A 99,230-nucleotide genomic window follows, 5' to 3' on the forward strand; every position below is an offset into this window, starting at 1 on the left:
GGTCGGTCCGCGCCGGGCGAGCGCGTCAAGTGCCTCCAACCCCTTCCACACACAATGAGTGATACCCAGTCGGGCCCGCTCCAGCCGGACCGACCCGGCGCGGACCGACCCTTCCGCGTCGAGGCCCCCTTCGACCCCGCGGGCGACCAGCCCGAAGCCATCGAACAACTCGCCGATGGCTTTCTAAATGGAATGGATGCCCAAACACTCCTCGGGGTCACGGGCTCGGGCAAGACCAACACCGTCTCGTGGGTCATCGAGGAGATCCAGAAACCCACGCTCGTCATCGCCCACAACAAGACCCTCGCCGCCCAGCTCTACGACGAGTTCCGGAACCTGTTCCCCGACAACGCCGTCGAGTACTTCGTCTCGTACTACGACTACTACCAGCCCGAAGCCTACGTCGAGGCTTCCGACACCTACATCGACAAGGACGCCTCGATCAACGACGAGATAGATAGACTTCGCCACTCCGCGACGCGCTCGCTTCTCACCCGGGACGACGTCATCGTGGTCGCCTCCGTCTCGGCCATCTACGGGCTGGGTGACCCGGAGAACTACATCGATATGCGGCTCGAACTCGACGTCGGGGACACCATCGACCGCGACGAGTTGTTGAAAGACCTCGTCGACCTCAACTACGAGCGCAACGACGTCGACTTCACCCAGGGCACGTTTCGGGTGCGCGGCGACACCGTCGAGATCTTTCCGATGTACGGCCGGTTCGCCGTTCGCGTCGAGTTCTGGGGCGACGAGATCGACCGCCTCTCGAAACTCGACCCGATGGAGGGCGAGGTCAAGAGCGACGAACCCGCGGTCCTGATCCACCCAGCCGAACACTACTCGATCCCGGAGAACACCCTCGACACCGCGATCAACGAGATCGAGGGGCTGATGGAGGAACGCGTCTCGTACTTCGAGCGCAACAACGACCTCGTGGCGGCCCAGCGGATCGAGGAACGCACCACCTTCGACCTCGAGATGCTCCGCGAGACGGGCTACTGCTCCGGCATCGAGAACTACTCCGTCCACCTCTCGGACCGCGAACCAGGCGATGCGCCCGCCACGCTCCTCGATTACTTCCCCGACGATTTTCTGACTGTGATCGACGAGTCCCATCAAACCGTCCCGCAGATCCGCGGCCAGTTCGGCGGTGACAAGTCCAGAAAGGACTCGCTGGTCGGGAACGGCTTCCGGCTCCCGACCGCCTACGACAACCGCCCGCTCCGCTACCCCGAGTTCGCCGAACGAACGGGCCAAACCCTCTTCGTCAGCGCGACGCCGGGCGACTACGAACACGAGCACTCCGAGCAGATCGTCGAACAGATCGTTCGCCCGACCCATCTCGTCGATCCCGAAGTCAGCATCTCGCCGGTCGAGGGCCAGATCGACGACCTGCTCGAACGCATCAACGACCGCACCGCGAACGACGAACGCGTGCTGGTGACCACCCTCACCAAACGGATGGCCGAGGACCTCACCGAATATCTCGAGGAGGCGGGGATCGCGGTCGAGTACATGCACGACGAAACGGATACCCTCGAACGCCACGAACTCGTTCGGGGCCTCCGACTCGGCGAGTTCGACGTGCTCGTGGGCATCAACCTTCTCAGAGAGGGCCTCGATATCCCCGAAGTCTCGCTCGTCGCGATCCTCGACGCCGACCAAGAGGGCTTCCTCCGCTCGGAGACCACCCTCGTCCAGACGATGGGTCGTGCGGCGCGGAACGTCAACGGCGAGGTCGTGCTCTACGCCGACGACGTCACCGACTCGATGCGCTCGGCGATCGACGAGACCCAGCGCCGTCGCGAGATCCAGACCGCGTTCAACGAGGAGCACGGCTTCGAGCCCCGAACCATCGAAAAGGAGGTCAGCGAGACCAACCTCCCGGGCTCGGAGACCGACACCGGCCGCACGACCGACCTCGAACCCGACTCCACCGACGAGGCCCGCGAACTCGTCGCCGACCTCGAAGACCGGATGGACGAGGCCGCGGGGAGTCTCGAGTTCGAACTCGCCGCCGACATCCGCGACCGGATCCGCGAGCTCAGAGTCGAGTTCGACCTCGCGGGCGAGGACGGTGTGCCGCCCGAAGAGGACGGCGTGCCACCGGAGGCCGAGTTCTGATCACCAATTAGGTGTGCGGTCCCTCGCTCACCGTCCGCTCCGTGTCGTTCACGTCATTCGAGACCCACGGAGGCAACGGCAGCCGAACTCGCCGCGAGCCCGAGCAAGAACACATCGAACGAGAGGGACTGCTCGACCGTGGCGACGAACCCACCCAGAACGACGACGCTTGCTGCCAGTGGGAGCCCGTTCTCCCGTATCGTGTTTCGCCTCAGTACCCGATAGATGATCCCGACCGCACCGCCCACGGCGAAGATACCGAGCAGAACCAGAATCGTGTGTCCGAGTCCTGGGGGCGCACCACCGGCTGGCATGATTCGATCTTCCCACCGGTCCACATCAACCTTCTACCGCTCCTAACCTACAGACGGGTCACGTATTCCCCGCTCCGTCGGGGTTTCCGCTCTTGTCCTTGTCGATCTTTCCCTCGCCGGGGTCGACCTCGCCGTCGCCGTCGAAGCCCGAATCGAGGAGTTCGTCGCTCGGCGTCGTGCCCTTGTCGTCGACGTAGACGTCGGCGTGGCCCTTCTCCATTCGGATGCCGTGCCAGTCGACACCCCACTCGGTCAGTCGGGCGATGGTCTCCTGGGCGGCCTCCCAGGGGCGGGCGGTCCAGATGATGATGGTGTTGCCCTTCCGGTACTGGTAGTTCACCCACTCGACCATCTCCTCGTTCGGGTCCTCGGGCTCCTCGGTGATGTAACCCTCCTCGCCCGCGGTCAGCGTCTTGTCGAAGTCCACCGCGATGCGGGTGTGGTCGCCGTCGAACGGCTCCTCGCCGTCGGTCATCACGCCCTCGGATTCCCCGTCGGACCCGCCGTCGGATTCGTCGCTCATCGGTTCGACCTCGCCGCCCAGCGGGTTATACCCTCGGCTGTCGAGAGAACATCTGAACGTGCTACAGCCGCCCCCGGATCGTCTCGGCGGTCTTCGCGCCGACGCCCGAGACGGTTTGGAGTTCGTCGGGCGAGGCCCCGCGAACCCCGTCGACGCTCCCGAATCGCCGGAGGAGGCGTCGTCGGGTCTGTGGCCCGACCCCGGGCACGTCGTCGAGCACCGTCTTCACCTCATCGCGGAGGCTCTGGTGGTACTGGACCGCGAATCGGTGTGACTCGTCGCGGACCCGCTGGAGCAGGCGGCGCTCGGGCGCGTCGGACGGCCACGAGAAGCTTTGGTTCGGGGTGATGACTCGTTCTTCGGCCTTCGCGAGCGCGATAACCGGGACGTCCCAGCCCACCTCGTCGAGCGCGTCGCGCGCCGCGTTCAACTGGCCTTCGCCGCCATCGATCAGGAGCAAATCGGGGTCGGGTCGGTCGTCTTCCGCGTGCCCGCTGGCACGTTCGACCGCTCGGCGCGCGCGCCACGCGACGAGGCTCCGCATGTTGGCGTAGTCGTCGTTCTCGTCGTCGAGCTTCTTCCGTCGGTAGTCCGACTTCTCGGGGCTCCCGTCCACGAAGGTGACGTCGCTGCCTACCACCGCTCGGCCGTGGGCGTGGCTCACGTCGAACCCCTCGATCCGGTTCGCGCGCTCGATCCCGAGCGCGTCGGCGAGCGCCGCGGTGCCGTCGGGCTCCCCACGCCCGCGTCGGGCGTTCTTCAGTGCGAGCTCGACGAGGGTGGCCTCCCGTCCCGCACCCGGCACTCGAACCGAGACACCTTCGGTGTCGAGCCACGCGTCGAGTTCGTCGTCGACGAACGGTTCGGGGAGGAGCAACGCGTCCGGCAGCGTTCGCTCGGCGTAGTACTGGACGATGAACGCCGCGAGCACGCTCCCGACGCCCTCGTCGTCGTCATCGTCGGGTACGGAGAGGGTGTGCTGGTCGCGCTCGACGAGCTGGCCGCGCTCGCTGTGGAGCCGCGCGACGGTGGCGCGCTCGCCCTCCACGACGACCCCGAGCACGTCGACCTCCTGTTCCGGCGACTGGGCGGCCACCGCCTCGCCCGCGCCCTCGTGGAACGACTCGACCACTTCGAGTTTGTCCCGGAGGTTCGCGGCGCGCTCGAAGTTCTTCTCCTGGGTCGCCGCCTCCATCCCCCCTCGCAGTGGGTCGGCGAGCACGCCCGTGCTCCCCTCGAAGAATTGTACTACCGATTCGACGTCCGCGAGGTAGGCTTCCGCGCCGATCTCGCCGGTACACGGCGCGGTACAGAGCCCGATGTCGTGGTCGAGACACGGGCGGTCGCGGCCCGCGAACTTGTACTCCGAACAGCCCCGCAGCCCGTAGGTCTCCCGCAGCGCCTTCACGACCACCTCGACCCGGCCACGCTCGGTGTAGGGCCCGAAGGCGGTCGACCCGGGGTCCGGGTCCCGAGTGATCTCGATCCGGGGGAATTCGTGGTCGGTGAGCTGGACCAGTGGATAGGACTTGTCGTCCTTCAGTCGGACGTTGTAGCGCGGGCCGTGGCGTTTGATGAGGTTGGCTTCCAGCAGGAGCGCCTGGGTCTCGGTGTCGGTGACGGCGACCTCGACCTCGTCGGCGCGCGCGACCATCTTCGCGATCCGGTGGGAGCGTGGGTCGGCGTACGACCGGACCCGGCTCGCGAGGTCGACGGCCTTCCCGACGTAGAGGGTGGTTCCGTTCTCGCGGAACTGGTAGACGCCCGGTTCGCGCGGGAGGTCGCCGGCGCGCTCGCGGACGCTCTCGATATCCATCGAACGAAAACAGGCGTGCGAGGCGCTTCAGTCTGACGCGTTCTCCTCGCGCTGGGCGGCCTCGGGGCCGTGGCCGTCGAGGCTGATGATGTTCTCGCGCCCGATCGAGAGCTTCTGGATGCTCCCGTCGTCGTTCATCGAGGAGAGCAGTCGGCTGACCTTCGCCTTCGACCACTCGGTCTCCTCGACGATCCGGGTCTGTTTCATCCGGCCACCGTGGCTCCGGAGCAACGCCAGCACGCGGTCGGCGTCGGTCAGCGGCTCCGGTGGCTCGGTGGGTGCCTCGGGCTCCGGCGACGACTCCTCGGTCGTCTCGGACGGCGGGTCGGGGTCGGGGTCCTCGTCCGTGGCCCGCCACCGGGCGAACACCTCCCGCCAGCCGCGCCGGAGCAGCACGAACCCCCCGACGACCAGCCCGACGACGACGAGCGCGGCGACGGCGAGCCAGAGCGGCGTGAGGTCGCTCGTCGGGTTCGTCCCGAGGGCCCGTTCGGCGCTATCGCTCAATCCGTCGCCGTCGCTGTCGGCACGGGTCGGGTCGGTTCCGCGCTGGATCTCGACCCCGTCCCGGATCCCGTCACCGTCGCTGTCGGGGTTCTGTGGGTCCGAGCCGTACTTGTTCACCTCCTCGCCGTCGAGGAGGGTGTCGGCGTCCATATCACGGTTCGAGACGTTGTAGCCCGCCTCGACCTCCCGGGTGTTCGTGAGCCCGTCGCGGTCGAAGTCACCGCCGCGTCGGAGGACGGTCACCGGGACCCGCTCGCGGTCGAGCACCGTCGTGTTGCTCCGGATCGACCGGTTCCTGACCTCGACGACGAGGGCCTGTCGGCCCGTGACGTTGGCCGGCCAGGTGACGTTGGCGAAGTCGACGGTGTCGTTCGTGCCGCTCGAAAGCGCCAGGGACTCACACTCGTCGACGAGCGCCCGGCTCGGTTCACCCGGTCGTTGTGACTGGAGACAGACGCCGTAGTTGCCGTTCCCGGTGCCGGCCGACCGGTCCGCAACCGTCACGCTCGCGTTGATCGATTCGTCGACCCAGAGATACGTCGACCCGTTGGGGGTCTCGGGGGTGTCGATGACGCCGCCGCCGGTTATGGTCACGTCCTCGACCCCGGTGCGCGCCGGCTGCGCACCGGCGGGGACGACGGCAATGACGGCGCTCACGAGCACCACCGCACAGAGCAGCCCCGCCACGACGCGCGCGCGCTCGCTCATCCTCGCTTACGTTCGACACCCATCCGGTATTACGCTGTCGGTGGCGGATACGCGGCCCCACACAGGCGTCAGACGGGACGTGAGCACTGGTCACGGTCGCACCCGTCGAGCGCGAAACCCGGGGCTCGGACGGTGAGAACGAAAGAAACGGTCGCAGTGAGCGACCGACTGCCACGCAATTCGTTTTCGAGAGGGCTGGGGACCTACGTTAGGCCGCCATCGTCGTCTCGGAGCCGTTCATCATCATGGAGGTGTCTTCCATGCTGGTACCCATCTCGGTGCCCATCATGTCGGTCTCTTCCATGCCGGTCTCCATCATGGAGGTGTCTTCCATCATCTCGGTCTCCTCCATGCCGGTGCCCATCTCGGTCTCCATCTCGGTTTCCTCGCCACCCATCATCTCGGTGGTCTCTTCCTCAGCCATCGCGCTGGTCTCCTCCATCGCGCCGGTGTCCTCGCCACCGCTCGTACCGGCTTCCGTGCCGTTGCTGCCACTGTCACTACCGCTGGAACAGCCGGCGAAGATGAGCATCGTCGCAACGAGACCAACAGCCAACACGCGCTTTGGGTTCGCTTTCAGCGCGTCGATCAGTTTGTGTATCATGCTTTCTGCGTTCTTCACTCACAACCGGGTGTCATATAAATAGTCCCATCCGTTCCGGACTGTTGCGGACTGTTACGAGGCCCGAAGCCGCGTTTTACGTCGGTTTCCGCGAAACAGTCCCGAAACCGTCTGACGCCCGACCGACGAAGGTCGTTCGGAAGCGACCCCCGACTCGTGGTCGCTCCGACGACCCGGTATCGCGCCGGTCGGCTGCGTCGGCTATCGGTTTCGGGCGGGACGATGAAAAGGCTCATAGCGACCGGCGGGGATCGAACCCACATGACGGCCATCGAACTCGATGGTGTGACGAAGCGCTACGGCGGCGGGCTGGGCCGTGGCGGCGGGTCGGTCGAGGCGCTCTCGGACCTCGACCTCCGGGTTCGTGAGGGCGAGATCTACGGTTTCCTCGGCCCCAACGGCGCGGGGAAGTCGACCACGATCGACATTTTACTGGATTTCACGCGCCCGACGGCGGGCACCGCACGCGTTCTGGGGCACGACGCCCAGAGCGAGACCCTCGCAGTCAGGGAACGCATCGGCGTGCTCCCCGACGGCTTCCAGACCTACAACCGGCTCACGGGTCGCCAGCATCTCGAGTTCGCGATCGACTCGAAGAACGCGACCGAACGCCCCGAGGCGGTCGCCGAACGCGTCGGCATCCCGGACGCCATCGACCGCAAGGCCGGCGGCTACTCGAAGGGGATGACCCAGCGCCTCGTGCTGGGGATGGCGCTGGTGGGCGAGCCCGACCTCCTGATCCTCGACGAACCCTCGACGGGGCTCGACCCGACGGGCGCACGCGAGATGCGCGAGATCATCGAGGCCGAACGCGACCGCGGCGCGACGGTGTTCTTCTCGAGCCACATCCTCGGGCAGGTCGATTCGGTCTGCGACCGGGTGGGGATCCTCCGGAACGGCGAACTCGTCGCCGAGGACTCGATCGAGGGGCTCCGCGAGGCCACCGACGCCGACGCGACGCTCGTCGTCGAGGTCGACCGGGTTCCCGACGGCGTGCTCGACGACGTGGAGTCGCTCTCGGCGGTCTCCGACGCCCGTGCCGACGGCAGGACGATCACGATCTCGTGTGAGGACACGGCGAAGACGCAGGTCCTCGGCACGATCGAGGATAGCGGTGCCACGGTCGAGGACTTCACCACCGAGGACGCCTCGCTCGAAGACCTCTTCGTCGCCTACACCGAGGACGGGGGACCGAACTCGCGAGGATCCGCCGTTCCCGACGAAACCGAGGTCCGACAGTGAGCTCGCTCACCGTCGCGAAGAAGGAGTTCCAGGACGCGATCCGGTCGCGGTGGCTGATCGGGCTGACGGTGCTGTTCGTGGTGTTCGCGGGGGGATTCACTCTCGCGCTCCCCTCGCTCCTCGGTTTGCTGCTCGGACCGACCGTCGACACCGCGACGACGGGCGTGCTGTTGACCGCCATGGGCGGCTCGACCACGCTCTTGATCCCGTTGATCGGGCTCGTGGTGGGCTACAAATCGATCGTCGGCGAGCGTGACTCCGGGAGCCTCAAACTCCTGTTGGGGCTGCCCCACACCCGCCGGGACGTGGTGATCGGCAAGCTCGTCGGGCGCTCCGCGGTGGTGGCCGTCTCGACGCTCATCGGGTTCGTGGTGGCTGCAGTCGTGGGTGTCGCGGTCTACTCCTCGTTCGCGGTCGGGACGTTCCTGACCTACACCGTTCTCGCGGTGGTCCTCGGGGTCGTCTTCATCGCGATCGCGACCGGGTTCTCGGCGGGCGTGCGTTCGACGACGTGGGCCCTTCTCGGAGCGGGCGGTCTCTACCTCCTGTTTCAGTTCGTCTGGGGGCTCATTCCGACCGTCGTGCGATACGTCATCAACGGGTTCTCGCTCCCGAGCCTCGCCCAGCCCCCGAACTGGCAACTGTTCTTCTCGTTGCTCAACCCCCAGACCGCGTTCATCTCCGCCGCGGCGGCGGTGATCCCCTCGATCAGCGGTGTCGCTACCGCCCTCGACAGCCCGCCGATCTACCTCCAGAACTGGGTCGGGTTCGTTATCCTCGCGGCGTGGATCGTCGTTCCGATCACCCTCGGCTACCTCCGGTTCAACGGCACGGACCTCTAAGCCACGGACTCAGACCGGTTCGATACCGTACTCGTCGAGCAGGTCGACGAACTCGGACTCGGTGAGCTCCGGGACGTCTTCAGCGGCCGCGTCGTCGCGTTTGGTCTGCCCCGGCTCGTCGCCGACCACGAGGTAATCGGTGTTGCCGGAGACGCTCCCCGTACTGTTCGCGCCGTGGCGTTCGACGAGCGCTTCGGCCTCCTCGCGTGTCGAGTCCGCCAGCGCGCCGGTGAAGACGAACGTCAACCCGTCGAGTTCGTCGCCACCGGCTTCGGTCGCCTCCGTCTCGGGCTCGATACCGCGCTCGCGGAGCCCCGCTATCGTCTCCCGGTTGCGTTCGCTCCCGAAGAACTCGTGGACCTCGTTCGCGACCCGCGGTCCGATATCGGGGACCGCCTGTAGGTCGTCCTCGCTCGCGTCCATCACGCTGTCGAGGTCGCCGAACGTCCGGGCGAGCGCCGTCGCGGTCGTCGAACCCACCTCCGGGACCCCGAGCGCGGTGATGAAGTCCGAGAGCGCCGGCGTCTTCGAGGCGTCGAGTTCGGTACGGAGGTTCTCGGCGCTCTTCTCACCCCAACCGTCGAGCGCGGCGAGGTCCGCCGTCCGGAGATCGTAGAGGTCGGGTATCGACTCGACGAGGCCCGTCTCCAGAAGCTGTTCGATCCGTTCCTCGCCGAGCCCCTCGATATCGAGCCCGCCGCGGCTGGCGTAGTGTTCGACCGCGCGCTGGAGCTGGGCGGGACAGGATATCCCGCCCGTACAGAACGCGAGCGGGCCGTCGCGCTCGATCGCGCTCTCACACTGCGGACAGTGGTCGGGGAACGCGAAGGTACCCTCGCCGCCGTCCTCGACCACCTCGACCACGTAGGGGATGACGTCGCCCGCGCGTTTGAGACGTACCCGATCCCCGACGTTCGCGCCGAGCGCTTCGAGTTCGCCGGGGTTGTGGAGGGTGGCGCGTGAGACCTCGACGCCGCCGACCTCGACGGGGTCGAGCAGCGCGACCGGCGTCACGCGGCCCGTCCGACCGATCTGGACCGTGATGTCCGTGATCGTCGTCACCTCGGTCCGGGCGGGGAACTTGTAGCCGTAGGCCCATCGGGGGGCCCGCGAGGTCGATCCGAGTTGTTCGCAGGCCGCGAGATCGTTGACCTTGAAGACGGTGCCGTCGATCTCGTAGTTCAGGTCCTCACGGTCCTCGCCGAGCCGGTCGCGATACGTGATGGCGCCCTCGATGTCGGGGACGACCTCGATCCGGTCGTTGAGCGGCAGGCCCCACTCCCGGAGCCGCTCGTACTGGCTCGCGTGGGTCTCGAACTCGTAGGAGGCGTCGAGCACCCCGAAGACGAAGCAGGCGAGCGGCCGTTCGGCCGTGACCGAGGGGTCGAGCTGTCGGAGGGTGCCCGCAGCGGCGTTCCGGGGGTTCGCGAAAGGCTCCTCGTCGCGCTCGACACGCTCGCGGTTGTAGTCGGCGAACGCGTCGCGCGGCATGTAGACCTCGCCGCGCACCACGAGATAGTCGGGGTACTCGCCCCGCAGCCGCTGTGGGATCGCCCGGATGGTACGGACGTTCTGGGTGACGTCGTCGCCTTCGTAACCGTCACCCCGGGTTGCGGCGCGTTCGTATCGCCCGTTCTCGTAGACCACCTCGACCGACAGCCCGTCGAACTTCGGTTCGCAGACGTACTCGATCTCGACACCACTCTCGGTGTCACCCTCGAAATCCGTCAGCGATTGCTGACCGTCGTCCTCCTTTCCGCCTTCGCTCTCGGCTCCACCTTCGCCGCCGAGGCCGCGCCGTACCCGTTCGTCGAAGGCCCGGACGTCCGCGGCCTCGCCGCTCGAATCGATCGAACCCATCGGCGCGACGTGCTCGACGGTTTCGAGCTCGTCGAGCGGCTCGCCCCCGACGCGCTGGGTGGGGCTGTCGGGGTCGGTGAGGTCGAATTCGTTCTCCAGATCCTGGAGCCGGGTGAACAGCGCGTCGTAGGTTCGGTCCGGTATCCTCGGGTCGTTCTCGGCGTAGTACCGATAGTCGTGGTGACGGATCGCCTCGCGGAGCCGTTCGACCTGCTCGCGTGCGTGTTCCTCGTCGATATCGTCGAGCTCCTCGAACTCCGTGGACGGGTCGCGGAGGTAGGGATTCTCCGTCCCGTCTGCGGCGTCGGCGGTCATTACCGCGGCTACTCCTGGGGTCCGCTTAGGCGGTTCGTCTCGGGTCGGCCGCGGTGGCGATCCATCGTCGCATCGGCATTCGGGAGCGCACGGGAGCCCGGCAAGATGAGACGGCAACGACGGGGCTTATGTGAGGCCCGAACCGACCCCGGAGCATGAGCGACGACGAGTTTCTGCTCTTGAATCCCGGCCCGGTACCCGTCACCGACGCGGTTCGGGAGTCGATGGACGCGCCGATGGTCTCGCACCGCTCGGCCGACTTCGAGGACGTCTACGCCCGCGCTCAGTCGGGAATCGAGTACGTCTTCGAGCACTCGACGCCCGACGGCAGTGCGAGCGACGCGGCGGGCACGGGATTGGTGCTCAACGGCACCGCGAGCCTCGGGATGGAGGCGGCGGTCTCGAACCTCGTCGACCCCGAGGACGAGGTCGTGGCGCTCGTCAACGGCAAGTTCGGACGGCGCTTCGCCCGGATCGCCGAGCGCTACGCCGACACCACCCGGATCGAAGCCGAGTGGGGGGGCTGTTTCGACCTCGACGCGATCGAGGCGGCCGTCACCGACGACACCGCGCTGGTGACGATGGTCCACAATGAGACCAGCACGGGAATCTTGAACCCAGTCGAAGCGGTCGGGGAACTCGCCACCGAAAACGACGCTCGGTTCGTCGTCGACGGCGTGACCTCGGTCGGCGGGGACGTCTTCCGACCCGACGAGTGGAACGTCGACATCGCGGTCACGGACGCTCAGAAGGCGCTCGCGGCACCACCGGGTCTCAGTGCGGTCTACGTCACAGAGGAGATCGAGGACCACCTCGATGGCGAGCGCGGGCCGTTCTACGCCGACCTGCCGCGGCATCTCGACAAGGCCGCGGACGACCAGACACCGTTCACGAGCGCCGTCCCGCTCTTCCGGGCGCTCGCGGTGGCGGTCGAGGAGATCGAATCGGAGGGGATGGAGACCCGGATCGCGCGCCACCGTGCCCAGGCGGCGGCCTTCCGCGAGGGCTTCTCGGCGATGGGGCTCGAGAAATTCCCCGACCTCGACGAGGCGAGCGACTACTCGAACACCGTCACGTCGGTCTCGCTTCCCGAGTCGGTCCGGGAGGCTCCCGAGGAGTTCTTCGGGGCCGTCTCGGAGCGGAACGTCTCGATCAGCGGCGGGCAGGGCCATCTCGGTGGGGAGATCTTCCGGGTGAGCAACATGGGCCACCACGCCGACGACCAGGTGCTCCGTGGGGTTCGTACCGTTGGCGAGGCGCTCTCGGACGTGGGTTTCGACGCCGACATCGAGGCGGGACTCGACGCCGCGCGAGACGAACTGTAGTCGTCGCTATTCTTCGTCGTCGTACTCGACGTCGATCGTCGTCCAGTCGGACTCGTCGGTGGCGGCGGCGTCGTCGGACTCCACCGTGAACTCGTCGAGCTGTTCGGAGTCGACCGCACCCTGCAGGTCCTCGACGAGTTCCTGGGGGTTGGTGTACTCGACGAACGCCGAGACCGCGACCTCGCCGACCCGGCCGCCGACCTCGCTGCCGACGGACTCGCGGACGATCCGGCCGAAGAGGCTGGTGTTGCTGACGCCACGGGCGGCCGCCCGACCGAGTATCGCACCGAGGGCCTTCCCGAGCCGTTCGTACTCGACCGCGTCGTCGAGCGGTGCGCCCTCCACCAGCGCGTCGATGTCGATGCTTTCGAGCAGGTCGGCCACGGTGTCGCCCGCGAAGTAGGCGTCGAGCCCCCGCTCGATCGCTCTCTCGGCAGTGTCGTCGCTCATATCCCCGCTTGGGGCTCCCTGCGGATAGGCGACGTGCTGGCACACGCAAACGGCGACGGGAGTGTCTGGGGTTCTGAGGCCACCACGGGCCATCCGGAAACGATCTCGACCGCGGTGGCGCGCGCTCGCGGACACTGTGCGAGGGATGAGCATCGCAGTGAGTGAGCCGCAGGCGAACGAGCGAGAAGCGCAGTCGGCTGGGGAGGTATGTGGCTGTCGCGGGGCGGCTTTCAGAGAAATCAGCGATCGCACCCAGAGAAGATGAAGTTCCCGCGAGAGGGGGCAGATGAGGAGCACGGTCAGCTGGAGAGGCGGTAGTGTGTAGCGGTTGCGTGGCGGGGCGGTAGCGGAAGCGTGGGGATTGTACCGCGAACGAGCGCCATAGGCGCGAGTGAGCGGCAGTTTTTAGTCCAGGTTTTACAAGGAGTGGTTGGCTCGCGAAGCGAGCCAACCCGACGCAGAAAAAAGTGGGCGGCGAGACTTGCCGTAACTCGTGGTTATAGATGGCTGGCGATATATGCACCGTACACATGAGTGACGCCGAAGGCCGGGGCTTCGGGACGCGCTGTGTCCACGCGGGCCAGGACGCGGACGCGGCCACGGGCTCCCGCGCACCGCCGCTGTATCAGACCACCTCGTATACCTTCTCGGACGCCGACCGCGCCGCCGACCTCTACGCGCTCGAGGCCGAGGGCGACATCTACTCGCGGATCTCGAACCCCACCGTTTCGCTCCTCGAACGCCGTCTCGCCGACCTCGAAGGCGGGGTGGGCGCGCTCTGTACCGCCTCGGGGATGGCGGCGCTCGACGCCGCGACGCTCGTGCTCTGCGGGGTGGGCGACAACGTCGTGAGCGCCGCGTCGATCTACGGTGGTACGCACGCCTACCTCTCGCACACCGCGCGCCGGCGGGGGATCGAGGCCCGATTCGTCGACACCCTCGACCCCGCCGCCTACGACGAAGCCATCGACGAGGACACCGCCTACGTCCACTGCGAGACGATCGGCAACCCCTCGTTGGTGACGCCCGACCTCGACGCCATCGCCGAGGTGGCTCACGACAACGGGGTGCCGCTCCTGGTCGACAACACGTTCGCGACGCCCGCGCTCTGTCGACCGCTCGAACGCGGCGCGGACCTCGTCTGGGAGTCGACCACGAAGTGGCTCCACGGCTCCGGGACGACCATCGGGGGCGCGCTGGTCGATGGCGGCTCGTTCCCCTGGGCCGACTACCCCGAGAAGTACCCCGAGATCGGTGGTGAGAACCCCGCCTTCCACGGCCGGAACTTCGCCGAGAGCTTCGGCGAGCGGGCGTTCACCGCCGCCGCCCGCCAGCGCGCGGTCCGGAGCCTCGGTGACGGCCAGTCACCGTTCGACGCGTGGCTCACCCTCCAGGGGCTCGAAACGCTCGACCTCCGGATGGAGCGCCACTCCGAGAACGCACACCAGGTGGCGAAATTCCTCGACTCGCACGACGCGGTCAAGTGGGTGGCCTACCCCGGTCTCGAAAGCCACGAGACTCACGCCAACGCCCGGGAGTACCTCGACGGCGGCTTCGGCGGAATGATCGCCTTCGGGCTCGCCGGTGGCTACGAGGCCGGCAAGCAGCTGTGTGAGGACGTCGACCTCGCGAGTTTCCTCGCGAACGTCGGCGACGCGAAGACCCTCGTGATCCACCCCGCGAGCACGACTCACGCCCAGCTCTCGGCGGAAGACCAACGCGCCTCGGGCGTGACCCCCGACCTCGTGCGGCTCTCGGTCGGGATCGAAAACGCCGGAGATATCGTCGCCGACCTCGAAGGGGCGATAGAATGACGCGCGAGACGGTTTCGCTCGGGGCCTTTCGCTTCGAGTGCGGCGAGTCCATCCCGGAACTCGAACTCGCCTACGAGTCCTACGGGGAGTTCACCGGCGACAATGTGGTTCTGGTCTGTCACGCCCTCACCGGTAGCCAGCACGTCGCACGGGCGGGACGGAGCGCGACGGACGGAGCGGGCGGTTCGTCGGAAGCAGTGCGCGGCGGGATGGACCAAGCCCGAGCGTGGTGGGACGACGTCGTCGGCCCGGGCAAGGCCATCGACACAACCGAGCGGTTCGTGGTCTGTGTGAACGTCCCCGGCTCCTGTTACGGCTCCTCCGGCCCGACCTCGACGAACCCCGAGACGGGCGAGCCCTACGGCACCGACTTCCCCGCGGTCACCGTCGCGGACTGGACGCGCGCCCAGCGCCGGCTGCTCGACCACCTCGGGGTCGACCACCTGCAGGCGGTGGTCGGCGGCTCGGTCGGCGGGATGAACGCGCTCGACTGGGCCAAACGCTACCCCGAGATGGTCGACCGAGTGGTGCCCGTCGCGGCGGCCGCACGGCTCGACCCGCAGTGCGTGGCGCTCGACGGGGTGGCGCGCCGGGCGATCACGACCGACGAACACTGGAACGGCGGCGACTACTACGGCGCTACCGAACCCGACGACGGCCTCTCGCTCGCCCGCCAGATCGGCCACGTGATGTACCTCTCGAAGGACTCGATGGAGCGGAAGTTCGGCCGGCGCGCCGCGGGTCGGGGCGCGGTTCGCGACGACTTCCCCGTCGACCCCGCCGCCGGCTTCTTCCCGTACCGGGACGTCGAGTCGTATCTCGACTACCAGGCCGGGAAGTTCGTCGAGCGCTTCGACGCCAACAGCTACCTCTACCTCACCCGCGCGATGGACAACTACGACCTCGCGGCGGGCTGTGCCTCCGAGACCGACGCGCTCGCGAACTTCGACGGCGAGGTGCTCGTGATGAGTTTCACCGGCGACTGGCACTTCACCACCGAACAGTCCGAGTCGCTCGCCGAGGCCTTCCGGACGGCGGGCGTCGACGTCGCCCACCACGTCGTCGACTCCGACCACGGCCACGACGCCTTCCTCGTCGAACCCGAGAACGTCGGCCCGCCGCTCCGGGACTTCCTCGACTCGGGGGTCGCCGGCCGCGCCGTCACCGACACCGAGGCCGAAACGGGACCCGCGTTCGCACCGGTCCACGCCAGCCTGTTCGGGGACTAACTTCACGACCCGAGCACGAAAAGTTCCGTCTCAGCATCACGAGTCGTTTTCCGCTGCATACCGAACGCGACCGACACAGCGGCGAGCTATCGGCCCGCCTTCCGCTTAGAGAACGTCCCGCGCTTCGAGCACGTCGCGGAGCTCGGCCATCGACTCGACCACGACGTCACAGTGGGGTTCGACGGCGGGTTTCGGGTCGTAGCCAACCGCGAGGCCCGCCGTGCGGAGCATCGGGAGGTCGTTCGCACCGTCGCCGACCGCGACCGTGTCCTCGACGTCGACTCCCGCGTTTCCGGCCACCGTCCGGAGCGCGTCGTCCTTCGTCCCCTCGACCAGCGGGCCGCTGACCTCGCCGGTGAGCCGCTCGCCGTCGAACTCGAGCTGGTTCGCGACGATGGTGTCGACCGGGGTCTCGTTCCGGGCGAGGACGTGCTCGACGCCCCGGCCGAAGCCACCCGTGAGGACCGCCGTGACGACGCCGGCGTCGTTGAGCACGTTGACGAGGTCGGCCGCACCGGGGTTGAGTTCGACCGCGTCGAAGGCGGCTTCGACGGCTTCAACGGGGAGCCCTTCGAGCAGCGCGACGCGCTCGCGGAGGCTCTCGGCGTACTCGATCTCGTCGTTCATCGCGCGCTCGGTGATGGCCGCCATCTCGTCGGCGACCCCACACTGCTCGCCGAGCAGGACCGTCATCTCCGAGTTCGAGAGCGTCCCGTCGAAATCGAACGCGACGAGGTTCATACCCACCCTTCGGGTCGAGCGGGTTCAACCTACTGGAGTCGGGCAGCGGTCCGGGAGCTACTCCCCGACGACCGCGATGGCGTACGTTCGGGCGGCTTCGGGGTCGGTGTCGAGCACCCTCATCGCCCTCCCTGCGGGTCTGAAGGCCACGAGGCCGGCGTAGGGCATCGCGTACGCGCTCGATACGCGGTCACGTGCGTCGCCGGCGAGTTCGAGCGACGGCGAGCCGTCCTCGTGACCGAGGGCATCGCGCGGGAGACCGTAGAACACCGACCCGTCGGGAACCGTCGAGACGGTCGTGCTGGCCCCGCCGAGCCCCCGAGTTCCCGAATCCCCGACGAGCGAGAGTGCGCTCGGATCGGGGACACCGTTCGCTTCCGCCGTGCGTACCCAGAGGTCGAAGACTTCCCTCGGGGCGAACCCGGAACGTGATTCGAGTCTACGGAGCCGCTTCCGCTGGGTGCGGTGGTCCGGGAAGGCCAGCACTTCCATCGATCGGTCGGGGGTCGCGAGGTCGAGCGCGACCGTCGTCGGGTCGCCGGCCGTCAGCGGTTCGTCGACGGTCGCGTGGCCGGCGCTGAACCGTTCGAGGTCGCGGTCGACGGCCGCGGCGGCTCCCTCGGTGAGAAAGCACGCGACGGTCGCCGGCATCGCGAGGGCCGCCGAGAGACGCGCACCGTCGCTTCGAGGCCGGGTCTTCACCCGGCATTCGAGCCGGCCGTCCGGGGCGAAACGCTCGCGCGGGAGGCCTCGAAAGATCGAGACGGTGCGGCCGTCGCGTCCGTAGGGGTAGTTCCCGTCGAGATAGCCGTCGAAGTCCCCGAGGAACGTCCACTCCCCGTCACGAGTTCGGGCCGAGAGTCGGTGGTCGTAGAACGAGAAATCCCGACCGACGAGCCAGAGGTCGATGGGGTCGCCCTTCGACCCGTTCTCCGAACCGGCTCCCTCGCCCCGGCGTTTCGACCGGAGCGCGGCGTAGGCGTACTGGTAGCGGTCGCGGGCGAAGGTGAGCGTGCTGGCGTGGGGTCCGTCGCGCGCCGCCGGCCCGCGGTTGGGGAGAAACGGGTCGAATCCCCGCTCGGTCGGGGTGTAGGCGGTCCGGGCGTACCAGCCGACTCCCTCGGCTCCCGCCCCGAGCGCCACCCGGAGGTCCATCCAGACGTCCTGTTTGCTGGGGGTGTAGCGCGGGTCGATGGTGTGGGCCTGGCCGAGGAACGTCACCGGCCGGCCGTCGGTCGCCGTTCGGGCGTTGCTCACGAGGCTCTCGACGGCCCGGTTCGCCGGTTCGGGGCCTACGTCCTTCGCGTACCAGCCCCGGTAGAAGTCGGTGAAGGTGAACGCCGGCAACGCGTCGCGCGCCCGCAAACCATCCGTGAGCTCCACGAACGTCTTCGGCTGTTTGCTGTCGACGAGGTACGGGAAGTGGACGAAGACCCCGACGTCGACATCGGGGGCGACCTCGGCTACCTGCTCCCGCTGGTCGGTGAAGATCCGCGGCCCGAGGCGTTCGAGGTTCGAGACGGCCTGGTCGTTCCAGGCCCCGCTCTCGACCCACCGGCCGCCGACGGGAGCCTCCTGCCAGAGTATGACCCGACCGTTCGGAAAGGATTCGGCGTAGCTCGCGGCGACCGTCGCGAGCCCGTCGAGGTGTCGACGACGCGCCTCCCCGTCCGCGACGAACGCGGTCGCATCGAGCGACTTGAGCACGCCGACGTTGATCCACGCCTCGACACCGTGACGTTCGGCGACGGCGAACGCGGCTTCGAGGGCCGGCACGTCGTCGATCCCGGCGTCGGCCTTCGCGATGACCACCGCGAGGTCGTGGCGGCCCGCGAAGGCGAAGAGGTTCTCGCGGACCCGCTCGTCGCGCCAGAGCGCCTGCTCGGCCCAGACGAAGTCCCTGGGGTCGGCGGTAGCTTCCCCGTTAAAACTGCTCCCAGTCGTGGTTCGGTCGGGGGCTCCACCGCCCAGGGTCGCATCCGGGCGGCGACCCAGCTCGGTCACGCCCGCACAACCCGAAAGCGAGAGCGCGCCGGCCGCCGCGGTCGTGCCGAGGAACCCCCGTCGATCCATTCCCCGTACCTCCGCCTACCATCCGAATAAACACTCGGGTGGTGCGCTCCGACCCCGTCGGTCACGTACTGGAGCGGCGAATCGTGCACGTGAAGAAAGGGTTATGCCCGCCGCGTCGATGATTCGGGACATGAAGGTACTCGTGACGGACCCCATCGCCGAGCCGGGTCTCGACCGGCTCCGCGAGGCGGGCCACGACGTCGAAACCGCCTACGATGTCGAGGGTGACGACCTCCGGTCGGCGGTCGCCGACGCCGGTGCGCTGGTCGTCCGGTCGGGCACCGAGGTCGACCGCGAGCTGTTCGAGGCCGCACCGGAACTCACGATCGTCGGTCGGGCCGGGATCGGCGTCGACAACATCGACATCGACGCCGCGACCGAACACGGCGTGATCGTCGCCAACGCACCCGAGGGCAACGTCCGCGCCGCCGCCGAACACACCGTCGCGATGACGTTCGCCGCCGCGCGGTCGATCCCCCAGGCCCACGGCCGGCTCAAGCAGGGCGAGTGGGCCAAGAGTGACTATCTGGGGACCGAGCTCAACGGCGCGACCCTCGGCATCGTCGGCTTCGGCCGCGTCGGCCAGGAGGTGGCGAAGAAGCTCGACGGCCTCGGGATGAACCTGGTGGCCTACGACCCCTACATCTCGGAGGAGCGCGCCGGCCGGCTGGGTGCCGAACTCGTCGAACTCGACGAGTGTCTCGAACAGGCCAACGTGCTGACCCTCCACACCCCGCTCACCCCCGAGACGGAGGACCTGATCAGCAGCGACGAACTCGACCGGATGGACGGTGGCTTCCTCGTCAACTGCGCCCGCGGCGGCGTCGTCGACGAGGACGCGTTGGCCGCTGCCGTCGACGACGGTACCCTCCGCGGGGCGGCGATCGACGTCTTCGCGGACGAACCCCTCTCGCCCGACAGCCCCCTCCTGCAGGCGGACGACGTGGTGGTGACCCCGCACCTCGGCGCGAGCACCCACGCCGCCCAGGAGAACGTCGCCACCGACATCGCCGACCAGGTGCTCTCGGCCTTCCGGAACGAACCGGTGATGAACGCGCTCAACGCGCCCTCGATGGACGCGAGCGCGTTCCCGCGGGTCCGTCCCTACCTCGACATCGCCTCGACGGCGGGGAAGATCGCCACCCAGTTGCTCGACGGCCGCGTCGAGGGTGTCGAGATACGCTACGCGGGCGAGATCGCCGAGGAGGAGGTCGACCTCGTGACCGCGAGCGCGCTCGAAGGCGTGTTCGAGCCGCTCGAATGGCAGGTCAACGCGGTCAACGCCCCGCGGATCGCCGACGAGCGCGGTATCGACGTCACCGAGTCGAAGACCCGCCAGTCCGAGGACTTCCAGAGCCTCGTGACGGTCACGGTGAAGAACGGCGACCAGGAGGTCGGGGTCTGCGGGACGCTGTTCGCTGGCGAGGACCCGCGGATCGTCCGGATCGACGGCTTCCGCGTCGACGCCATCCCCGCGGGCCACATGCTGGTCGCGCGCAACAAGGACGCCCCCGGCGTGATCGGATTTATCGGCACAGTACTAGGCGATTCGGACATCAACATCGCGGGGATGTTCAACGCCCGCGGCACCATCGGCGGCGAGGCGCTCACGGTCTACAACCTCGACCACGCCGTCCCAGAGGACCTTCGCGAACGGCTCGAAGCCGACGAGCGGATCATCGGAACCCGATACATCGCGCTCAACGGTACCGAGTAGCGATAGTTATTTCAGCTTCCTCCGAACATCACCTGACGAACTATCAATGAGTAGCGATAGAACCGGCGGATCCGAGGGATCGGCCGACGAGTACGGTGAGGGCCTCGGTGACGCGAGCGAGGGGCCACGGATCGAGTTCTACGGCGGGCGGTGGATGAGCGCGCTCCCGCTCGCGATCTTCGTGGTCTGGGCGGTGGTCCAGAGCGGGCTGCTCCAGGTCGGCGACACCTCCGGTCTGGTGATCGGCATGTTGATCGCCCTGATCGTTGGGATGTTCTTCGTCAAGGGCGATTGGAAGGACTACGCGAACACCATCTTCGAGGGGATGACCCAACCCGTGGCGGCGACCGCCATCGTGGCGTGGCTCTGGGCCGGGATGTTCGCCGACACGCTCCAAGCGGGTGGGTTCGTCGGCGGCCTCGTCTGGGCGGCGAACGCGCTCTCGGTCGGTGCGTCGCTCTTTCCCGCGATCACCTTCCTCCTCGCGGCGCTGCTCGCGACCGGCATCGGCTCCGGCTACGGGACAGCCGTGGCGTTCACGACCCTCTTCTTCCCGGCCGGCGTGCTCCTCGGGGCGAGCCCCGTGCTCATGTTCGGGGCGATCCTCTCGGGGGCGGTCTTCGGCGACAACCTCGCGCCGGTGAGCGACACCACGATCGTGAGCGCGGTGACCCAGGACGCCGACATCGGTGGCGTGGTCGCCTCGCGGTTCAAGTACGCCGTCATCGCGGCGGTCCTCGCGCTCGTCGGCTACGTCGTCGCGGGCACTACGATGGGGAGCCCGTTCGACGTCGGGCAGAACGCTCAGTCCCTGTTCGTCCAGAACAGCGACCCGCTTGGGCTCGTCCATCTCCTCGCCATCGGCGTCGTCATCGCCACCGCGGTGGCCGGTCGTCACATCGTCGAGGCGATCTCCTGGGGGATCATCGTCTCGATCGTCGCCAGCCTCGCCACCGGCCTCGCGTCGGTGAGCGACATTCTCGTCTTCCAGGCCCCGCGGAACTCGGGGATCGCCCAGTCGCTCTCGGGGCTGCCGTTCGTCGAACTCGTCGACACCGGGACCTCCGCGGTCGGCGGGAGCCTCTACACCGGGGCGACCGGCTTCTTCCCGCTGATCGTGCTCACGCTCGTGATCGTCGCGGGCGCACAGATCCTGGTTCGCGGCGGCGGCTTCGCGGCGATGCAGGACTGGCTTCTCAACACTGTGGCCACCAGCGTCCGGCGCGCCGAGACCACGATGGTGCTCGGGACGGCAGCGATCAACTCGATGATCACCATCAACACCGCCGCCGAGATCGCGATCGCCCCCTACATCGCCCGGATCGGCGAGCGGTTCAACATCAACGGCTACCGGCGGGCCAACATCCTCGACGCCAACACCTCGGCGCTCGGCTACATCTTCCCGTGGGGCGGCGGCGTGCTCGCGGGCTACACCGCGATGCTCGGGCTGCCCGACCAGTACGACTGGTTCACCCAGGCGATGCTCGTCAACCCCGCCCAGGTCTGGCCGTTCGTCTTCCACGGCTGGTTCCTCTTTTTCGTCTTCGTGGTCGCGGCCCTCTCGGGCTTCGGTCTCGAATACGTCTCCGACCGTGAGTCCGAGGAGGTGGCGCGGGTATGAGCCGCTTCGACGCGTTCACGGCGGGCTGGTCGTTTCGAACCACGACCCCGAGCTTCGAAGCGGGTGAGGAGATCACCGCCTTCGTCACGGGCTACGAGGACGGTGCGGGTGTGGCACGGATCGGCGACACCGTGCTCACGCTGACCGACGCCGCGCCGGAGCTCGTGGACACCCAGGTCGACCTCCGGATCGAGGAGTTCGACGACTCGGACCACACCGGTCGGGCGACGATTCTCTCGGACGACGGGAACTGAGCGGCTCTCCCCGTTCCCCTGTCGAATTGGGGGTCGAAAAATGACCGTCAGTGCCGGGTTCGGCTCGATCTACTGACTACTTTCCGACGCGCTCGACGAGGCGTTCGAGGTCGAGATGTCCCGCCCCGTGGTAGGCCTCGCCGCCGGGCGCGTCGCTCGCGGTCTCCCGGATGAGCGATTCGACCGCCTCGACGCTCGCGTCGGGCCGGAGCGAGCGCACGAGCGCGACCGCCCCCGCGACCTGCGGGGCGGCCATCGAGGTGCCCGCCTTCCAGCCGTAGCCCGGTTCGGTGTCGACGATCTCGCTCGGCCGGTTCACTGGCTCGTCCTCGTCGTCGTCCGGGCCGTCCTCGTAGGTCGTCTTCACGATGGTCGAGTAGACGAGGTCGCGCTCCGCCTCGGGGATCCTGTCGAGCGCGTCGCGGTCCGCGTCGCCGCCCGCGGCGCTCACGTCGACGGCGCTCCCGTAGTTGGTGTAGAACGCCGGGGAGTCCGTCGGGTCCTCGAGTCGATTCCCCGTCAACCACTTCTCCTCGTTGTCGCTGTGTTTGCCGCCCCAGCCACAGCCGATCGGGCCGGTCGCGGCCACGCCGAAGACGCCCTCGGCCTCCGTCGGGATGCTGAGGATCTCGCCGTATTCGGGGTGGGATCCGCTCATGTCGAGCTCGTCGTTGCCCGCGGAGTTGACGATGACCGTCCCCTGCGAGCGGACGTACTCGGCGACCTGTTCGGCGATACGGAGCTCTTCCCGCAGGTCTATTTCCTCCTCGTACTCGCGGTCCGGATAGACGTACGGCGCGGGGAAGCCGACGCTGTAGTTGATGGCGTCACAGCCCGCCTCGGCGGCCTTCACCCAGCCGGCGTAGCCGTCGCCCTGTTTGCCCTCCTGGCCGGAGAACATCCGGTAGGAGACGATCTCGGTGTCCGGGGCGGTCCCGAGCACGCCGCCGTCGGGACCGTCGTTGCTGTTCGTCGCGGCGATGATACCCGCGACGTGGGTCCCGTGGTCGCCGGCCCCGTTGGGCCGCCAGTCGTAGGGGTCCTCGGAGACGTTCTCCGAGAGCTCGTCGTTGACGACGTCCGCGAGGTCGGGGTGGGCGTCGTAGACACCCGAGTCGACGACGGCGATGCGGGTGCCCGCGCCGGTCGAGACGTCGTGGACCGACTTCCCGCCACCGGGTTTGCCGGTCAGGTCGTTGCTGACGTCCTGTTCGCGCTTGTCCCACTGGAACTCGCTGTTCGAGGGCGCGCCGTCGTGGTTGTGGCTCGACCCCTTACCGTCGGTGGTCGGCCCGTCCCGCGACTCGACGGCCCCGACGCGGTCGTCACCCCGGTCGATGACCCGGTCGGCGACCGTCGTGCCCGCCACCCGGTCCTGGTCGCCACGCGCGACCAGCACGTCCGCCTGCGAGAGGTCGTGGACGATCTCGACGTCGTCGGGAATCTCGGAGCGGTCGACGTCGCGGAGGTTGATGAAGAAGCGCGAGTCGGAGCGGCTCGCCGTCGCGGTGCCGACGCCGAGCGTCGCCACCCCGACCGCCGTCCCGGTCAACTGGAGGAACCGCCGTCTGTCGTATCGTCCCATAGCGACCGTTGTTATCGAGGAATCCGTGTTAAATATTCGTCTTCAGGAACTGAACGTATTGGGACGGCGCAACCGTCGTCGCCTCAGTTGAGCGTCCAGATCGCGTAGTTCAGCGCGGTGGCGAACGAGACCCACGCGAGATACGGTACCAGCAACGCCGCCGCACGGCGGTCGATTCGGGCGAAGAGCCCGATGGTGGCGACGATCGCGACCCAAAGCGGCACGATGACCACGAGCCCCAGCGCCGGCGATTCCAGCCCGAAGAAGGCGGGCGACCACGCGAGGTTGAGCACGAACTGGACCGCGAAGGCGACGAGGCCCAGCCGGACCCCGCGGCGGTCGAACCCCGCCCGCCAGACCAGCCACGCCGCGACGCCCTGGAGCGCGTAGAGCGCCGTCCAGACCGGACCGAACACCCAGTTCGGCGGGGTGAAGCCGGATTTCTCGATGGTGGTGTACCACGTCGCTATCTGGGGGCTCGTCACCAGCCCGGCGGCCGCGCCGAGGACGACACAGACCGCGACCGCGGCGACGACCGTGAGGAGCGGCCGGCGGTCGGGAAGCGCGGGCTGGGAGCCCTGTGTGATGGACATACGACCTATTGGGACGGCTACCGGTTAGCAGTATCGCCGTTATACCCCGCGCTCGACCGGCGACGCGTCCGTGACCGCTCCGAGTTCGGACCTTACTCGGCGAGATGACCGAGGATCGCCTCGGTGTCGTTCGGCACCGGCTCGGGGTCCCGACTAGCGGCGGCCGCCGCGTCGGGGTCCTTCAGGAGGTGGCCGGTCGTGAGACAGACCACGTCCTCGTCGTCGGCGACCACGCCGGACTCCCGAAGCTTCCGGAGGCCAGCGATGCTCGCCGCCGAGGCGGGTTCGACGCCGACGCCCTCCTCCGCGAGCGCGCGCTGGGCGTCGACGATCGCCTCGTCCGTGACCGCGACCGCCGTGCCCCCGGTTTCTCGAATTCCGGGCAGTGCCTTCCGGGCGTTGACCGGGTTCCCGATCCGGATCGCGGTCGCGCGGGTCTCGACCTCCTCCCAGCGTCGGGTGTCGTCCGACCCTTCTTCGATGGCCTCGACCATCGGCGCGGCCCCCTCGGCCTGGACTCCGGTGAGCATCGGCACCTCCTCCTCGGTGAGCGCGCCCGCCTCCACGAGCTCGCGGAAGGCCTTGTAGAGCGCGGCGGTGTTGCCGGCGTTGCCCACGGGCAAAACGATCCGGTCGGGGTAGCGACCGTAGTCGTCCCGAAACGCCTCCAGGATCTCGAAGCCGATCGTCTTCTGCCCCTCCAAGCGGAAGGGGTTGATCGAGTTCAGGAGGTAGGCTTCACCCATATCGGCGAGCTCGGCCACGATGTCGAGGCAGGCGTCGAAGTTGCCGTTGACTTCGAGGATCCGTGCGCCGTGGAGGGCGGCCTGCGCGACCTTCCCCGCCGCGACCTTCCCCGCCGGAAGCAGGACGAGGGTCTCGACCCCCGCACGGCCGCCGTAGGCCGCGAGCGCCGCGCTGGTGTTCCCCGTGGAGGCACACGCGAGGCGGTCGACACCGAGCTCCTGGGCGACCCGCACTCCGACGGTCATGCCCCGATCCTTGAAGCTCCCCGTGGGGTTCATCCCCTCGTGTTTGACCCGGAGGCTCCGGACGCCGACGTCGGCTTCGAGCCGCGGCACCTCGTGGAGCGGGGTGTCGCCCTCCGGGAGCGAGACACCCGACTCGAACGGCAGCGCGGCGGCGTAGCGCCAGACACCTCTCCCCGAGAAGTCCTCGAAGGTCGGGTACGCCTCGTAGCGCGCTTCGAGGAGGCCGTCACAGTCGGGACAGCGGTAGGTGGGTTCGTCGAACGGGGCGTTGGTTCGGCCGCACTCGATGCAGGCGAGCCAGACGCCGTCCGCGGCGGCTTCCGGGGCCGACGAGCCGAGCGAGAGCTCCGTCATTGGTCGCGAGAGACGCGCCGCGAGGAAAAGTGGGCCGGTTGTCGCGACCCGTTGCCGCAATCCTCAGAGCGCGTCGAGCAGGAAGGCGAGCAGTCCCTTCTGGGCGTGGAGACGGTTCTCGGCCTGCTGCCAAACGAGCTCGCGGTCGCTCTCGAGCACCGCGTTCGTGACCTCCTCGCCGCGGTGGGCGGGCAGGCAGTGCATCAAGCGTGCGTCGCTCCCCGCGAGGAGGTCGTCGTCGACCTGAAACCCACCCTCCTCGAACGCGGCGAGCTTCTCGTCTCGATTCCCATCCTCGCCCATGCTGACCCAGACGTCCGTACAGACCACGTCGGCGTCCGCGACCGCCGCCTCGGGGTCGTGGGTCACCGTCGGCGCGCTTCCGAGCTCCGCCGCCCGGTCGAGGACTGCCTCACTGATGCCGTATTCGGGTGGGGTAGCCACCGTGAGGCCGACGCCGGCGAGCGCACAGCCGAGGACGAACGACTGCGCGACGTTGTTGCCGTCGCCGACCCACGCGACGCTGGCATCGAAGCCGACCGTCTCGCGGATCGTCAGCAGGTCCGCGAGGGTCTGGCAGGGGTGGGCGTCGTCGGTCAGACCGTTCACGACCGGGACGCCCGCGTGGGCGGCGAGTTCGTCGAGGTCAGCATGATCGAACAGTCGAACCATGATGCAGTCGACGTAGCCCGAGAGCGTCCGAGCGATGTCCTTCAGCGGTTCGCGCCCGCCGAGGCCGATGTCGTCCGGACCCAGGAATATCGCGTGGCCACCGAGCTGGGTCATCCCGGTCTCGAAGGAGACCCTCGTCCTCGTCGAGGGTTTCTCGAAGACCATCCCGAGGGTCTTGCGTTCGAGGACGGGATGGGGCTCGTCGCGTTCGACCTGTGATTTGAAGCCGCTCGCGGCGTCGAGCACGGTTTCGAGCTCCGTTCGACTGAGATCGTCGATGTCGGTGAAGTGGCGAACGCCGCCCGCGTCGAGGCTCATCCGTCACTCTCCGCGACCCGGTCGGCGACGGCTTCGAGGACGGCGATGCTGTCGTCGTACTCGACGAGCGAGAGGTGTTCGTCGGGCGCGTGGTCGAGGTCGGAGTTCCCCGGCCCATAGGTCACCATCGGGCAGTCCCAGGTCTGATAGACGTTCATGTCGCTCGTCCCCGTCTTCCGGAGGAGCCGGGGGTCGCCGCCGGCCTTCCGGATCGCCCCGCGGAAGGCGCTCGCGAGCGAACTCCGTGGGTTCGTCATCACGGGCACGACCTCGTCGTGCCACCGGACGGTGCCGCCGTCGAGCTCGCCGTCGGCGGCCTCGCGGACCTCGTCGGTCGTCAGGCTGGGTGGCACCCGGAACTGGACCTCCATCGTGGCCTCGACCGAGAGCCCGTCGTCGGAGATCCCACCCTGGATCGCCGTCGGTTTGGTCGTCACGCGCTCGAACACCGGGGTCCATTCGTCGCCGTCGGCCGCCACGGCCTCGCCGACCCGGCTCCACCACTCGATCGCGTCCTCGATCGCGTTGTTGCCGGGGCGGGAGGTGTGCCCCGACTCGCTGGTGGCGACGTAGGTGCCGGCCAGCAGCCCCCGATAACCGAGGGTGATCCCGTCCCAGCCCGAGGGTTCGCCGTTGACGACCGCATCGGGCGGGTCGCGTGTCTCGACGAGGTGGCGCGCGCCGCGCGAGTCGGTCTCCTCGCCGACCACGCCCGCGAAGCTCACGCCGCTCTCGACGGCGGCGACCGCCATCGCGGCGAGCGGGCCGGTCGCGTCGACGCTCCCGCGACCCCAGAGGGATTCGACCCCATCGGTCTCCTCAACGCGGACCGGAATATCACCCGGCACGGTGTCGATGTGGGACGTCAGCAGGAGCGAGTCGTCTGCGGGCGCACGGACGTTGCCGACCTCGTCGAGCCACGCTTCGCGGCCGTGGGTCTCGAAGAACGAGACCAGCAGGTCGGCACCCGCCCGCTCCTCGCCCGACGGCGAGGGCGTCCCCACGAGGTCGACGAGGAGTCCGCGGGCCTGTTCGTCCGAGACGCCCGCGAGGGCTTCGCTCACGACTCGCCCCCGAGCACGTTCGAGAGCGCGTCGATGACTTCGTCCGCGTCGTCCTCGTCGAGGATCAACGGCGGGAGGAGACGGACCACCGAGCGCCCGGCGGGGAGCGCGAGGAGGTTCGCGTCGAGCGCGAGGTCACGGAGCGCGCGGTTCGCGCCGCGCTTGACCTCGATCCCGATCATGAGTCCCTCACCCCGGATATCGCGGACGTCGTCGCCGATCTCGGTGTCGAGCCCGGCCCGGAGGTACGCGCCCACGTCGTCGGCGTTGCTCGGGACCTCCTCCTCGACCAGCGTCGAGACGGTGGCGTCGACCGCGGCGCTTACCACTGGTCCGCCGCTGAAGGTCGCGTTGTGCGGGCCGTGGTTCTCCGCGATCCAGTCGGCACAGAGCGCCGTCCCCGCGGGGAGGCCGTTCGCCAGCCCCTTCGCGGTCGTGAGGACGTCCGGGACGACACCGGCCTGCTGGGAGGCCCAGAGGGTTCCCGTCCGGCCCATCCCCGTCTGTACCTCGTCGAAGACCAGCGCCGCGCCCGCGTCCGCCGTGCACTCGCGCGCCGCCGCGAGGTAGCCGTCGGTGGGGACGTTGATCCCGCCCTCGCCCTGGATCGGCTCGACGATCACCGCTGCCGTCTCGTCGTCGACCGCCTCCGCGAGCGCCTCGCTATCCCCGTAGGGCACGAACTCCACGTCGCCGATCAGTGGCTCGAACGGATCACGATAATCGCTGTTCCAGGTCGTCGCGAGCGCGCCCATCGTCCGACCGTGGAAGCCCTGCATCGTGGCGACGATCTTCGACCGACCAGTGGCGCTCCGGGCGAACTTCAGTGCCGCCTCGTTCGCCTCGGTCCCGGAGTTACAGAGCCAGACGTTTTCGAGGCCATCGGGGGCCGCGGCGGCGAGCGCGTCGAACGCTCGGTCGCGCGCGTCGACGGGGTAGGAGGCCTGGACGAACGTCATTCGGTCGACCTGGTCGTGGACCGCCTCGTCGACGGCGGGGTGGCTGTGCCCGAGCGGCGTACACGCGTAGCTCGCACCACAGTCGAGGTACTCCGTTCCGTTCGTATCGTAGAGGTAGGGTCCCTCACCGCGCTCGATCCGGATCGGTTTCTCCGAGTGGATGAAGTTACTCATGCCGTCGCCTCCGTTTCGAGCGCCGCGGGGAGGATGTGGGTCCCGCTACCGTCGAGCGCCGCGAGCACGGGCGAATCGGCGTTCGCGTTCGCCACGATCACTTCACTCGCCCCACCGGAGAGCGCCTCCTTCGCCGCCATCACCTTCTTCCCCATGAACCCTTCCGCCGCGCTTTCGATCGAATCGAGTTCGTCGGGCGTCTCCGCATGCTCGATGAGCGTGGTCGAATCCTCGGGGTCGGCGAGCACGCCGGGGACGTCGGTGAGCACAACGAGCTCCGCGCCAAGCGCGCCCGCGACCGCCGCGGCCGCCCGGTCGGCGTCGGCGTTGACAGGTGTCCCGTCGTCGGCGAGCATCGGCACCGTCACAACGGGCGTGTGGCCACCGTCGAGCAGCGTTTCGAGCAGGTCGGCGTTCACCGACTCGATCTTCCCGGAGTGCTCGCCCCGGCGGATCTTCTTCTTGCCGTCTTCGATCACTCGTACTGCGGACTTCCGCGGGCCGGTGAGCAGTCCGCCGTCCACCCCGGAGAGCCCGAGCGCGTCCACGCCCGCCGCCCGCAGCGACGCCGTGAGGTCGGTGTTGAGTTTGCCAGGGAGCACCATCTCGAAGACCTCCATCGTGCGCTCGTCGGTGAACCGCCCGACGACGCCCGAGGGGCTCTCGACGTACTCCGGTTCCTCGCCCAGTTGGTCGAGGGTGTCGTCGACCGCGGTCGACCCGCCGTGGACCACGACGACCCGCTCGCCCTCGGCGACGAGTTCCGCGACGTCCGCGACCGCACCCGCCGGGTTCACGGCACGCGCGCCGCCGATCTTGAGGACGACCGTCATGGCGTCCCCACGGGGTGGAGCCCCTGAAAGTCGAGACCAGCCGTTTCGTCGTAGCCGAGCGCGACGTTCGCCGCCTGTATCGCTTGCCCTGCAGAACCTTTCATCATGTTGTCGATGGCCGAAAACACCACGATTCGTTTATTACTCGGGTCGAGCTCGAAGCCGACCTCGGCGTGATTGGTCCCCGCGACCGCCTTGGGTTCGGGGTAGCGATATACTCCTGTGCCGCCGGCCACGAGCCGTACGAACGGTTCGTCGTCGTAGGACTCTCGAAACGCACCCCAGAGGTCGCCCGTCGACACCGGATTCTCGGGGAAGACGTGACACGTCGCCGACGCCCCGCGAACCATGTCGACCGCGTGGGCGGTGAACGCGACGTTACACCCGAACGCCTGGACGATCTCGGCCTCGTGGCGGTGGCCGGTCGGCGCGTAGGGGCGCACGACGCCTGAACGCTCGGGGTGTGAGGAGGCGTTCCCGCCGCCGGCACCGCCCTCTGACGACCCCACTTTGACGTCGACCACGATCCGTTCGTCGCCGGCGAGGATCCCTGCGTCGAACAGCGGGCCGAGTCCGAGAACCGTCGCGGTGGCGTTGCAGCCACCCGCCGCGATCAGGGAAGCCCCCGGAAGCTCGTCGCGATGGCGCTCGGGGAGCGCGTAGACCGACTCGTCGAGGAGTTCGGGGCGAGCGTGCCCGTCGTACCACTCGTCGTACTGTTCTTCACTCTCCAGTCGAAAGTCCGCGCTCAGGTCCACCACCGTGTCGGCAGCCTCCTGAAAGGCGTCGATATGGTCCATCGAGACGCCGTGCGGCGTCGCGGCGAAGAGCACGTCGACGCTCGCGAGGTCGGTGGGATCGCTGAAGCGCTGGTCGATCCCCCGGAGGTTCGGGTGGACCGAGCCAAGAGTTTTGTTGGTGTATTCGCGGCTAGTGGCTTCTTCGAGTTCGAACTCGGGGTGTGAGTCGATGAGGCGAAGGAGCTCGCCACCGGTGAACCCGCTCGCGCCGACCACCGACGCGGTCCTCGTCATTCGCCTTCCCTCACAAGGCTCACGGCGCGGTCACCGTCGCGGAGTCGGCCTCGACCTTGGTTTCGAGCCAGTCGACCACGCGCGCGGGCACGTCGACGTCGGTGGCCTCGGCGAGCGCCTTGAACTCCACCGTGTGATTCACCTCGTGCACGGTGTACGAATTACCGGTCTCCATCAGGTCCACACCGAGGAGGCCGCCGCCGACGGCGTCGCTCGCGCGGGCCACGAGGTCGCGGGCCTCGTCGTCGAGCTCGAACGCCGTTGCCTCGGCCCCTTTCGAGGCGTTGGTGAGCCAGTGGTCCGACGAGCGCGCCTCCGCGGCGACGGGGTCGCCGTCAGTCGTCAAAACCCGGATGTCGCGCCCGGGTTTCTCGACGAACTCCTGGACGTAGAACACCTTGTGCTCGTAGTGACCCAGCGTGGCTTTGTGTTCGAGGATCGCTTCGGCGGCGTCCCGGGAGTCGATCTTCGCCATCAGCCGACCCCACGACCCGATGACGGGTTTGAGGACACAGGGATAGCCGAAGTCCTCGATGGTTTCGAGCGCCGCGTCCTTCGTGAACGCGACCTCGGTGGTGGGTGTCGGCACGCCCGCGCTCGCGAGCGCGAGGCTGTTCTTGACCTTGTCGGCGCAGACCTCGGCGGTCGCGGCGCTGTTGACCACGGGGATGCCGTAGGCGTCGAGGAACCGTGTCGCGTACGTGCTCCGGCTGGTCGCGAGACATCGATCCACGACGAGGTCGACGTCCGCGAACGCCGCCGGCGGCTCGGAGAGGCCGAAGCGAAGCTTCCGAACGTCGATCTTCGTGACCTCGTGGCCGCGCTCCCGGAGCTCCGAGAGCAGGAGCTTCTCGTCGCGCCGGATGCGCGAGTAGAGCACGCCGATGTTCACGTCACTCCCCCCAGTCCTCTTCGAGCTCGGGGGCGGTCTCGAGCGTCGCGGGGTCGGTTTCGACCACTTCGAGCTCGCTCCCGCAGGTTCCACAGTCGAGGATCTCGCCGACTTCGGCGTCGTCGTACAGCGTCACGTCGCCGCCGCATTCCGGACAGGTTGCCATTGTACCCTCCTCTCACCCGTCTATCGGCTTAAACGCTTCGAACTTGTTCGATAATTTACAGGAACCCGTGGCCGTCGCTCCGGCGGAAAAAGCGGTCAGTTCGCGCGGTTCGTCGGTGACGACGAGATGAATGTTCCCCCTCGCGGGGGCGGTCGCTCAGCCACGTCGGGCCACCTCCCGTTCGAGTGCTTCGGCAGCGCCGTCGAGCTGCGCGCGTCGGTCGGCGAGCGCGTCCTCGTCCTCGTCGACCCCCGCCTCGCGCCGGTCGAGCGCGGCTTCGACGGACGCGGGGGCGGGACCGCCGAACGAGTCGCGGCTCGCCACGCTGGCCTCGGGGTCGAGCGCGCGCTCGACCGCTTCGCGCTCGACGTAGCTATCGAGAGAGTCGTCGAGCACCGCCTCCGCGGCGGCCGCGACCGTTCCGTACTCGACGGCTGCACCGTCCTCGATATCTTTGGCGGCGAGGGCGAGGATCTCGTGGGCAGTTCTGAAAGGGAGCCCCGCCATCGCGAGCAGGTCCGCGACGCCGGTCGCAGTCGAGAACCCCGCACTGGCGGCGTCAGCGAGCGCCTCCCGCTCCCACCTCGCGGTCGCCACCGCGCCGGCGGCCACCTCGGTCGCGGGAACGACGGCGTCGACGCTATCCCACGCGTGGGGCGTCGCGGTCTGGAGGTCGCGGTTGTACGCCCGTGGGAGTCCCTTCAGTGTGGTCAGCAGCCCGTTCAGTCCCGCATTCGCGTCGCCCGAACAGGCCCGAACGAGTTCGAGCGAGTCGGGGTTCTTCTTCTGGGGCATGATCGAGGAGGTCGAGGCGTAGTCGTCGTGGACGTCGAGGTACCCGTCGCTCGCGAACTCCACGAGGTCGGTCGCGAGCCCCGAGAGCGAGACCGAGAGGGAGGCCAGCGCGCTCGCGCCCTCGACCAGGAAGTCCCGCGTCGAGACCGCGTCCATCGAGTTCTCGACGAGCCCATCGAAGCCGAGGAGGTCGGCGGTACGCTCGCGGTCGACCTCGAAGGGCGTGCCCGCGAAGGCCGCCGCGCCGAGCGGCGAGCGGTTCGTGCGGTCGTAGGCCGCCACCAGCCGCTCGGTGTCCCGCGCGAACGCCTGCTCGTAGGAGGCGAGGAAGTGGCCGACAGTGGTGGGCTGGGCGGGTTGGCGGTGGGTGTAGCCGGGCATCAGGGTCTCCGTGTGCTCGCGTGCGCTCTCGAGCAGCGCCGAACGGAGGGCGAGGGTCGCGTCGATGGTATCCAGCAGGTCCTCGCGGAACCGGTATCTGAGACAGGTCGCTACCTCGTCGTTGCGGCTCCGTGCGGTGTGCATCCGGCCACCGTCGGGGCCGACCCGGTCGATGACCGCCGACTCGATGGCGGCGTGGATGTCCTCGCCGGAGAGGTGGTCGTACCCCGCTTCCTCGACCGCGGCGAGGCCATCGAGGATCGACCCCGCGCTCTCCTCGTCGACGATCCCCTGTTCGGCGAGCATCACGACGTGGGCGCGGTCGACCGCGAGGTCCGCCCGAAAGATCCGTTCGTCCGCCGCCATCGAGGAGAGGAAGCCGCGGGCGGGGCCGCCGCTGAACCGCTCGCCCCGGACGACGTCGCTCCCCTCGGCCATCTCAGTTCTCCTCGCGTTCGTCGTCCTCCGCCCCGCCGTCGGCGAGGGGTTTCGCGGATTCGGCCGACTCCATCACGCGGCTCGCGAGCCGCGACTGGAAGCCGTGGTACTTGGCTACTCCGGTGGCGTCGGCCTGCTCGATGCCGCCACCGACGTCGGCGGTGTTGAACGAGGCTGCGGCGGCCGAATAGACGCCGTACTCGCTCTCGCGGCCGACCGCGCGGGCCTGGCCGCCGTCGAGTTTTATCGTGACGGTGCCAGTAACGCGTTCCTGGGTCGAGTCGATGAAGCCATCGAGGGCGTCGACCAGCGGCGCGGCGAGCAGCCCTTCGTAGGCCTTCTCGGCCCACTCGTGGTCGATCCCCTTCTTGAAGCTCCGTTCCTCCTTCGTGAGCACGAGCGATTCGAGCGCCTCGTGGGCGTTGAGGAGGACCGTGGCGGCCGGGTGCTCGTAGTTCTCCCTGACTTTGAGGCCGAGCATCCGGTCCTCCATCAGGTCGGTCCGGCCGACGCCGTGGCTTCCGGCGACCTCGTTGAGTTCCTCGATGAGTTCGATCGGATCCATCGCCTCGCCGTCGAGCGCCACCGGGTAGCCGTCCTCGAACTCGAGTTCGAGGAGTTCGGTTTCACCGCTCGGGGACTGGGTCCAGTCGTAGATGTCCTCGGGCGGGACGTAGTTCGGCTCCTCGAGTTCGGAGCCCTCGACCGAGCGGCTCCAGAGGTTGGTGTCGATGCTCCACGCGCCGGCGTTGCCGCCCTCCACGGGGAGGTCGCGCTCGTCGGCGTACTCCTGTTCGACCTCGCGGGTGAGACCGAGCTCGCGGACCGGCGCGATCACGTCGAGCTCGGAGTCGCGCCAGACGGCTTCGAACCTGAGTTGGTCGTTGCCCTTGCCGGTACAGCCGTGCGCGAGCGCGCTACAGTCGTTTTCGAGCGCCACGTCGAGGATGGCCTCGGCGATCACCGGACGGGCGAGCGCCGTCCCGAGGGGATAGCCCTGGTAGGTGGCGTTGGCGCGGACGGCGTCGAGGCAGGTGTCGGCGAACGCGTCCTTCGCATCGACCACGTAGTGTTCGAGGTCGAGCGCCTCGGCGGTTTCTTCTGCTTCGGCGAACTCCTTCGTGGGCTGGCCGACGTCGACGGTGACGCCGACCACTTCGTCGTAGCCGTATTCCTCTTCGAGGAGCGGGACGCAGACGGTGGTATCCAGCCCGCCGGAGAAGGCGAGCGCGACGCGGTCGGTCGAGTCGGGTGTCGTGTGTTGTGTCATTTGGTGTCGTGAGTGAAGTTCGCCCAGCGAACCCGTTGGGTGGAGGCTGGGGAGCAAGTCAGGTCGGGGAGAGAAGTGTGTGCGGGCCTAGCGGCCCGGTCGTCGCGGTCGGAGCGGGACGGACGCGCCGGTGGACGGCGGCGAAGCGGTGTGGCGCGTCCAAGTCATGTACCGATTTCTCGAAGCGCGGGGATATTAAACGCTTCCGAGTCGGCGATGCTTGCGTCCCCGACCACCATCGTCATGGCGGTCGCGCGCCGACCCCGGTCGTGTACAGCCTCAACGTCCCGGTTCCCGGCGAGGTGAAGCGCCTCGCGGCCGAGCTTCGGCCCCGACTGATGGCGTTCGAGCGCATCCGTGAGCGCCACTCGCTGTTGGTGAAGCGCTTCGAGTCCGCGGACCACCGACGGCTCTCGAAGCGGGTTCGTCGGGCGCTCGCCGGCGCGCCGGCCGTCGAGGCTCGTATCGCGACCATCGAGTCGTTCGACGACCCGGTTCGCGGTCCGGGGCCGGTGGTCTACCTCGCCGTCGAGAGCCCGGGATTGGTCGGGATCCACGACCGACTCGTCGAGCACTTCGACGCGGTCCCCGGGCTCGAGGGGTCGGAGTACGTTCCGCACGTCACCCTCGCCCGTGGTGGGTCGGCGGGAGCGGTCGAGGCGCTCCGTGACGTCGATATCGACCCGATCGAGTGGGTCGTTCCCGAACTCGTCGTCTACGATGCCGTCCACCGCGAGCGCGTCAGTCGCGTCTCGCTGCCGACGTCGGACTGAGAAGGCTGGTCACCGGATACCGAGACCCGTCATCGCCACTCCGCGAGCGGTGCGGCCTCGCAAAGCGGCAGCGCCACCCACGCGTCGTCGCGGGAGATGTCGGCGACGACGAACCGCCGCACCGCACCGTCGTCGTCGACCGAGGCCATGACGTCCTCCGCCGTGCTGGCTGTCGCCAGACCGGCCGTATCCGGCGTCATACTATGTGAGTACATACCACCGCTACATAAACGCACCGAACCGGGGTCGACCCGCGTGTACCACCGGCGAATACGATCGGTCTTTCATGTTCGTTTCGACAGCTGAAACGAACCCGAAATCGTTGGATTCAGGCCCCCTCTAAACGGGCCGGAGGACGGCTCAAACGCCGGACCTGACCGAGAACACAAAACTTATACGCACTTGGCAAAACTCGACAATTGGGATGACTAAGGATACCAAACAGACGCGGCGTCGGTTCCTGAAGGCCACGGGTGGCGTGGCCGCCGGGGCGGCCCTCGCCGGCTGTTCGAGCGGTAGCGGCGACGGCAGCGGGAACAACAGTAGCGGCGGTGGCGGCGGCAACAACAGCGGTGGTGGGAACACAAGCGCCGGCAACCAGTCGGGTGGGAATCAGAGCGCGAGCCAGCAGACCCAGTCCATCCAGGCCGACCCCTCCCAGACCCTCCAGCTGATCAACGACACCATCACGACGTTCGACCCGGTCGCCGCGACCGACACCGCGAGCGGGACCGTGATCCAGAACGTGTTCGACGCGTTGACGAACTACCCCAACGCGAACATCGCCGTCGAACCGCAGCTCGCGTCGGATTTCAGCGTCTCGGACGACAACACCACCTACACCTTCCAGCTGAAGGACGCCACGTTCCACAACGGCAAAACGGTCACCGCGCAGGACTTCATCTACGCGTGGGAGCGCCTCGCGGCCTCCTCGAACTCCCAGCGGGCGTACTTCATCCTCGATTCGGTCAACGTCCAACACGAGACCACGACCCAGGACGGCAACGAGGTCTACAAGCCGAACTCGTTGGCGCTCGAAGCGCCGGACGAGAAGACCCTCGAAGTCACCCTCGAATCCCCGTTCCACTCGACGCTGGAGATGTTCGCCTACACCTCGTTCGCCGCCGTCCCCGAGGGGATCGTCGGCGACATCGAGGGCTACGACGGCGAGATGAACTACCAGCAGTTCTCGAGTCAGAACCCCGTCGGCGCGGGTCCGTTCCAGTTCGACAGCTACGAATCCGGGACCTCGGTCGACGTCACGCGATTCGACGACTACCACGACGGGCGGGCGTCGATCGCGGGCATTCACTGGCAGGTCATCTCGCAGGCGTCGTCCCAGTACCAGTACTTCATCGGGAAGAACGCCGACGCCGCACAGCCGGGAATGCCGACATCGCAGTACGACCCGAGCAAGGTCAACGTTCAGCGCGGCCCCGACGACCAGGGACGGACGTTCGGGACCTACGGACCGCTCGAGAACGGCGCGACGGTGCAGTACATGAGTGTGCCGACGATCAACACCTACTACGTCGGGTTCAACATGGCGAAGGTGCCGAAGCCCGTTCGGCAGGCGTTCGCCTACGTCGCGAACCAACAACAGGTGACCGAGCAGGTGTTCAAGGGTCGGGGCGAACCCGCCTACCATCTGACGCCGCCGGGGATCTATCCGGGTGGGTCGAAGTCCTACGACCAGCACGCGAAACAGAACTATCCCTACGGCTACAACCAGACCCAGGTGCCACAGGCCACCCAGGTGATGGAGGACGCGGGATACGACCAGAACAACACCTACTCCCTCCAGTGGACCCAGTACGAGTCGGACACCTGGCTCTCGCTCGGGAAGCTGTTCCGCGACCAGCTCCAGGCCGCCCACATCGACATGCAGATCCAGCAGGCCGACTTCTCGACGCTGCTCGAACGCGGCGCGAACGGCCAGCTCGAAGTCTACACCCTCGGTTGGGTCGCCGACTGGCCCGCGCCGGACAACTTCGTGCAGCTACTGAACCCCCCGCAGACCGACACCTCGCAGTCGGACCCGATCTCTTACATCAACTGGACGGGGGAGAACGGCGACGCGGCCCAGCAGGCGACCAACGCCTACAAGCGGGTCTCCAACAACCAGGCCCCGACCGACCAGGCGGAACAGGCTCGGGACAAAGCATACATCGCGATGGAGGAGGCGAACTGGGAGGACGTCGGCTTCATCAACCTCTACCACCAGATCGAGGAGCGCTTCATCTACAACTGGGTCGAGTACCCGCCGATGGGTGCGATGGGGACCAGCCGCGACATGAAGAACGACGTGAAGATCGCTTCACAGCGTAACTAACTCCCTCGATTTCGTCGGATTTTTGCACGATATAAAACATCTCCTGCAGTGGTGATATTCGCCTCGATCACAAACGAAAGGTATAATGAGAGCACGTCGTTTACGACACTCATAGCATGAGATTCGATTCCACGGTGAGGGTCATCGAATGAGTCGGTGGGGATATTTCTTCCGACGGCTGGTGTTGGCCATCCCGGTCGTGCTCTTCGGCACCACGATAACGTTCATGATGGTGCGGATGGGCCCGATCGACCCGGCGGCGGCGATCGTCGGGATGGGCGACCCGTCGGGGCTCGCTCGGATCCGACGGAACCTCGGGTTGAACCAGCCGCTCTGGAAGCAGTACATCGATTACATGGTGGACATGCTCACGTTCAACCTCGGTCAGTCGTGGGTCATCCAACCCGGGACGCCCGCCTACGACCTCGTGGCGAGCTACGCGCCCCGGACCATCTGGCTCGGGTTCTGGTCGGTGCTGATCGCGTTGTTCATCGGGATCCCGCTCGGGTTCTACGCGGGTCTCAACCCCAACACCGGCGGCGACTACTTCGCCTCCTTCGGTGGGATCGTCTGGCGTGCGATGCCGAACTTCTGGCTCGCCATCATCCTCGTCGCGGTGCTCACCAACTCGGGACAGTTCTTCGCCGGCTTCGATTGGTCGAACTGGCTGATATCGACGAAGGTGCTGACGCCGCCGACTCTCGATTTCCTCGCCAACCCGCTCGGCGCGGTCACGGACCCGGTCGACTGGTGGGTCCGGAAGGGCGGCGACGGCTCGTTCCTCGCGGCGCTCAAGGTGATAGCCCCCGCGGCGATCGTGCTCGGTTCGGCCTCGATGGGCAACGAGATGCGGATCGGTCGGACCGCGGTGCTCGAAACCATCAACTCCGAGTACGTCGAGACCGCCCGCGCGAAGGGCGTCTCCGGCCGGTCGATCGTCTGGAAACACGTCTTCCGGAACGCGCTGATCCCCCTCGTCCCGATCATCACGGGCGAGGCGTTCCTCCTCATCGGCGGTTCGGTCCTGGTCGAGACCGTCTTCGCGATCAACGGGATCGGCTACCTGTTCGTCCAAGCCGCGAAGAACGCCGACCTGCCGCTGGTCGGTGCGTTGATGTTCATCTTCATCCTGATAACGGTGTTCGCAAACATCCTTCAGGACCTACTGTACACCCTCATCGACCCGCGCGTCGGTTACGAAAACGAGTAATCCATGAGTGATACACCCCTCGACGAAGAGAAACCGCTCCGCGAACGCATCGCCGCGAACCCGCGGCCCGCGCTCAAGTGGCTCCTCGGCGCGGTCGTCCTGCTCGCGCTCGAGATCGGTGCGGTCATCGGCGTCGTCATCAAGCTCCTCCTGACCGTGGCCCGTCTCGGCCCGCTCGCACCGAACCCCGTGGCTGCCGCGCTCGCGAGCGCGGGCGAGGCCGCCGCCGGCATCCCCACACTGCTCTCACGGAGCCTGATCCCGAACGACGGCTTCCAACCGGGCGGGACGGGCGCGTGGACCGGGACCTTCCTGGGGCTCGAACCCAAGTACGCGTGGCTGATCCGGGTCGTCCTGATCTACGTCTACGCGTTCGTCTGGCTCGGTTGGTTCTGGGTCGGCTACCGCTGGTTCCGCGAGCACTACCGCTACGCCGACTGGACGCCCCGCGACGACGTCGTCGACCGGCTTCGCGGACACCGATGGGGACAGTTCGGGTTCGTGCTCGTGCTGACGTTCTTCATCATGGCGCTGTTCGCGCCGGCGCTCGGCCCGACGACGGTCGACGCCAACATCCAGAACCCGTACACCCACTACACCCAGTACTACGACGACGAAACGGAGACCCTCCAGAACGTCACCGTCGGCACCGCGAACCTCGGGTCGACCTCTCAGGGTGCCGGCGGTCAGAACGTCGGCCCCTGGACCTACGACGACTACAAACGGTTCCATCCGTTCGGGACGATAACCAATGGAAAGGACCTCTTCACGTATATGGCGGCCGGAGCCCGGGTGTCGTTGATGATCGGACTGGTCTCGCTCATCGTCGGTGCGGGTATCGCCAGCATCCTCTCCATGCTGACGGCGTACTACAAGGGGCTCGCCGACCTCGCGACCGTGGTCGTCAGCGACTCGATCCAGGCGCTGCCGGTGTTGTTGGTTGCGATCCTCGCCTCCGCGGTCTTCTCGAACACCTGGCTCGCGAACCTCTACAACGGGGCGGTGATGCTCATGGTGATATTCTCGCTCACGTACTGGCCCTTCTTCTGGCGGGCACTCCGCGGACCCGCCCTCCAGGTCTCCGAGGAGGAGTGGGTCGACGCCGCCAGGAGCTTCGGGCAGAAACCCCGTGCCATCATGCAAAAGCACATGCTGCCGTACGTCACCGGCTATCTCCTGATCTACGCCTCGCTGACCCTCGGCGGGATCATCATCTCGGTCGCGGGGCTGTCGTACCTCAGTCTCGGGATCACGCCGCCGACCCCGGAGTGGGGGACCGTGATCGCCTCGGGGCAGCCCTACGTCGCCACCGCGTCGTGGCACATCTCGCTGATCCCCGGTATCATGATCACGCTGATCGTCGTCGGGTTCAACGCGTTCGGCGACGGCATCCGTGACGCGCTCGACCCACAGAGTGAAGGTACCGACGGTGGCGAGGCCGCCATCGCCGGAGGTGGTGGCGCGTGAGCACCGGCACCGACGCGACAGGCGACACCCTCCGGTTCGACCGTCGTGACGAGGAACCGGTTCTCTCGGTCGACGGCCTACGAACCGCCTTCTTCACGGACAAGGAGACGATTCGAGCGGTGGACGGCGTGAGCTTCGACGTCCACGACGGCGAGACCGTCGGAGTCGTCGGCGAGTCCGGCTCGGGCAAGTCGGTGACCGCGCGGTCGATCATGGGGCTCACCCGGTCGCCGGGGCGGGTGCTCGACGGCTCCATCCGGTTTCGCGACCCCGCCACCGTGGCGCGACTCGCGAACTCGTTCGGCGGGCGAACCGTCGACGTGTCGGGGCTCTCCGACGACGAACGCGCCGACGCGATCGGTGAGAACGACTTCGTCTTCGTCGAGGAGTGGGACGGCGACGAGCCCGCGGCGGGCTACGTCGAGATCACCCGCGCGTCGCCGGCGGCACTGCGGAAGCTTCGCGGGAAGGGGATCGCGATGATCTTCCAGGACCCGCTGAGCTCGCTCAACCCCGTCTACACCGTCGGGAACCAGATCAAGGAGGCCCTCCGGCTCCACCGGGGGCTCCGCGGCCAGGCGGCGACCGAGAAGGCGGTGGACCTCCTCGAAGCCGTCTCGATCCCCGACGCCAAACGCCGGATCGGCGAGTATCCCCACCAGTTCTCGGGTGGCATGCGCCAGCGCGCGGTGATCGCGATGGCGCTGGCGTGCGAACCCGAACTCCTGATCTGCGACGAGCCGACCACCGCGCTCGACGTCACGATCCAGGCCCAGATCCTCGAACTCCTCGAGGAGATCCAGGAGGAACGCGGCCTCTCGATCGTCTTCATCACCCACGACATGGGCGTGATGGCGGAGGTCGCCGACCGCCTCAACGTGATGTACGCGGGCGAGGTGGTCGAGACCGCGCCGGTCGGCGAGGTGTTCGCGAACCCGAAACACCCCTACACCGAGGGGTTGCTCGAATCGATCCCCGGCCGGAACGTCGGCGAGGAGCGCCTCCGGACGATCGAGGGCGACGTACCGACGCCGAACGAGAAGCCGACCTACTGTCGGTTCGCGCCGCGGTGTCCCGAGGCGTTCGCCGAGTGCGACGCCGTCCACCCGGTCTCGGTGTCGGTGAACGACGCCGCGACCGACCACACCGCGGCGTGTCTGCTCTACCCCGAGGACGTCTCGCGGGAGGAGGCGGTCGAGACCCACCGCGACCGCGGCGAGGCCAGCGAGGTGACGGTCGATGAGTGAGACCGTCCAGCGCGAGGAGGGCACCCAGCACGGCGAGGCGCTGGTCGAGGTCTCGAACCTGAAGACCTACTACGAGGACGGTGGGCTGCTCTCGAACGAGCCGGTGAAGGCGGTCGACGACGTCAGTCTCTCGATCGACCGGGGCGAGACCCTCGGCCTCGTTGGCGAATCCGGCTGTGGGAAGACGACCCTCGGGCGAACCCTGGTCCAGCTCGAGACCGCGACCGACGGCGAGGTGCTGTTCGACGGCACCGACGTCACCCGGCTCTCGGGCTCGGACCTGAAGGACTGGCGACGCAACGCCCAGATCGTCTTCCAGGACCCACAGTCGAGCCTCAACGACCGGATGACCGTCGGGGAGATCGTTCGCGAACCCCTCGACGTTCACGACTGGAAGGAACCCCGGGACCGTCGCCAGCGCGTGCGCGAACTCCTCGAAACCGTCGGGCTCCGCGAGGAACACTACTACCGATACCCCCACCAGTTCTCCGGTGGGCAGCGCCAGCGGGTCGGGATCGCGCGCGCGCTCGCACTCGAACCCGAGTTCGTCGTGCTCGACGAGCCCGTGAGCGCGCTCGACGTCTCGGTCCAGGCGAAGATCCTGAACCTCCTCGAGGACCTCCAGAACGAGTTCGGGCTGACCTACCTCTTCATCGCCCACGACCTCTCGGTCGTGCGCCACATCTGTGACCGGGTCGCCGTGATGTACCTCGGGAACATCATGGAGGTCGGCCCCGCCGAGGAACTGTTCGAGGACCCGGCGAACCCCTACACCCACGCGTTGCTGTCGGCGATCCCGGAACCCGACCCCGACACCGACAAGGAGCGGATCACGCTCCGGGGTACCCCGCCGTCGCCGCGCGACCCGCCCGCCGGCTGTCCGTTCAGCACGCGATGTCCGGCGAAGATCCGCCCCGAGAAGTACCGTGACGCCGACGACGAGCTCTGGGAGCGGATCGAGGTGTTCCAAGAGATCCTCCGCGAGCGAAAGCGCGCCGACCGGAGCCTCTCCGAACGCGCCCGGAGCCTCCTCGGGATGGAGACCCGCTTTTCGGATATCGAGGAGATCAACGAGGAGGTCTTCGGGGACGTCCAGGTCCCCACCGAGGTTCAGCGCCACATCGAGGAGGCCGAAGCCCACGTCCGGGACGACGACGAGGAGGCGGCGCTCGCGACGCTCCTCGACGAGTTCGGGAGCGAGTGCGACGCCGAGACCCCCGCCCACCACGAGGTGAGTCCGGCGGGGCGGGTGAGCCTCTGTCACCGCCACAAACCCGACCACGACGAGCCCCAGGACGTCTTCGACCGGACCGTCTTCGAGGGCTGATGGCTCACCCCGACCGCCGGCCGCCGGTCGGATCGGCGGCCCACCGCGCACGCCAGGCGCTCGACGCGGCGACGTACGCCGCCGTGGTCGTCGGGTGCGTCGCGGCGGCCGCGGCGGTCGTGAGCCTCCCCCTCGGGTGGGGGCTGGTCGGCGTGAAGTACGCCCTCTTCTTCGCCGGGTTCCTCGTCTTCGGGGTCTCGACGCTGTGGCTCCGCCCGACCCCGCCGTGGAAGGACGACGAGGACTCCACCGATCGACGCGAGGAGAGCCGCTTTCAGGCCGCCGTCCAGCGGGCCCCGCCGCTCCGGCGCTACGGGTTGGTCCCCGACGACCGGCTCTCGCCGGCCGCGAAGCTCTTCCTCTCGAGTCTTCTGATGCTCGCAGTCTCGTTCGCGCTGGAGACCGTCTTCGGCGTCGCGGTGTAGCCGAGAGGCTTTATCCCCCGGGTCCCTGGCCCGGCACATGCCCGAGATCAGCGACGACCCCGACTCGGCCGACGGCGTCACGGCCAACGCCGACGCGCTCAAGAACGCGTGGGCGGCGACGCTCGACGACATGGAGGCGCTCGCGGCGGAGTACGCCGACGAGGGCTGGGAGACCATCACGGTCCCCGCCGGCCACACCGCCCCCGAACCGCCGGACAGCGGCGTCGAAGGACGGTTCGGGCTGGTCTACGTCATCCCCGGCGACCGCGCCGCGGACGTCGCGACGGCGATCGAGGTCGGCGAGTTCCCGCGCTACGACGTCTACCGCAACGAGGCCGGCGGCCAGGTCTTCCTGGTCACGGTGCTCACCGACCCCGACACCGAGACGGCGGTCTTCGTCGCGGGTGGGTTCGAGCGCCGGACGTCGCGGTCGCTGCTGAGCGCCGTCCAGGATGCCGGGGTCATGTACACCCACCTCCAGAAGCTCGACGGCACGCCCGTCGGATCGTTCGAACACGACGATCCTCAAAAATTCTTCCCGGCGACCGACTTCACCGCCGGCGAGTAGGTCGACCACCGACTCGGGATCCACTCGTCCACGCCGTCCGGTGACGGAATCCGCGACCCTTCGTCGATCGTCGGGGCTTCAGCGCGGCGCGCCACACCGCGGGCAGATCGGGGGCCCCGGTTCGGGGAGCGCGACCCCGCAGTGGTGACACTCGCCGTCGGGCGCGCGGATCGCCGCGACGGCCGCCTCGGTGGTCCTCCCGACCGCCGCGACGGTTCCGATGTCCTCGAAAGAGTCCTCTCCCTCGTCGGACGCGGCGGTCGCGAACCGGGCCCGACGGGCGACGAACGACTCGTCGTCGGCAAACGAGACGAGTCGTGCCGCGGGGACCGGGTCGCCGTCGACCGCCGACCGGGCGAGCACGCCGTAGGCTTCGAGCGCCCGCCCGCGGACGTGTGGCTCTTCGTCGTCGAACCGGGCGAGAAGCGCGTCGGTCACGTCGGCGAGCGCCGTGGGATGGACACAGCCGACGACCAGCAGGGCGGTCGTGAGGTGGTAGCGAACGAGTGCGCTACCGTCGTCGAGGTGGGCCGCGAGGTCCGGGAGGTGATGGCGGAGGCGGTCGGGGTCGCCGAGGGCGACGTGTTCGAGCGCCTTCGCGAGCTTCTCACGGACCTCACTGCCCTCGAACGAGAGGCCGACCCGGAGGTCGGCGAGCACGGCGGGCGAGGCGACGGTTTCGGGCTGGGCGAGCGCGACGTAGCCGAGAGCCTCGGCCGACCGAGCGCGGACGTAGTAGAACTCCTCGTCGTCGGCGAGACGAGCCGCGAGCGCCGGGACCGACGGCACGACCGAATCGGGGTCGCCAGCGGCGACGGCGACGAACAGCTTCGCGGTCGAGAGCCGGACCGCGCGGTCGTCGTCGACGAGCAGCTCCTCGCAGGCCGAGAGCACGGGCGCGACCGAGTGCGGGTCGTCCTCGGCGGCGGCTTCGAACGCCTGCACCCGCCGCTTTCGCGTCTCGACGGGCGCGGTCCGGAGGGCTGTGGCGTGGGTGGCGAGCACCTCGCCACCGCGTTCGAGCGCGTCGGCGAACGAACACGACCCGGTCTCCGCTGGCTCCTCGGTCACGGTTGACTCCGGGGGAGGGTCCGAAAGCGAACGTGAAAACCCTTCGCCGAACCGGTCGACCATCGATCGGTTCGGCGGCGTTCGCGGTGCTCGGTCCACGCGGGACGGGAAGTGTAACGACTTTGTACGTGGGCGGCCCAGTGGGTCCATCATGAACGTCGCCGACGCGATGACGCCACGCGATGCGCTCGTCACGGTCTCCATCCCCGGCACCCGCGACGACGCGCTCGAATACCTCCAGGAACGCGACTTCTCCTCGGTTCCCGTGGTGAAGGGCGAGGGCGACGAGGAGGAGTTTCGGGGGCTGGTCTCGCGTCAGACCCTGATCGAACACCCCGACGAGGACCAGCTCGCGCTCCTCGTCGAGGACGGCCCGACCACGACCGCCGACGCCACCATCGAGGACGTGGCGCAGTTGATGGTCGAGACCGGCGCGCGCCGGGTGCCCGTGGTGGACGGCGAGGCGCAGCGCGCCTCGGGATCGAGCGGACAGAGCCCGCAGGACGGTCGACTGGAGGGTATCGTGACCATCACCGACGTGATCCGGGCGATCGCCGAGGGGGAGGTCGCGGGCGAGACCCAGGTCGGCGACCTCGCCTCCCGGACCGTGAACGCCGTCTACGCCGGCACACCGCTCACGGTCGCCGAGCGCGAGCTCTCGCACTCGGGGGTCCCCTACGGCGTGGTGCTCGACGACGAGGGCGAGATGTGCGGTGTGCTCACCGAGGTCGACGTCCTCGACGTGGCGCGGGTCATCGACGGCGAGGCCGAGACCGGCGAGTCGATCGCCGACCAGGAGGCCGACTGGAAGTGGGAGGGGATCAAGGCGGTCGGCGGGCGCTACTTCCCGACCAGAAACGTCGAGATCCCCGCCGACCCGGTCTGTGAATTCATGACGAGCGACGTCGTGAGCGTCGGGACCACCCGGACCGCGCGCGAGGCCGCCCAGGAGATGCTCCGGAACGACATCGAGCAGATCCCGCTCGTGAGCGGCGGCGAACTCGCCGGGATCGTCCGGGACATCGACCTCCTGGAGGCCGTTGATGAGTGAGACGGGGTCAGCTTCGGCGGGCGTCGACGCCGAGACCCTCGCCGAACTCGCCAAGCGACGTGGCTTCTACTTCCCCGCGAACGAGGCCTACGGCGGCGCGAGCGGTTTCTACACCTACGGGCCGCAGGGCGCGGCGCTGAAGCGCAACCTCGAAGCCAGCTGGCGCGAGCGCTTCGTCACCCGCGAGGGCCACATGGAGATATCCTCACCGACGGTCACTCCCGAACCCGTCTTCGAGGCCTCGGGTCATCTTGACGGGTTCGACGACATGATCGTCGAGTGTCCGGAGTGTGGGACCAGCCACCGGGCCGACCACCTCGTCGAGGACGCCACCGATATCGAGGAGGCCGAGGCGCTCGGCACCGACCGGATCGGCGAGCTGATCGCCGAGCACGACATCGCGTGCCCGACGTGCGGCGTGGCGCTCGCGGGCGAACCCGTCTCGGGCTTCAACCTGATGTTCGAGACCAACATCGGCCCCGGCTCCGCTTCTCCTGGGTACCTCCGGCCCGAGACGGCACAGGGGATGTTCGTGGAGTTCCCGCGACTGGCCGAGTACGCCCGGAACCAGCTCCCGTTCGGCGTCGCCCAGGTGGGGACCGGCTACCGCAACGAGATCAGCCCTCGGCGCTCGATCATCAGGGTCCGAGAACTCGCGATGGCCGAACTCGAACAGTTCTACGACCCCGAGACCGATTCCCCACCAATCGAACGGGTCGCGGACGTCTCGCTCCCGCTCTACTCGGCGGCCGCCCAGGAGAACGATGGCAAGATCGAGCATCTCACCGTCCAGGAGGCGCTCGACACCGGGGTCGTCGCGAACGACTGGATCGCCTACTACCTCGGGGTCGCCGCGGAGTGGTACGAGTCGATCGGCGTCGACATGGACCGCTTCCGGTATCGCCAGCACCTCGGCGACGAACTCTCGCACTACGCCTCGGATTGCTGGGACGCCGAGACCGAACTCGACGGCAACTGGATCGAGGTCACGGGCTTCGCCGACCGGGGAACCTACGACCTCTCACAACACGACGACCACTCGGGCGAGGATTTCACGGTGTTCAAGGCCTACGACGAGCCAGAGACCGTCGAACGCCCATCCGTCGACCCCGACATGAGCTACCTCGGGCCGGAGTTCGGCTCCGACGCCGGCCGGATCGCCGAGGAACTCCAAGCGCTCGCCGAGCGCGACTCGGCCGCGTTCGAAGGTGCAGAAGTGAGCGTCGAACTCGACGGCGAGAGCTATACCGTGCCGACGGAGCAGACCGGCTTCGCGGTGCGCGAGGAGACCATCCCCGGCGAACACGTCACGCCGCACGTCATCGAACCCGCGTTCGGCGTCGACCGGCTGATCTACACCGTGCTCGACCACTCCTACCGCGAGGACGAGGTGGAAGGCGAGTCGAGGAGCTACCTCTCCTTGGCACCCGACCTCGCGCCGACGTTCGTCGGGGTGTTCCCGCTGATGGACAAGGATGGATTAGGCGAGCGCGCCCGCGAAGTCGCCGCCGACCTCCGCGAGGCGGGCCTCGCGGTGACCTACGACGACTCGGGCAACATCGGGCGGCGCTACCGCCGCCAGGACGAGATCGGGACGCCCTACTGCGTCACCGTTGATTACGACTCGCTCGACGACGAGAGCGTGACGCTCCGCGAGCGCGACTCCACCGAGCAGACACGGGTCCCGATCGCGGAGCTCCCCGCACGGCTCGCGGCGCTCCGGGCGGGCGGACCGTTCGAGGGCTGATGGCCAACGAGGTCGCGCGGCGTGCGGTCCACATGAGCGGCGTGGTGCTCCCCGGGGCCTACCTGCTCGGGGTCCTCAGCTACGCCCAGCTCCGCTGGACGTTCGTCGTCGGCTCCCTCGTCACGATCGGCCTCGAAGCGGTTCGACTGTTGATCGGGCTCGATTGGCGGCTCTACGACGTGCTCACCCGCGAGTACGAACAGCGAAATCTCGCGGGCTACGCACTCTACATGCTGGCCTCGACCGCGGTGGTGCTGGTCTTCGAACCCCGGGTCGCGCTCCCGGCGGTGTTGATGTTGATGGTCGCCGACCCGATCAGCGGGCTGCTCGGGTCGGGCGAACTCCGGGCCACGAAGGCCGCCTCGGTGATCCTCGTCACGTTCGCGGTCTGTCTCGTGCTCGCCTACCCGTTCGTCCCCCTCCTCCCGGCGGTGCTCGGTGCGGCCGCCGCGACGTTCGCCGACGGCGTCAAACCCGTGATTTGGGGCTACGTTATCGACGACAACGCCTCGATACCCGTGTTGGCGGCGGTCGGTATCGCGGTCGGGCTCTGGGTCACGGGAGGTGCGGTGCCGAGCATTTTGGGCTGAGTGGGTGAGTTCACTTCCGCTCGGGTCTGCGAACCCTTATTCGGGAGACGGTAGTAGACCGCCCAATGACGGCGACCGCCGACGAGATCGAGTCCATCGACCGCCCGCTGGTCGAACCGGGCGTGCTCGAACGCCGGCGCTACCAGGTCGACCTCGCGCGTTCGGCCGCGAGCGGGCACACCCTCGTCTGCCTCCCAACCGGGCTCGGGAAGACGACCGTGAGCCTGCTCGTGACCGCCGGCCGGCTCGCCGACGTCGGCGGCACCTCGCTTCTGCTCGCGCCGACCAAACCCCTCGTGACCCAGCACGCCGCGTTCTATCGCGAGGCGCTGACGATCCCCGAGGACGAGATAGCGGTCTTCACCGGGGAGGTCAGCCCCGACGACCGGGCCGACCTCTGGGAGCGCGCGCAGGTCGTGATCGCCACGCCACAAGTAGTTGAAAACGACCTCATCGGTGGCCGGATCGACCTTTCGAACACGACCCACCTCACCTTCGACGAGTGCCATCGCGCGTCGGGCAACTACGCCTACAACTACATCGCTGAGCGCTACCACGCGGACGCCGAGAACCCGCTCGTGACTGGAATGAGCGCCTCGCCGGGCGGTGACGAGGAGGGGATCCGCTCGGTGTGCGAGAACCTCGGCCTCGCCTCGGTGGCGGTGATGACCGAAGAGGACGCCGACGTGGCCCAGTACACCCACAACACCGACGTCGAGTGGGAGCGCGTGACGCTCCCCGACGAGATCCTCGCCATCCGGGACTCGCTGGTGGCCGTGATCGAGACCCGACTAGAACGACTGAAGGAGCTCGGCGTGACCCGGACCACGAGCGCCGACGTCTCCCAGCGCGACCTCAACCGGATGCGTGGTGAGCTCCGGAAACTGATGGACAACGACCAGTCGGAGGGCTACGAGGGGATGAGCGTCCACGCCGAGGTGATGAAGCTCCGGCGGGCGGTCACGCTCGCCGAAACACAGAGCGTCGAGTCTCTCCGGCGCTACTTCGAGCGCCAGCGAAACGCCGCGCGCTCGTCGGGTGCCTCGAAGGCGAGCCAGCGCTTGGTCTCGGACCCCAAGGTTCGTGAGGCGATGGAGCAAGCGGAGAGCTACGACGACCTCCACCCGAAGTTCAGGCGGACCAGAATCCTCCTCGCGCAGTGTCTCGGGATCGAGGGCGGCGAGCGCGTCATCGTCTTCACCGAGTCCCGGGACACCGCCGAGACTCTCACCGAATTCTTGGGGGCGCACTTCGAGACGCGGAAGTTCGTCGGGCAGGGCGACAAGGAGGGCTCGGATGGGATGACCCAGAACGAACAGCAGGAGACCCTCGATGCGTTTCGAGCGGGCGAGTTCGAAGTGCTCGTCTCGACGTCGGTTGCGGAGGAGGGACTCGACGTGCCGGAGGTCGACCTGGTGCTCTTCTACGAACCCGTGCCGACCGCGATCCGGTCGATCCAGCGCAAGGGCCGGACGGGTCGGCAGGCCGAGGGTCGGGTGATGGTCCTCCTCGCCGAGGACACCCGCGACGAGGCCTACTTCTGGAAATCCAGACACGAGCAGTCGACGATGACCGACGAACTCCAGCGGCTGAAGGACTCGGCGGGCGAGATCGAGTCCGAGCTCGCCCAGCAGGGGCTCGACGCGTTCGGGGGCGAAGCGAGCCCCGTGGCGGACACCGATGCCACCGAGTCCGACGCGGGAGCGACGACCGCGGGCGACGGCGGCCAGTCGGGATTGACGGCCTTCGGCCCGCCGACGACCGACGACCCCGACGAAGCGGACGAGGCTGAACCCTCCGACGACGACGAACAGGAGGGTGAAAGCGAGGGAATCGTCGCGACCGCGGCCGGCGAGGGCGAGACCATCGAGATCGTGGTCGACCAACGCGAACTCGACGCCTCAATCGCGCGCGACCTCTCGACGCGGGAGGACTGCGAGACGCGGCTCGAAACCCTCGAAGTCGGTGACTACGTGCTCTCGGACCGGGTGGTGATCGAGCGCAAGTCGGTGAGCGACTTCCTCGATACGCTCACCGGCGGGGATCGGTCCCTTTTCGACCAGGTCGGCGATGCCGCGCGCCACTACGCCCGACCGGTGGTCGTTATCGAGGGCGAGGACCTCTACGGCGAGCGCAACGTCCACCCGAACGCCATTCGCGGCGCGCTCGCGTCCCTGGCCGTGGATTTCGGTGCGAGCGTGCTCCGGACCGCGGACGAGGCCGATACGGCCGACCTGCTCCACGTCATCGCGGGTCGTGAACAGGAGCTGGACGACCGCGAGGTCAGCGTCCACGGCGAGAAGGGTTCCAAAACCCTCGTCGAACAGCAGGAGTACGTCGTGAGCGCGATCGCGGACATCGGCCCGGTGACGGCGCGGGCGCTACTTGACGAGTTCGGCACGGTCGAGGGTGTGATGATCGCGAACGAGGACGACCTGCTGGAGGTCTCGGGAGTGGGTCAAGTCACCGCCGAACGGATCCGGGAGGTCATCGGTAGCGAGTACGAGTCGTAGCCGCCGCGTTGCGGCTCGCGGTTGCAGTGCGGGGTTGGCGGCAGCGGCGCGGCAGCTGTGCGGCCGCCGCAGTACGGTGGCGGGTGCGGGGCGGTGCCTGGTGGATGAAGGGCGAGCGCGACCGGAGGGAGCGCGAGGGCTTCGGCGGAAGCGGTGCTGGAGGTTAGTGATTGTGCCGCGAGCGAGCCGGAGGCGAGTGAGCGGGCCGACGACTGACCAACGGGAAGGAGGAGGCTTTTGATCCACATTTTGCCAGCGAGTGAGCCGAAGGCGAACGAGCGCAGCAAAAGGTGGGGCCGGGTTTTTATCGCGCGGACCGAACCGCGTCGAGCGCCTCGGCGGCCTCGCGCGCGGCGGCGAGGTGTTTCCGGGTTCGGCTGAGGTCCTCGGCGCGTTCGGCGGCGGCGGCCTGCTGGCGGAGGGTGCGCGAGAGCGAGGCTTCGGTCGCCGCGAGGCCGTCTGTGGCTTCCGTCGATTGGCTCGTGTCCGTTTGGTTCTGGGTACGAGGGTCGTCAGGCGTCTGCACGGGTGCCGACGGTGGGTTCTGTCCCTGGGCCGGCGCTGCAGCGGGGCGCGACGGGTCGGTTCGCTCTGGGGGCTGTGGTCGCTGTCCGTTGGCGGTCGACCCGTCGTGTGGTGGGTCGCCAGCGGGTTGCTGGTCGGTGGGGGCGGTAGGAGACGGAGCATCCGCCGGTTCGGTTGCGGCGTCGGCAGTCGCGTCCTCGGCGGTCGAGTGTCCAGCGGTGCCGGCCTCCTGAACGGTTCGCTGGCAGGACGAACAGAAGGTCTGCCCGTCGTAGCGGAAGAGGGGGTTGCCGCACTCGTCGCAGTGGGTGTCGGTCATCGTCGCGCCCTGGAGGAGGAGTTCGCTCATCCGTTCGGTGGTCTCGCGGTCTTCTTCCTCCTCGGCGAAGCGTTCTTCGAGCTTCTTGCGCTCGGCTTCCTTGTCGAATTCGCTCATACCCGCCTCAACGGGACGGGATTCAAAAAGGACTGTGGGTACGTGCGTGTTCCCCAGCTCAACTCAGACCAGTACGTCGACGGCGTACCCGTTGGCTTCGAGTTCGTCGATGAGCGCCGCGACGTGCTCGCGGCCCCGGGTTTCGAGGTCGAGTTCGACCTCGGTCGCGGTCATCCCGATGTCGCGCGAGGTCCGGTCGTGTTTGATGGCGTAGATGTTCGCGCGCTGGCCGGCGATGATCCCGATGAGGTGGTCGAGCGAACCGGGCTGGTCCTTGAGCGTCGTCCGAAGCCGAAGGTAGCGCCCCGACTCCACGAGCCCCCGCATCACCACGGTTCGCAACATGTTGAGGTCGATGTTGCCCCCGCAGAGTGCCGGCACGATCACTTCATCCTTCTTGTAGTCGAACGCGCCCGCGAGCACCGCCGCCATCGGGACCGCACCCGCACCCTCGACCAGCGCCTTCGAGCGTTCGAGCAGCGTCGTGATCGCCACCGCGATCTCGGGGTCCGAGACGGTGACGACCTCGTCGACGCGCTCTTCGATCACCGAAAACGTCCGTTCGCCCACCCGTCGCGTCGCGATGCCGTCGGCGATGGTGTCGACTCCATCGAGGGTGTGCACGGAGCCCTTTTCGAGCGATTCCGCCACGCTCGATGCCCCCTCAGCCTGCACACCGACCACCCGGACATCCGAGTCGATCCCCTTCACGGCAGTCGCGATCCCGGAGATCAGTCCGCCGCCGCCGATCGGCACCACCACGGTATCCACCTCGGGGAGGTCGTCCACGATCTCGAGCCCGATCGTCCCCTGACCCGCCATCACGAGCGGGTCGTCGAAGGCGTGGACGTAGGTCCGGCCCTCCTCGCGTTCGATCTCGTGGGCGCGGGCCTGGGCCTCGTCGTAATCCTCGCCGTGGAGGACGACCCGCGCGCCGTAGCTTTCGGTGGCGCTGGCCTTCGCGATCGGGGCGTGTTCGGGCATCACGACCACGCTGTCGACGTTCGTACGCGTGGCGGCGAGCGCGACGCCCTGGGCGTGGTTGCCGGCGCTCGCGGTCACGACCCCCGCCGCCTGCTCGTCGGGCGAGAGGCTCGCGATCCGGTTGGTCGCGCCCCGGATCTTGAACGACCCGGTCCGCTGGAAGATCTCGAACTTGGGGTGGATCGACGCGCCGGAGAGGTCGGAGAGCGAGTAGGAGTATTCGAGCGGGGTGTGGCGGGCGACGCCGGCGACCACCTCGCGGGCGTCGCGGACGTCGGCGAGTTCGATCATGTGCCGTCTGCGCCGCTCGCCGGTATAGCTCTGGTGAAAACGGCGGTGGAGAGGCCGCCGACGCGTGTGACGCGTCGAACCTCCGCCCGGTACCGACTTCAACCCCACGAAAGCGGGGTGAAAGTGAAGGTGTCGTGACCGGTGACCGAAACTGTGTGTTCCGAAGCCCTTTAGCCCGCGCCGAGGGTTACAGGAAACGATATGGTGAAAGTCAGCGTGGTCGGTGCGGCGGGCACGGTCGGTGCGGCGGCGGGCTACAACATCGCCCTGCGCGGGGTCGCCGACGAGATCGTCTTCGTCGACATCCCCGACCAGGAGGACACCACCGTGGGGCAGGCCGCCGACACGAACCACGGGATCGCCTACGACACCAGCACCGAGATCCGCCAGGGGACCTACGAGGACACCGCGGGCTCGGACGTCGTGGTCATCACGGCGGGCATCCCGCGCCAGCCCGGACAGAGCCGGCTCGACCTCGGCGAGGACAACGCCCCGATCATCGCCGACATCGAGTCCTCGCTCGCCGAGCACACCGACGATTTCATCTCGGTGACCACCTCGAACCCGATGGACCTGCTGAACCGCCACCTCTACGAGACCGGCGACCGTCCGCGCGAACACGTGGTCGGGTTCGGCGGTCGGCTCGACTCCGCACGGTTCCGGTACGTGCTCGCCGACCGCTTCGACACCGAGGTCACGAACGTCGAGGCCAGTATCCTGGGCGAGCACGGCGACGCGCAGGTCCCGGTCTTCTCGAAGGTCCGCGTCGAGGGGACCGACCCCGAGTTCTCCGACGACGAGCGCGGGGACATCCTCGAATCCCTCCAGCAGAGCGCGATGAACGTCATCGAGCGCAAGGGCGCGACCCAGTGGGGTCCCGCAACCGGCGTCGGCCACATGGTCGAGGCCATCGTCCGCGACACTGGCACCGTCCTCCCCGGCTCGATGGTGCTGGAGGGCGAGTACGGCCACGAGGGCGTCGGGCTCGGTGTGCCGGTCAAACTCACGAGCGACGGCGCGGAGGTCGTCGACTGGAACCTCTCGGAGTACGAACGCGAACAGCTCGGCCAGGCCGCCGACAAGCTCGCCGACCAGTACGACTCGATCGCGTAATCGGACCCGTTTTCCTTTCGAGCCGCGAACCCCGTCCGTGGAGTGTCACGTCCGGTACGAGGGCGACGACGACCCCGAGAAGTGCACGGCCAGAAAGCTCGCGCGCTTCGACCTCGTCGCCCTCCACCGCTCGGCCCGCGAGACGCCGTCGGGGATCGTCCTCGACCCCCACGCCGAGCAGGCGCTCTCGCCGGCCGACCGCCGGGACGGCGACAACCGGCTGGTCGCCCTCGACTGCTCGTGGGAGACCGCCGACGCCGAACGCTTCTCGCTTCGCGGGCCGCATCGCGCGCTCCCCTTTCTGGTCGCCGCCAATCCCGTGAACTACGGTACGCCCTTCCAGCTCACCACCGCCGAGGCGCTCGCGGGCGCGTGTTGCGTTCTCGATGAGCGGGCGCTCGCCGAAGAGCTCCTCTCGAAGTTCCGGTGGGGACACACCTTCCTCGAACTCAACGACGAGCCCCTCCGGCGGTACGCCGCGTGTGCCGACTCGGCCGAGGTGATCGCCGTCCAGTCCGAGTACCTCGCCGAGGCCGACTGACCCGATCCGGCGTTTCGAAAACCCTTAACCCCACTGACCCGCGATGGAGGACATGGCACGATTCGAAGCGGCGGAGGAGCGCCTCCTCGCCAAGCAGATCTGTATGCGGTGCAACGCACGGAACCCCCCACGGGCGAACAGCTGCCGGAAGTGCGGCTACAAGAAGCTCCGACGCAAGGCTCGCGAGCGCCGGAGCGCATAGACGGTTCTCGGGTCGTCCGGACTCGCCGAGGTTTAAGGCGGTCCGCGCCGATCATCGGGCATGAAGCGAACCATCGAGACCGACGACGCCCCGGCGGCGGTCGGCGCGTACAGCCAGGCCGCAGCTACCGACTCCCTCGTTTTCACCGCGGGTCAGATCCCGTTCACCCCCGACGGGGAGTCGAAGGCCGACGCCCCGATAGCCGACCAGACCGAACTCGTGCTCGACAACGTGCGCGCCGTGCTCGACGAAGCGGGGGTCGGACTCGACGACATCGTGAAGGTGACCATCTTCCTCGCCGACATCGACGACTTCGAGGCGATGAACGAGACCTACGCGACCTACTTCGACGACGAGCCCCCGGCCCGGAGCGCGGTCCAGGCCGGTGCGCTGCCGAAGGGCGTCGGCGTCGAGATCGAGGCGATCGCGACGCGGTCGTAGTGCGCCCGCGAACGAAATCCGGGTTGCTGTGGGGCGTGATCGGTGCGCTCGGCTTCCTCGTGCTGGTCCAGGCCGCCGAACTCGGTGGCGGGCTCGGGATCGGTCTCACCCCGAAACTCGGGCTCGCGGTCGTGGTGGGCGTGGTCACGGCCGCCACGAGCTACGTCCTCGAGACCTGGCTGGTGCGGAGCGAAAGGGCTTAACCGCCGACTCGGGTAGAACGACTGAGCCGGGATGGCCGAGTGGTAAGGCGCACGCCTGGAAAGCGTGTTCCCTTTGGGATCCGGGGTTCAAATCCCCGTCCCGGCGTATTTGACGACGAACGCACGTGAGGAGTCAAATCGCCACCGACGGGGATTTGTGCAGACCGGGCGCGCGCAGCGAAGTGAGCACGTCCGGACGAGTTCAAATCCCCGTCCCGGCGTTTTGTCGAGCAGAGCGAGACAAAGCAGGGAGCGGCTCTGCCGCGACCGGGTTTTGTCGAGCGAAGTCGTTCGAGACGGCTCCGCCGTCTCGTGATGACGGGAGAGCTTCGCTCTCTCGAACCACGAGGCAAAGCAGGGAGCAGCTTCGCTGCGACCGTGTTCTCGCGAACTTCGTGAGTAGGTGCAAGGAGCGGTTCGCCGAGCGGTGGATCCGGTCGGTACTCACTCACCATCCCACTCGCCGCCGACACGATCCACGCCCATCATCGCGTCGCCGTGGTGCTCGGTGAAGACGACCTTCATGTTCTCGTCGGGAACGTCGAACCGATCCCGAGCGTGCTCCATGACCGCGAGAGCGAACGCCCGCTTGCGTTCGAACGAGCGTCCGCGGCGGATCTCGGCGTCGAGGAACAGCTTCGGGCCGTCGACGGCCCGACCGAGGTGGAGCGCCGACTCGTCGTGGTCTCGAACGGTTACCGCGACGTGACCGGCGGTCGTCTCCATCTCCTCCGTATAGCATTCGGTGACCCGCTCGGCGAACTCGGTTCTCTCGGCTCCCGACAGCGACAACGTCGTGTCGAACTGCAACAACGGCATAGCACGACTCAATCCGGTCGGTGCTTATCGGTTCTGGCGACCGCGAGGAGGTCGCTTCGAACGAGCGTCGCAGCGTGTCGGCTCGGAGTGGAACGTGACGACGTGAGCGCCGAGCGCACGGACGCTACGACGGAGCTGCACACGACGACCGGGTCGGGGTGGGACAGACAACGGGCTTAATTCCCCGGCCCGCAAGCCTCCGCACGATGGCAGACCCCACGCGAACCCACGCGAACTACACGGTGTTGAACTTCCAAGAACACCTCGGCGAGAGCGCCGACGGCCTCGACGTGCCGTGGGCGGAGTTCGTCGGCAACCACCGGTCCTCGAAGCTCGAGTTCGAGGTTCCGACCGACAGCTCCACCGAACCGTACCTCGAATGTCAGCTCTTCGAGGTCGGCGACTACGGCCACGAGATCATGGTCAACGGCGATGCCCTCTCGGGGTTCGACGTACCACCATCGCCGGGCTGGCAGTACTGGATGGACACCATCACGGGGGCCGAACTCGTCGAGGGCACCAACACGATCCAGTTCGTCCGCGACGCGGAGGCCCGCGACGACTTCGTGGTCGGCTCGGTGGTCATCCACTGGAAGGAGCCGCTCGACCGATAGACCAGTTATAAATTCCGTCCGAGAGCCGTCCACCGCCGTCCATCGGTACGTTACCGATCCGCACGACAAACGACCCGTTTCCACGCAGTCTCCGGGTTTTCCCGGCCTCTGGTTCGGAGACGGGGCCGACACGTTCGCACGGAATAGGCACTTTTATATAGAATCACAGACAATCAATCGGTGAATCATGAGTCAGCGAATGCAGGGACAGCCCATGATAATCATGGGGGACGACGCCCAGCGCGTTCAGGACCGGGACGCCCAGTCGCACAACATCAACGCGGCGCGGGCGGTCGCGGACTCGGTCCGTTCGACGCTCGGGCCGAAGGGGATGGACAAGATGCTCGTCTCCTCGATGGGGGACGTCACCGTAACGAACGACGGCGTCACCATCCTCACCGAGATGGACATCGACAACCCGACCGCCGAGATGATAGTCGAGGTCGCCGAGACCCAGGAGGACGAGGCGGGCGACGGCACGACGACCGCCGTCGCGGTCGCGGGCGAGCTCCTGAAGAACGCCGAGGAGCTCATCGAGCAGGACATCCACCCGACGGCGATCATGCGGGGCTACGACAACGCCGCGAAGCAGGCCCGAGAGGAGATCGCCGACATCGCCGAGCAGGTCGAGGCCGACGACACCGAGCGCGTCCGGAAGGTCGCCGAGACCTCGATGACCGGCAAAGGGGCCGAAGCCAACAAGGAACAGCTCGCCGACCTCATCGTCGAGGCCGTCCAGAACGTCACGGTGGAGAACGACGTCGGCGAGAACGTCGTCGACCTCGAGTTCGTCAACATCGAGACCCAGACCGGCGGTGCGGTCCCCGACTCCGAGCTCCTCTCGGGTGCGGTGGTCTCGAAGGACCCGGTCCACGACACCATGCCGACCGACGTCGAGGACGCCTCGGTCCTGCTCCTCAGCGAGGCCGTCGAGGTCGAGGAGGCCAACGTCGACTCCCAGGTCAGCCTCTCGGACCCCGACCAGCTCCAGCAGTTCCTCGACCAGGAGGACAACCAGCTGAAGGCGAAGGTCGAACAGATCAAGGAGACCGGTGCTGACGTCGTCTTCTGTCAGAAGGGCATCGACGACCTCGCCCAGCACTACCTCGCGAAGGAGGGCATCCTGGCCGTTCGCCGCGCGAAAAAGTCCGACATCGAGTTCCTCAAGGAGGTCGTCGGGGCGAACGTCGTCTCGGACCTCAAGAGTGCCACCGAGGCCGACCTCGGCCACGGTTCCGTCACTCGTGACGAGGGCGAGGAGCTGTTCTACGTCGAGGGTGAGGATTCCCACGGCGTCACGCTCCTCCTCCGCGGCTCGACCGACCACGTCGTCGACGAGCTCGAACGCGGCATCACCGACGCGCTGGAAGTCGTCGCCCAGACCGTCTCCGACGGGCGCGTGCTCCCCGGCGGCGGGGCGATCGAGGTCGAACTCGCCTCCCGACTCCGCGAGTACGCCGACTCGGTTTCGGGCCGCGAGCAGCTCGCCGTCGAGGCGTTCGCCGACTCGATCGAGCTCGTCCCCCGCGTGCTCGCCGAGAACGCTGGCCTCGACCCGATCGACACGCTCGTCGAACTCCGTTCGGCCCACGAATCCGGCGAGGGTCGTGCGGGACTCAACGTCTTCACCGGCGACGTCGAGGACACCTTCGAGGCGGGTGTCGTCGAGCCCGCCCACGCGAAGGAGCAGGCGCTTTCGAGCGCCACCGAGGCCGCGAACCTCGTGCTCAAGATCGACGACATCATCGCGGCGGGCGACCTCTCCACCGCGGGCGGCGACGAGGGCGGCCCCGGTGGCGCGCCCGGCGGGATGGGCGGCATGGGTGGAATGGGCGGGATGGGTGGCATGGGCGGCATGATGTAACCGCGTTCGGAGACACCCACCTCCCGACCCACGCACCGCGCGAAAACCAGTTCCGTTGCGACCGTTCTTTCGAGTCGAGACGACGGACGTCGAGCCTCCGGTGAGCGCAGGAACGTATTTATCACTGACTGGTAAACGATGAGAGTATGGGTGACAACGTCCATTCGGTTCTCGTCGGTCGTGACCGCCACCGCTCTCGACGGTTCTCCGCTCTGGCGGGTGCGTTCGCCCTCGCGAGCACGCTGGTCTACACCGCGATAGTGCTCGGCGGGCTCCCGGACACCTTCCCGTTCATGGTCGGGCCGATCGTCGTCGTCCTCGGTGTCGCGACGGTCAGCGCCTATCTCAACGACGGAGTTCTCGTCAGTGGGCTGATCACGGGACTGTTCGCGGTCGGCGGGATCGTCGCGATGCACGTCGACGCCGGTCTCGGGTCGGTCAGCTATCCCGTCTCGCTAGCGACGGACCTCCGAATCCTCGCCATCTTCGTCGGACTCGGGGTCGCCGGGTTCGTCGTCGGTGCCGTCGCCCGACGTATCGCCGCTCGCATCGCCTGACCGTTCCCGCAGTATCGGTCCTTCGTCCATCGAGTCTCCCGTTCGACAACCCGACCAGCAGTCGAAACGACGCTTCGTCACCGCCGTTACGGGTTCGTCGTGGTTCGTTCGGCTCCCGCCGTCGTCCCGGTCGCGCCCGGATCCGTCGGCTGCGTTTCGGTCGTCGTTCCCGCTCCCGGCACCGTCGTGGTCCGCTCCCGCGCGGTATCGACCCAGGCCGGCCGTTCCGGCGATGGGGTCGTGCCGACGTCGTCGTAGGTCACGACGGTCGTCGCCGTGGCGGACTCGTTGCCGGCGAACGTCGCCCGGGTCACGCGATAGCGCTGGATCCGCCCATCCGAATCCACGACCAGCCGGAACGTCGTGCCGTCCATCAGTTGCCCCTCGGTGCGCCCCCGAACGACGTAGACGGGGGTGCCGTTGCGCTCCCGCTCGGCCACCGAGGTCCCGGCGAGGCTGGTCGAGTCGAAGAGGTATTCGAGGCTCCCGGCACCGTACGTCCCGATCCGCTGTTGGCTCCCGACCGCGATGCGGTCGTAGGTCGTCGTCCCGTTCGTGTACGTTCGGTTCACGAGGAGCTCGCCGTCGCGCTGCCAGGCCTCGATGTGGGTCGGTTCGTCGGTTCCGTTCCGGTCGAGAACGAGACGAACCGCCTCGCCCGGCGGTCCCGCGTACGTCGTGCTCGTGCCGCGAGCGGTGACCGACCCGTTCGGGAACTCGACGGTGGTGTTCGAGCGGGTCGTGAACGACCGGTCATCGAGGGCGTCGGCGTGCGCGGCCAGCAGCGCGTCGGGGTCCTCGATCCCCCGCTGCGTGAGGCCGGGCGCGAGCGCCGGGTGGGCCGTCGCCGTCGGCCGGTCGGTCGGCACCGCGGCGGGCGTCACCGTCGACGTCGATTCGCCGTCGCCGCCGTCGAGCACACCGTTACAGCCGGCGAGGATCACCAGGACGACGACCACCAGGGATCGCCACCTCATCCGCTCGTGGTCGTGCCGTTCGGTGCGGTTCGGTTCATCGCCGTTCCGACCCACGCGGGGCGCTCGGGGACCTCGGTCGTGCCGACCCCGGAGAAGGCGGCGGTTCGCACGAGCGGGCTGCTCGTGTTCCCCGCCGGGCTCGTTTCGGTGCGAAGCTCGTGGATGACGCCGCGCTCGTCGACCACCAGCCGGAGGGACGACTCAGCACCGGTCGTCGTCCCGTTGGTGTCGCTCGTGACGACGTAGCGTGTGGACCCGTTCGACCGGCGCTCGCTCACCGAGGTGTTCGCGGGGCCGTACGCTTCGAGGGCGTACTCGACACCGCCGCTCACGGCCCCCGACCGACCGCTCGCGTCCGCCGGGAGTCGCTCGTAGCGGGTGGTGCCGTTGGCGTAGGTGTTGTTGACGAATACCGGGCCGCCGTCCGTCCAGACTTCACGGTGGGCGGGCACCCCGCCAGTCGCGACCGACGTGGCGCTCCCGCGCTGTTCGACGACCGAGTCCAACCCTTCGCCGGGCGGCCCGACGCGAACGACGCTCGACGTGTCGACGAGCACCGACCCGTTCGCGGTTCGCGCGGTCGCGTTCGTGGTCCTGGTGAACGACTGGTTCCCGAGGACCGACTCGTGGGCCACGACCAGCGCGCTCGCGTTCACCACGCCGGCGTCGGTGAGCCCCGGCGCGAGCCGTTCACCGCTGGTGGTTTCGTTCGCCGTCGACGGCCCCGTCGTTTCCGAGGATCCTCCGTCGAGGACCCCGCTGCATCCGGCCAACACGACGGCGACGACGAGAACCAGTCCGGCGGTACGGCGCATGTTGGAGGTCGAAACCACCGACGCAAACCTCTTTCGTTGGCCCACCCCGACCTCCCGTGGTCGGCCACCGCGCTCGGGAGAACTGGTGGCACTTATTGCCACCGCGCGGAAACGCCCGGCATGGATACCCTCCTGCTCGACCGCGAAGCGGTCGACGCGAACGCCCGGATGGACGAAGTCACCGACGCCGTAAGTGCGGCCTTCGCGGCCTACGAACGTGGTGACGCCCGGATGCCAGCGAAGTCCTACATCGACCTCCCCGAGTACAACGGGGACTTCCGGTCGATGCCGGCCTACATGGACGCCGGCGACTGGGACGCCGCCGGCATCAAGTGGGTCAACGTCCACCCCGACAACCCTCAAAAGTTCGATTTGCCCACGGTGATCGGCACGATGATCTACTCCGACCCGGAGACCGCGATGCCGCTCGCGATCATGGACGGCTCCGAGGTCACGATGAAGCGGACCGGTGCGGCCGCCGCCGTCGCCACCGACCACCTCGCGATCCCCGAGGCCAGAAGCCTCGGCCTCGTGGGCGCTGGCGTCCAGTCCTACACCCAGGTCGAGGCGATCGCCGCGATCCGCGACATCGAGGAGATCGTGGTCTCGGACCTCGACGAGGAGGCCATCGAGGCGTTCGTCGACGCCTTCGCCGACCGCTTCAATGTTCGTGCCGGCTCTATCGCCGAAGCCGCCGCCTGCGACGTCCTCTCGACGGTCACCCCGAGCACGGAGCCGCTCGTCTCGCGCGAGCACCTCGGCGCGCACACTCACGTCAACGCGATGGGGGCCGACGCCGCCGCGAAACAGGAACTCGACCCCGGGATCCTCGAAGCGGCGAAGCTCGTGATCGACGATCACGACCAAACCACGCACTCGGGCGAGATCAGCATCCCCTACACCGACGGCACGATCGGCGACGACGACATCGACGCCGCGGTGGGCGAGATCGTGGTCGGCGACCGACCCGGTCGGACCGACGACGACGGCATCACGGTCTTCGACAGCACCGGCCTCGCGATCCAGGACGTGGCGACTGCGCACGTGGTCTACGAGCACGCCCAGGAGACGGGCGACGTCGAGTCGTTCGCGTTCGTCAGCCGGTAGCTTCCTCGGGCTGGTCGCCCGAGCCGAGCGCCCGATCGAGCAGCCAGTAGACCACGAACAGCGGGATCACCGGCAGTGCGACCACGAAGAGGAGGACGAAGATCCCCCAGCCGATGACGTCCATCTCGGTGTTTCCGTGTGGTCTGGAGAGGGGCGTGACCGTTCTGATTCCCGAGTCGTCCTCCGCCGCGTCGCCATCGCTGCTCATACCCCACCCTACGCCGGTGGGCATCAAGAACGTCGCGGCTCTCCCCGATCAATGACAAGGTAAAAAGCCGACCGTCATCAAGGAAACCCAAGCCGTCTCTCATGTCTCGACAGGACACCTACGACCACACCGCCATCGAACAGACCTGGCAGGCCCGCTGGGACGAGGCCGGCGTCTACCGAACGCCGAACGACGCGACCGACCCGGCCTACGTCCTCGCGATGTTCCCCTACCCGTCGGGCCAGCTCCACATGGGTCACGTCCGGAACTACACCATCACCGACGCGTACGCCCGCTACCTTCGGATGCAGGGCGAGGACGTGCTCCACCCGATGGGCTGGGATTCCTTTGGGATGCCCGCCGAGAACGCCGCGATCGAACGCGAGAGCGACCCTCGGGAGTGGACCATGGACTGCATCGACACCATGCGCGACCAGATGCGGTCGGTGGGCCTCGGCTACGACTGGGAGCGCGAGGTCACGACCTGCGACCCCGACTACTACCGCTGGAACCAGTGGTTCTTCAAGCGCTTCTACGAGGAAGGACTCGCCGAGCAGAAGGGCGGCGAGGTCAACTGGTGTCCGTCGTGCGAGACCGTGCTGGCGAACGAGCAGGTCGAGGGCGAGGACGAACACTGCTGGCGCTGTGGCACGCCCGTCGAGTCCCGAACCCTCGACCAGTGGTTCCTCTCGATCACCGAGTACGCCGACGAACTCCTCGACGGGATCGACGAGTTGGAGGGCTGGCCCGACAGCGTTCGCGGGATGCAGCGCAACTGGATCGGTCGCCAGGAAGGCGCGCGGGTCGAGTTCGAGATCCCGGGCTTCGGCGGTATCAAGGCCTTCACGACCCGCCTCGACACCATCCACGGTGCGACCTTCTTCGCGCTCGCGCCGGGCCACGAGGTCACCCAGGAACTGATCGCCGACGACCCCGAACTCGAAACACAGGTCGAGACCCTCGACCCCGACGCCGACAGTGAGGAGAAACGCGGCGTCTTCACGGGCGAGCACGCGGTCAACCCGCTGACGAGCGAGGAGATACCCGTCTACGTCGCCGACTTCGTGCTCTCGGACGTCGGCACGGGCGCGCTGATGGGCGTGCCGGGCCACGACGACCGCGACCACGAGTTCGCCAGCGAGTACGACGTCGAGATCCGCCAGGTCGTCGCGCCCGCTGACGGCGACGAATCGGTCGACATCGAGGAGGGAGCCTACACCGAGGACGGCGTGCTGGTCAACAGCGGCGACTACGACGGGCTGGAGAGTCAGACGGCCCGCGACCGGCTGGTCGACGCCATCGAGAGCGCGTCGCACCACACCCAGTACCGGCTCCGCGACTGGCTGATCAGCCGCCAGCGCTACTGGGGTACCCCGATCCCCATCGTCCACTGTGAAGAGTGCGGTGCCGTGCCGGTGCCCGACGAGGATCTGCCTGTGGAGCTCCCCGAATTCGTGCCGACGCCGACCGGCAACCCGCTCGACGAGGTCGAGGAGTTCGTCCACACCGAGTGTCCCGACTGTGGCGGTCCCGCCGAGCGCGAGACCGACACGATGGACACCTTCATGGACTCGTCGTGGTACTTCCTCAGGTTCATCTCGCCCGACCTCGACGACGCGCCGTTCGACACCGACCGCGCGAACGACTGGATGCCGGTCGACGAGTACGTCGGCGGGATCGAACACGCCGTCCTGCACCTGCTCTACGCCCGCTTTTTCACCCGTGCACTCTCGGACATGGGCATGGTCGACGTCGAGGAGCCGTTCGACGACCTGACGAACCACGGGATGGTGTTGCTCGAGAACCGGGCGATGTCGAAGAGCCAGAACCACGTCGTCTCGCCCGACGAGATCATCGCGGAGTACGGTGCGGACACCGCGCGGCTGTTCATGATGAGCGTCGCGGGCCCCGAGACGGACTTCAACTGGACCGACCGCGGCGTGCGCTCGAACAACGAGTTCGTCCGCCGGCTCTACGCCACCGTGACGGCGTTCGTCGAGGGGGGCACCGAAACCGTCGAGGCCGGCGACCGGCCGATCGACGAGTACGTCGCCCGGGAGACCGACGCCACAGTGATGGCGGCGACCGCGGGCTACGACGGGTTCCGGTTCGACGAGGCGCTCCGGGAGGCCCGCGCGCTGGTCACGCTGCTCCGGCAGTACCGCGAGCGGGTCACGCCCGACGCGTCGACGTTCGAACGCGGGCTCCGGGTCGCGGTTCGGCTGCTCGCGCCCGTCGTCCCACACGTCGCCGAGGAGTGCTGGGAGGCGCTCGGCGAGGAGGACTTCGTGGCCGAGGCCGACTGGCCGGTCGCCGGGGACGACGTCGACTACGCCGCCGAACGCCGGCTGGTCGAGAACACCCGCGAGGACGTCCGGCACATCGTCGACGTCGCCGACATTGAGGACCCCGAGGCGATCGAGGTGGTCGTCGCGCCCGCGTGGAAGCATCGGGCGCTCGACATCGCCATCGAAGCCGACGACGACGTCGTCGGGAGCGTGATGCGTGACGAGGAACTCCGGACGCGCGGCGAGGCCGCCGCCGACTACGCGAAGGACCTCGCGGCGAACCACCAGTCGCTGACCGACGCGCTCGCGCCCGAGACCGAACTCGCCGCGCTCCGGCGGGCGACGTGGCTGTTCGAACGCGAGTTCGAGGCCGACGTGACGATAGTCCCCGCCGACGACGCCGACGAGAGCGTGGCGAAGAAGGCAACTCCCGGACGACCCGCGATACAGGTTCACGAAGACGACTGACGAAGCTGAGTTAATTCTGCTGCATATGCTTTGTTCGGCTCTCATCGGAAGACCGTGAGTCCGCGTTGCGAACCACAAATCCTCTCGACAAACCGCGAACCCGTCGATAAACCGCGAATCCCGACTCCAATGAGGGACCGCCTCCGCCCCGCGACCGCCACGAGCCTCCCCAGCCGACTCCGTCGGCTCGTTCGCGTTACTCACTCGCCTCCGTCATCCCTCGCACGCCGATTCGCGCCCGGCACTCACTGTCGTTCGTTGCCGAGCGCGTGCGCGCGCCACAGCATCCACACCGCAACGCACCCCGTCCACACCGCATCCGCAACGCACCGCCGGCGGTTGTCGGGTCAGTCGTCGAGCGCGACCAGCCCCGATTCGTCCGCGTCTTCGAGCACCGCGCGGGCGTGACCGTCGGGGTCGACGGACTCGTAGACCTGCTGGACCTCGCTGTCGGCGAGCACGAACGTGGTTCGGGCCGCGACATCGTCCTCGACGTCGAGGTCGAACGCGTTCGCGACCTCGCCCTCGGGGTCGGCGAGCAGGTCGAAGTCGAGGTCGTTGTCGTCGGCAAACCGCTCGTGGGAGTCGACGTCGTCGGTCGAGACGCCGTACACCGTCAGCCCGGCGTCGCAGTAGGTCTCGTGTTCGGCCGCGAACTGGTTGGCTTCGAGTGTACAGCCGGGTGTGTCGTCGCGCGGGTAGAAGTAGACCACCGTCGGTTCGTCGAAGTCGGGCGAGACGGTCTCGCCGTGCTGGTTCGTCGCGCTCACGTCGGGTGCCGAGTCGCCGGTCGAGAGGACCATGTCCGTCCTCCGGGCGGGTGCCGAAAGTCGGTTCCGCTCTTCAGTCGATGTCGATGCTGCGCGAGTCCGAGTCGCTCGCGGCCTTCGGGAGCGTCACGGTGAGCACGCCGTTGGTGTACGCGGCGCTCGCCTCGCCCTCCTCGACCCGTTCGGGGAGGGTCAGCGACCGGCTCACCGACCGGGTGTGGCGCTCGCGCCGGAGGTAGTCGCCGTCGGACTCCTCGGTCGAATCGTCGCGCTCGGCGGTGATGCGGAGGGTTCGGTCGGCGACCGAGAGGTCGATCTCCTCGCGGTCGTAGCCCGGCAGGTCGGCCGTGACCTCGAAGCTATCCTCGGTGTCGGCGAGGTCGACGGAGACCGACTGGGTCGCGGGGACGGGCATCTCGTTGAACCGGCCGAACTGGTCGTTCATGCGGTCGAACATCCGCTCGATCTCGTCGAAGGGGTTGCGTCGGGACATTTTCACCTCACTGTAGGCTCGCGAGGCAGTTAAATCTCACTCGACGACGTGTTCGGTGTCGTAGGAGCCGAGTCGTCGGACCCAGCCCGCCTCGGCGAGGGTTTCGATCTCCTCGACGGCGGCCTGGGTTCGGTCCTCGTAGAGGCCCGCCTCGATGTCGATGTGGAAGACGTAGTCCCCGAGGCGTTCGCCGCTCGGCCGCGACTCGATCCGGGTGAGGTTGATGCGGCGGTCCGCGAACGGTCGGAGGAGGTCGAGCAGGAGTCCGGGGTGGTTGTCGTTGGGGTAGACGATCAGCGAGCTCTTGCCGCCCGCGGTCGAGCGCTCGGCGGTCGGGGCCACCACGAGGAAACGGGTCGCGTTCGAGGTCCGGTCCTGGATGTCCTCGGCGAGCACCGAGAGCCCGGCGTCGGCGGTGCCGGGGTGGGCGATCGCCGCCACGTCCGGGTCCTCGCGCGCGCGTTCGACCCCGCGAGCGGTGCTGGTGACGGATTCGAGGGTCGCGTCGGGGTACTCGCTGTCGAGGTAGCTCCGACACTGGGCGAGCGCCTGGGGGTGGCTCGCCACGACCGAGAAATCGCCCGTCTGCGCCAACAGTGCGTGGCGGATCGGGGTGATGAGTTCGCGCACCACCGCGACCTCGAACTCGGCGAGCCCGTCGAGGCTCTCGGTGACCGAGCCCTCGATGCTGTTCTCGACTGGGACGATCCCCCGGTCGGCCTCGCCCGTGGCGACCGCTTCGACGATCCCGGTGACTGATTCGCGGAACTCGATCCCATCGCCGACGGCCCCGGCCGCGCGATGGGAGTAGGTGCCCGCCGGACCCAGCGTGACGATCCTCATTGCCGGTTCTTCCGCACACCTGGGCAAAAGCGTGTGGGGTCCGGCGGTGGCGGTGCGGCCTGCGGTCGCGGCGCGGTTGCGGCGGTGTGGGTGCGGTAGCGGTGCGGCCGCAGGCGGTTGCGGTGCGGTCCTGGCGGATGAAGGGCGAGGCGCGAGTGAAACGAGCGCCGAGGGCTTCGGCGGAAGCGGTTGGCGGTTGCTGTGCGGGTAGTGATTGTACCGCGAGTGAGCCGAAGGCGAACGAGTGGGCGCGAGGGTGACCGAAGGGAACCCGACGCGCTTTTGATCCACATTTTGCCAGCGAGGGAGCGAGCGCTAGCGAGCGACTGAGCGCAGCAAAAGGTGGGAGTGCGTGGGACCGGATTTGAACCGGCGGACCTCTACAGGACAGCGCCCTCAACGCTGCGCCGTTGGCCTGGCTTGGCTACCCACGCGCGATCTGTCCGTATCCCGCCGTCCGATAAAAGCCCTTTGTTGCCGACCCGATGTGCGTCGGGGTGGCAGGACACGCTCTCACACTCTCCCTCTCACCAGCGCTTCGTGTCCGCGAACCGACCGACGGCGGTCGAAGTTGAGTCTTTTTTGTGGGTCGAGACCGGAGCCGTGGTTCGGATGGAAATCGGTCGCTCCGAACGCTATTCGGTGCAGTGGGATGGTGCGAAAGCGATGGTAGACGAGTCGTGGTCCGGCGGACGGGTGGTCGACGAGGACGACACCGGACGGGACGGTGGACGGGGGTAGCACGGATGGTGCTCGCCGACGTGGTCTTCGTCTCGCTCACGACGGTCCAGATCGTCGCGCTGATACCGACGCTCCGGGATACCGAGAGCCGGATCCCGCGGCTCACCTCCGGCACCGCGGCGTTCGTGTGGTTCGCCTACTCGCTGACCTACCTCACGATGGGGCTCGTCTTCGCCGCGGTCTCCGGCACGGTCGGGGCCCTGATGTGGGCGTACATCCTCCTCAAGAAACCGACGGTCGACGACATCGAGCTCCCGTCGACCGACTGACGCGGACCGACGGCCCTCTCGGCCGTTCCAAGGGACCGGTCGTGCCCGAGGGGAGCGCTACGGGACCGAGAGCACGCGACCGCAGAGGGTGCAGGGGATCGTATACTGGCCCGGGCGGCGGCAGCCCGGTTCGTCGTACCACGTTTCTCCGCCACAGTTCGGGCAGGTCGCGATCGGCATACGAGGGCCATCGCCGACGGCCGGTTATCACCTTTCCATGTAGAAGGGACGACACGATCACCGAACCAAAGGCGGAGAGTCGGTCTCGTCGGGCCGAGCGCGTCTGTCCGCTCCTGTCGTTCCGAGGGTGCCCACCGCGAGCGTGCCCGCACGAATCCCTCTACGTGCTATCGGGTGTGAGGTGCGCCCGACGACCGACCCACCGGCCGACGAAACCACCGACCGCCCCGCCGACGGAGAGCGGTATCACGCCGATGAGGGCGTAGACGTATCCGTAGGTGACCCCGGCGATCGAGAGTGTGATGACCGGGTCCGACGGGTTCAGCGCGACTTGGCCAACGAGAACGGCGGTGTAGACGACGAACAGCACCCCGCCGCCGAGCAGCGCGCCGGCTCCGCCGCTGACCACTTCGTCGTTCCAGTGGCCCGCTCGGAGTCCGACGACGAGTCCACCAACGACCCCGGAGAGGAGCACCTCGGCCGGACTCGCGACGACGTACAGCACCGCCGCCGTCACGGCGGTTGCGACCGCGCCGAGCTTTACGAGGTCTCTGTCCATGGTACCGACTAACGAACCCTCAATATTAAGTCTTCACCCGCTTCTCGAAAGGCTCGCTGCGACACGAACACGGTGTCCGCCGGTCGTCAGTCGGCCGAGAGGCCGGCGAGCTCGTGGGGGGGACCACCGGCCAGCCGGTCGCGGTCGTGGTCGGCCCCGAAGTCGTGATTCGGCCCGACCGCGACGATGCGTTTCGGGTTGATGTCGGGATGGGTTCGGTAGTAGTGTTCCCGGATGTGGTCCATCCGAACCGTCTCGGCCACCCCGGGGAGCTGGTAGAGCTCCTTCAGGTAGTTCCAGAGGTTCGGGTACTCCGATATCTTCCGGACGTTGCACTTGAAGTGGGTGTGGTAGACGTCGTCGAAGCGGAGCAGCGTGGTGAACATACAGACGTCGGCTTCGGTGAGGGCGTCGCCACAGAGGTAGCGCTGGTCGGCGAGGACCGCCTCCCAGTGGTCGAGGGCGTCGAACAGTTCGCCGACGGCGTTCTCGTAGGCGTCCTGACTCCCCGCGAAGCCCGCGCGATAGACCCCGTTGTTGATCGGTTCGTAGATCGCCTCGATCGTCTCGTCGACCTCGTCGCGCTCGCCCTCGGGATAGAGCGTCGCGTCGTTGGCGAACTCGTCGAAGGCGGTGTCGAGCATCCGCATCACCTCCTCGGACTCGTTGTTGACGATGGTCTCCTGCTCCTTGTCCCAGAGCACGGGCACCGTCACGCGACCCGTGAACTCGGGGTCGGCCTTCACGTACGCCTCACGGAGGTAGTCGAACCCGTTCTGGGAGTCGGGGGTCGCGCCGTCCTTCTCGGGGGTGAACTGCCAGCCGTCCTCGGCTCGGTAGGGGTCCACGATGTCGACCGAGACGACGTCCTCGAGCCCGCGGAGCGCGCGCGTCACGAGGGTTCGGTGAGCCCACGGACACGCGTACGAAACGTAGAGGTGATAGCGACCCGACTCGGCGGGGAACTCGGCGTCCGGGTCCGCCTCGACCCAGTTCCGAAAGCTTGTCTCCTGTCTGTCGAACTCGTCGTCGTCGTTCGTGCTCTCGTAGGCGTCGGTTCGCCACTCGCCGTCGACCAGCATGTTCATGGGTTGGTGTGAGGGGCCCGTCGTTCATAGGGTATGTGGTGGGCCTTCTTCGATGGGTTTATTCGGCCCCTCGGCCTTGCTCTTCGTACTATGGCCGACAAACCCGCCTCGATGTACCGGGAGATCTCGAAGCCCGCGTACACCCGAAAGGAGTACATTACTGGTATTCCGGGCTCGACCATCGCCCAGCACAAGATGGGCGACGTCCGGACCGACCCCGAGGAGTACCCGGTGCAGATCAGCCTCTCGGTCGACGAGGAGATCCAGATCCGCCACGGGGCGATGGAGTCCTCGCGCCTCTCGGCGAACCGGTACCTCATCAAGAACCTCGGCGAGGGCAACTACAAGATGATCCTCCGGAAGTTCCCCCACCACGTCCTCCGGGAGAACAAGCAGGCGACCGGCGCGGGCGCGGACCGTGTCTCCGACGGGATGCGCCAGGCGTTCGGCAAACCCGTTGGGACCGCGGCGCGGATCAGCGCCGGCGAGCGCCTCTTCACGATCTGGTGTGAGCCCGACCAGGCCGACGTCGCGAAGGACGCCCTCCGTCGGGCGTACAACAAGGTCGGCACGCCGTGTACGGTCACCGTCGAGCGCGGCGAAGAGCTGCTCGTCGCCTGAACTTCGAACGCTTTTGTCGCCGGCGGGTTTTGAAACGGTATGACCAGGCTCGCGGTCGCCACCAGGAAGGAGACGTTCGAGCGGATGCGCGTGCCGTTGGCCGACCGCGACATCGAGGTCGACCACGTCGTCACCGACCAGCGGACGATCCCGCTGACCGATCCGGGCTCCGAGTGGGACGGTTTCGACGTCGGCTTCGTCCATCCCTCGCGACTCATCGAGGGCGGGGTCGCCGACGCGTTGCTCGACGTGCCGTGGGTCAACGACCGTGAGGCGATCCTGACCTCGCGGAACAAGGCCGACGTGCTCGCCCGCCTCTCGCGTGCGGGCCTCCCGGTCCCGCGAAGCGTTCTCGTCTCGGACCCCATCGACGAGTCCTCGCTCGTCGAGACGTTCGAGCAGTTCGAGCCACCCGTCGTTGTCAAACCGAACTCCACGACCCGCGGCACGGGTGTGGTGAAAGTCGACGACCTCGATTCGTTCCTCGGTGTGACCGACTACCTCCGATTGATCCACGACGACCCCGCGACCGGCGACCGCTCGTTTCTCGTCCAGGAGTACCTCCCGGACGCGACCGACTACCGCGCGATGTGTATCGACGGGGCGTACGCGGGTGCGGTCGAGCGCCGACTCCCTGAGCCCGAACGGGCGACGGGCCGTTGGAAGCACAACGTCCACCGCGGGGCCGAGGCCGAGGGGGTCGACCTCCCCAGCGACCTCCGGGAGCTCGCCGAGCAAACCGCGGCCACCCTCGACATCCCCTGGCTCGGGGTCGACCTGCTCGTCAACGACGACCGCGCGGTGGTCTCGGAGACCAACGCCCGGCCGACCATCGACGCCGCGACGAAGTACGAATCCGGTTTCTACGACGACCTCGCGGACCTCATCGAAGCCCAGGTCTGAGCACTGCGGACCGCGGCCGCGGTGCGGGGCGATGCAGCCTGCGGTTGCGGTGGTGCGGTACCTGGTGGATGAAGGGCGACGGCGCGAGTGAAACGAGCGCCGGAGGGCTTCGGCGGTGCTGTGCGGAGAGGATGCGGAAAGGTTGGTGTTGTCCCGCGAGTGAGGCCGGAGGCCGAACGAGCGGCCGTTTTTAGCGTAGATTTTTGCGAGGAGTGGTGCGCGAGCGCAGCGAGCGCACCCGACGAAGTAAAAAGGTACGCTCTAGAGATCGATGTCGGCGGAGGTGTCGCTACGTTCGAAGACGACTTCGAGGATGCCGTTGTTGTAGGTCGCGTTCGCCGAGCGCTCGTCGACTCGCGTGGGGAGGCGCACGCGCTCGGTGACCTCGCGGCGGTCGCCGGCGGCCTCGATGGTGAGTCGGCGACCGTCGCAGGTGAGGTCGATGGCGTCCTTTTCGATCCCCGGGAGGTCCGCGACGACGCGCACCGACTCGCCGTCCTCGTAGACGTCGACGTGGGCACCGGTGCCGTCGATGGTGTCGGTGTGGATGTCGACGTTCCCGTTCATCATCCCGTCCATCATCCGCTCTATCTCGTTGAAGATGTCCTCGAACGGGTCACGGTCGTCGCGGTCGCCCGGTTGCATACCTATGGTATGCGAGGGCGGGTCAAAAGGGTTAGGCTACCACTTTTTTCCTCGTCCCCATTCGCTCGCCTTCGGCTCGCTCAGGGTCCTCGCAAAAACCTGGACTAAAAAAAAGGCCGCTCCTTCCTTCGCTTCGCTCAGTCATTCGCGGTACAATTACTAACACCTCCGCAACCGCCCCGCACAGCACCGCTCCGCGACCGCCACATACCTCCCCAACCGACTGCGCTCCTCGGTCGTTCGCTCCGCTCACTCTCTGCGGTGCTCATCCCTCGCACGCCGATTCGCGCTCGCGGGTTCACGTCCGTTCACCCACGAGCGCGTGCGCGCGCCACTGCACTTGATTTGCGACCGTCCGTGGATAGCGCGGCCTCAGAACCCGATGCCGAGCGCGTCGTTGGTGGTCTCGACGCTCTCGGCGGCATCGGCGGTTCCCGCCACCGCACGCACCGCGTCGACGTTCTCGGGCACCACGTCGGACTCCTGGTGGATGGCCTGGAAGAGGTAGAGGTCGTTCCCCTCCATCGAGACCGACTCGCCCCAAAGGCAGTTCTCCCAGAGGTCGCCTCGTGGCCGCCCCGCGTCGAGCGCGAACTCCTTCAGCTTCCCCGCACCGTCGATCCCGAATTTCTCGGGCACCACGAACAACCGCGATTCGCCGTCGAGGAGTTCTCTGACTTCCGCCGCGTCCGGCTCGGCGTCGAGCGAGACGTTCACGCTGTGCATGTGCATCAGCGTCGCCGGCACCTTGAGCCCCAGCGTGTCGATGGCGAGCTCCGGGAAGATCGTCTGGACGTCCGGCCCGTGGTGCGACGGCAGCGAGATCGGGTTCGGGAGGATGTCGTTGACCGGACCGCGTCCGGACTGGGCGGGGTCGCCGGCGCGCCGGACCAGCGTCGCGCGGACCTTCTCGATTCCATACTCCTCTTCGAGCGGCGCGACGAGCCGCGAGAGGCCGGTCGTGTTACACGAGACCACGCGGACGTGGTCGGCCCCGCTCGCGTCGGCGAAGTTCGCCCGCGCGTTGAAGCTCACGTCCACCATCTCGGCGTCCTCGCCGCCCTGATAGAGCGCGGGCGTGTCGTGGTCCTCGTAGAGCGCCTTGTTCTCCGCACCGATCCCCGAGGGGGTGGCGTCGACCACGACGTCGGATTCCGCGACGAGTTCGTCGACCAACCCTGCGAGTTCGATGTCGGCCTTCACGAACTGGTCGGCGCGCTCCTCGATGGCGGCGTACAAGGGATAGCCCTTCGCCACGGCGCGTTCGGCCTCGAAGTTCGGTCGCGTTTTCGCCACACCCACGAGTTCCATGTCCGGCTGGGCGGCGACCGCGTCCGCGACGCGCTTGCCGATCGTACCGTAGCCGTTGACGCCGACATCGAGCATGTCTTCGTGTGTTCGAGCGACGGGCATAACCGTTTCGCGCGCCGGCCGAAAACCTAAGCGCGCGGCCCCCGTGCTCGGGTCATGAGCCACGCAGACGGGACGCCCCTCGAACGGGCGGCCGAGACCGCCGTCAACCAGTGTCTCGCGCTCCGGTCGAACGAATCGTGCGTCGTGGTGACAGACGACGACCGTCTCGCCATCGGTGAAGCGCTCTACGAGGCCGCCCACGAGGTGACCGAGGACGCCGTCCTCGTCCGGTACCCACCGGGTTCCCAACACGGCACCGAACCCCCGACGCCCGTCGCGGCCACAATGCGCAGCAGCGACGTGGTGCTCTGCCCGACGACTAAGAGTTTGAGTCACACTCGCGCGCGCTCGCGCGCGAACGAGGCCGGGGCCCGTATCGCCACCCTCCCCGGCATCACCGAGGAGGTCTTTCGGACGGGGCTGAACACCGACTACCGCGAGATCGAGTCCGCGTGTGAGACCGTGCTCGACGCGGTCGAGGGAGCCGACGAGATCCGGGTGACGTCGCCCGCAGGCACCGACATCACCTTCGAACCCGGCGCGCACGAGTGGCTCGCGGACACCGGCATCGTCCACGAGGCGGGCGTGATGTCGAACCTCCCCGCCGGCGAGGTGTTCGTCAGCCCCGAGACCGCCGAGGGAACCTACGTCGTCGACGGCACGATGATGCCCCACGGGCTGCTCGACCGGGAGCTCGAATTCGAAGTCGAGGACGGCTTCGTCACCGAGATCTCCGACGACGACGTCCGCGAGCAGGTCGAGCGCGGCGCGGAGGAGGTGGGCGAGGACGCCTACAACCTTGCCGAACTCGGTATCGGCACCAACGTCGCCGTCACGGAACTGGTCGGCTCGGTGCTCCTCGACGAGAAAGCCGCCGGTACCGTCCACATCGCGATCGGCGACGACCACGGCATCGGTGGCGACACGCAGGCCCCGCTCCACCTCGACGGCATCCTGCGCGACCCCACCGTCTACGCCGACGGCGAGGAAATCGAACTCCCGGAGTAGGACGGGCGGCGAAGCCACGGGACGGTTGCACGCCTCGTTTCGTCTCGAATCGACTTCGATCCGGTCTCCGACTCACGGTTCGAACAGCGACGTGGAGGAGATAAATCTCCCATCCGAGTGCGGGGGAACTGATTTCTCGGTCGACACCGAAACGACGTCATGCGACAGAACGTCGGGGAGACCGACCGGGTCGTTCGCGGTACCGTCGGCATCTGGCTGGTCATGGTCGCGGTGAGTGCGTTTCGGTCGGGGCGGAAAACCGTGTGCCTGATCACCGGCCTCGCGGGCCTCGGACTGCTGCAGAACGCGCTGACTGGGTTCTGTGGTGGAAATTGGCTGTTCGGGGTCGACACGACCACCGATTGAAGCCCGGACGGACCGCTCCAGCCACGCACGACCACCACGGCTTTTATTCGCGCGCCCGATAGAGCCGGCATGACTCAGGCCACCGAACGCGTCGCGACGTCCTGTCCGGCGTGTTCACCCGACACCGCGGTCGTCCACGAGGTCCTCAAACCCGGGAGCCAGTCGACGGTTCGCTGCAGCGAGTGCAGCCACGTCCACAAGGTCCGGATCGAGGAGCCCGAAACCCGCGAACGCGACGTCATCGTCTCCCAGGACGGCGACTCGTTCTCGACCACGACCGAGATCCCCACCGGCGAGCGCCTCGCGGTCGGCGAGGAGTTCGTGCTCGACACCCCCGAGGCCCTGCTGACCGTCCGCATCACGAGCCTCGAAGTCGAGGGCGGGCGGACCGACGACGCGACCACTGAAGAGATCGAGACGGTCTGGACGCGGGTCGTCGGCAACGTCGGCGTCGACGTCACCCTCAACCCCGCGGACGGCGGCGACGAGACCAGGGGTGTGGAGCTCCGGGTCCCCGGCGACTACGAGTTCACCGTGGGCGAGCGCGAGGACCTCGGCGAGGAGTCGTTCACCGTCAAAGGGATCCACCTCCGCCCCGACGCCACGGGCTACGGCTTCGACCGGCTCGACCACGAGGGCGACATGGCGTTCGCGAAGGACGTCAACCGGGTCTACGCCGACGACGAGTCGAGTTCGGCGTGGTCCGTCTGGTGAGATGGACGCCCGAGCCCGACGGGAGCGGTTAGTCGAGCAGCTCGACCGTGAGGGCCGTATCGAACGCGACTCGACCCGCGAGGCGCTCCTGGCCGTACCGCGCCACGAGTTCGTCCCCGAGAATCGGCGGCGCGCGGCCTACGACGACCGCCCACTCCCGATCGGCGAGGGCCAGACCATCAGCGCGCCCCACATGGTGGCGATGATGACCGACCTGCTCGCGCTCGACCCCGACGACTCGGTACTCGAGATCGGCACCGGCTGTGGCTACCACGCCGCCGTCACCGCCGAAGTGGTCGGACGTCTCCGCTCCGTCGAGTACTACGAACCCCTCGCGGTCGCGACCCGCGAGCGCCTCGCGCGACTCGGCTACGACGTCGAGATTCGCGTGGGTGACGGCCACGAGGGCTGGCCCGAGGGCGCGCCCTACGACGCGGCCTACCTGACGTGCGCCGCTCCGGCGATCCCCGAGCCCGTGATCGAGCAGGTCCGTCCCGGCGGTCGGATCGTCGCGCCGGTTGGCACGCGACGACAGACCCTCGTGCGCGCGACCAAACAGGGAGACGGTGATCTCGACGTCGAGAAGCACGGTGGGGTTCGGTTCGTTCGAATGCAGGGGTGAGTCGGGTCAGAGGAGCGGCTGTTCATGTTTCCGCCGAAGGATTTGAAGGAAGTATCGGACCTGAGTCGACCGCTAATCCCGATGCAAACGAGAACTGTAAACCGCCTCGCAACCGCCCGCGACGGCCACACGCCTCCCCAGCCGACTGCGCTTCTCGCTCGTTTCACTCGCTGTGATGCTCATCCCTCGCACAGTGGTCGCGGTCGCACGCTCACGTTCGCTCGCGTACGACCGCGAGCGCGCGCCACAGCATCCGCACCGCCGGCGGACGGTGGAGATCGCCGATACGGCACCGGAGCCGGCGGTTGACCGGTCGTCGCGAATTCCTCGACCGGCCGGCGAAGGCGCGCGATTCAAGACCGACGAGGACGGATCTCGGGTATGGATTCGGCGGTGTTGCGCGACGACATGGTCGCGGGACTCGAACACGAGAGCAAGGGGGTCGTCGAGACCACGAGCGTGAGCGCCGCGCTCCGGGCGGTCCCGCGCCACGAGTTCGTCGCCGAGGAGAAGGCCGCCTACGCCGACCGCTCGTTCGACCACCGTGGAACGGCGGTCCTCGCCCCGAACACGGTCGCACGCCTCATCGAGGCGCTCGCGCCGACCCCCGGCGACAGCGTGCTGGTCGTGGGCGCGGGCGTCGGCTACACCGCCGCGGTCTGTGCCGAGATCGCGGGCCAACAGCACGTCCACGCCGTCGACATCTCGCGTCGGCTGGTCTTCGACGCCCGACAGAACCTCTCGCGCGCGGGCTACGGCGGCGTCCTCGTCGACCGCCGCGACGGCGCGTACGGGCTGGCGGAGTACGCCCCCTTCGACCGGATACTGCTCGAAGCCGCCGCCGTGCGACCGCCGCGCGCGCTCGCCGACCAGCTCGCGCCGGACGGTCGGCTCGTGATGCCGGTCGGCACGCGCGACCAGTCGCTCGTCGCTCTCGACGACGCGGGGCACGAGACGCGGTTCGGCCCCACGAGCTTCGCCCCCCTGCTCGTCGAGGGCGAACAGTCCGACTCGGTCGAACGAAACCGCACCGTTCGCGAGGACCGCGAGCGCGCACGTGCGGTCGCCGAACGCCGAACCGGCTGGGAACACGACTGGATCGACTGGGACCGCCAGGGCTGACTCACCGCACGCTTCCTCGGGGTCACTCACCGTACCATCGGCTACCCGTGCGCGACACACACTACCACTCGCGCGGTCGAACCCCGCTCGGGTCGCGATCCGGGATATTTTCGGTGTCTCGTCCCTTCGAAGTATCTTTGACTGGCACGAAACGTGACCACGATCCGATGAAACGTAAGTAAATGCAACTAACTGGCCAGAAGCGGTATTTTACGGATGCCTAATTAGCAGATGATGCCGCGCAACGGAGCACGCGATGATAGCGACAGCACAGACAGTGGTTTCAAACCAAGCCGACGGTCGTATCTCAAGGCTGCAGGGGCAGCCGCCGTCTCGGTACCGTTGCTCGCTGGGGAGGGGGCAGCGGCGACCGAGCGCCACGGGATCAGCTTCGACAACGTCGTCGACATGGGCGGTACCGGCGACGCCTCGAGCGCGATCGAGTCGGCTGCTGCGGACAACACCCTGCTGAAGTTCCCGTCCGGGACCTACGACCTCACCGGCCGGACCAACGTCAGCGGGAAGAGTAACTTCGGGATCGTCGGCGAGGGCGACGTCACGTTCACCGTTCCTGATGGTTTCGAAGACAAGATCCTGAACATCAACGGGGGCAGCGGTGTTCTCGTCGAGAACATTACCATCGACCAGAGTAACGCTGCGCCATGTGTGCAGGTCGCGCCTGACGATGATCTCCAAGTCCACGGTCTGGAGATGCCCGCAACGGGTGGATACGACCGAAGCGATGGTTCGGCCGCCAATGCGTTCAACCCGATGGTGCGGTCGTCGGGCGGTTCGGGAACGGTCACGAACCTCCTTCTTCACAACGCAGGGGAGATGGGTGCGTACTCCCGCGTCGGTGTCTGGATCGGCGAGGAGAACAAGGGTACGATCACCCTCCGCGACTGCAACGTCGAGGGCTTCTCGAACAACGGCGTCTACGCCAGCCGGACGCCTGGCGAGGTGCACGTTGAGGGTGGCGTCTACAAGAACAACGACCTCTCCCAGGTCCGGATCGGCAGCAGCGGAAGCTACATCGACGGTGTGAGCATCGAGGTCGACACCGACGAGAGCCGGTCTGACAACCCCGGCGAGATGAACAACGGTTCCGGTATCCGTCTCGAGAAAGGCTCGGGCGCGGTGGTCCGGAACTGTGACATCAGTATCGGCTCCGACGCCAACTCCAACGGTGGGATCACCGTGTTCGATACTAATGGCGCGTTCACGATCGAGAACACCCGGATCGAGTTCAACGCCGATGGCTACGGGATCCGCGGTACAGCCCCGAGCGGTGTTTCCGGCGACGTGGCCGCCACGCTCAAGAACGTGAGTGTTACCGGCGGTTCGTCCAGCAAGGCGTCCATCCTCATCGAGGAGCGCGACGGTACCACGATCGAGGACTGCTGTGTCCAGACCGGCAGCGGCCGAAAGGGTGTTTACCTCCGAAACTGTGGCGACAGCACTATCTCGAACACGACCATCGACGCCGGTGGGAAGCCGCTCCAGCTCTCGGGCAGCAACGTAACGGAGAGCGGTATCAGCTACGGCGGCTCCTGTCCCGCCCCGAGCCTCTCGTCGTCGAGCTACGAGGGCTCCTCGGTGTCGTCGGTCGAGGACGATTCCTCGTCTGATGACTCGGACGAAGAATCCTCGGACGACTCCGACGATTCGGATTCGAGCGAGGATTCCGAGGACTCCTCCTCGGACGAGTCGTCGAGCGATTCGGAGGAGGAATCCTCTGACGAGTCCGATTCGGACGACTCCGATGAGTCGGATTCGAGCGAGGACTCCGAGGACTCCTCCTCGGACGATTCGGACTCCGAAGACGACTCTGACGAGGGCGACTCCGATTCGGACGATTCGTCGGGCAACGACGACGGCTCGGGCTCGGACAACGAGCTCAGCGGGGACATCGACGAGTCCGACATGCCGGAGCCCGAGGACAGCGCGAACCTCGTCATCACCGACACCAGCACCGAGGGCGGCCGCATCCCCTACGAGTTCACGACGAGCGGCGACCTCGAGAAGTCACAGACCGGCGGTGCGACCCAGGACGACAACGACGACATCTCGGGCAACACCGCGACGGGCGGCGTCCAGAGCTACCGTGACGCCTACGAGTACGAAGGCGAACTCGTCGCGCTCGAAGTCGAGGACTACGCGACGATCAAACTCGACGACGACGCCGGCACCATCACGGTGATGGGCGAGGACGAGTCGGGAACGGAGTACTCGCTCGAAGTCACCGGCACGCTCGAACACATCGACGACTCGACCGACCCGATCTCGGACGACGGAAGCTCGGTCTCGGGCGGCGTCGGCACGTTCCGTGACGAGTACAGCTACACCGGCAAACTCGTCCAGGCCTCGATCGAGGACTCGGCCTCGATCACCACCGACCCCGAGACGCTCGACGAATAATCGGCGTCGTCCCGGTCGTCCGGTGTTTTTACTCCGCTGACTTCGCTTTGAACCGAACTTTTCGGATTTTACGGTTTGAGACTCCTCGGTCTACACGCTCCCAGAGTCTAAGTCCGGTGGTTGCCGGCGACCCAACTACTTAGAGGTCACTTGATAAGTTGCGCTGTCATACTGTTTTGACGAGATCGGTTGCCAAACTCAACTCGCACAGATGCTCGTACAACTATCCGGCCGTCTCAAACGTCTATACGATATATCCGAGGTCTTCGAGACGGTCCGTGACGACATCGTCGTCGGTTTCCATATCGGCTGGTTCAGTCTCATCGCCGCGTTCGGGTGGGGCGACTGGCTCCTCGGCGAAGGTTTCTCGTCGAGGACCGTTGGTCGAGACGAGCCACGGAACCGTCAAGAGCTCATGCGTGTATATGCCGGGTGGGTGTCCATACTCGCGGAACGGAATCGGGAACGAGCGCTCACCGATCATCTGACCATGGTCGGCGGTGACGACCGTTCTTCCATCGAGTGTCTTCAAGAGGTCATCTACGTGTGGAAGCACGGCATCGAGGTTCTCTCGAAACGCCCGCCAGAGAACCGAATCGGGAAGATCGATGTCCCCGCGGTCGAGTGCGTCCCAGACTCGCATACTCCTGAGCTCCGGATACTCCTCCCCGGTCGGTCCGACCGCGGGGAAGTGTGGTTGGACGAAATGAACGAGCAGGCGCTTGTTCGGATACTCGTCAGCGGCCCGAGCGGCGTACTCGGCAGTCGTTTCGGGTCTGACGGTGTGGACCTCGTCGTCCCAGCCATCGCGCCAGACGTTGATCTCATGGTGAAAGCTCGCGGTGACTTCACCGCGGTTCCGATTCCAGTAGAGCATTGGGGTCGCCGCAACGTAGACGATGTCGTGAAGTTCGCGCCCATCGATATTGGCTTTGAGGAACTCGGTCGTCATCGATGCTCGAGAGCGCCGCTGCTCGAGAACACCCGGGAGCTCGTCCGCCCGGGCGGCGAACATATCGTACCGACAGGCATCGAGGATCAACAGGTTGTCCCAATCCGCGGCTGTGATGTCGATGCCGTCCGGGTCGTACGACCGCCGTCCAAGCCGGGTGTAGTAGAGACGATTCATCTCACGAACGAACAGCTTTGGCTGATCGATGACGCGTCGTAGCTGCCGAAGAGAATACATTGTCGTCACAATCCCCCGAATCGGCAATAATGCTTCGACGTCGGGTGGAGCCGAAGATGAGGTCCAGCTCCGATAACTGGAACTTCTCTCCAGGATTCGAACCCGACAGTAACGTTCCGATCCGCGCTCCCACACTGCGTACACGATGACCGTTTTCAAATCTCTTCGTGGATGCTTCGCTCGTCACGACGGTTCGCCCGCTCGCCACCACGAGTTCGGAAAAGCGCCCGGGGCGGGATTTGAACCCGCGTCACGACCGTGACAGGGTCGTATGATAGGCCACTACACCACCTGGGCACCGACAAATGACCGTTATCCGGACGGACGGTTAAACGTTTCCAAACCGACCGACGGCCGAGCCCGAAACGCTATATCCCGTCGCGTCGTGCGTCCGTCGAAATCGAGGCGAGGCAGCCATCCCCGACCGTCGGCCGCGACTCCGGAAGAGCGCCCGCTCGCGGTCGGAATGGTTAAGGTTCTGGACCGTATACACGCTGTAGTATCTCGTGATAGCCACTTCTCCCCCAGTTAGACACACATGGTAGACGTCGGCCAGCACACGCTCGTCCCGGAGCACACCGTCGTGGAGGACGACTCCGAGATCGACGAGGTGCTCGAAGAGTACGACATCAAACGCACCGACCTCCCGAAGATCAAACGCACCGACCCGGCGCTCCCCGACGAGGCCGCGACCGGCGACGTGATCCGGATCGTTCGGGACTCACGAACCACCGACCAAGCGGTCGTCTATCGGCTCGTCATCGACTAATGAACAGGGACACACGACGTTCGATCTCACGGGAGTACTTCTCCCAGGAACGGCTCGCAGAACACCACTTCAGCTCGTTCAACGACTTCCTCGGTCGCGGGATGCAGCAGGTCGTCGACGAGAAGGAGACCATCGACACCGACATCGGCGACAAGGAGGGCGAGGAGCCGGTCTTCGTCGAACTCGGCGACGTTCGGGTCGTCACCCCGCGGGTCCGGGAGGCCGACGGGAGCGAGGAGCGCCTCTACCCCCAGGAAGCCCGCCTCCGCAACATCACCTACGCCGCGCCGGTCTTCATGGAGATGGCGGTCGTCGTCGGCGGCGAGGAGGAAGAGGAGCGCGTGGTCGACACCACCGAGACCCAGATCGGGCGGCTGCCGATCATGGTCGGCTCCGAGAAGTGCAACATCTCGGGGATCGACGACGAGGAGCTCATCGAACTCGGCGAGGACCCCGCCGACCCCGGCGGCTACTTCATCGTCAACGGCTCCGAGCGGGTGTTGATGACGAGCGAGGACCTCGCACCGAACAAGATCCTCGCCGAGTACGACTCGAAGTACGGCGACGAGATCCAGGTCGCCAAGACCTTCAGCCAGCGCCGTGGCTATCGCGCGCTCGTGCTGTGTGAACGCAACCGGGAGGGGCTGCTCGAGGTCTCCTTCCCGAGCGTCTCCGGTTCGATCGACTTCGTGACGCTGGTTCGAGCGCTGGGGCTCGAATCCGACGAGGAGATCGTCCACCGGGTCTCGGACGACCCCGAGGTCGTGAAGTTCATGCTCGAGAACCTGGAGGAGGCCGACGTCCAGACCGAGGAGGAGGCGATCGAGACCCTCGGCGAGCGTGTCGCCAGCGGCCAGGGCAAGAACTACCAGCTCAAACGTGCCAACTACGTCATCGACCGCTACCTCCTGCCCCACCTCCACGAGGAGGGCGTCGACGACGAGGACGTTCGCATCAACAAGGCGTTCTATCTCTGCCGGATGGCCGAGGCCTGTTTCGAACTCGCGCTCGGTCGACGCGAGGCCGACGACAAGGACCACTACGCCAACAAACGGCTGAAGGTCTCGGGCGACCTGATGACCGACCTCTTCCGCACGGCCCTGAACAAGCTCGCGCGCGACGTGAAGTACCAGCTCGAACGCGCGAACATGCGAAATCGGCAGCTCTCGGTCAACACCGTGGTTCGCTCGGACGTGCTGACCGAGCGGCTCGAACACCCGATCGCGACCGGCAACTGGGTCGGCGGGCGCTCTGGGGTCTCCCAGCTCGTCGACCGAACGGACTACATGGGCGTGCTCTCCCACCTCCGGCGACTCCGCAGCCCGCTCTCGCGGAGCCAGCCTCACTTCGAGGCCCGCGACCTCCACGCGACGCAGTGGGGGCGTATCTGTCCCTCGGAGACCCCGGAGGGGCCGAACTGTGGCCTGGTGAAGAACTTCGCGCAGTCGATGGAGCTCTCCCAGGACATCGACGACGAACGGGAACTGAAACGAGAACTCGCCACGATGGGGGTCGAGGGGATCCCCGGCATCGAGGGCGTCACCCCGAGTGCAGACTAACATGAGCAGCCAAACCCAATCCAACGCACGCGACGCAAAGGTCTACGTCAACGGGAGCCTCGTCGGCACCCACGCCGACCCCGAGGGGCTCGCCCACCAGGTTCGCGAGGCGCGCCGTCGCGGCGACGTCGCCTCGACGGTGAACGTCTCGGTCAAGGACGGGACCAACGAGGTCATCATCAACGCCGACGCCGGTCGGGCGCGCCGACCGCTGATCGTCGTCGAGAACGGCGAACCGCTGATCTCCGAGGCGGAGGTCGAGTCGGTGATCGACGGCGAGTCGGGCTTCGACGACCTCGTGGAGGACGGATACATCGAGTTCATCGACGCCGAGGAGGAGGAGGACATCCTGGTCGGTGTCGACGAGGACGACCTCACGCCCGACCACACCCACCTCGAGATCGATCCCCAGCTCATGTTCGGTATCGGCGCGGGGATGATCCCCTACCCCGAGCACAACGCGAGTCCGCGTATCACGATGGGGTCGGGGATGATCAAGCAGTCGCTCGGGCTCCCCTCCGCGAACTATCGCATTCGGCCCGACACCCGCCAGCACCTGCTCCACTACCCGCAGCTCTCGATGGTGAAGACCCAGACCACCGAGCAGATCGGCTACGACGACCGGCCGGCGGCCCAGAACTTCGTGGTCGCCGTCATGTCCTACGAGGGGTTCAACATCGAGGACGCGCTCGTCTTGAATGGTGGTTCGATCGACCGCGCACTCGGTCGGTCACACTTCTTCCGGACCTACGAGGGCGAGGAGCGCCGGTATCCCGGCGGCCAAGAGGACCGATTCGAGATCCCCGACGACGACGTTCGGGGGGCGCGCGGCGAGGAGGCCTACACCCATCTCGACGAAGACGGATTGGTGAACCCCGAGACCGAGGTCAGCGAGAGTGCGGTGTTGCTCGGGAAGACTTCGCCTCCCCGATTCCTCGAAGAGCCAAACGACATGGGCGGGCTCAGCCCCCAGAAACGCCGCGAGACCAGCGTGACGATGCGCTCGGGCGAAGCCGGCGTCGTGGACACGGTGACGCTGATGCAGGGCGAGGACGGTTCCAAGCTCTCGAAGGTCTCGGTGCGCGACGAGCGGATCCCCGAACTCGGCGACAAGTTCGCCTCGCGCCACGGTCAGAAGGGCGTCATCGGACACATCGCGCCCCAGGAGGACATGCCCTTCACCGAGGAGGGCGTGGTGCCGGACCTGATCATCAACCCGCACGCGCTGCCCTCGCGGATGACGGTGGGCCACGTGCTCGAGATGCTCGGCGGAAAAGTGGGTTCGCTCGAAGGCCGCCGGGTCGACGGAACGGCCTTCACCGGCGAGGAGGAGGCGGAACTCCGCGGCGCGCTCGAAGAGCACGGCTTCGATTCGAGCGGTAAGGAGCGGATGTACTCGGGCGTGACGGGCGAGAAGATCGACGCCGAGATCTTCGTCGGGACCATCTTCTACCAGAAGCTCTACCACATGGTCTCGAACAAGATCCACGCACGTTCGCGCGGGCCGGTGCAGGTCCTGACCCGCCAGCCCACCGAGGGGCGCGCCCGTGAGGGCGGCCTCCGGGTCGGCGAGATGGAACGCGACGTTCTCATCGGGCACGGTGCGGCGATGGCGCTGAAGGAGCGCCTGCTCGACGAGTCCGACAGGGAGTTCATCTACGTCTGCGGCAACTGCGGGATGAGCGCGGTCGAGAACGTCGAACAGCGTCGGGTCTACTGTCCCAACTGTGGCGAGGAGACCGACATCCACGAGATCGAGATGAGCTACGCGTTCAAGCTCCTGCTCGACGAGATGAAGGCGCTCGGTATCGCGCCCCGACTCGACCTGATCGACGCGGTCTGATCTACTACTACCCCACAACCCATGAGCACCAACGCAACCCCCAAGGAAATCGGCGCGATCGACTTCGGGCTGATGAACCCGGAGGAGTACCGCGAGATGAGCGCGACGAAGATCATCACGGCCGACACCTACGACGACGACGGCTACCCCATCGACATGGGGCTGATGGACCCTCGACTCGGTGTCATCGACCCCGGCCTCGAATGTAGCACCTGCGGGCAACACTCAGGTTCGTGCAACGGCCACTTCGGCCACATCGAACTCGCCGCCCCCGTGATCCACGTCGGCTTCACGAAACTCATCCGACGGCTCCTGCGCGGGACCTGTCGGGAGTGTTCGCGGCTCCTGCTCGACTCGGCCGAGCGCGAGGAGTTCGCGACCCGCCTCCAGCGTGCCCGCGAACTCGACAACGACGTCAACGACGTCACGAAAGCCGCGATCCGCCAGGCCCGAAAGAAGGACCGCTGTCCCTACTGCGGCGAGGAGCAGTACGACATCCAGCACGAGAAACCCACGACCTACTACGAGGTCCAGGACGTGCTCGCCGCCGACTACCCGCAGCTGATCGCGGCGGCGATGCAGCCCGACGAGGACGAGGACAAGCCCGGGACCTCACCCCAGGAGCTCGCCGACGAGACGGACATCGAGCTCTCGCGTATCAACCAGATCTTGGGTGGCGAGTTCCGCCCGCGCGAGGAGAGCCGGAAGGCCATCGAGCGCGCGCTTTCGGTGGACCTCTCCGAGGAGGACCTCAACAAGCTGATGCCCTCCGATATTCGGGATTGGTTCGAGGACATCCCGGACGAGGACGTGGGTGTGCTCGGCATCAACGCCGAGCGCTCGCGACCCGAGTGGATGGTTCTCACCGTACTCCCGGTGCCGCCGGTGACCGCACGGCCCTCGATCACGCTCGACAACGGCCAGCGGAGTGAGGACGACCTCACCCACAAACTGGTGGACATCATCCGGATCAACCAGCGGTTCATGGAGAACCGCGAAGCCGGCGCTCCTCAGTTGATCATCGAGGACCTCTGGGAACTCCTCCAGTACCACGTCACGACCTTCATGGACAACGAGATCAGCGGGACGCCGCCGGCCCGCCACCGCTCCGGTCGGCCCCTGAAGACCCTCTCCCAGCGGCTCAAGGGCAAGGAGGGTCGCTTCCGTGGTTCGCTCTCCGGGAAGCGCGTGAACTTCTCGGCTCGCACAGTCATTTCGCCGGACCCGACCCTCAGCCTCAACGAGGTCGGGGTCCCCGAACGGGTCGCGAGCGAGATGACCCAGACGATGAACGTCAACGAGCGCAACATCGAGGAAGCGCGCCAGTACGTTCGCAACGGTGCGGAGGTCCACCCCGGTGCGAACCGGGTGATCCGCCCCGACGGCAAGGTGATGAAGATCCTCGAACAGGCGAAGGAGGAGCTGGCCGAGCGCATCGAGCCCGGCTGGCAGGTCCAGCGCCATCTGACCGACGGGGACATCGTGATCTTCAACCGCCAGCCGTCGCTCCACCGGATGTCGATCATGGCCCACGAGGTGGTCGTGATGCCGTACAAGACCTTCCGGCTGAACACGGTGGTGTGTCCGCCGTACAACGCCGACTTCGACGGCGACGAGATGAACATGCACGCCCTCCAGAACGAGGAGGCGCGGGCTGAGGCCCGCGTGCTGATGCGGGTCCAAGAGCAGATCCTGAGCCCGCGCTTCGGCGAGAACATCATCGGCGCGATCCAGGACCACGTCTCGGGAACCTATCTGTTGACCCACGACGACCCCGAAACCGGTGGGGTGCCGTCGTTCAACGAGACCCAGGCGCTCGACCTGCTCCGCGCCACCGGGGTCGATACGCTGCCCGACCCCGACGGCGAGGACGACCAGGGGAGACCGTTGTGGACGGGTCGGACGATCTTCTCCGAACTCCTGCCAAACGGTCTCGACCTCGAGTTCACGAGCTCGACCGGCGACACCGTGGTGATCGAGGGCGGCCAGCTCGTCGAGGGCACCGTCGACGAGGACGCGGTCGGCGCGTTCGGCGGCGAGGTCGTCGACACGATCGTCAAGCAGTACAGCGAGACGAGAGCCCGAGTGTTCATCAACGAGGTGGCCTCGCTCGCGATGCGGGCGATCATGCACTTCGGGTTCTCGCTCGGTATCGACGACGAGTCGATCCCCAACGAGGCCGAGGCCCAGATCGACGAGAGCATGGCCAACGCCTACGAGCGGATCGACGAACTGATCGAGACCTACGAGAACGGCGACCTCGAGAGCCTGCCGAGCCGCACGGTGGACGAGACCCTCGAGATGAAGATCATGCAGACGCTCGGGAAGGCCCGCGACTCCGCCGGTGACATCGCGGAGGACCACTTCGCGCGCGACAACCCCGCCGTGGTCATGGCCGAGTCGGGCGCGCGTGGCTCGATGCTCAACCTCACCCAGATGGCGGCGTGTGTCGGTCAACAGGCGGTCAGGGGCGAGCGGATCAACCGCGGCTACGAGGACCGCACGCTGAGTCACTACCAGGAGGACGACCTCTCGGCCGAGGCCCACGGCTTCGTCGAGCACTCCTACCGTGGCGGGCTCACCCCGCGTGAGTTCTTCTTCCACGCGATGGGTGGCCGCGAGGGGCTGGTGGACACGGCGGTCCGGACCTCGAAGTCCGGCTACCTCCAGCGCCGGCTGATCAACGCGCTCAACGAACTGGAGACCCAGTACGACGGCACAGTGAGAGACACCTCCGACAACATCGTCCAGTTCGAGTTCGGCGAGGACAACACGAGTCCGGTGAAGGTCTCCTCGGGTGTCGACAACGAGATCGACGTCGACGAGATCGCCGACCGCGTGCTCGCCGCGGAGTTCGAGGACGACGGCGAGACGTTCGCCCAGCCGACGAACCTCTCGGAGCACGCCGACGCGCGCACCACCGACCGCGCGACCACGTCGGATGCGCCGATCGACGTTCCGGAGGTGAGCGATGACTGAGATCACGACGGCGATCGAGACCGCCGTCGAGGGGACGACCCTCCCGAAACGCCTGAAGGACGAGGTCTACGAGACGATCGAGTCGCGCGAGGTCACCGAGGACGAGGCGACGTCGATCGTGAACGCGGTCGAGGACCGCTACCTCGACACGCGGGTCGAACCGCTCGATCCCGTGGGGACGGTGTCGGCCCAGTCGATCGGCGAGCCGGGCACCCAGATGACGATGAACACGTTCCACTACGCGGGCGTCGCGGAGATCGACGTCACGCAGGGGCTCCCCCGCCTCATCGAGCTCGTCGACGCCCGGAAGACGCCCGACACGCCGATGATGACGGTCTACCTCGACGGCGAGTACGCCACGGACCGGGAGAAAGCCCACGAGGTGGTCTGGAACATCGAGTCCACGCGGATCCTGGCGCTCGGCGACGTCTCGACAAACGTCGCGGACATGCTGGTCCAGGTCAGCCTCAACCAGCAGACCCTCGACGAACGGATGATCTCGGCCGAGGAGGTCGCCGAGATAATCGAGGACTCGCTCGGGGTCGACGTGGCCCGAAACGGGACCACGATCGAGTTCGGTCCGGCACAGCCGAGCTACCGCGGGCTGCTCCAGCTCGTCGAGGAGCTCCGCGAGATCGTCTTCAAGGGTATCGAGGACGTCTCGCGGGTCGTGATCCGAAAGGAGGAACTGGAGGAGGGCGAGGAGTTCGTGCTCTACACCGAGGGGTCGGCCTTCGGCGACGCCCTCGACATCGAGGGTGTCGACGCCTCCCGGACGACCTGTAACAACATCCACGAGGTCTACCGGAACCTCGGGGTCGAGGCGGCCCGCGAGATCATCATCGAGGAGACGATGAACACCCTCGAAGAGCAGGGGCTCGGCGACGTCAACATCCGCCACCTGATGCTGGTGGCGGACATCATGACCGCCGAGGGGACGATCGAGTCGATCGGTCGCCACGGCATCTCGGGCAGCAAGGACTCCGTCCTCGCACGCGCGGCGTTCGAGGTCACGGTGAACCACCTGCTCGACGCCGCGGTCCACGGCGAGGTCGACGATCTCAACGGTGTGGCCGAGAACGTCATCGTCGGCAAACCCATCAAGCTCGGCACCGGCGACGTCACGCTCCGGATGGGCGGGGCGACGGCCTCCGACGAGACCGAACCCGCGGACTGAGATGCGCGTCACGCTGTCGGACGCCGCCCGTCGACGCATCGGGCTGTTCGACGACGTCACGGGCGCGACCGCGCTCGACTGTCTGACCGACGAGACGGGCGTCTGTTTTCTGGTGGCCGCCGGCGAGATGGCCGACGCGATCGGACCAGACGGTCGGACGGTCAACAAACTCGAAGACCGACTCGGCGAGCGCGTCACGCTGGTCGAGACCGCCGACACGGCGGAGCGGTTCATCGCCAACGCGCTCGCGCCCGCGGTGGTGCACAACGTCACGGTCAGCGAGAACCGTAGTACAGTGGCCTACGCCGAGGTCGACCGGGCGGATACCGGCGTGGCCATCGGGCGCGACGGTCGCACCATCGACCTCGCGCGGCGGCTGGCGAAACGTCACTTCGACATCGACGAGATCGAACTGGTCTGAACCGACGGCATCGGGCGACCCACACGGTATATCTCCGCCCCAACCGACGGTTCGACATGGGCGTCTCCTTTCGTCAGCCCACGGACGATGACCCCGAACGGATCGTCGGGTGGACCGATTCACCGGCGGCACTGCTCCAGTGGGCCGGGTCCGTGTTCTCGTTCCCGCTCGACGCGGCACAGCTTCGTGGTCATCTCGACGAAATCAAGGACTCGGGATCGACACATCGGGCGTACGCCGCCGTCGTTGACGGTCGACTCGTGGGCTACCTCGAACTCGCCGACATCGATCGTGAGAACCGCTCGGCCCGCGTCGCGCGCGTGATCGTCGATCCAGCCGAACGCGGGAACGGCTACGGCACGGCGATGATGCGCGAAGTCGTCCGGATCGGATTCGACGAACTGGATCTCCACCGGATCGGCCTCCGCGTGTTCGACTTCAACGAGCCCGCGATCGAGTGCTACGAGACCGTGGGCTTCGTCCGGGAGGGCGTGCTCCGCGACGTCTACCGACACGGTGAGGAGTACTGGTCGCTGGTGACGATGCGTTGCCTCGAAACCGAACGGCCGTCGGGCGAGCGATCCGGATTTTAGGCAGGCCGAAAAACCGAAACCGCTTTTCGTTTCGACGGCAGTGCTCCCGTATGGTAGCTTCCACCGCGGACGCGGGATCGAGCGCCGAGGTCGTCGTCGTCGGCGACGGCATCGCGGGTCTCTCGGCGGCCATCTTCACCGCCCGGCACGACCTGGAGACGTTGGTCCTCGGCGACGGCGAGTCGATCCTCCGACGGAACGCCCATCTGGAGAACTATCCCGGGTTTCCAGCGGGGATCAACGCGCGACTTCTGTTGGAGATGATGGGCGAGCAGGCCGACCGCGCCGGCTGCGACCGACGGGAGGCGACCGTGACGCACGTCGACCCCCTCGACGAGGGGTTCGCCGTCGAGACGGCCTTCGGGGACCGGTACGAGACCCAATACGTGATCGCCGCCACACGGAACGCGGTCGGCTATCTCGCCGACATCGAGGGACTCGGGGTCATCGACCGCGGGAAGACGTTCCTCGAAACCGACGAACGCGGTCGAACGGGTGTCGAGGGGCTCTACGCCGCGGGTCGGATCGCGGAGAAACCCTATCAGGCGGTCGTGAGCGCCGGTCACGGTGCGGAGGTGGCCGTCACGTTGCTGGAGGACGACGACCGGCCGTTCTACCACGACTGGGTGACCCCCGAGGGCTACTTCACCGGACGTGGTCGCGACCTCCCGCCGGGCTGTGAGGAGGTCGGCGACGACGAGCGCCGGCGGCGAGAGGACGAATCGCGGGACGTCGTTCGGGAGTACGTCGCCGAGCGCCACCCGGACGACCAGCAAACCCATCCGAGTCTCAGGGAGGAGTAGTCGTGCCGTCCGCTCGAAACGGGAGGCATAAGTGCGCCCGTCGGATATGGGTGACATAATGGCTAACGGCAAGTACGCAGGGCGAAAGCTCAAAAAGGACCGCCAGAACCACCGGTGGTCCGACTCGAAGTACGCCCGCCGCGCCCGCGGGCTCCGCGAGAAGACCGACGCGCTCGAAGGTGCGCCACGAGGTCGGGGTATCGTGCTCGAAAAGGTCGGGATCGAGGCCAAACAGCCCAACTCGGCGATCCGTAAGTGTGTGCGGGTCCAGCTGATCAAGAACGGCAAGCAGGTCACGGCCTTCTGTCCCGGCGACGGCGCGATCAGTTTCATCGACGAGCACGACGAGGTCACCATCGCGGGTATCGGTGGCGCGAAGGGTCGTGCGATGGGCGACCTCTCGGCGGTCAACTACAAGGTCGAGAAGGTCAACGGCGTATCGCTGATCGAACTCGTTCGCGGCAACGCGGAGAAACCCGTCCGATGAGCGAGAGCGAAGCCCCCGAGACCGAGGAGGAAGAACAGGGAGAAGCGGAAGAAGAGGTCGTCGCCGAGGAGGAGGCCGAACACGAGGCCACCGCCGGCGCGAAGCTCTTCGAGAAGTGGGACGTCACCGGGATCGAGTACGTCGACCCGAGCACCGAGCGCTATCTCAACGTGACGCCGGTCGAGCACACGATGGGTCGTCACGCGAGCAAGCAGTTCCAGAAGAGCGAGATCTCGGTCGTCGAGCGGCTGATCAACCGGCTGATGCAGACCGGCGAGAACACCGGGAAGAAACAGCAGGCGACCCGGATCGTCCGCGACGCCTTCGACCTCGTCCACGAACGCACCGACGAGAACCCGGTTCAGATCCTGGTGCGCGCGGTCGAGAACGCCGCGCCGCGCGAGGAGACGGTGCGGCTCAAGTACGGTGGGATCTCGGTCCCGCAGGCCGTCGACATCGCCCCCCAGCGCCGGGTCGACCAGGCGCTGATGTTCCTCGCCCAGGGCGCGTACAACGCCTCGTTCAAGTCGCCGACCGACGCCCACGAGGCGCTCGCCAGTCAGCTCACGGGCGCGGCGGACTACGACGTCCAGAGCTACGCGATCAACCAGAAGGAAGAGCGAGAGCGCGTCGCGGCCGCCGCACGCTGACGGAACCGGCTCCTCGGTCCGACGCGAGTTCGATTCGTCGTGTTCCTGTTTCGCAACACTGCCATAGCCGTGGCGAGGCTCGACGAGACCGTTCGGTACTGACGTGAGTACTGTCCGCGAGACGGGAGTCCTTTCGTGGCGATGCCGGCGGCGAGGCCGGTCGAGTCGTTCACTCGGTGGTGCGTCCGAAGGTGGTCCGTCTGCATCGAGCGCTCAGTCGGCGGCGTAGCCCGTGCGGATCGCGTACTCGCGGGTCGCCTCGACGAGCGTTCGGCGGTACTCGCTGGCGTCGGGGTCGTCTGCGAGCGTGCGGAAGCGGCGTTTGAAGGCGGGCAGGTCGACCCCGGCGGCGTCGTCGGCGGCGGCGTGGGCGAGGTCGTAGAGGCGGTGGTCGTCGGGGATGCAGTCGTGGCGTTCGAGGAGGGCGAGCGCGAACGCGGCGTTCACCGCCGTGATGTTCGGGTCGGCGGCGGGGGTGAGGCGTTTCCAGGTCGGCGGGTCGACGGGTCTGTCGGCGAGCGCGCTCGCGAGGCTGGATTCGAGGAAGGCGACGAGTCGATCCGCGGGGGCCACGCTCAGGGTGATGTCGTCGGCGTAGATGTCCTTCATGTGATTCGCGATCTGATAGCACTGGGTGAGGGTCCGGCGCTCGACGGTGTGGCCCGCGAGCGCGAGGGTGATCGCTTCTCCCGTGGACTGGATGTGGGAGGGGTGGGACTGCTCGTACCGGCGCATGTGCGAGTACTCGTGGAGGGCGAGCGGGCGGGCCATCGCGCTGCTCGCGGCCTGGCGCGAGATGTTGAGGACGTGGCGGTCGTCGTAGTGGGCGGTCCACGTCCGCGAATCCGGGTCCTCGCGGATCGTGACCTCGACGGGTAAGTCGAGGTCGTGCTCGGTCTCGAAGAGGTCGCACGCCCCGAGAAACGGCTCGGTTGGGCCGGGCGACTGCACGCGAACATCCATGTGTATCAGTACCAGGGGGTTGCCCGGTATGACTCTTGTGCCGGCCTCGTGGTCGTGGTTCCCGGGGACGGATCGAGTTCGTTCGCTCCCCCCGAAACGCCGAAAGACTCGCCCGGCTCGTCTTTCGAGCCTCGCGTTCTCTCGCTCCGCTCGTTCACGCGAGACACCGTCGTTTCGCTCCGCTCACGACGTGCTTTACGCTCGCTCCGCTCGCGTGAAACACCCTCACTTCACTCCGCTTGTGACGAGCTTCCGCCTCGCTCCGCTTGGCGGAAACACCGATGGACTTACATCGTTCGTCCATCGAGCCTCGCGGTCACTCACTTCGTTCGCTCCCCCGAAACAGCACCCTTTTGACCTTCCTTCCGGTAGGATTTCGTATAATGGGCCGACGTAAACAGATCGTCCAAGAGTGCGAGCGACTGATGGACAAACCGGAGAACATCCGGAACATCGCCATCGCCGCCCACATCGACCACGGGAAGACCACCCTGACCGACAACCTGCTCGCCGGTGCGGGCATGATCTCCTCGGACCTGGCGGGCGAGCAGCTCGCGATGGACACCGAGGAGGACGAGCAGGAACGCGGGATCACCATCGACGCGGCGAACGTCTCGATGACCCACGAGTACCAGGACACCAACCACCTCATCAACCTCATCGACACCCCCGGCCACGTCGACTTCGGTGGCGACGTGACCCGTGCGATGCGTGCGGTCGACGGCGCGCTCGTCGTGGTCGACGCCGTCGAGGGCACGATGCCCCAGACTGAAACTGTGGTCCGGCAGGCGCTCCGTGAGGGCGTCAAGCCCGCGCTGTTCATCAACAAGGTCGACCGCCTCATCAACGAGCTCCAGGAGGGCCCCGAGGAGATGCAGGAGCGCCTCCAGACCGTCATCGGCGACGTCAACGAGCTCATCCGCGGGATGGCCGAGGACAAGTACGAGAACGAGGGCTGGAAGGTCTCCGTTCAGGACGGCACCGTGGCCTTCGGCTCCGCGCTCTACAACTGGGCCACCAGCCTGCCCCAGATGCAGGAGACGGGTATCGATTTCGGCGACATCATCGACTACAACCGCAACGACAACATCGACGAGCTCCGCGAGCACTCGCCGCTCTCGAACGTCGTGCTCGACATGGTCGCCGAGCACTTCCCGAACCCCGAGAAGTCCCAGCCCGAGCGGATCCCGACCGTCTGGCGTGGCGACGACTCGACCGACCTCGCCGAGAGCATGCGTCTCGTCGACGACGAGGGCGAGGTGGTCTTCATGGTCACCAGCATCTCGATCGACCCCCACGCCGGCGAGATCGCGACCGGCAGGCTGTTCTCGGGCACCATCGAACGCGGGCAGGACCTCTACGTTTCGGGGACGGCAGGACAGAACCGTGTCCAATCGGTCGGGCTCTTCATGGGTGGCGAGCGCGAGGAGGTCGACCGCATCCCCGCCGGCAACATCGCGGCCGTCACCGGCCTCCGGGACGCGATCGCGGGCTCGACCGTCTCCTCCGTGGAGATGACGCCGTTCGAGTCGATCGAGCACATCTCGGAGCCGGTCATCACGAAGTCCGTCGAGGCCCAGTCGATGGACGACCTCCCGAAGCTCATCCAGACCCTCCAGCAGGTCTCGAAGGAGGACCCGACCATTCGGGTGGAGATCAACGAGGACACGGGTGAGCACCTGATCTCCGGCCAGGGTGAGCTCCACCTCGAAGTCATCACCCAGCGTATCGAGCGCAACCAGGGGATCCCGGTCACGACCGGCGAACCGATCGTCGTCTTCCGGGAGGCGGTCCAGCAGGCCTCCGAGACGGTCGAGGGCCAGTCGCCGAACCGCCACAACCGCTTTTACATCACCGTCGAACCGCTCTCGGAGGACATCGTCGAGACCCTCCAGCTCGGCGAGGCCTCGATGGACATGCCGGAACTCGAACGCCGCGAGGCGCTCCAGGAGGCCGGCATGGACAAGGACACCTCCCAGGCGGTCGAGGAGATCCACGGCACCAACATCCTCATCGACGAGACGAAGGGTATCCAGCACCTCAACGAGACGATGGAGCTCGTCATCGAGGGCTGGGAGGAGGCGCTCGACGACGGGCCGCTCGCCGCCGAACCGGTCCAGGGCACCCTCATCCGGCTCCACGACGCGCGCCTCCACGAGGACGCCATCCACCGGGGTCCGGCACAGGTCATCCCCGCCGTTCGCCAGGCCGTCCACGGCGCGCTGATCAACGGCCGCATCTCGATGCTCGAACCGATCCAGAACGTCCGCATCGACGTTCCCTCCGAGCACATGGGTCCCGCCTCGGGCGAGATCCAGGGTCGCCGGGGCCGCGTCGACGACATGTACCAGGAGGGCGACCTCATGGTGGTCGAGGGCGTCGCGCCGGTCGAGGAGATGATCGGGTTCGCCTCCGACCTCCGCTCGGCGACCGAGGGCCGCGCCTCGTGGAACACCGAGAACGCCGGCTTCCAGGTCATGGCCGACAACCTCCAGCCCGAGACCATCCGCGAGATCCGCGAGCGCAAGGGCATGAAGCTCGAGCTGCCGGCCGGCGTGGATTACTTCTAACCACTTTTTTCCTCCTCGGGTTAGCTCGTGGTTCGAAAGACGCTTCGCGTCTTTCGTCATCACGAGACGGCGAAGCCGTCTCGAACGACTTCGCTCGCTAACCACTCGTCGCAATAACCTGGAGTAAAAAGGCTGCTCGCTCACTTCGTTCGCTCGCAGTACAACCACTAACCCCTCCGCCCAGCACCGCTACCACACCCGCAAGCTGCACAGCACCGCCACCGCCGAAGCCCTCCGCGCGCTCACTCCGTTCGCGGTGTTCGCTTCGCTCACACCAGTGCGCTCCGCCCTTCATCCGCCAGGAGAGCTGTGCTCTCCTGAGCCTCGGTTCGCGCCTGCGGCGCTCACCGAGACGCCAGGCCCGCACCGCAACCGCACGGCGGCCGCTACCACACCCGCACGGCGGCCGCAACCGCCACACCGCTGCCCCGCCACCGCACCGCGACCGCCCGCCGGCGGGCGGCCATCCACAGACCGAAGGTCACGGAGCGCGTTGTCGAACCGTGAGCGACGAGTACGTGGTCGAGGTCAAATCGTCCGCGCGCCGCGCCAGCCGAACGGCCGGCGAGTGGGTCCACGAACACGGCCGCCGGCGCACCTTCGAGTCGGAGGCGCTCGCCCGCGAGTGGGCGCACACCGATGCCGACGGCCGGGTCTGGGTCCAGAACGCGGCCCCGCACGACGCAAGCTCGGTCGACGGCTACCTCGTCGCCGGTCGCCGCCCCACGAGAACTCGCGCGACCTCGACCCAATCGATCATCGGCGGATAGCTGTCGCTTGCTGGGTGAAATCGAAGAATGCGCCGGGGGTGAGATTTGAACCACGCACGGACGTTCCTGCTCGCTCGTTACACTCGCTGTGCGGGCTGCGTCCGTTCTCGTTCAAATCACACGGCCTAGCGTATCTGCTGAACACACCAGCGACTGCGTCGCTCGTGGGGTGAAATCGAAGAATGCGCCGGGGGTGAGATTTGAACTCACGTGTCCGTGAGGACAGTTGCTTTCGAGGCAACCGCCTTGGCCAGGCTAGGCTACCCCGGCTCATCTATCGATCCGGCGGACGCCCTGTTATCCGTTTCGGTCTCCGATCGCCATCACTAAGCGCCCCGCCACACCCGTTTGGGCATGGATGTCACGGCGGCGAACGAGGAGATCGACGCGGTTCTCGACGCTCTCGGTACGACCGTGATCGCCGAGCGCTCGCTGCTCGAAACCGTGCTGCTGGGCGTGATCGCCCGCGGTCACGTCCTGTTCGAGGACGTCCCCGGCACGGGCAAGACCCTGATCGCCCGGAGCACCGCCCGCGCGCTCGGGCTCTCCTTCTCACGAGTTCAGTTCACCCCCGACCTCCTGCCCGCCGACGTCACGGGAACCCACATCTACAACGAGGGGACGGGCGAGTTCGAGTTCTCGCCCGGTCCGGTGTTCGCGAACGTCGTGCTCGCCGACGAGATCAACCGTGCGCCGCCGAAGACCCAGGCGGCGCTCCTCGAAGCCATGGAGGAGGGCCAGGTCACCGTCGACGGCGAGACCCACGCCCTCCCGGAGCCCTTCTTCGTGCTCGCGACCCAGAACCCCGTCGAGATGGCGGGCACCTTCGAACTTCCCGAGGCCCAGGTCGACCGCTTCCTCGTCAAGACCGCGATCGGCTACCCCGACGAAGCGGGCGAGGTCGAACTCCTCCGCCGGCGGGCAGCTCGCGAAGCACGCAGCCCGGCGACCGAGGAAGTCCTCTCGGCCGAACGCGTTCGCGCGCTACAGACCGTCCCCGAGACCGTTCGCGTCGACGAGGACCTCCTCGCCTACCTCGTCGCCATCGCGCGGGCGACCCGCCAGCGCTCGACGTGTTCGGTGGGGGTCTCGCCACGAGGTACCCAACGGCTCTTCGAGGCCGTCCGCGCCCGCGCGGTGCTCTCCGGTCGGGAGTTCGTCACGCCCGACGACGTGAAAGCCATCGCCCCCGCCGTCTGTGCGCACCGCCTGGTGCTCACGCCGGATGCCGCGGTCGAGAACGTCGAAAAACGGTCGGTGGTCGCCGACGTGCTGGACTCGGTTCCGGTGCCGACGGTTTGACCCGTCGAAGTCGTTACTCGGCCGCTTTCTGTTTGAGGTATATCGCGAAGCCGATCATCGTCGGCGGCCAGAGCCCGATGAACATCCCGCGCTGCTCGTTGCCGCGGACGTAGTACTCATAGAGCGCGAGCGCGACCGAGCCGACCGCCCCGAAGGCGAGGTACGGCGCACCTGATTCGTCCGGGACCGCGTCTGTCTCTGACATTGCAACCCCGCTTCGGTCGGGACCCGAATACACCCCCGGAACGGGCCGGTTCCTTCCGTAGCCGCTACCCTGATACGAGTTCAGTTACCGGTCGTTTCCGCGAGAAAAATCCCCAGATGCCCGGCGCGAACCGGGCGAAAGCGAGGTCTCGATCGGGGACGAAACGGATAATTTAGTACCGACATGTATGCTCGTAAGTGACATCCACAGCGGACGACGAGCAGGGCTGTCCGAAGTGCGGGCACACCAGAGTCGACGTCGGCGAGATGTCGACGACGGGCGGCGTGCTCTCACGGATGCTCGGCGTACAGACGAACAGTTTCAAAGTGGTGTCGTGTACCAACTGTGGCTACTCCGAACTCTATCGCGACACCATCTCGGGATCGAACGATATCACCGACGTCTTCTTCGGCTGATGGCGGGCGGCGCGACACGCCAGCAATAGTCCTATGGCCGGAGAGCGATCGCGAGCACCACCGCGCCACAGAGCAACACGACCGGTGCGAGCGCCGGCCCGCCGCCGACGAACCGATAGACCAGTGTGCCGACTATCGCCGCCCCGAGCGCGAGCCCCGTACTCGCACCGGCGTGGACGAGTTCGAGCCGCCTCGTCTCGGCCGCCCGCCCCAGCTCCGAACCGAGGTCGATGGCGAACGTGGCGACGTCCCACGCGACTACCGCACCGGCGGTCGAAAGCAGGAGGAGTTCGGGTGGCGCGTCGGCGAGACCAGCCAGCAGGATGCCGCAGAACACCCCCGCAGCCCCGAGGGTGACCTGTCTC

The 99,230-nt window shown here is 67.3% G+C and carries 95 protein-coding genes and 4 tRNA genes; 55 read left to right on the plus strand and 44 right to left on the minus strand.

The window, feature by feature from the left end; genetic code table 11:
* Positions 1 to 54 precede the first annotated feature (54 nt).
* A complete protein-coding gene (gene uvrB / locus D3261_RS09755) occupies positions 55 to 2,127 on the plus strand; it encodes an excinuclease ABC subunit UvrB (protein ID WP_120071876.1) in 2,073 nt (690 codons plus the stop codon).
* A 53-nt stretch (positions 2,128 to 2,180) separates the two neighbouring features.
* Here the strand turns inward: uvrB and D3261_RS09760 are convergent, their stop codons facing one another.
* From D3261_RS09760 to D3261_RS09780, 5 genes are all read right to left on the minus strand, one after another.
* Positions 2,181 to 2,441, minus strand: a complete 261-nt coding sequence (locus tag D3261_RS09760) for a hypothetical protein (RefSeq protein ID WP_120071878.1) — start codon at positions 2,439 to 2,441, stop codon at positions 2,181 to 2,183.
* Positions 2,442 to 2,499: 58 nt separating this feature from the next.
* Positions 2,500 to 2,964, minus strand: a complete 465-nt coding sequence (locus D3261_RS09765) for a hypothetical protein (RefSeq protein WP_120071880.1) — start codon at positions 2,962 to 2,964, stop codon at positions 2,500 to 2,502.
* Between the two features lie 61 nt (positions 2,965 to 3,025).
* Complete coding sequence (locus D3261_RS09770) at positions 3,026 to 4,780, minus strand: excinuclease ABC subunit C (protein ID WP_120071882.1); 1,755 nt, start codon at positions 4,778 to 4,780, stop codon at positions 3,026 to 3,028.
* A 27-nt stretch (positions 4,781 to 4,807) separates the two neighbouring features.
* Positions 4,808 to 5,995 (minus strand): helix-turn-helix domain-containing protein, encoded by a 1,188-nt coding sequence (locus tag D3261_RS09775; RefSeq protein ID WP_120071884.1) that lies wholly within the window; start codon positions 5,993 to 5,995, stop codon positions 4,808 to 4,810.
* A gap of 208 nt (positions 5,996 to 6,203) precedes the next feature.
* Positions 6,204 to 6,617 carry a hypothetical protein gene (locus tag D3261_RS09780; protein WP_233553961.1) on the minus strand — a complete coding sequence of 138 codons (414 nt, stop codon included), beginning with the start codon at positions 6,615 to 6,617 and terminating at the stop codon, positions 6,204 to 6,206.
* Positions 6,618 to 6,878: 261 nt separating this feature from the next.
* Here D3261_RS09780 and D3261_RS09785 point away from each other — a divergent pair, with 261 nt between their 5' ends.
* Entirely contained in the window at positions 6,879 to 7,859 is a 981-nt protein-coding gene (locus D3261_RS09785; protein ID WP_120071886.1) for an ABC transporter ATP-binding protein, read from the plus strand.
* Positions 7,856 to 8,701, plus strand: coding sequence for an ABC transporter permease subunit (locus D3261_RS09790; RefSeq protein ID WP_120071888.1), 846 nt, complete (start codon positions 7,856 to 7,858; stop codon positions 8,699 to 8,701). Before D3261_RS09785 ends, D3261_RS09790 begins: the two co-directional genes overlap by 4 nt.
* Positions 8,702 to 8,710: 9 nt before the next feature.
* On the opposite strand, the gene ligA is transcribed toward D3261_RS09790, so the two are convergent.
* Positions 8,711 to 10,876 (minus strand): NAD-dependent DNA ligase LigA, encoded by a 2,166-nt coding sequence (gene ligA, locus D3261_RS09795; protein ID WP_120071890.1) that lies wholly within the window; start codon positions 10,874 to 10,876, stop codon positions 8,711 to 8,713.
* Positions 10,877 to 11,031: 155 nt separating this feature from the next.
* On the opposite strand from ligA, the gene D3261_RS09800 reads away from it, so the two are divergent.
* Positions 11,032 to 12,201, plus strand: coding sequence for an alanine--glyoxylate aminotransferase family protein (locus tag D3261_RS09800; protein WP_120071892.1), 1,170 nt, complete (start codon positions 11,032 to 11,034; stop codon positions 12,199 to 12,201).
* Between the two features lie 6 nt (positions 12,202 to 12,207).
* Here D3261_RS09800 and D3261_RS09805 read toward each other — a convergent pair whose 3' ends face one another.
* Positions 12,208 to 12,651: a hypothetical protein gene (locus D3261_RS09805; RefSeq protein WP_120071894.1), complete on the minus strand. Its 444-nt coding sequence runs from the start codon at positions 12,649 to 12,651 to the stop codon at positions 12,208 to 12,210.
* Positions 12,652 to 13,181: 530 nt separating this feature from the next.
* Between D3261_RS09805 and D3261_RS09810 the strand changes: the two genes are divergently transcribed.
* Together D3261_RS09810 and metX are read left to right on the plus strand one after the other, a co-directional pair.
* Positions 13,182 to 14,465 carry an O-acetylhomoserine aminocarboxypropyltransferase/cysteine synthase family protein gene (locus D3261_RS09810; protein ID WP_120071896.1) on the plus strand — a complete coding sequence of 428 codons (1,284 nt, stop codon included), beginning with the start codon at positions 13,182 to 13,184 and terminating at the stop codon, positions 14,463 to 14,465.
* Positions 14,462 to 15,694 carry a homoserine O-acetyltransferase gene (metX, locus tag D3261_RS09815; RefSeq protein WP_120071898.1) on the plus strand — a complete coding sequence of 411 codons (1,233 nt, stop codon included), beginning with the start codon at positions 14,462 to 14,464 and terminating at the stop codon, positions 15,692 to 15,694. The genes D3261_RS09810 and metX overlap by 4 nt, the downstream gene beginning before the upstream one ends.
* Positions 15,695 to 15,799: 105 nt before the next feature.
* Here metX and serB read toward each other — a convergent pair whose 3' ends face one another.
* On the minus strand, positions 15,800 to 16,435 hold the full coding sequence (gene serB, locus D3261_RS09820) for a phosphoserine phosphatase SerB (protein WP_120071900.1): 636 nt from the start codon (positions 16,433 to 16,435) through the stop codon (positions 15,800 to 15,802).
* 57 nt (positions 16,436 to 16,492) lie between these two features.
* Positions 16,493 to 18,508 carry a hypothetical protein gene (locus D3261_RS09825; RefSeq protein WP_120071902.1) on the minus strand — a complete coding sequence of 672 codons (2,016 nt, stop codon included), beginning with the start codon at positions 18,506 to 18,508 and terminating at the stop codon, positions 16,493 to 16,495.
* A 130-nt stretch (positions 18,509 to 18,638) separates the two neighbouring features.
* Between D3261_RS09825 and serA the strand changes: the two genes are divergently transcribed.
* Genes serA through D3261_RS09840 form a run of 3 tightly spaced genes read left to right on the plus strand, consistent with a single transcriptional unit; the run spans position 18,639 to position 22,100 of the window.
* A complete protein-coding gene (gene serA, locus D3261_RS09830) occupies positions 18,639 to 20,225 on the plus strand; it encodes a phosphoglycerate dehydrogenase (RefSeq protein ID WP_120072045.1) in 1,587 nt (528 codons plus the stop codon).
* Between the two features lie 46 nt (positions 20,226 to 20,271).
* A complete protein-coding gene (locus D3261_RS09835) occupies positions 20,272 to 21,846 on the plus strand; it encodes a Na+/H+ antiporter NhaC family protein (protein ID WP_120071904.1) in 1,575 nt (524 codons plus the stop codon).
* Complete coding sequence (locus D3261_RS09840) at positions 21,843 to 22,100, plus strand: hypothetical protein (protein ID WP_120071906.1); 258 nt, start codon at positions 21,843 to 21,845, stop codon at positions 22,098 to 22,100. Before D3261_RS09835 ends, D3261_RS09840 begins: the two co-directional genes overlap by 4 nt.
* 76 nt (positions 22,101 to 22,176) lie before the next feature.
* Here D3261_RS09840 and D3261_RS09845 read toward each other — a convergent pair whose 3' ends face one another.
* The 12 genes from D3261_RS09845 to D3261_RS09900 all read right to left on the minus strand — a co-directional run bounded on the left by D3261_RS09845 (position 22,177) and on the right by D3261_RS09900 (position 34,620).
* On the minus strand, positions 22,177 to 23,685 hold the full coding sequence (locus D3261_RS09845; protein WP_120071908.1) for a S8/S53 family peptidase: 1,509 nt from the start codon (positions 23,683 to 23,685) through the stop codon (positions 22,177 to 22,179).
* 83 nt (positions 23,686 to 23,768) lie between these two features.
* Complete coding sequence (locus D3261_RS09850; protein WP_120071910.1) at positions 23,769 to 24,278, minus strand: TspO/MBR family protein; 510 nt, start codon at positions 24,276 to 24,278, stop codon at positions 23,769 to 23,771.
* 92 nt (positions 24,279 to 24,370) lie between these two features.
* Positions 24,371 to 25,624, minus strand: a complete 1,254-nt coding sequence (thrC, locus tag D3261_RS09855; protein ID WP_120071912.1) for a threonine synthase — start codon at positions 25,622 to 25,624, stop codon at positions 24,371 to 24,373.
* A gap of 63 nt (positions 25,625 to 25,687) precedes the next feature.
* Positions 25,688 to 26,614 (minus strand): ornithine carbamoyltransferase, encoded by a 927-nt coding sequence (gene argF, locus D3261_RS09860; protein WP_120071914.1) that lies wholly within the window; start codon positions 26,612 to 26,614, stop codon positions 25,688 to 25,690.
* Positions 26,611 to 27,678: a [LysW]-lysine hydrolase gene (locus D3261_RS09865; protein ID WP_120071915.1), complete on the minus strand. Its 1,068-nt coding sequence runs from the start codon at positions 27,676 to 27,678 to the stop codon at positions 26,611 to 26,613. The genes argF and D3261_RS09865 overlap by 4 nt, the downstream gene beginning before the upstream one ends.
* The gene (locus D3261_RS09870; protein ID WP_120071917.1) at positions 27,675 to 28,811 is read right to left on the minus strand and encodes an aspartate aminotransferase family protein; all 1,137 of its coding nucleotides are present in this window, start codon (positions 28,809 to 28,811) and stop codon (positions 27,675 to 27,677) included. Before D3261_RS09870 ends, D3261_RS09865 begins: the two co-directional genes overlap by 4 nt.
* The gene (locus D3261_RS09875; protein WP_120071919.1) at positions 28,808 to 29,644 is read right to left on the minus strand and encodes an acetylglutamate/acetylaminoadipate kinase; all 837 of its coding nucleotides are present in this window, start codon (positions 29,642 to 29,644) and stop codon (positions 28,808 to 28,810) included. The genes D3261_RS09870 and D3261_RS09875 overlap by 4 nt, the downstream gene beginning before the upstream one ends.
* Positions 29,641 to 30,678, minus strand: coding sequence for an N-acetyl-gamma-glutamyl-phosphate reductase (gene argC / locus D3261_RS09880; RefSeq protein ID WP_120071921.1), 1,038 nt, complete (start codon positions 30,676 to 30,678; stop codon positions 29,641 to 29,643). The genes D3261_RS09875 and argC overlap by 4 nt, the downstream gene beginning before the upstream one ends.
* A 19-nt stretch (positions 30,679 to 30,697) precedes the next feature.
* Complete coding sequence (lysX, locus tag D3261_RS09885) at positions 30,698 to 31,570, minus strand: lysine biosynthesis protein LysX (RefSeq protein WP_120071923.1); 873 nt, start codon at positions 31,568 to 31,570, stop codon at positions 30,698 to 30,700.
* Between the two features lies 1 nt (position 31,571).
* Positions 31,572 to 31,736, minus strand: a complete 165-nt coding sequence (lysW, locus tag D3261_RS09890; RefSeq protein WP_007691430.1) for a lysine biosynthesis protein LysW — start codon at positions 31,734 to 31,736, stop codon at positions 31,572 to 31,574.
* A 156-nt stretch (positions 31,737 to 31,892) separates the two neighbouring features.
* The gene (gene argH, locus D3261_RS09895) at positions 31,893 to 33,350 is read right to left on the minus strand and encodes an argininosuccinate lyase (protein ID WP_120071925.1); all 1,458 of its coding nucleotides are present in this window, start codon (positions 33,348 to 33,350) and stop codon (positions 31,893 to 31,895) included.
* 1 nt (position 33,351) lies between these two features.
* Positions 33,352 to 34,620 carry an argininosuccinate synthase gene (locus D3261_RS09900; protein ID WP_120071927.1) on the minus strand — a complete coding sequence of 423 codons (1,269 nt, stop codon included), beginning with the start codon at positions 34,618 to 34,620 and terminating at the stop codon, positions 33,352 to 33,354.
* Positions 34,621 to 34,889: 269 nt separating this feature from the next.
* On the opposite strand from D3261_RS09900, the gene D3261_RS09905 reads away from it, so the two are divergent.
* Entirely contained in the window at positions 34,890 to 35,393 is a 504-nt protein-coding gene (locus D3261_RS09905; protein ID WP_120071929.1) for a 2'-5' RNA ligase family protein, read from the plus strand.
* A gap of 29 nt (positions 35,394 to 35,422) precedes the next feature.
* Here the strand turns inward: D3261_RS09905 and D3261_RS20360 are convergent, their stop codons facing one another.
* Entirely contained in the window at positions 35,423 to 35,593 is a 171-nt protein-coding gene (locus D3261_RS20360; RefSeq protein WP_192927991.1) for a hypothetical protein, read from the minus strand.
* Positions 35,594 to 35,817: 224 nt separating this feature from the next.
* Here D3261_RS20360 and D3261_RS09910 point away from each other — a divergent pair, with 224 nt between their 5' ends.
* From D3261_RS09910 to D3261_RS09940, 7 genes are all read left to right on the plus strand, one after another.
* Positions 35,818 to 37,725 carry an ABC transporter substrate-binding protein gene (locus tag D3261_RS09910; protein ID WP_120071931.1) on the plus strand — a complete coding sequence of 636 codons (1,908 nt, stop codon included), beginning with the start codon at positions 35,818 to 35,820 and terminating at the stop codon, positions 37,723 to 37,725.
* Between the two features lie 148 nt (positions 37,726 to 37,873).
* Positions 37,874 to 38,935, plus strand: coding sequence for an ABC transporter permease (locus D3261_RS09915; RefSeq protein WP_120071933.1), 1,062 nt, complete (start codon positions 37,874 to 37,876; stop codon positions 38,933 to 38,935).
* A gap of 3 nt (positions 38,936 to 38,938) precedes the next feature.
* A complete protein-coding gene (locus D3261_RS09920; protein ID WP_120071935.1) occupies positions 38,939 to 40,402 on the plus strand; it encodes an ABC transporter permease in 1,464 nt (487 codons plus the stop codon).
* Entirely contained in the window at positions 40,399 to 41,649 is a 1,251-nt protein-coding gene (locus D3261_RS09925) for an ABC transporter ATP-binding protein (protein ID WP_120071937.1), read from the plus strand. The genes D3261_RS09920 and D3261_RS09925 overlap by 4 nt, the downstream gene beginning before the upstream one ends.
* Positions 41,642 to 42,976 (plus strand): ABC transporter ATP-binding protein, encoded by a 1,335-nt coding sequence (locus tag D3261_RS09930; protein WP_120071939.1) that lies wholly within the window; start codon positions 41,642 to 41,644, stop codon positions 42,974 to 42,976. The genes D3261_RS09925 and D3261_RS09930 overlap by 8 nt, the downstream gene beginning before the upstream one ends.
* The gene (locus D3261_RS09935; RefSeq protein WP_120071941.1) at positions 42,976 to 43,401 is read left to right on the plus strand and encodes a hypothetical protein; all 426 of its coding nucleotides are present in this window, start codon (positions 42,976 to 42,978) and stop codon (positions 43,399 to 43,401) included. The genes D3261_RS09930 and D3261_RS09935 overlap by 1 nt, the downstream gene beginning before the upstream one ends.
* 37 nt (positions 43,402 to 43,438) lie before the next feature.
* Complete coding sequence (locus tag D3261_RS09940) at positions 43,439 to 43,969, plus strand: hypothetical protein (protein WP_120071943.1); 531 nt, start codon at positions 43,439 to 43,441, stop codon at positions 43,967 to 43,969.
* Between the two features lie 78 nt (positions 43,970 to 44,047).
* On the opposite strand, the gene D3261_RS09945 is transcribed toward D3261_RS09940, so the two are convergent.
* Positions 44,048 to 45,040, minus strand: a complete 993-nt coding sequence (locus D3261_RS09945) for a HEAT repeat domain-containing protein (RefSeq protein WP_120072047.1) — start codon at positions 45,038 to 45,040, stop codon at positions 44,048 to 44,050.
* 151 nt (positions 45,041 to 45,191) lie between these two features.
* Here D3261_RS09945 and D3261_RS09950 point away from each other — a divergent pair, with 151 nt between their 5' ends.
* The 4 genes from D3261_RS09950 to D3261_RS09965 all read left to right on the plus strand — a co-directional run bounded on the left by D3261_RS09950 (position 45,192) and on the right by D3261_RS09965 (position 50,941).
* Positions 45,192 to 46,091 carry a CBS domain-containing protein gene (locus tag D3261_RS09950; RefSeq protein WP_120071945.1) on the plus strand — a complete coding sequence of 300 codons (900 nt, stop codon included), beginning with the start codon at positions 45,192 to 45,194 and terminating at the stop codon, positions 46,089 to 46,091.
* On the plus strand, positions 46,084 to 47,838 hold the full coding sequence (gene glyS, locus D3261_RS09955; RefSeq protein ID WP_120071947.1) for a glycine--tRNA ligase: 1,755 nt from the start codon (positions 46,084 to 46,086) through the stop codon (positions 47,836 to 47,838). The genes D3261_RS09950 and glyS overlap by 8 nt, the downstream gene beginning before the upstream one ends.
* Positions 47,838 to 48,428, plus strand: coding sequence for a dolichol kinase (locus tag D3261_RS09960; RefSeq protein ID WP_120071949.1), 591 nt, complete (start codon positions 47,838 to 47,840; stop codon positions 48,426 to 48,428). Before glyS ends, D3261_RS09960 begins: the two co-directional genes overlap by 1 nt.
* A gap of 65 nt (positions 48,429 to 48,493) precedes the next feature.
* Positions 48,494 to 50,941, plus strand: coding sequence for a DEAD/DEAH box helicase (locus D3261_RS09965; protein WP_120071950.1), 2,448 nt, complete (start codon positions 48,494 to 48,496; stop codon positions 50,939 to 50,941).
* Positions 50,942 to 51,245: 304 nt separating this feature from the next.
* Here D3261_RS09965 and D3261_RS09970 read toward each other — a convergent pair whose 3' ends face one another.
* Both D3261_RS09970 and ilvA read right to left on the minus strand, forming a co-directional pair.
* Positions 51,246 to 51,902 carry an Sjogren's syndrome/scleroderma autoantigen 1 family protein gene (locus D3261_RS09970; RefSeq protein WP_120071952.1) on the minus strand — a complete coding sequence of 219 codons (657 nt, stop codon included), beginning with the start codon at positions 51,900 to 51,902 and terminating at the stop codon, positions 51,246 to 51,248.
* A 63-nt stretch (positions 51,903 to 51,965) separates the two neighbouring features.
* The gene (gene ilvA, locus D3261_RS09975) at positions 51,966 to 53,177 is read right to left on the minus strand and encodes a threonine ammonia-lyase (RefSeq protein WP_120071954.1); all 1,212 of its coding nucleotides are present in this window, start codon (positions 53,175 to 53,177) and stop codon (positions 51,966 to 51,968) included.
* Positions 53,178 to 53,378: 201 nt separating this feature from the next.
* Here ilvA and mdh point away from each other — a divergent pair, with 201 nt between their 5' ends.
* From mdh to D3261_RS10005, 6 genes are all read left to right on the plus strand, one after another.
* Positions 53,379 to 54,290 carry a malate dehydrogenase gene (gene mdh, locus D3261_RS09980; protein ID WP_120071956.1) on the plus strand — a complete coding sequence of 304 codons (912 nt, stop codon included), beginning with the start codon at positions 53,379 to 53,381 and terminating at the stop codon, positions 54,288 to 54,290.
* Between the two features lie 37 nt (positions 54,291 to 54,327).
* Positions 54,328 to 54,831, plus strand: coding sequence for a DUF367 family protein (locus D3261_RS09985; protein ID WP_120071958.1), 504 nt, complete (start codon positions 54,328 to 54,330; stop codon positions 54,829 to 54,831).
* A 52-nt stretch (positions 54,832 to 54,883) separates the two neighbouring features.
* Positions 54,884 to 55,033, plus strand: a complete 150-nt coding sequence (locus tag D3261_RS09990; protein ID WP_120072049.1) for a 50S ribosomal protein L40e — start codon at positions 54,884 to 54,886, stop codon at positions 55,031 to 55,033.
* A gap of 60 nt (positions 55,034 to 55,093) precedes the next feature.
* The gene (locus D3261_RS09995) at positions 55,094 to 55,474 is read left to right on the plus strand and encodes a Rid family detoxifying hydrolase (RefSeq protein ID WP_120071959.1); all 381 of its coding nucleotides are present in this window, start codon (positions 55,094 to 55,096) and stop codon (positions 55,472 to 55,474) included.
* Positions 55,474 to 55,677 (plus strand): hypothetical protein, encoded by a 204-nt coding sequence (locus D3261_RS10000; protein WP_120071961.1) that lies wholly within the window; start codon positions 55,474 to 55,476, stop codon positions 55,675 to 55,677. Before D3261_RS09995 ends, D3261_RS10000 begins: the two co-directional genes overlap by 1 nt.
* 25 nt (positions 55,678 to 55,702) lie before the next feature.
* Positions 55,703 to 55,783 (plus strand) — tRNA-Ser (locus D3261_RS10005).
* Positions 55,784 to 56,121: 338 nt separating this feature from the next.
* Here the strand turns inward: D3261_RS10005 and D3261_RS10010 are convergent.
* Entirely contained in the window at positions 56,122 to 56,496 is a 375-nt protein-coding gene (locus D3261_RS10010) for a tautomerase (RefSeq protein WP_120071963.1), read from the minus strand.
* Positions 56,497 to 56,702: 206 nt separating this feature from the next.
* Here D3261_RS10010 and D3261_RS10015 point away from each other — a divergent pair, with 206 nt between their 5' ends.
* The 3 genes from D3261_RS10015 (at position 56,703) to D3261_RS10025 (ending at position 59,531) form a co-directional block, all read left to right on the plus strand.
* Positions 56,703 to 57,110 (plus strand): hypothetical protein, encoded by a 408-nt coding sequence (locus D3261_RS10015; protein ID WP_120071965.1) that lies wholly within the window; start codon positions 56,703 to 56,705, stop codon positions 57,108 to 57,110.
* A gap of 214 nt (positions 57,111 to 57,324) precedes the next feature.
* Positions 57,325 to 58,974 (plus strand): thermosome subunit beta, encoded by a 1,650-nt coding sequence (thsB, locus tag D3261_RS10020; protein ID WP_199693986.1) that lies wholly within the window; start codon positions 57,325 to 57,327, stop codon positions 58,972 to 58,974.
* 146 nt (positions 58,975 to 59,120) lie between these two features.
* Positions 59,121 to 59,531, plus strand: a complete 411-nt coding sequence (locus tag D3261_RS10025) for a hypothetical protein (protein WP_120071969.1) — start codon at positions 59,121 to 59,123, stop codon at positions 59,529 to 59,531.
* An 86-nt stretch (positions 59,532 to 59,617) separates the two neighbouring features.
* On the opposite strand, the gene D3261_RS10030 is transcribed toward D3261_RS10025, so the two are convergent.
* Together D3261_RS10030 and D3261_RS10035 are read right to left on the minus strand one after the other, a co-directional pair.
* The gene (locus tag D3261_RS10030; protein WP_158589378.1) at positions 59,618 to 60,508 is read right to left on the minus strand and encodes a hypothetical protein; all 891 of its coding nucleotides are present in this window, start codon (positions 60,506 to 60,508) and stop codon (positions 59,618 to 59,620) included.
* Positions 60,505 to 61,323 (minus strand): hypothetical protein, encoded by an 819-nt coding sequence (locus tag D3261_RS10035; protein ID WP_120071973.1) that lies wholly within the window; start codon positions 61,321 to 61,323, stop codon positions 60,505 to 60,507. Before D3261_RS10035 ends, D3261_RS10030 begins: the two co-directional genes overlap by 4 nt.
* Before the next feature lie 120 nt (positions 61,324 to 61,443).
* Between D3261_RS10035 and D3261_RS10040 the strand changes: the two genes are divergently transcribed.
* Positions 61,444 to 62,430: an ornithine cyclodeaminase family protein gene (locus tag D3261_RS10040; RefSeq protein ID WP_120071975.1), complete on the plus strand. Its 987-nt coding sequence runs from the start codon at positions 61,444 to 61,446 to the stop codon at positions 62,428 to 62,430.
* Here the strand turns inward: D3261_RS10040 and D3261_RS10045 are convergent.
* Positions 62,420 to 62,638 (minus strand): hypothetical protein, encoded by a 219-nt coding sequence (locus tag D3261_RS10045; protein ID WP_120071977.1) that lies wholly within the window; start codon positions 62,636 to 62,638, stop codon positions 62,420 to 62,422. The two genes, D3261_RS10040 and D3261_RS10045, sit on opposite strands and share 11 nt — an antisense overlap.
* 101 nt (positions 62,639 to 62,739) lie before the next feature.
* On the opposite strand from D3261_RS10045, the gene leuS reads away from it, so the two are divergent.
* Positions 62,740 to 65,394: a leucine--tRNA ligase gene (leuS, locus tag D3261_RS10050; protein ID WP_120071979.1), complete on the plus strand. Its 2,655-nt coding sequence runs from the start codon at positions 62,740 to 62,742 to the stop codon at positions 65,392 to 65,394.
* A 347-nt stretch (positions 65,395 to 65,741) separates the two neighbouring features.
* On the opposite strand, the gene D3261_RS10055 is transcribed toward leuS, so the two are convergent.
* The 4 genes from D3261_RS10055 to D3261_RS10070 all read right to left on the minus strand — a co-directional run bounded on the left by D3261_RS10055 (position 65,742) and on the right by D3261_RS10070 (position 67,934).
* Positions 65,742 to 66,197, minus strand: a complete 456-nt coding sequence (locus D3261_RS10055) for a peroxiredoxin (RefSeq protein ID WP_120071981.1) — start codon at positions 66,195 to 66,197, stop codon at positions 65,742 to 65,744.
* A gap of 40 nt (positions 66,198 to 66,237) precedes the next feature.
* Complete coding sequence (locus D3261_RS10060) at positions 66,238 to 66,657, minus strand: Hsp20/alpha crystallin family protein (protein ID WP_120071983.1); 420 nt, start codon at positions 66,655 to 66,657, stop codon at positions 66,238 to 66,240.
* Between the two features lie 36 nt (positions 66,658 to 66,693).
* Positions 66,694 to 67,500 carry a prephenate dehydratase gene (gene pheA, locus D3261_RS10065; protein WP_120071986.1) on the minus strand — a complete coding sequence of 269 codons (807 nt, stop codon included), beginning with the start codon at positions 67,498 to 67,500 and terminating at the stop codon, positions 66,694 to 66,696.
* 349 nt (positions 67,501 to 67,849) lie between these two features.
* Positions 67,850 to 67,934, minus strand: a tRNA-Leu gene (locus D3261_RS10070).
* A 312-nt stretch (positions 67,935 to 68,246) separates the two neighbouring features.
* Here D3261_RS10070 and D3261_RS10075 point away from each other — a divergent pair.
* On the plus strand, positions 68,247 to 68,510 hold the full coding sequence (locus D3261_RS10075) for a hypothetical protein (RefSeq protein WP_120071988.1): 264 nt from the start codon (positions 68,247 to 68,249) through the stop codon (positions 68,508 to 68,510).
* Between the two features lie 57 nt (positions 68,511 to 68,567).
* On the opposite strand, the gene D3261_RS20855 is transcribed toward D3261_RS10075, so the two are convergent.
* The 3 genes from D3261_RS20855 to D3261_RS10085 all read right to left on the minus strand — a co-directional run bounded on the left by D3261_RS20855 (position 68,568) and on the right by D3261_RS10085 (position 70,337).
* On the minus strand, positions 68,568 to 68,690 hold the full coding sequence (locus D3261_RS20855) for a hypothetical protein (protein ID WP_255409215.1): 123 nt from the start codon (positions 68,688 to 68,690) through the stop codon (positions 68,568 to 68,570).
* Positions 68,691 to 68,850: 160 nt separating this feature from the next.
* Complete coding sequence (locus D3261_RS10080) at positions 68,851 to 69,249, minus strand: hypothetical protein (protein ID WP_120071990.1); 399 nt, start codon at positions 69,247 to 69,249, stop codon at positions 68,851 to 68,853.
* Between the two features lie 86 nt (positions 69,250 to 69,335).
* On the minus strand, positions 69,336 to 70,337 hold the full coding sequence (locus D3261_RS10085; protein WP_120071992.1) for a glutathione S-transferase family protein: 1,002 nt from the start codon (positions 70,335 to 70,337) through the stop codon (positions 69,336 to 69,338).
* Between the two features lie 90 nt (positions 70,338 to 70,427).
* Here D3261_RS10085 and D3261_RS10090 point away from each other — a divergent pair, with 90 nt between their 5' ends.
* Together D3261_RS10090 and D3261_RS10095 are read left to right on the plus strand one after the other, a co-directional pair.
* On the plus strand, positions 70,428 to 70,958 hold the full coding sequence (locus D3261_RS10090; protein ID WP_120071994.1) for a 50S ribosomal protein L16: 531 nt from the start codon (positions 70,428 to 70,430) through the stop codon (positions 70,956 to 70,958).
* Between the two features lie 39 nt (positions 70,959 to 70,997).
* Complete coding sequence (locus D3261_RS10095) at positions 70,998 to 71,861, plus strand: RimK family alpha-L-glutamate ligase (protein ID WP_120071996.1); 864 nt, start codon at positions 70,998 to 71,000, stop codon at positions 71,859 to 71,861.
* A 261-nt stretch (positions 71,862 to 72,122) separates the two neighbouring features.
* On the opposite strand, the gene D3261_RS10100 is transcribed toward D3261_RS10095, so the two are convergent.
* Together D3261_RS10100 and D3261_RS10105 are read right to left on the minus strand one after the other, a co-directional pair.
* The gene (locus D3261_RS10100) at positions 72,123 to 72,506 is read right to left on the minus strand and encodes an Hsp20/alpha crystallin family protein (RefSeq protein ID WP_120071998.1); all 384 of its coding nucleotides are present in this window, start codon (positions 72,504 to 72,506) and stop codon (positions 72,123 to 72,125) included.
* A 372-nt stretch (positions 72,507 to 72,878) separates the two neighbouring features.
* On the minus strand, positions 72,879 to 73,892 hold the full coding sequence (locus D3261_RS10105; RefSeq protein WP_120072051.1) for a type II glyceraldehyde-3-phosphate dehydrogenase: 1,014 nt from the start codon (positions 73,890 to 73,892) through the stop codon (positions 72,879 to 72,881).
* Positions 73,893 to 73,973: 81 nt separating this feature from the next.
* On the opposite strand from D3261_RS10105, the gene D3261_RS10110 reads away from it, so the two are divergent.
* The 6 genes from D3261_RS10110 to D3261_RS10135 all read left to right on the plus strand — a co-directional run bounded on the left by D3261_RS10110 (position 73,974) and on the right by D3261_RS10135 (position 80,169).
* A complete protein-coding gene (locus tag D3261_RS10110; RefSeq protein ID WP_120072000.1) occupies positions 73,974 to 74,927 on the plus strand; it encodes an aminopeptidase in 954 nt (317 codons plus the stop codon).
* Positions 74,928 to 75,086: 159 nt separating this feature from the next.
* Positions 75,087 to 75,293, plus strand: coding sequence for a DUF2892 domain-containing protein (locus tag D3261_RS10115; RefSeq protein ID WP_120072002.1), 207 nt, complete (start codon positions 75,087 to 75,089; stop codon positions 75,291 to 75,293).
* A 69-nt stretch (positions 75,294 to 75,362) separates the two neighbouring features.
* The gene (locus tag D3261_RS10120) at positions 75,363 to 76,007 is read left to right on the plus strand and encodes an HVO_0476 family zinc finger protein (protein ID WP_120072004.1); all 645 of its coding nucleotides are present in this window, start codon (positions 75,363 to 75,365) and stop codon (positions 76,005 to 76,007) included.
* Between the two features lies 1 nt (position 76,008).
* Positions 76,009 to 76,629 carry a protein-L-isoaspartate(D-aspartate) O-methyltransferase gene (locus D3261_RS10125; RefSeq protein WP_120072006.1) on the plus strand — a complete coding sequence of 207 codons (621 nt, stop codon included), beginning with the start codon at positions 76,009 to 76,011 and terminating at the stop codon, positions 76,627 to 76,629.
* Positions 76,630 to 77,010: 381 nt separating this feature from the next.
* Positions 77,011 to 77,751, plus strand: a complete 741-nt coding sequence (locus D3261_RS10130) for a protein-L-isoaspartate O-methyltransferase (protein ID WP_120072008.1) — start codon at positions 77,011 to 77,013, stop codon at positions 77,749 to 77,751.
* Positions 77,752 to 77,985: 234 nt separating this feature from the next.
* The gene (locus tag D3261_RS10135; protein WP_120072053.1) at positions 77,986 to 80,169 is read left to right on the plus strand and encodes a right-handed parallel beta-helix repeat-containing protein; all 2,184 of its coding nucleotides are present in this window, start codon (positions 77,986 to 77,988) and stop codon (positions 80,167 to 80,169) included.
* Positions 80,170 to 80,413: 244 nt separating this feature from the next.
* Here D3261_RS10135 and D3261_RS10140 read toward each other — a convergent pair whose 3' ends face one another.
* Together D3261_RS10140 and D3261_RS10145 are read right to left on the minus strand one after the other, a co-directional pair.
* Positions 80,414 to 81,358, minus strand: a complete 945-nt coding sequence (locus D3261_RS10140) for a hypothetical protein (RefSeq protein WP_120072010.1) — start codon at positions 81,356 to 81,358, stop codon at positions 80,414 to 80,416.
* 224 nt (positions 81,359 to 81,582) lie between these two features.
* Positions 81,583 to 81,655 (minus strand) — tRNA-Asp (locus tag D3261_RS10145).
* 241 nt (positions 81,656 to 81,896) lie between these two features.
* Between D3261_RS10145 and D3261_RS10150 the strand changes: the two genes are divergently transcribed.
* From D3261_RS10150 to D3261_RS10195, 10 genes are read left to right on the plus strand one after another with little or no spacing between them, the layout of a single operon-like run.
* Positions 81,897 to 82,127 (plus strand): DNA-directed RNA polymerase subunit H, encoded by a 231-nt coding sequence (locus D3261_RS10150; protein WP_120072012.1) that lies wholly within the window; start codon positions 81,897 to 81,899, stop codon positions 82,125 to 82,127.
* A complete protein-coding gene (locus tag D3261_RS10155; protein WP_120072014.1) occupies positions 82,127 to 83,686 on the plus strand; it encodes a DNA-directed RNA polymerase subunit B'' in 1,560 nt (519 codons plus the stop codon). Before D3261_RS10150 ends, D3261_RS10155 begins: the two co-directional genes overlap by 1 nt.
* 1 nt (position 83,687) lies before the next feature.
* A complete protein-coding gene (rpoB, locus tag D3261_RS10160; RefSeq protein ID WP_120072016.1) occupies positions 83,688 to 85,529 on the plus strand; it encodes a DNA-directed RNA polymerase subunit B in 1,842 nt (613 codons plus the stop codon).
* Positions 85,530 to 85,550: 21 nt separating this feature from the next.
* Positions 85,551 to 88,508, plus strand: a complete 2,958-nt coding sequence (locus D3261_RS10165; RefSeq protein ID WP_120072018.1) for a DNA-directed RNA polymerase subunit A' — start codon at positions 85,551 to 85,553, stop codon at positions 88,506 to 88,508.
* The gene (gene rpoA2, locus D3261_RS10170) at positions 88,501 to 89,685 is read left to right on the plus strand and encodes a DNA-directed RNA polymerase subunit A'' (protein WP_120072020.1); all 1,185 of its coding nucleotides are present in this window, start codon (positions 88,501 to 88,503) and stop codon (positions 89,683 to 89,685) included. The genes D3261_RS10165 and rpoA2 overlap by 8 nt, the downstream gene beginning before the upstream one ends.
* A 1-nt stretch (position 89,686) precedes the next feature.
* Positions 89,687 to 90,106, plus strand: coding sequence for a NusA-like transcription termination signal-binding factor (locus D3261_RS10175; protein ID WP_120072022.1), 420 nt, complete (start codon positions 89,687 to 89,689; stop codon positions 90,104 to 90,106).
* Positions 90,107 to 90,162: 56 nt separating this feature from the next.
* On the plus strand, positions 90,163 to 90,699 hold the full coding sequence (locus tag D3261_RS10180; protein ID WP_120072024.1) for a GNAT family N-acetyltransferase: 537 nt from the start codon (positions 90,163 to 90,165) through the stop codon (positions 90,697 to 90,699).
* Between the two features lie 50 nt (positions 90,700 to 90,749).
* A complete protein-coding gene (locus D3261_RS10185; protein WP_120072026.1) occupies positions 90,750 to 91,502 on the plus strand; it encodes an NAD(P)/FAD-dependent oxidoreductase in 753 nt (250 codons plus the stop codon).
* 58 nt (positions 91,503 to 91,560) lie between these two features.
* Positions 91,561 to 91,989 carry a 30S ribosomal protein S12 gene (locus D3261_RS10190; RefSeq protein WP_007691533.1) on the plus strand — a complete coding sequence of 143 codons (429 nt, stop codon included), beginning with the start codon at positions 91,561 to 91,563 and terminating at the stop codon, positions 91,987 to 91,989.
* Positions 91,986 to 92,639, plus strand: coding sequence for a 30S ribosomal protein S7 (locus D3261_RS10195; protein ID WP_120072028.1), 654 nt, complete (start codon positions 91,986 to 91,988; stop codon positions 92,637 to 92,639). Before D3261_RS10190 ends, D3261_RS10195 begins: the two co-directional genes overlap by 4 nt.
* 213 nt (positions 92,640 to 92,852) lie before the next feature.
* Here the strand turns inward: D3261_RS10195 and D3261_RS10200 are convergent, their stop codons facing one another.
* Positions 92,853 to 93,602 (minus strand): DUF5781 family protein, encoded by a 750-nt coding sequence (locus D3261_RS10200; RefSeq protein WP_120072030.1) that lies wholly within the window; start codon positions 93,600 to 93,602, stop codon positions 92,853 to 92,855.
* 383 nt (positions 93,603 to 93,985) lie between these two features.
* On the opposite strand from D3261_RS10200, the gene D3261_RS10210 reads away from it, so the two are divergent.
* Both D3261_RS10210 and D3261_RS10215 read left to right on the plus strand, forming a co-directional pair.
* Positions 93,986 to 96,172, plus strand: coding sequence for an elongation factor EF-2 (locus D3261_RS10210; protein WP_120072034.1), 2,187 nt, complete (start codon positions 93,986 to 93,988; stop codon positions 96,170 to 96,172).
* Positions 96,173 to 96,675: 503 nt separating this feature from the next.
* The gene (locus tag D3261_RS10215; protein WP_120072036.1) at positions 96,676 to 96,942 is read left to right on the plus strand and encodes a hypothetical protein; all 267 of its coding nucleotides are present in this window, start codon (positions 96,676 to 96,678) and stop codon (positions 96,940 to 96,942) included.
* Between the two features lie 185 nt (positions 96,943 to 97,127).
* Here D3261_RS10215 and D3261_RS10220 read toward each other — a convergent pair.
* A tRNA-Ser gene (locus tag D3261_RS10220) sits at positions 97,128 to 97,212 on the minus strand.
* Between the two features lie 84 nt (positions 97,213 to 97,296).
* Here D3261_RS10220 and D3261_RS10225 point away from each other — a divergent pair.
* Positions 97,297 to 98,244, plus strand: a complete 948-nt coding sequence (locus D3261_RS10225; RefSeq protein WP_120072038.1) for a MoxR family ATPase — start codon at positions 97,297 to 97,299, stop codon at positions 98,242 to 98,244.
* A gap of 13 nt (positions 98,245 to 98,257) precedes the next feature.
* Here D3261_RS10225 and D3261_RS10230 read toward each other — a convergent pair whose 3' ends face one another.
* Positions 98,258 to 98,449: a hypothetical protein gene (locus tag D3261_RS10230; protein WP_120072040.1), complete on the minus strand. Its 192-nt coding sequence runs from the start codon at positions 98,447 to 98,449 to the stop codon at positions 98,258 to 98,260.
* A gap of 197 nt (positions 98,450 to 98,646) precedes the next feature.
* On the opposite strand from D3261_RS10230, the gene D3261_RS10235 reads away from it, so the two are divergent.
* Positions 98,647 to 98,865, plus strand: a complete 219-nt coding sequence (locus D3261_RS10235; RefSeq protein ID WP_120072042.1) for a zinc ribbon domain-containing protein — start codon at positions 98,647 to 98,649, stop codon at positions 98,863 to 98,865.
* A 31-nt stretch (positions 98,866 to 98,896) separates the two neighbouring features.
* On the opposite strand, the gene D3261_RS10240 is transcribed toward D3261_RS10235, so the two are convergent.
* A partial coding sequence (locus D3261_RS10240) for a hypothetical protein (protein ID WP_120072055.1) occupies positions 98,897 to 99,230 on the minus strand: 334 nt, incomplete at its 5' end.

Origin of the sequence: Halococcus sp. IIIV-5B (assembly GCF_003602035.1) — an archaeon.
Classification (GTDB): Archaea; Halobacteriota; Halobacteria; order Halobacteriales; family Halococcaceae; genus Halococcus; species Halococcus salsus.

Bases quoted from the DNA above. Each gene is read 5' to 3' on its own strand.
- uvrB (WP_120071876.1), top strand. From the start codon at position 55: ATGAGTGATACCCAGTCGGGCCCGCTCCAGCCGGACCGACCCGGCGCG.
- D3261_RS09760 (WP_120071878.1), bottom strand. From the start codon at position 2,441: ATGCCAGCCGGTGGTGCGCCCCCAGGACTCGGACACACGATTCTGGTT.
- D3261_RS09765 (WP_120071880.1), bottom strand. From the start codon at position 2,964: ATGAGCGACGAATCCGACGGCGGGTCCGACGGGGAATCCGAGGGCGTG.
- D3261_RS09770 (WP_120071882.1), bottom strand. From the start codon at position 4,780: ATGGATATCGAGAGCGTCCGCGAGCGCGCCGGCGACCTCCCGCGCGAA.
- D3261_RS09775 (WP_120071884.1), bottom strand. From the start codon at position 5,995: ATGAGCGAGCGCGCGCGCGTCGTGGCGGGGCTGCTCTGTGCGGTGGTG.
- D3261_RS09785 (WP_120071886.1), top strand. From the start codon at position 6,879: ATGACGGCCATCGAACTCGATGGTGTGACGAAGCGCTACGGCGGCGGG.
- ligA (WP_120071890.1), bottom strand. From the start codon at position 10,876: ATGACCGCCGACGCCGCAGACGGGACGGAGAATCCCTACCTCCGCGAC.
- D3261_RS09800 (WP_120071892.1), top strand. From the start codon at position 11,032: ATGAGCGACGACGAGTTTCTGCTCTTGAATCCCGGCCCGGTACCCGTC.
- D3261_RS09805 (WP_120071894.1), bottom strand. From the start codon at position 12,651: ATGAGCGACGACACTGCCGAGAGAGCGATCGAGCGGGGGCTCGACGCC.
- D3261_RS09810 (WP_120071896.1), top strand. From the start codon at position 13,182: ATGAGTGACGCCGAAGGCCGGGGCTTCGGGACGCGCTGTGTCCACGCG.
- metX (WP_120071898.1), top strand. From the start codon at position 14,462: ATGACGCGCGAGACGGTTTCGCTCGGGGCCTTTCGCTTCGAGTGCGGC.
- serB (WP_120071900.1), bottom strand. From the start codon at position 16,435: ATGAACCTCGTCGCGTTCGATTTCGACGGGACGCTCTCGAACTCGGAG.
- D3261_RS09825 (WP_120071902.1), bottom strand. From the start codon at position 18,508: ATGGATCGACGGGGGTTCCTCGGCACGACCGCGGCGGCCGGCGCGCTC.
- serA (WP_120072045.1), top strand. From the start codon at position 18,639: ATGAAGGTACTCGTGACGGACCCCATCGCCGAGCCGGGTCTCGACCGG.
- D3261_RS09835 (WP_120071904.1), top strand. From the start codon at position 20,272: ATGAGTAGCGATAGAACCGGCGGATCCGAGGGATCGGCCGACGAGTAC.
- D3261_RS09840 (WP_120071906.1), top strand. From the start codon at position 21,843: ATGAGCCGCTTCGACGCGTTCACGGCGGGCTGGTCGTTTCGAACCACG.
- D3261_RS09845 (WP_120071908.1), bottom strand. From the start codon at position 23,685: ATGGGACGATACGACAGACGGCGGTTCCTCCAGTTGACCGGGACGGCG.
- D3261_RS09850 (WP_120071910.1), bottom strand. From the start codon at position 24,278: ATGTCCATCACACAGGGCTCCCAGCCCGCGCTTCCCGACCGCCGGCCG.
- thrC (WP_120071912.1), bottom strand. From the start codon at position 25,624: ATGACGGAGCTCTCGCTCGGCTCGTCGGCCCCGGAAGCCGCCGCGGAC.
- argF (WP_120071914.1), bottom strand. From the start codon at position 26,614: ATGAGCCTCGACGCGGGCGGCGTTCGCCACTTCACCGACATCGACGAT.
- D3261_RS09870 (WP_120071917.1), bottom strand. From the start codon at position 28,811: ATGAGTAACTTCATCCACTCGGAGAAACCGATCCGGATCGAGCGCGGT.
- D3261_RS09875 (WP_120071919.1), bottom strand. From the start codon at position 29,644: ATGACGGTCGTCCTCAAGATCGGCGGCGCGCGTGCCGTGAACCCGGCG.
- argC (WP_120071921.1), bottom strand. From the start codon at position 30,678: ATGACGAGGACCGCGTCGGTGGTCGGCGCGAGCGGGTTCACCGGTGGC.
- lysW (WP_007691430.1), bottom strand. From the start codon at position 31,736: ATGGCAACCTGTCCGGAATGCGGCGGCGACGTGACGCTGTACGACGAC.
- argH (WP_120071925.1), bottom strand. From the start codon at position 33,350: ATGGCCGAGGGGAGCGACGTCGTCCGGGGCGAGCGGTTCAGCGGCGGC.
- D3261_RS09900 (WP_120071927.1), bottom strand. From the start codon at position 34,620: ATGACACAACACACGACACCCGACTCGACCGACCGCGTCGCGCTCGCC.
- D3261_RS20360 (WP_192927991.1), bottom strand. From the start codon at position 35,593: ATGACGCCGGATACGGCCGGTCTGGCGACAGCCAGCACGGCGGAGGAC.
- D3261_RS09910 (WP_120071931.1), top strand. From the start codon at position 35,818: ATGACTAAGGATACCAAACAGACGCGGCGTCGGTTCCTGAAGGCCACG.
- D3261_RS09915 (WP_120071933.1), top strand. From the start codon at position 37,874: ATGAGTCGGTGGGGATATTTCTTCCGACGGCTGGTGTTGGCCATCCCG.
- D3261_RS09920 (WP_120071935.1), top strand. From the start codon at position 38,939: ATGAGTGATACACCCCTCGACGAAGAGAAACCGCTCCGCGAACGCATC.
- D3261_RS09930 (WP_120071939.1), top strand. From the start codon at position 41,642: ATGAGTGAGACCGTCCAGCGCGAGGAGGGCACCCAGCACGGCGAGGCG.
- D3261_RS09935 (WP_120071941.1), top strand. From the start codon at position 42,976: ATGGCTCACCCCGACCGCCGGCCGCCGGTCGGATCGGCGGCCCACCGC.
- D3261_RS09940 (WP_120071943.1), top strand. From the start codon at position 43,439: ATGCCCGAGATCAGCGACGACCCCGACTCGGCCGACGGCGTCACGGCC.
- D3261_RS09950 (WP_120071945.1), top strand. From the start codon at position 45,192: ATGAACGTCGCCGACGCGATGACGCCACGCGATGCGCTCGTCACGGTC.
- glyS (WP_120071947.1), top strand. From the start codon at position 46,084: ATGAGTGAGACGGGGTCAGCTTCGGCGGGCGTCGACGCCGAGACCCTC.
- D3261_RS09960 (WP_120071949.1), top strand. From the start codon at position 47,838: ATGGCCAACGAGGTCGCGCGGCGTGCGGTCCACATGAGCGGCGTGGTG.
- D3261_RS09965 (WP_120071950.1), top strand. From the start codon at position 48,494: ATGACGGCGACCGCCGACGAGATCGAGTCCATCGACCGCCCGCTGGTC.
- D3261_RS09970 (WP_120071952.1), bottom strand. From the start codon at position 51,902: ATGAGCGAATTCGACAAGGAAGCCGAGCGCAAGAAGCTCGAAGAACGC.
- ilvA (WP_120071954.1), bottom strand. From the start codon at position 53,177: ATGATCGAACTCGCCGACGTCCGCGACGCCCGCGAGGTGGTCGCCGGC.
- mdh (WP_120071956.1), top strand. From the start codon at position 53,379: ATGGTGAAAGTCAGCGTGGTCGGTGCGGCGGGCACGGTCGGTGCGGCG.
- D3261_RS09990 (WP_120072049.1), top strand. From the start codon at position 54,884: ATGGCACGATTCGAAGCGGCGGAGGAGCGCCTCCTCGCCAAGCAGATC.
- D3261_RS09995 (WP_120071959.1), top strand. From the start codon at position 55,094: ATGAAGCGAACCATCGAGACCGACGACGCCCCGGCGGCGGTCGGCGCG.
- D3261_RS10010 (WP_120071963.1), bottom strand. From the start codon at position 56,496: ATGCCGTTGTTGCAGTTCGACACGACGTTGTCGCTGTCGGGAGCCGAG.
- D3261_RS10015 (WP_120071965.1), top strand. From the start codon at position 56,703: ATGGCAGACCCCACGCGAACCCACGCGAACTACACGGTGTTGAACTTC.
- thsB (WP_199693986.1), top strand. From the start codon at position 57,325: ATGATAATCATGGGGGACGACGCCCAGCGCGTTCAGGACCGGGACGCC.
- D3261_RS10025 (WP_120071969.1), top strand. From the start codon at position 59,121: ATGGGTGACAACGTCCATTCGGTTCTCGTCGGTCGTGACCGCCACCGC.
- D3261_RS10030 (WP_158589378.1), bottom strand. From the start codon at position 60,508: ATGAGGTGGCGATCCCTGGTGGTCGTCGTCCTGGTGATCCTCGCCGGC.
- D3261_RS10035 (WP_120071973.1), bottom strand. From the start codon at position 61,323: ATGCGCCGTACCGCCGGACTGGTTCTCGTCGTCGCCGTCGTGTTGGCC.
- D3261_RS10040 (WP_120071975.1), top strand. From the start codon at position 61,444: ATGGATACCCTCCTGCTCGACCGCGAAGCGGTCGACGCGAACGCCCGG.
- D3261_RS10045 (WP_120071977.1), bottom strand. From the start codon at position 62,638: ATGAGCAGCGATGGCGACGCGGCGGAGGACGACTCGGGAATCAGAACG.
- leuS (WP_120071979.1), top strand. From the start codon at position 62,740: ATGTCTCGACAGGACACCTACGACCACACCGCCATCGAACAGACCTGG.
- D3261_RS10055 (WP_120071981.1), bottom strand. From the start codon at position 66,197: ATGGTCCTCTCGACCGGCGACTCGGCACCCGACGTGAGCGCGACGAAC.
- D3261_RS10060 (WP_120071983.1), bottom strand. From the start codon at position 66,657: ATGTCCCGACGCAACCCCTTCGACGAGATCGAGCGGATGTTCGACCGC.
- pheA (WP_120071986.1), bottom strand. From the start codon at position 67,500: ATGAGGATCGTCACGCTGGGTCCGGCGGGCACCTACTCCCATCGCGCG.
- D3261_RS10075 (WP_120071988.1), top strand. From the start codon at position 68,247: ATGGTGCTCGCCGACGTGGTCTTCGTCTCGCTCACGACGGTCCAGATC.
- D3261_RS20855 (WP_255409215.1), bottom strand. From the start codon at position 68,690: ATGCCGATCGCGACCTGCCCGAACTGTGGCGGAGAAACGTGGTACGAC.
- D3261_RS10080 (WP_120071990.1), bottom strand. From the start codon at position 69,249: ATGGACAGAGACCTCGTAAAGCTCGGCGCGGTCGCAACCGCCGTGACG.
- D3261_RS10085 (WP_120071992.1), bottom strand. From the start codon at position 70,337: ATGAACATGCTGGTCGACGGCGAGTGGCGAACCGACGCCTACGAGAGC.
- D3261_RS10090 (WP_120071994.1), top strand. From the start codon at position 70,428: ATGGCCGACAAACCCGCCTCGATGTACCGGGAGATCTCGAAGCCCGCG.
- D3261_RS10095 (WP_120071996.1), top strand. From the start codon at position 70,998: ATGACCAGGCTCGCGGTCGCCACCAGGAAGGAGACGTTCGAGCGGATG.
- D3261_RS10100 (WP_120071998.1), bottom strand. From the start codon at position 72,506: ATGCAACCGGGCGACCGCGACGACCGTGACCCGTTCGAGGACATCTTC.
- D3261_RS10105 (WP_120072051.1), bottom strand. From the start codon at position 73,892: ATGCTCGATGTCGGCGTCAACGGCTACGGTACGATCGGCAAGCGCGTC.
- D3261_RS10110 (WP_120072000.1), top strand. From the start codon at position 73,974: ATGAGCCACGCAGACGGGACGCCCCTCGAACGGGCGGCCGAGACCGCC.
- D3261_RS10115 (WP_120072002.1), top strand. From the start codon at position 75,087: ATGCGACAGAACGTCGGGGAGACCGACCGGGTCGTTCGCGGTACCGTC.
- D3261_RS10120 (WP_120072004.1), top strand. From the start codon at position 75,363: ATGACTCAGGCCACCGAACGCGTCGCGACGTCCTGTCCGGCGTGTTCA.
- D3261_RS10125 (WP_120072006.1), top strand. From the start codon at position 76,009: ATGGACGCCCGAGCCCGACGGGAGCGGTTAGTCGAGCAGCTCGACCGT.
- D3261_RS10130 (WP_120072008.1), top strand. From the start codon at position 77,011: ATGGATTCGGCGGTGTTGCGCGACGACATGGTCGCGGGACTCGAACAC.
- D3261_RS10135 (WP_120072053.1), top strand. From the start codon at position 77,986: ATGCCGCGCAACGGAGCACGCGATGATAGCGACAGCACAGACAGTGGT.
- D3261_RS10140 (WP_120072010.1), bottom strand. From the start codon at position 81,358: ATGTATTCTCTTCGGCAGCTACGACGCGTCATCGATCAGCCAAAGCTG.
- D3261_RS10150 (WP_120072012.1), top strand. From the start codon at position 81,897: ATGGTAGACGTCGGCCAGCACACGCTCGTCCCGGAGCACACCGTCGTG.
- D3261_RS10155 (WP_120072014.1), top strand. From the start codon at position 82,127: ATGAACAGGGACACACGACGTTCGATCTCACGGGAGTACTTCTCCCAG.
- rpoB (WP_120072016.1), top strand. From the start codon at position 83,688: ATGAGCAGCCAAACCCAATCCAACGCACGCGACGCAAAGGTCTACGTC.
- D3261_RS10165 (WP_120072018.1), top strand. From the start codon at position 85,551: ATGAGCACCAACGCAACCCCCAAGGAAATCGGCGCGATCGACTTCGGG.
- rpoA2 (WP_120072020.1), top strand. From the start codon at position 88,501: ATGACTGAGATCACGACGGCGATCGAGACCGCCGTCGAGGGGACGACC.
- D3261_RS10175 (WP_120072022.1), top strand. From the start codon at position 89,687: ATGCGCGTCACGCTGTCGGACGCCGCCCGTCGACGCATCGGGCTGTTC.
- D3261_RS10180 (WP_120072024.1), top strand. From the start codon at position 90,163: ATGGGCGTCTCCTTTCGTCAGCCCACGGACGATGACCCCGAACGGATC.
- D3261_RS10185 (WP_120072026.1), top strand. From the start codon at position 90,750: ATGGTAGCTTCCACCGCGGACGCGGGATCGAGCGCCGAGGTCGTCGTC.
- D3261_RS10190 (WP_007691533.1), top strand. From the start codon at position 91,561: ATGGCTAACGGCAAGTACGCAGGGCGAAAGCTCAAAAAGGACCGCCAG.
- D3261_RS10195 (WP_120072028.1), top strand. From the start codon at position 91,986: ATGAGCGAGAGCGAAGCCCCCGAGACCGAGGAGGAAGAACAGGGAGAA.
- D3261_RS10200 (WP_120072030.1), bottom strand. From the start codon at position 93,602: ATGGATGTTCGCGTGCAGTCGCCCGGCCCAACCGAGCCGTTTCTCGGG.
- D3261_RS10210 (WP_120072034.1), top strand. From the start codon at position 93,986: ATGGGCCGACGTAAACAGATCGTCCAAGAGTGCGAGCGACTGATGGAC.
- D3261_RS10225 (WP_120072038.1), top strand. From the start codon at position 97,297: ATGGATGTCACGGCGGCGAACGAGGAGATCGACGCGGTTCTCGACGCT.
- D3261_RS10230 (WP_120072040.1), bottom strand. From the start codon at position 98,449: ATGTCAGAGACAGACGCGGTCCCGGACGAATCAGGTGCGCCGTACCTC.